101 protein-coding genes and 2 pseudogenes (1 of these 103 cut by a window edge) are annotated in these 112,942 nt (G+C 72.5%); 47 read left to right on the top strand and 56 right to left on the bottom strand.

Annotated features, from left to right (window positions below; genetic code table 11):
- Nucleotides 1–1,124: the 3' portion of an FAD-dependent oxidoreductase gene (locus ABT006_RS12985; RefSeq protein ID WP_350705880.1), read on the top strand. Its footprint begins 76 nt before the window's first position; the window shows 1,124 of its 1,200 coding nt (coding positions 77–1,200); its start codon lies off the left edge, out of view; its stop codon occupies nt 1,122–1,124.
- A gap of 202 nt (nt 1,125–1,326) precedes the next feature.
- On the opposite strand, the gene ABT006_RS12980 is transcribed toward ABT006_RS12985, so the two are convergent.
- From ABT006_RS12980 to ABT006_RS12960, 5 genes are all read right to left on the bottom strand, one after another.
- Nucleotides 1,327–1,914 (bottom strand): hypothetical protein, encoded by a 588-nt coding sequence (locus tag ABT006_RS12980; protein ID WP_350705878.1) that lies wholly within the window; start codon nt 1,912–1,914, stop codon nt 1,327–1,329.
- Nucleotides 1,915–2,099: 185 nt separating this feature from the next.
- Nucleotides 2,100–2,552 (bottom strand): hypothetical protein, encoded by a 453-nt coding sequence (locus ABT006_RS12975; protein WP_350705876.1) that lies wholly within the window; start codon nt 2,550–2,552, stop codon nt 2,100–2,102.
- A 46-nt stretch (nt 2,553–2,598) separates the two neighbouring features.
- Nucleotides 2,599–3,657, bottom strand: coding sequence for a hypothetical protein (locus ABT006_RS12970; RefSeq protein ID WP_350705874.1), 1,059 nt, complete (start codon nt 3,655–3,657; stop codon nt 2,599–2,601).
- Between the two features lie 153 nt (nt 3,658–3,810).
- Nucleotides 3,811–4,671, bottom strand: a complete 861-nt coding sequence (locus ABT006_RS12965; RefSeq protein WP_350705872.1) for an ATP-grasp domain-containing protein — start codon at nt 4,669–4,671, stop codon at nt 3,811–3,813.
- A 41-nt stretch (nt 4,672–4,712) separates the two neighbouring features.
- Nucleotides 4,713–7,433 carry an AMP-binding protein gene (locus ABT006_RS12960; RefSeq protein ID WP_350705871.1) on the bottom strand — a complete coding sequence of 907 codons (2,721 nt, stop codon included), beginning with the start codon at nt 7,431–7,433 and terminating at the stop codon, nt 4,713–4,715.
- A gap of 168 nt (nt 7,434–7,601) precedes the next feature.
- On the opposite strand from ABT006_RS12960, the gene ABT006_RS12955 reads away from it, so the two are divergent.
- The 3 genes from ABT006_RS12955 (at nt 7,602) to ABT006_RS12945 (ending at nt 11,268) form a co-directional block, all read left to right on the top strand.
- Entirely contained in the window at nt 7,602–8,624 is a 1,023-nt protein-coding gene (locus ABT006_RS12955; RefSeq protein ID WP_350705869.1) for an iron ABC transporter substrate-binding protein, read from the top strand.
- An 86-nt stretch (nt 8,625–8,710) separates the two neighbouring features.
- On the top strand, nt 8,711–10,234 hold the full coding sequence (locus tag ABT006_RS12950; RefSeq protein ID WP_350706179.1) for an ABC transporter permease: 1,524 nt from the start codon (nt 8,711–8,713) through the stop codon (nt 10,232–10,234).
- On the top strand, nt 10,231–11,268 hold the full coding sequence (locus ABT006_RS12945) for an ABC transporter ATP-binding protein (protein ID WP_350705867.1): 1,038 nt from the start codon (nt 10,231–10,233) through the stop codon (nt 11,266–11,268). The genes ABT006_RS12950 and ABT006_RS12945 overlap by 4 nt, the downstream gene beginning before the upstream one ends.
- A 106-nt stretch (nt 11,269–11,374) precedes the next feature.
- Here ABT006_RS12945 and ABT006_RS12940 read toward each other — a convergent pair whose 3' ends face one another.
- Complete coding sequence (locus ABT006_RS12940) at nt 11,375–11,881, bottom strand: MarR family winged helix-turn-helix transcriptional regulator (RefSeq protein WP_350705865.1); 507 nt, start codon at nt 11,879–11,881, stop codon at nt 11,375–11,377.
- Between the two features lie 94 nt (nt 11,882–11,975).
- Here ABT006_RS12940 and ABT006_RS12935 point away from each other — a divergent pair, with 94 nt between their 5' ends.
- From ABT006_RS12935 to ABT006_RS12915, 5 genes are all read left to right on the top strand, one after another.
- A complete protein-coding gene (locus tag ABT006_RS12935; protein ID WP_502890929.1) occupies nt 11,976–12,614 on the top strand; it encodes an NADPH-dependent F420 reductase in 639 nt (212 codons plus the stop codon).
- Nucleotides 12,611–12,754, top strand: a complete 144-nt coding sequence (locus tag ABT006_RS12930; RefSeq protein ID WP_350705861.1) for a hypothetical protein — start codon at nt 12,611–12,613, stop codon at nt 12,752–12,754. Before ABT006_RS12935 ends, ABT006_RS12930 begins: the two co-directional genes overlap by 4 nt.
- Complete coding sequence (locus tag ABT006_RS12925; protein WP_350705859.1) at nt 12,754–13,485, top strand: alpha/beta hydrolase; 732 nt, start codon at nt 12,754–12,756, stop codon at nt 13,483–13,485. The genes ABT006_RS12930 and ABT006_RS12925 overlap by 1 nt, the downstream gene beginning before the upstream one ends.
- 348 nt (nt 13,486–13,833) lie before the next feature.
- Nucleotides 13,834–14,391, top strand: a complete 558-nt coding sequence (locus tag ABT006_RS12920; RefSeq protein ID WP_350705857.1) for a TetR/AcrR family transcriptional regulator — start codon at nt 13,834–13,836, stop codon at nt 14,389–14,391.
- Nucleotides 14,392–14,412: 21 nt separating this feature from the next.
- Nucleotides 14,413–15,060, top strand: a complete 648-nt coding sequence (locus ABT006_RS12915) for a hypothetical protein (RefSeq protein WP_350705855.1) — start codon at nt 14,413–14,415, stop codon at nt 15,058–15,060.
- 255 nt (nt 15,061–15,315) lie between these two features.
- Here ABT006_RS12915 and ABT006_RS12910 read toward each other — a convergent pair whose 3' ends face one another.
- The 7 genes from ABT006_RS12910 to ABT006_RS12880 all read right to left on the bottom strand — a co-directional run bounded on the left by ABT006_RS12910 (nt 15,316) and on the right by ABT006_RS12880 (nt 29,871).
- Complete coding sequence (locus tag ABT006_RS12910; protein ID WP_350705853.1) at nt 15,316–17,253, bottom strand: hypothetical protein; 1,938 nt, start codon at nt 17,251–17,253, stop codon at nt 15,316–15,318.
- On the bottom strand, nt 17,250–21,002 hold the full coding sequence (locus ABT006_RS12905) for a vWA domain-containing protein (protein ID WP_350705852.1): 3,753 nt from the start codon (nt 21,000–21,002) through the stop codon (nt 17,250–17,252). The genes ABT006_RS12910 and ABT006_RS12905 overlap by 4 nt, the downstream gene beginning before the upstream one ends.
- A complete protein-coding gene (locus ABT006_RS12900; RefSeq protein ID WP_350705850.1) occupies nt 20,999–22,189 on the bottom strand; it encodes an ATP-binding protein in 1,191 nt (396 codons plus the stop codon). The genes ABT006_RS12905 and ABT006_RS12900 overlap by 4 nt, the downstream gene beginning before the upstream one ends.
- A 115-nt stretch (nt 22,190–22,304) precedes the next feature.
- Nucleotides 22,305–27,350 (bottom strand): hypothetical protein, encoded by a 5,046-nt coding sequence (locus tag ABT006_RS12895; protein ID WP_350705848.1) that lies wholly within the window; start codon nt 27,348–27,350, stop codon nt 22,305–22,307.
- Between the two features lie 5 nt (nt 27,351–27,355).
- Nucleotides 27,356–28,213 carry a DUF4132 domain-containing protein gene (locus tag ABT006_RS12890; RefSeq protein ID WP_350705847.1) on the bottom strand — a complete coding sequence of 286 codons (858 nt, stop codon included), beginning with the start codon at nt 28,211–28,213 and terminating at the stop codon, nt 27,356–27,358.
- A 527-nt stretch (nt 28,214–28,740) separates the two neighbouring features.
- Nucleotides 28,741–29,241 (bottom strand): GyrI-like domain-containing protein, encoded by a 501-nt coding sequence (locus tag ABT006_RS12885; protein WP_350705845.1) that lies wholly within the window; start codon nt 29,239–29,241, stop codon nt 28,741–28,743.
- Between the two features lie 30 nt (nt 29,242–29,271).
- Entirely contained in the window at nt 29,272–29,871 is a 600-nt protein-coding gene (locus ABT006_RS12880) for a TetR/AcrR family transcriptional regulator (protein WP_350705843.1), read from the bottom strand.
- Nucleotides 29,872–29,906: 35 nt separating this feature from the next.
- Here ABT006_RS12880 and ABT006_RS12875 point away from each other — a divergent pair, with 35 nt between their 5' ends.
- Entirely contained in the window at nt 29,907–30,773 is an 867-nt protein-coding gene (locus ABT006_RS12875) for a hypothetical protein (RefSeq protein ID WP_350705842.1), read from the top strand.
- Nucleotides 30,774–31,121: 348 nt separating this feature from the next.
- Here the strand turns inward: ABT006_RS12875 and ABT006_RS12870 are convergent, their stop codons facing one another.
- On the bottom strand, nt 31,122–31,913 hold the full coding sequence (locus tag ABT006_RS12870) for an SIR2 family NAD-dependent protein deacylase (RefSeq protein WP_350705840.1): 792 nt from the start codon (nt 31,911–31,913) through the stop codon (nt 31,122–31,124).
- Nucleotides 31,914–32,055: 142 nt separating this feature from the next.
- Between ABT006_RS12870 and ABT006_RS12865 the strand changes: the two genes are divergently transcribed.
- Nucleotides 32,056–33,081: a DUF6461 domain-containing protein gene (locus ABT006_RS12865; protein WP_350705838.1), complete on the top strand. Its 1,026-nt coding sequence runs from the start codon at nt 32,056–32,058 to the stop codon at nt 33,079–33,081.
- A gap of 35 nt (nt 33,082–33,116) precedes the next feature.
- On the opposite strand, the gene ABT006_RS12860 is transcribed toward ABT006_RS12865, so the two are convergent.
- On the bottom strand, nt 33,117–33,764 hold the full coding sequence (locus ABT006_RS12860; RefSeq protein WP_350705836.1) for a hypothetical protein: 648 nt from the start codon (nt 33,762–33,764) through the stop codon (nt 33,117–33,119).
- 249 nt (nt 33,765–34,013) lie between these two features.
- Nucleotides 34,014–36,158 carry an RNA polymerase recycling motor ATPase HelR gene (gene helR, locus ABT006_RS12855; protein WP_350706177.1) on the bottom strand — a complete coding sequence of 715 codons (2,145 nt, stop codon included), beginning with the start codon at nt 36,156–36,158 and terminating at the stop codon, nt 34,014–34,016.
- 589 nt (nt 36,159–36,747) lie between these two features.
- Here helR and ABT006_RS12850 point away from each other — a divergent pair.
- From ABT006_RS12850 to ABT006_RS12840, 3 genes and pseudogenes are all read left to right on the top strand, one after another.
- Nucleotides 36,748–37,659 (top strand): GNAT family N-acetyltransferase, encoded by a 912-nt coding sequence (locus ABT006_RS12850; RefSeq protein WP_350705834.1) that lies wholly within the window; start codon nt 36,748–36,750, stop codon nt 37,657–37,659.
- A 23-nt stretch (nt 37,660–37,682) separates the two neighbouring features.
- Nucleotides 37,683–37,842 (top strand): annotated as a pseudogene (locus ABT006_RS12845) (amidase); the annotation flags it as partial.
- Nucleotides 37,843–37,987: 145 nt separating this feature from the next.
- Nucleotides 37,988–38,821 carry a DUF4328 domain-containing protein gene (locus ABT006_RS12840; RefSeq protein ID WP_350705832.1) on the top strand — a complete coding sequence of 278 codons (834 nt, stop codon included), beginning with the start codon at nt 37,988–37,990 and terminating at the stop codon, nt 38,819–38,821.
- A 12-nt stretch (nt 38,822–38,833) separates the two neighbouring features.
- Here the strand turns inward: ABT006_RS12840 and ABT006_RS12835 are convergent, their stop codons facing one another.
- A complete protein-coding gene (locus tag ABT006_RS12835; RefSeq protein WP_350705830.1) occupies nt 38,834–39,166 on the bottom strand; it encodes a putative quinol monooxygenase in 333 nt (110 codons plus the stop codon).
- A gap of 205 nt (nt 39,167–39,371) precedes the next feature.
- A complete protein-coding gene (locus ABT006_RS12830) occupies nt 39,372–40,442 on the bottom strand; it encodes a DUF418 domain-containing protein (protein WP_350705828.1) in 1,071 nt (356 codons plus the stop codon).
- Between the two features lie 118 nt (nt 40,443–40,560).
- Here ABT006_RS12830 and ABT006_RS12825 point away from each other — a divergent pair, with 118 nt between their 5' ends.
- The 3 genes from ABT006_RS12825 (at nt 40,561) to ABT006_RS12815 (ending at nt 43,295) form a co-directional block, all read left to right on the top strand.
- Nucleotides 40,561–41,697, top strand: a complete 1,137-nt coding sequence (locus tag ABT006_RS12825) for a sensor histidine kinase (RefSeq protein ID WP_350705826.1) — start codon at nt 40,561–40,563, stop codon at nt 41,695–41,697.
- On the top strand, nt 41,694–42,383 hold the full coding sequence (locus ABT006_RS12820) for a response regulator (RefSeq protein ID WP_350705824.1): 690 nt from the start codon (nt 41,694–41,696) through the stop codon (nt 42,381–42,383). Before ABT006_RS12825 ends, ABT006_RS12820 begins: the two co-directional genes overlap by 4 nt.
- A 99-nt stretch (nt 42,384–42,482) precedes the next feature.
- Nucleotides 42,483–43,295: a hypothetical protein gene (locus ABT006_RS12815; RefSeq protein ID WP_350705822.1), complete on the top strand. Its 813-nt coding sequence runs from the start codon at nt 42,483–42,485 to the stop codon at nt 43,293–43,295.
- A gap of 117 nt (nt 43,296–43,412) precedes the next feature.
- Here the strand turns inward: ABT006_RS12815 and ABT006_RS12810 are convergent, their stop codons facing one another.
- The 9 genes from ABT006_RS12810 to ABT006_RS12770 are packed head-to-tail and all read right to left on the bottom strand — an operon-like array spanning nt 43,413 to nt 51,981.
- Nucleotides 43,413–43,961, bottom strand: a complete 549-nt coding sequence (locus ABT006_RS12810) for an OsmC family protein (RefSeq protein ID WP_350705820.1) — start codon at nt 43,959–43,961, stop codon at nt 43,413–43,415.
- Nucleotides 43,962–43,999: 38 nt separating this feature from the next.
- Nucleotides 44,000–44,626, bottom strand: a complete 627-nt coding sequence (locus ABT006_RS12805) for a VOC family protein (RefSeq protein WP_350705818.1) — start codon at nt 44,624–44,626, stop codon at nt 44,000–44,002.
- 39 nt (nt 44,627–44,665) lie between these two features.
- Nucleotides 44,666–45,274, bottom strand: coding sequence for an alkylhydroperoxidase domain protein (locus tag ABT006_RS12800; protein ID WP_350705816.1), 609 nt, complete (start codon nt 45,272–45,274; stop codon nt 44,666–44,668).
- On the bottom strand, nt 45,271–45,882 hold the full coding sequence (locus tag ABT006_RS12795) for a CMD domain protein (protein ID WP_350705814.1): 612 nt from the start codon (nt 45,880–45,882) through the stop codon (nt 45,271–45,273). Before ABT006_RS12795 ends, ABT006_RS12800 begins: the two co-directional genes overlap by 4 nt.
- Nucleotides 45,879–46,916: a putative FMN-dependent luciferase-like monooxygenase gene (locus ABT006_RS12790; RefSeq protein ID WP_350705812.1), complete on the bottom strand. Its 1,038-nt coding sequence runs from the start codon at nt 46,914–46,916 to the stop codon at nt 45,879–45,881. The genes ABT006_RS12795 and ABT006_RS12790 overlap by 4 nt, the downstream gene beginning before the upstream one ends.
- On the bottom strand, nt 46,913–48,535 hold the full coding sequence (locus tag ABT006_RS12785) for a dipeptide ABC transporter ATP-binding protein (protein ID WP_350705810.1): 1,623 nt from the start codon (nt 48,533–48,535) through the stop codon (nt 46,913–46,915). The genes ABT006_RS12790 and ABT006_RS12785 overlap by 4 nt, the downstream gene beginning before the upstream one ends.
- Nucleotides 48,532–49,386, bottom strand: coding sequence for an ABC transporter permease (locus tag ABT006_RS12780; RefSeq protein ID WP_350705809.1), 855 nt, complete (start codon nt 49,384–49,386; stop codon nt 48,532–48,534). Before ABT006_RS12780 ends, ABT006_RS12785 begins: the two co-directional genes overlap by 4 nt.
- Entirely contained in the window at nt 49,383–50,327 is a 945-nt protein-coding gene (locus tag ABT006_RS12775) for an ABC transporter permease (protein ID WP_350705807.1), read from the bottom strand. Before ABT006_RS12775 ends, ABT006_RS12780 begins: the two co-directional genes overlap by 4 nt.
- A 16-nt stretch (nt 50,328–50,343) precedes the next feature.
- On the bottom strand, nt 50,344–51,981 hold the full coding sequence (locus ABT006_RS12770) for a TIGR04028 family ABC transporter substrate-binding protein (protein ID WP_350705805.1): 1,638 nt from the start codon (nt 51,979–51,981) through the stop codon (nt 50,344–50,346).
- Nucleotides 51,982–52,601: 620 nt separating this feature from the next.
- Here ABT006_RS12770 and ABT006_RS12765 point away from each other — a divergent pair.
- From ABT006_RS12765 to ABT006_RS12755, 3 genes are all read left to right on the top strand, one after another.
- On the top strand, nt 52,602–53,339 hold the full coding sequence (locus ABT006_RS12765; protein WP_350705803.1) for a hypothetical protein: 738 nt from the start codon (nt 52,602–52,604) through the stop codon (nt 53,337–53,339).
- 126 nt (nt 53,340–53,465) lie between these two features.
- Nucleotides 53,466–54,449, top strand: a complete 984-nt coding sequence (locus tag ABT006_RS12760) for a hypothetical protein (protein WP_350705801.1) — start codon at nt 53,466–53,468, stop codon at nt 54,447–54,449.
- A 91-nt stretch (nt 54,450–54,540) separates the two neighbouring features.
- The gene (locus ABT006_RS12755) at nt 54,541–54,924 is read left to right on the top strand and encodes a hypothetical protein (protein ID WP_350705799.1); all 384 of its coding nucleotides are present in this window, start codon (nt 54,541–54,543) and stop codon (nt 54,922–54,924) included.
- Here ABT006_RS12755 and ABT006_RS12750 read toward each other — a convergent pair.
- Nucleotides 54,903–55,514: a dihydrofolate reductase family protein gene (locus ABT006_RS12750; RefSeq protein ID WP_350705797.1), complete on the bottom strand. Its 612-nt coding sequence runs from the start codon at nt 55,512–55,514 to the stop codon at nt 54,903–54,905. The genes ABT006_RS12755 and ABT006_RS12750 overlap by 22 nt on opposite strands.
- A gap of 181 nt (nt 55,515–55,695) precedes the next feature.
- Nucleotides 55,696–56,439, bottom strand: coding sequence for a GntR family transcriptional regulator (locus tag ABT006_RS12745; RefSeq protein WP_350705795.1), 744 nt, complete (start codon nt 56,437–56,439; stop codon nt 55,696–55,698).
- 278 nt (nt 56,440–56,717) lie between these two features.
- Here ABT006_RS12745 and ABT006_RS12740 point away from each other — a divergent pair, with 278 nt between their 5' ends.
- The 11 genes from ABT006_RS12740 (at nt 56,718) to ABT006_RS12690 (ending at nt 70,011) form a co-directional block, all read left to right on the top strand.
- A complete protein-coding gene (locus tag ABT006_RS12740; RefSeq protein WP_350705793.1) occupies nt 56,718–57,818 on the top strand; it encodes an ABC transporter substrate-binding protein in 1,101 nt (366 codons plus the stop codon).
- A 25-nt stretch (nt 57,819–57,843) separates the two neighbouring features.
- The gene (locus tag ABT006_RS12735) at nt 57,844–59,379 is read left to right on the top strand and encodes a sugar ABC transporter ATP-binding protein (RefSeq protein ID WP_350705791.1); all 1,536 of its coding nucleotides are present in this window, start codon (nt 57,844–57,846) and stop codon (nt 59,377–59,379) included.
- Nucleotides 59,376–60,335: an ABC transporter permease gene (locus ABT006_RS12730; RefSeq protein ID WP_350705789.1), complete on the top strand. Its 960-nt coding sequence runs from the start codon at nt 59,376–59,378 to the stop codon at nt 60,333–60,335. The genes ABT006_RS12735 and ABT006_RS12730 overlap by 4 nt, the downstream gene beginning before the upstream one ends.
- Complete coding sequence (locus ABT006_RS12725) at nt 60,332–61,351, top strand: ABC transporter permease (protein ID WP_350705787.1); 1,020 nt, start codon at nt 60,332–60,334, stop codon at nt 61,349–61,351. Before ABT006_RS12730 ends, ABT006_RS12725 begins: the two co-directional genes overlap by 4 nt.
- Nucleotides 61,344–62,228 (top strand): 3-hydroxy-5-phosphonooxypentane-2,4-dione thiolase, encoded by an 885-nt coding sequence (lsrF, locus tag ABT006_RS12720; RefSeq protein ID WP_350705785.1) that lies wholly within the window; start codon nt 61,344–61,346, stop codon nt 62,226–62,228. Before ABT006_RS12725 ends, lsrF begins: the two co-directional genes overlap by 8 nt.
- Before the next feature lie 60 nt (nt 62,229–62,288).
- Entirely contained in the window at nt 62,289–63,950 is a 1,662-nt protein-coding gene (locus ABT006_RS12715) for a glycerol-3-phosphate dehydrogenase/oxidase (protein ID WP_350705783.1), read from the top strand.
- Nucleotides 63,947–65,476: an FGGY-family carbohydrate kinase gene (locus tag ABT006_RS12710; protein WP_350705781.1), complete on the top strand. Its 1,530-nt coding sequence runs from the start codon at nt 63,947–63,949 to the stop codon at nt 65,474–65,476. Before ABT006_RS12715 ends, ABT006_RS12710 begins: the two co-directional genes overlap by 4 nt.
- A gap of 252 nt (nt 65,477–65,728) precedes the next feature.
- Nucleotides 65,729–66,571 (top strand): PPOX class F420-dependent oxidoreductase, encoded by an 843-nt coding sequence (locus ABT006_RS12705; protein WP_350705780.1) that lies wholly within the window; start codon nt 65,729–65,731, stop codon nt 66,569–66,571.
- A 52-nt stretch (nt 66,572–66,623) separates the two neighbouring features.
- Nucleotides 66,624–67,148: a PadR family transcriptional regulator gene (locus ABT006_RS12700; RefSeq protein WP_350705778.1), complete on the top strand. Its 525-nt coding sequence runs from the start codon at nt 66,624–66,626 to the stop codon at nt 67,146–67,148.
- Nucleotides 67,145–67,816, top strand: a complete 672-nt coding sequence (locus ABT006_RS12695; RefSeq protein WP_350705776.1) for an ABC transporter ATP-binding protein — start codon at nt 67,145–67,147, stop codon at nt 67,814–67,816. Before ABT006_RS12700 ends, ABT006_RS12695 begins: the two co-directional genes overlap by 4 nt.
- The gene (locus ABT006_RS12690) at nt 67,813–70,011 is read left to right on the top strand and encodes an ABC transporter permease (protein WP_350705774.1); all 2,199 of its coding nucleotides are present in this window, start codon (nt 67,813–67,815) and stop codon (nt 70,009–70,011) included. The genes ABT006_RS12695 and ABT006_RS12690 overlap by 4 nt, the downstream gene beginning before the upstream one ends.
- Nucleotides 70,012–70,159: 148 nt before the next feature.
- Here ABT006_RS12690 and ABT006_RS12685 read toward each other — a convergent pair whose 3' ends face one another.
- A complete protein-coding gene (locus ABT006_RS12685) occupies nt 70,160–70,513 on the bottom strand; it encodes a nitroreductase/quinone reductase family protein (RefSeq protein ID WP_350705772.1) in 354 nt (117 codons plus the stop codon).
- Nucleotides 70,514–70,620: 107 nt separating this feature from the next.
- Nucleotides 70,621–71,583, bottom strand: a complete 963-nt coding sequence (locus ABT006_RS12680; protein WP_350705770.1) for an FAD-dependent oxidoreductase — start codon at nt 71,581–71,583, stop codon at nt 70,621–70,623.
- Nucleotides 71,584–71,691: 108 nt separating this feature from the next.
- On the opposite strand from ABT006_RS12680, the pseudogene ABT006_RS12675 reads away from it, so the two are divergent.
- Nucleotides 71,692–71,847, top strand: a pseudogene (locus tag ABT006_RS12675) (LysR family transcriptional regulator); the annotation flags it as partial.
- A 95-nt stretch (nt 71,848–71,942) separates the two neighbouring features.
- On the top strand, nt 71,943–72,593 hold the full coding sequence (locus ABT006_RS12670; protein ID WP_350705768.1) for a LysR family substrate-binding domain-containing protein: 651 nt from the start codon (nt 71,943–71,945) through the stop codon (nt 72,591–72,593).
- 198 nt (nt 72,594–72,791) lie between these two features.
- Here the strand turns inward: ABT006_RS12670 and ABT006_RS12665 are convergent, their stop codons facing one another.
- The 9 genes from ABT006_RS12665 to ABT006_RS12625 form a co-directional block, all read right to left on the bottom strand.
- Entirely contained in the window at nt 72,792–72,989 is a 198-nt protein-coding gene (locus ABT006_RS12665) for a hypothetical protein (RefSeq protein ID WP_350705766.1), read from the bottom strand.
- A 28-nt stretch (nt 72,990–73,017) separates the two neighbouring features.
- Nucleotides 73,018–74,103 carry a radical SAM protein gene (locus ABT006_RS12660; RefSeq protein WP_350705764.1) on the bottom strand — a complete coding sequence of 362 codons (1,086 nt, stop codon included), beginning with the start codon at nt 74,101–74,103 and terminating at the stop codon, nt 73,018–73,020.
- A gap of 29 nt (nt 74,104–74,132) precedes the next feature.
- Entirely contained in the window at nt 74,133–74,318 is a 186-nt protein-coding gene (rpmF, locus tag ABT006_RS12655) for a 50S ribosomal protein L32 (RefSeq protein ID WP_350705762.1), read from the bottom strand.
- A 513-nt stretch (nt 74,319–74,831) separates the two neighbouring features.
- Nucleotides 74,832–75,806, bottom strand: a complete 975-nt coding sequence (locus ABT006_RS12650) for a VOC family protein (RefSeq protein ID WP_350705760.1) — start codon at nt 75,804–75,806, stop codon at nt 74,832–74,834.
- A gap of 5 nt (nt 75,807–75,811) precedes the next feature.
- Nucleotides 75,812–76,528 (bottom strand): TetR/AcrR family transcriptional regulator, encoded by a 717-nt coding sequence (locus ABT006_RS12645; RefSeq protein ID WP_350705758.1) that lies wholly within the window; start codon nt 76,526–76,528, stop codon nt 75,812–75,814.
- A gap of 217 nt (nt 76,529–76,745) precedes the next feature.
- Nucleotides 76,746–77,636, bottom strand: coding sequence for a peptidoglycan DD-metalloendopeptidase family protein (locus ABT006_RS12640; RefSeq protein ID WP_350705756.1), 891 nt, complete (start codon nt 77,634–77,636; stop codon nt 76,746–76,748).
- Nucleotides 77,637–77,807: 171 nt separating this feature from the next.
- Nucleotides 77,808–78,464: a response regulator transcription factor gene (locus ABT006_RS12635; RefSeq protein WP_350705755.1), complete on the bottom strand. Its 657-nt coding sequence runs from the start codon at nt 78,462–78,464 to the stop codon at nt 77,808–77,810.
- On the bottom strand, nt 78,443–79,504 hold the full coding sequence (locus tag ABT006_RS12630) for a hypothetical protein (protein WP_350705753.1): 1,062 nt from the start codon (nt 79,502–79,504) through the stop codon (nt 78,443–78,445). Before ABT006_RS12630 ends, ABT006_RS12635 begins: the two co-directional genes overlap by 22 nt.
- Before the next feature lie 34 nt (nt 79,505–79,538).
- The gene (locus tag ABT006_RS12625; protein ID WP_350705751.1) at nt 79,539–80,585 is read right to left on the bottom strand and encodes a sensor histidine kinase; all 1,047 of its coding nucleotides are present in this window, start codon (nt 80,583–80,585) and stop codon (nt 79,539–79,541) included.
- Nucleotides 80,586–81,064: 479 nt separating this feature from the next.
- Here ABT006_RS12625 and ABT006_RS12620 point away from each other — a divergent pair, with 479 nt between their 5' ends.
- Nucleotides 81,065–82,141 carry a GH25 family lysozyme gene (locus ABT006_RS12620; RefSeq protein ID WP_350705749.1) on the top strand — a complete coding sequence of 359 codons (1,077 nt, stop codon included), beginning with the start codon at nt 81,065–81,067 and terminating at the stop codon, nt 82,139–82,141.
- A gap of 106 nt (nt 82,142–82,247) precedes the next feature.
- On the opposite strand, the gene ABT006_RS12615 is transcribed toward ABT006_RS12620, so the two are convergent.
- The 4 genes from ABT006_RS12615 to ABT006_RS12600 form a co-directional block, all read right to left on the bottom strand.
- Nucleotides 82,248–82,841, bottom strand: coding sequence for a winged helix-turn-helix domain-containing protein (locus tag ABT006_RS12615; protein ID WP_350705747.1), 594 nt, complete (start codon nt 82,839–82,841; stop codon nt 82,248–82,250).
- A 49-nt stretch (nt 82,842–82,890) separates the two neighbouring features.
- A complete protein-coding gene (locus tag ABT006_RS12610; protein WP_350705745.1) occupies nt 82,891–83,379 on the bottom strand; it encodes a rhodanese-like domain-containing protein in 489 nt (162 codons plus the stop codon).
- 53 nt (nt 83,380–83,432) lie between these two features.
- Complete coding sequence (locus ABT006_RS12605) at nt 83,433–83,888, bottom strand: cysteine dioxygenase (protein WP_350705743.1); 456 nt, start codon at nt 83,886–83,888, stop codon at nt 83,433–83,435.
- A 111-nt stretch (nt 83,889–83,999) separates the two neighbouring features.
- Complete coding sequence (locus tag ABT006_RS12600) at nt 84,000–84,377, bottom strand: cupin domain-containing protein (protein ID WP_350705741.1); 378 nt, start codon at nt 84,375–84,377, stop codon at nt 84,000–84,002.
- Nucleotides 84,378–84,484: 107 nt separating this feature from the next.
- Between ABT006_RS12600 and ABT006_RS12595 the strand changes: the two genes are divergently transcribed.
- Both ABT006_RS12595 and ABT006_RS12590 read left to right on the top strand, forming a co-directional pair.
- Entirely contained in the window at nt 84,485–84,838 is a 354-nt protein-coding gene (locus ABT006_RS12595; protein ID WP_466024218.1) for an ankyrin repeat domain-containing protein, read from the top strand.
- Nucleotides 84,839–84,883: 45 nt separating this feature from the next.
- On the top strand, nt 84,884–85,840 hold the full coding sequence (locus ABT006_RS12590; protein WP_350705737.1) for a DUF3500 domain-containing protein: 957 nt from the start codon (nt 84,884–84,886) through the stop codon (nt 85,838–85,840).
- Nucleotides 85,841–85,974: 134 nt separating this feature from the next.
- Here ABT006_RS12590 and ABT006_RS12585 read toward each other — a convergent pair whose 3' ends face one another.
- The 6 genes from ABT006_RS12585 to ABT006_RS12560 form a co-directional block, all read right to left on the bottom strand.
- Nucleotides 85,975–86,478 carry a DUF2231 domain-containing protein gene (locus ABT006_RS12585; protein WP_350705735.1) on the bottom strand — a complete coding sequence of 168 codons (504 nt, stop codon included), beginning with the start codon at nt 86,476–86,478 and terminating at the stop codon, nt 85,975–85,977.
- A 133-nt stretch (nt 86,479–86,611) separates the two neighbouring features.
- Nucleotides 86,612–87,352 carry a GAF and ANTAR domain-containing protein gene (locus tag ABT006_RS12580; RefSeq protein WP_350705734.1) on the bottom strand — a complete coding sequence of 247 codons (741 nt, stop codon included), beginning with the start codon at nt 87,350–87,352 and terminating at the stop codon, nt 86,612–86,614.
- 184 nt (nt 87,353–87,536) lie between these two features.
- Nucleotides 87,537–89,828 carry an accessory Sec system translocase SecA2 gene (secA2, locus tag ABT006_RS12575; RefSeq protein ID WP_350705732.1) on the bottom strand — a complete coding sequence of 764 codons (2,292 nt, stop codon included), beginning with the start codon at nt 89,826–89,828 and terminating at the stop codon, nt 87,537–87,539.
- A gap of 97 nt (nt 89,829–89,925) precedes the next feature.
- Entirely contained in the window at nt 89,926–91,755 is a 1,830-nt protein-coding gene (locus ABT006_RS12570) for an ABC transporter ATP-binding protein (protein WP_350705730.1), read from the bottom strand.
- Between the two features lie 70 nt (nt 91,756–91,825).
- Nucleotides 91,826–92,914, bottom strand: coding sequence for a zinc-dependent alcohol dehydrogenase (locus tag ABT006_RS12565; RefSeq protein ID WP_350705729.1), 1,089 nt, complete (start codon nt 92,912–92,914; stop codon nt 91,826–91,828).
- The gene (locus ABT006_RS12560) at nt 92,907–93,914 is read right to left on the bottom strand and encodes a Gfo/Idh/MocA family protein (RefSeq protein WP_350705727.1); all 1,008 of its coding nucleotides are present in this window, start codon (nt 93,912–93,914) and stop codon (nt 92,907–92,909) included. The genes ABT006_RS12565 and ABT006_RS12560 overlap by 8 nt, the downstream gene beginning before the upstream one ends.
- A 210-nt stretch (nt 93,915–94,124) precedes the next feature.
- On the opposite strand from ABT006_RS12560, the gene ABT006_RS12555 reads away from it, so the two are divergent.
- The 5 genes from ABT006_RS12555 to ctaD all read left to right on the top strand — a co-directional run bounded on the left by ABT006_RS12555 (nt 94,125) and on the right by ctaD (nt 99,989).
- On the top strand, nt 94,125–95,123 hold the full coding sequence (locus ABT006_RS12555) for a glucosyl-3-phosphoglycerate synthase (protein WP_466024174.1): 999 nt from the start codon (nt 94,125–94,127) through the stop codon (nt 95,121–95,123).
- Nucleotides 95,124–95,199: 76 nt separating this feature from the next.
- Nucleotides 95,200–96,357 (top strand): glycosyltransferase, encoded by a 1,158-nt coding sequence (locus ABT006_RS12550; RefSeq protein WP_350705725.1) that lies wholly within the window; start codon nt 95,200–95,202, stop codon nt 96,355–96,357.
- Between the two features lie 212 nt (nt 96,358–96,569).
- Nucleotides 96,570–97,034: a DUF4383 domain-containing protein gene (locus tag ABT006_RS12545; RefSeq protein ID WP_350705723.1), complete on the top strand. Its 465-nt coding sequence runs from the start codon at nt 96,570–96,572 to the stop codon at nt 97,032–97,034.
- 114 nt (nt 97,035–97,148) lie between these two features.
- Nucleotides 97,149–97,877 (top strand): ATP-binding protein, encoded by a 729-nt coding sequence (locus ABT006_RS12540; protein ID WP_350705721.1) that lies wholly within the window; start codon nt 97,149–97,151, stop codon nt 97,875–97,877.
- 108 nt (nt 97,878–97,985) lie between these two features.
- Nucleotides 97,986–99,989: an aa3-type cytochrome oxidase subunit I gene (gene ctaD / locus ABT006_RS12535; protein WP_350705719.1), complete on the top strand. Its 2,004-nt coding sequence runs from the start codon at nt 97,986–97,988 to the stop codon at nt 99,987–99,989.
- A gap of 77 nt (nt 99,990–100,066) precedes the next feature.
- Here the strand turns inward: ctaD and ABT006_RS12530 are convergent, their stop codons facing one another.
- A complete protein-coding gene (locus ABT006_RS12530; RefSeq protein WP_350705717.1) occupies nt 100,067–101,206 on the bottom strand; it encodes a SigB/SigF/SigG family RNA polymerase sigma factor in 1,140 nt (379 codons plus the stop codon).
- A gap of 228 nt (nt 101,207–101,434) precedes the next feature.
- On the bottom strand, nt 101,435–102,856 hold the full coding sequence (locus ABT006_RS12525; protein WP_466024179.1) for a hypothetical protein: 1,422 nt from the start codon (nt 102,854–102,856) through the stop codon (nt 101,435–101,437).
- Between the two features lie 190 nt (nt 102,857–103,046).
- Between ABT006_RS12525 and ABT006_RS12520 the strand changes: the two genes are divergently transcribed.
- A complete protein-coding gene (locus ABT006_RS12520) occupies nt 103,047–103,277 on the top strand; it encodes a CDGSH iron-sulfur domain-containing protein (RefSeq protein WP_350705715.1) in 231 nt (76 codons plus the stop codon).
- A 41-nt stretch (nt 103,278–103,318) separates the two neighbouring features.
- Here ABT006_RS12520 and ABT006_RS12515 read toward each other — a convergent pair whose 3' ends face one another.
- From ABT006_RS12515 to ABT006_RS12505, 3 genes are all read right to left on the bottom strand, one after another.
- Nucleotides 103,319–104,464, bottom strand: coding sequence for an iron-containing redox enzyme family protein (locus ABT006_RS12515; RefSeq protein ID WP_350705713.1), 1,146 nt, complete (start codon nt 104,462–104,464; stop codon nt 103,319–103,321).
- A gap of 77 nt (nt 104,465–104,541) precedes the next feature.
- Nucleotides 104,542–106,278 carry a thiamine pyrophosphate-binding protein gene (locus ABT006_RS12510; RefSeq protein ID WP_350705711.1) on the bottom strand — a complete coding sequence of 579 codons (1,737 nt, stop codon included), beginning with the start codon at nt 106,276–106,278 and terminating at the stop codon, nt 104,542–104,544.
- The gene (locus tag ABT006_RS12505) at nt 106,271–107,395 is read right to left on the bottom strand and encodes a baeRF2 domain-containing protein (RefSeq protein WP_350705709.1); all 1,125 of its coding nucleotides are present in this window, start codon (nt 107,393–107,395) and stop codon (nt 106,271–106,273) included. The genes ABT006_RS12510 and ABT006_RS12505 overlap by 8 nt, the downstream gene beginning before the upstream one ends.
- Before the next feature lie 142 nt (nt 107,396–107,537).
- On the opposite strand from ABT006_RS12505, the gene ABT006_RS12500 reads away from it, so the two are divergent.
- The 3 genes from ABT006_RS12500 to ABT006_RS12490 all read left to right on the top strand — a co-directional run bounded on the left by ABT006_RS12500 (nt 107,538) and on the right by ABT006_RS12490 (nt 109,459).
- Nucleotides 107,538–108,086 (top strand): hypothetical protein, encoded by a 549-nt coding sequence (locus ABT006_RS12500; RefSeq protein ID WP_350706172.1) that lies wholly within the window; start codon nt 107,538–107,540, stop codon nt 108,084–108,086.
- 130 nt (nt 108,087–108,216) lie between these two features.
- On the top strand, nt 108,217–109,077 hold the full coding sequence (locus tag ABT006_RS12495) for an alpha/beta fold hydrolase (protein ID WP_350705708.1): 861 nt from the start codon (nt 108,217–108,219) through the stop codon (nt 109,075–109,077).
- A gap of 43 nt (nt 109,078–109,120) precedes the next feature.
- Nucleotides 109,121–109,459, top strand: a complete 339-nt coding sequence (locus tag ABT006_RS12490; protein WP_350705706.1) for a hypothetical protein — start codon at nt 109,121–109,123, stop codon at nt 109,457–109,459.
- A 143-nt stretch (nt 109,460–109,602) separates the two neighbouring features.
- Here ABT006_RS12490 and ABT006_RS12485 read toward each other — a convergent pair whose 3' ends face one another.
- Nucleotides 109,603–109,953, bottom strand: a complete 351-nt coding sequence (locus tag ABT006_RS12485) for a DUF3817 domain-containing protein (protein ID WP_350705704.1) — start codon at nt 109,951–109,953, stop codon at nt 109,603–109,605.
- Between the two features lie 174 nt (nt 109,954–110,127).
- Between ABT006_RS12485 and ABT006_RS12480 the strand changes: the two genes are divergently transcribed.
- Complete coding sequence (locus tag ABT006_RS12480; RefSeq protein ID WP_350705702.1) at nt 110,128–111,606, top strand: glutamate-cysteine ligase family protein; 1,479 nt, start codon at nt 110,128–110,130, stop codon at nt 111,604–111,606.
- Nucleotides 111,607–111,875: 269 nt separating this feature from the next.
- Nucleotides 111,876–112,874 (top strand): hypothetical protein, encoded by a 999-nt coding sequence (locus tag ABT006_RS12475; protein WP_350705700.1) that lies wholly within the window; start codon nt 111,876–111,878, stop codon nt 112,872–112,874.
- The last annotated feature ends 68 nt before the right edge of the window (nt 112,875–112,942 follow it).

Raw genomic sequence — 112,942 nt, 5'->3', positions numbered from 1 at the left:
TGGAGGTCACCGTGCTGGAGAAGCACGCCGACTTCCTCCGGGACTTCCGCGGCGACACGGTGCATCCCTCCACCCTGAACATGCTCGACGAGATCGGGCTCGGCGAACGGATGGCGGTGCTGCCCGGGCGCAAGGCCGGCGCGTTGCGCGTCACCTTCGACGACGGCACCTACACCGTCGCGGACTTCACGCGCCTGCCGACGCCACACAACTACCTGTACTTCGTTCCCCAGTGGGACTTCCTGGAGATGCTCGCGACCGAGGCGGCGAGGTTCCCCACCTTCACGCTGCTTCGCTCCACCACCGTGACGGGCCTGCTCCGCGACCCGTCCGGCGCCGTCACCGGCGTACGCGCCGTGACCCCGAAGGGCGAACTGGAGATCGAGGCGCCGCTCACCGTCGCCTGCGACGGCCGTGATTCCGTGGTACGCCGGGAACTCGGCCTGCGGCCGGTCGACTACGGCGCACCCATGGACGTGCTGTGGTTCCGGATCTCGCGCCGCGCAGGCGACGGCGACGGCCTGGCGATGCGGGTCGGCGCCGGCGGGCTGATGCTCGCCATCGACCGCGGCGACTACTACCAGTGCGCGTACGTCATCGCCAAGGGCGGCTACGACGAGATCCGCGCGGCCGGGCTGGAGGCACTGCGGGAACAGGTGACCCGTCGGCATCCCGTCCTCGCCGACCGAGTCGATGAGCTCGCCACCTGGGACGACATCAAACTGCTGACGGTGAAGGTCAACCGGTTGCAGCGCTGGCACGCGCCCGGCACGCTGCTCATCGGCGACGCCGCACACGCCATGTCCCCGATCGGCGGCGTCGGCATCAACCTGGCGGTGCAGGATGCCGCGGCCACCGCCCGGATGCTGGGCCCGAACCTCGCCGCCGGGCAGCCGGTCACCGAAGCCGACCTCGCCGCGGTGCAGAAGCGCCGGCACTTCCCGACGGTGCTGATACAGAACCTCCAGCGCGCCGCGCAGCGGCGCGTCGTCGACCCGCTGCTGCACGCCACCGGCCGGATCGACGCCCCGGCGCCGATACGCCTGGCGCAGCGGTTCCCGGCACTGCAAGCCCTCCCCGCCCGGCTGGTCGGTATCGGCGTACGCCCCGAACACGTGCGCTGACCCACCGTTCCGGCAAACGGACGGAGACGTGATCCGCTACGACAGGGACGGACTCCCACCCTGCCGGTAGCGCCCGCCACCTGACGTGTCGGACGCTACCGGCATCCGAATCTGCGGCAGACCGCGCGTCGTGGTGCGCCGCCGGCTGACGGGTGGCGACGCGCGGACGTGCCGACCCGCGCAACCAAGGGGCTCTGCGGGCTCAGCCCGCCGACACCGGCCGAAGCGAACGCCGCAGCGGCAGCAACGCCACCAGCATCAACAGCCCGGCCAACGGCATCAGATCCAAGCTCACCGGCGGCAGCAGCACCCCGACGAGCATGACCACCGGGCTCCACCACGGCAGCCGGCCGGCCCTGGCGGCCAGCACGGCGACCACCACGATCCCGACGAAGAAGAACAGTGGACCGACGTCGTAGATTGCGGGTCGCACGCCGGGGAGGCCGGAGAATTCGTGCTGCAGGTTCCGCAGCTCTTCCTTGTCGGCAGCCATGAATGCCTGCACGATGTCTGCCCCGAACTGGACCACGGATGTCGCCAGACCGAGCAAAGTCGCGCCGACCACCACTTCGCGGACCGTTCCGGCGGGCAGTAGCGTCCGCAGCCCCAGGACCAGCGGCACGAACAGGAGGAAGCCGGCCAAGCCGAGGAAGTGGGCGAGTTGCCAGTCGAAACCCGGCCCGTACATGTTGTCGAGTCTGCCGATGTTACGGGCCACGCCGTAGCCGCCCACCGCGAGCGGCCCGGCGATCAGAGCGAACCTTGCTGCCTTCGTCATGCTGAAGATCATCGTCGCGCACCGGATCATGGTGCCTCCGGCGGAACCCCCGCACGTGACCCTGAGAACCCCCGCAGACTTCAACCCTGACCGTCTACAGGCGGTCGAGCAAGACGAAGGTGGCTACACAGCGTCATGCCGAGCGGGCCCGGTTGCCGTGCCGACGCGCCGCGTTGAGCGCACCCGCCGGATGGACGTCAGGTGTCGTACTCGCCGCTGTCCCATGGCTCGGTAAAGGCCATGTAGTCGCCGGGCTCGACGGTGACCCACCATGTGTCGTCGTCGTCCTCCGGCTCCCTGGGAATCAGGCCGAAGGTTGTGCCGAACCGATCAATCGCGAAGGGCTCGACCTCGATGCGGGTGAACGTAACCTCCCCAAGCTCCTTCAACCGAGCGTCACATGCCGCCCGCCGCGCCATCCGGTCCATCCGGGCTCTGGGACCGAAGGCGTCGATCCTGGCCTCCAGGAACCGGCCCTCGGGGTCGAAGAGGTACAGAGCGACGAACTCCTGGCCGTCGTCGTCGCCTCGGATGGCTGGTTCGAAGGGAGTGGTGAGGAAGAACTGCCTGCCGTCAGCGGTGCGCCCCACGTGCTCGGCATGATAGTCGTCATGATCGATGGCGAGACGGCGCGGCGGTCCGACCCTCATCCGGCTCGTCCTCTCCTCACGTCGACGGCGGGAGCCGTCGCGATCGCTACGCCAGCATCATGCCGTCCGGGTACGACAGGCTCGTGTCCCGGGGATCGTGCAGTGAGGTCGGGGAGAGCAACGGCTGAAGTAGAGCGGGGTTGATGATCGCCGGCAGCCGCCGGGCTACCCCAGCGAGCAGGTCGGCGACCTGGACCCGCGGATCGTCGCGGGAGTCGACCATCACCAGCCCGGCCAGGGGCGATACGCCGGCCGGCAGCGCCCCAGCTTTCTCGGCGTCTGCCGCCGATGGTCCGCCGCCGTTGGCCAGCACCTGCTGGAGGCGGGTCAACCGGTCGGCCGTGAGGGCGCTCTGCTCGTCGTGGATCACCAGCACCTGCCGCTGTCCGCCGCTCCAGGTCAGGATCGTTTCCGCCAGCGCCGGCAGCATCGGTTCCAGCGGTGGCGGGATCGACCGGTCATCGTTGTCGAGCCGGGTCAATACAGCCCACACATGGGTCGGACTGAGCCCGTTGAGGACACCATCGGCCTGCGTGCCGAGCCCGTGTCGTACCAGCGCATCCCGGGCCTGGAAGAACCGCTCCAGGGTCCGGCGACCCGGACGCCGCCGTTTGATCCGGACCAGGTCGACGAAGGCTGCCAGGAAGACACCCCAGTCGCTTCCGGCTGAGCGCCCGGCCCGGTACAAGGCGAGAGCGGCCGGACGGTGGTCCTGAGTCAGGCGGGTACCGGCCGCGTACGACGGCTCGGTCAGCAGCAGGTCGACGATCCGGGTCACGAGGAAGAACTCCTTGTCGACCAGATGGACGTGCGCGCGGCCCTTCAGCTCCGTCAGGAACCACTCCAGCGCTTCACCCGCGCCCGTGCCGCGAAGGAACTGCCCGGACTTGAACTCGTGCGGCGGGAACCGGAACCCGGAGCGCAGCGCTGTGATCAGCCCGATGGCCTCGTCCGCGCCCAGATCGACACTCGCGTGCGTGATCACCGGGGCGGTCGAATGGAGCAGATTGGTGCCCGAGAATCCGGACTCGTCACAGGCGATCTCCACAACGGCGCCAACCACCGCGTCCGCCGGCGGTAGCCCGCCCTGAAGCGGCGATCTCACGACCGGTCCCCCAGCATGCCGACCATGGTCACCCGTACGCCCTCATGGAACAATCCAATTGCGTCCGGAAGGCCCGCAGGAGAACATGCGCTTGCTGGTGCTGAGGCACTGGACGACGGACCACAGACCACCGCCGAACGCGGCCGCAGGGCGTTACGCCTTGGCTGCGCGATTCGACCCATCCGCTTCTGCCGCCGAGCGGATGCGCGGTCTTGTGAACGCATGGTCGTGGGGAGCCAGGCGCTGGCGTGGTCCGGCCGCCCGAAGCACCACGTCGAGGACCTGGTCGGGGTTGGCGGCGTAGCTTGTGCTGAACCAGGCCATGTTCGCCTCCACCACGGCCCAGTGTTCGTCGCCGCGGTCGGCGTTGCTGGCGAGGCCGACGTCGACAACGACGGCGCTGGGCAGGCTGTCAGCGCAGGCGTCGAGCAGGCCGGCGGCGAAGTCGAGCACGGCGGCGCGGTGCGGGCAGGCAGCGAGGGGGGCCGGGTCGAGCCGGCCGTTGGTGGCGTAGCGGCTGGCGGCGTGCACTGTGGCGTCGAGGACGAACAACCGGTACTCCACCAGGAACGTCACGATCTCGCTGACCAGCACCGGAGTGTCGGCGGGGTAGCGCTCGGCATGGGGCAGGCGGGAGCCGTCGGCGTAGACGCCGGCCGTCAGGGTCTTGTCTCGGGGCGGCTTGACGAACATTGGCGTACGGGACCAGCGTGCGTCGCCGAGAGTGGTGAGGGTGATGTCGCGGCGGGTGTACTCGTACGGCAGCTGCACCAGCCAGTCGTCGGTCGGTTCGAGCATTGCCAGGTCGAGGTCCGCGGCGACGGCAGCGGCGAAGGCCGGCCCGCCGTAGAGATGCCCACCCCGGGCCTGCCGCAGCTGAGCTGGTACTGACGGGTGGGGCAGATGCTCCACTGCCAGGCCCCGTCGCCGGGCCGACTCAGCAAGCAGCTCGGCGGTCCTGTCGAGGCGCGGCGGCAGCACCAGGAAGTCACCGACCGGGACGGCGATGGTCATGACTGACGATTCTGAGGACCCGCCACGTCGCCGTCGCCTGATTATCCTCGCCGCACCGGATGAGAGGGTCGCGTTGCCACCCTCGCACCACCCGCCGAGCGAGCGCCTTTCCAGTCGGTTCTCGTCGCCGCCCGAGGTGATCGACGTGCCCATGAGCCCGGTGGCGACGATCGGCGCTGCGATACGCGGTGAGCAGCTCGGGTGCACCACCGCACCGCCACGGTCCCCGCCTTGCCGGCCAGGCGTGGGACGAGCATGGCGTACGCGATGCCGAACGCCAGGCTGGCCAGCAGCGCCAGGGGCAGTGAGATGTCATCGACGGGCCGGAAGATCTGCCAGTGGGTGAGGTAGATGTAGATCGAACTCGCGGCCAGGGCCGCGGCGGCCCGGTTGAGCAGGGGCACGCTGGGCAGGTCGGCCACCCAGATCATGAGGAGCAGGCCGCCGATGATGACGGCCTCGCGTCCGGGGTCCCCGAAGAACGTCGGCACGGTCGCGACGATCGCGAGCGTCACGCACAGTTTCTGGGCGACGTTGGTGGCCTTGGCCGCCGCCCAGCCGAGGGCGAACAGCCAGAACACGACGACCGGGGTGGGCAGGTGCACGTCGGGCACGAGTTGGTAGCGCGAGACGAGCCCGAGAGCGGCCAGCGTCAGCGGCAGAGCGAACGGGCGGCGGCGTTCCAGCCGGTCGACGAACGGCAGACTGAGCGCGGCGAGAAGGATGAGCAGGTAGTAGACCAGCGCCTCGATGAACCAGAAGTGCCACCAGTAGTTCGTGCCGTCCGCGGGGGCGGTGAGATAGCCGGCGAGGAAGACGCTGCCGAGGGTGTAGTCGTCGGTGAGCAGGTACATCGCGCCGATCCACGTCGTGGCGGCCAGCACGATGCGGGAGGTGCTGCGGGCGAGGGTGGCGATGCGCTGGCGTCGGGGTGCCGGGGTGAGCTGGAATCGGGCGAAGTTGTAGCCGGCCACCCCGAGGAGGAGGTGCGCGCCGCCGGGTAGGTCGTACACCTGGATGTGGCTGCCGACGATGAGGACGATGGCGATGGCGCGCAGTGCCACGGTGGTGTCGACGCGACTGCGCCAACCGCGCCGGCGATCAGGCACGGTCGGACTCGGCCCGTCCTTCTGAGCTGGCGTCGGCGGAGGGGTGGGCGCGGGCCGCAGGTCGCGGATCGGTGTGGTGTGCCAGTTCGGCGGCAGGTGGCCGAGGGCCTGCTCGAGGCGGATCGACATCTCGACGTACGACAGGGAGTCGCCGCCCAGGTCCACGAAGCTGTGTCCGGCGGTGACCTCCTTCTGGCCGAGGACCTCCGCGAACAGCGCGGTCAGGTCCGGAGCAGCGGCTGCCGGAGTGGGCTGCGGCGGGGTCGCGGCGAGAGCCCGGATGGCCGGGTAGTCGGGTTTGCCCGATGCGAGCCGTGGCAGGCGGCCGAACAGGTGGACGTCCACGACGTGGCGCGGCAGCCCGTAGTGGCGGCTGACGAGCGCGTGCAGGTGGTCGCGGTCGGCGTCGCCCTCGACGGCGATCAGCAGCCGTTCGTCGTCGCCGGTGACGAAGGCGGCGTACCCGTTCGTCCGCAGCATGCTTTCGATCTGCCGTAGGTCGAGCCGGAGGCCGAAGATCTTGAGGAAGTCCGTGCGGCGGCCGACGATCTCGTAGAGGCCTTCGGGTGTGCGGCGAGCGATGTCGCCGGTGCGCAGCTCGGTGACGGTGCGGCCACGGCCGAGGTCGGCGGGGTGCTCGGCGTAGCCGAGCATGACGTTGCGGCCGCGGTACACCAGTTCCCCGGTGTCCGGGGCACCCTCGTCGTCGGGCAGGGGATGCAGGTGGAGGCTTCCACCGGGCACGGCGACACCGATGGTGTGCGGGTGACGCTCCGCCAGGTCCGGGGGCAGGTAGGCGATGCGGGCAGTGGCCTCGGTCTGGCCGTACATGACGACCAGGTCGAAGCCCTTGCTGCGGCCGAGTTCGGCATAGCGGCGTATGCGCTCGGGCGCGAGCCGTCCGCCGGCCTGGGTCACGTAGCGCAGCGTGGGCAGGGTCATGTCGGCGAAGCCGACCCGGTCGAGCAGGTCGAAGGTGTACGGGACGCCGGCGAAGCTGGTGGCACCCGTGTCGCGCACCCGCTGCCAGAAGGCGGCATCGGCCACCGACAGGTCGTTGAGGATCATGCAGGCACCGCGCAGCAGGTGACTGTTGATCACGGAGAGCCCGTAGCAGTAGTGCATCGGCAGGGTCGTGACCGGCCGATCCGCCGACGTGATCCCCAGGTAGTCCGCGATCGACTCCGCGTTCGCCTGCAGGTTGTCGTGGGACAGGCGGACCAGGCGCGGCGACCCGGTCGAGCCGGAGGTACTGAGCAGCAGCGCCAGGTCGGGGTGCAGGTCGTGGGCGCTGCGCCGGCGGTGCCGGCTCGGGTGCGCGTGGTCGTCCGTGAACGTGACGTCGGGGTCGTAGGTCGCCGTCAGCCGTGCGAGCGCGGCGGGATTGTCCGCCGGCGCCAACAGCAGCGGGTGACCGGCGGCGAGCGCGGCGAGGTAGGTGACGATCGTGTCGACCCGGTTGGCTCCGGTCAGCAGGACGAGACGACGTCCGGGGCCCAGGATCGCGACCCGTTCACGGACCCGGTCGGCGAGGTCACGGTACGACACGGCTCCCGCGGGCGTGAGCAGGGCAGGTCGGTCACCGTGCCGCGCCAGGCCGCATGCGAAGGGCACGCCCGGGGCGGTGAGTGCATGGTCGACGAGGAGGGACACGGCGCACCTTAGGATGGACTAAGTTAGGGTGGCCTACCCTAACCTATCCGCAGATCGCCCCACCCCCACCCTCGGCGTCGATCCCGCAGGGAGTCGGGGTGCCGCCCGGACGAAATCAGGGTGCCCTAAATTAGGGTAGGCACACCTGCCCTACTGCTAGGAGCCTTCATGCTCAGCCTGCGCGCCGCAGCAGCACTCGTCGCCGCGGCCACCCTCGCCACCGGGCTCACCGCGTGCAGCGGCGAGCCGGACAAGGACATCACGGTCTACAGCGGCCGCACCCAGTCGCTGGTGCAGCCGCTGATCGACGAGTTCACCAAGAAGACGGGCATCACCGTCGATGTGCGCTACGGCACGACCGCGCAGATGGCCGCGCAGTTGCAGGAGGAGGGTGCCAAATCCCCGGCAGACGTGTTCCTCTCGCAGGACGCCGGGGCCCTCGGGGCCGTGAGCAAGGCGGGACTGCTGACCGCGCTGCCCGACGAGGTGTTGCAGAAGGTTCCCGCGGCGTACCGGTCGCGCAGCGGGCACTGGGTGGGGGTCACCGGCCGGTTGCGGGTCCTGGCGTACAACGCCGACCAGGTCAAGCCGGCCGACCTGCCGGCCACCGTACTGGAGATGACCGACCCGAAGTGGAAGGGCAAGCTCGGCGTCGCCCCGACCAACGCGTCGTTCCAGTCGTTCGTCACCGCGCTACGGGTGCAGCACGGCGACGACAAGGCCCGCGAGTTCCTGGCCGGCGTCGCTGCCAACTCCCCCCAGATCCGCGACAACAACATCGTGATCGTCGGCGAGATTCAGGACGGCAAGCTCGCCGCGGGCATGGTCAACCACTACTACCTCTTCGAGAAGGCCAAGGAGCTCGGGGTCAGCCCGGAGCAGCTCAAGGTGAAGCTGCACTACTTCGGTGACGGCGACACCGGGGGCCTGCTCAACGTCTCCGGCGTCGGCGTGCTTTCCGGCTCCGCCGGAAACAGCAAGGTCCGCTCGTTCGTCGACCACCTGCTCGGCACCGAGGGCCAGACCTACTTCGCGGAGAAGACGTTCGAGTACCCGCTGGTCGCCGGTGTGCCGACCGCTCCGGGCCTGCCCGCGCTGGCCGACCTGCACGCCCCGAAGATCGACCTGAACGATCTGGACACCCTGACCGCGTCGGTCGAGATGATTCAGGCCTCGGGGCTGACGTCCTGACCACCACCGCTCCGGCCGGGCGGGCGCAGCCGGTAGCGCCCGCCCAGCCGTCCCCTCGCAACCGGTGGCGCCGCCGCTGGCATCGACTGGCGCCCCGCCCGGCACTGCTCGCGACCGCAACAGCCGCCGTCGCGGTCGCACTCATCCCGCTGGTCTACCTCGGCGTACGCACCGCCGAGGCGGGCTGGGACCGGGTACGCGCCGAACTGCTCACCACCGAGATGCTGCGCCTGGCCGCGACCAGCCTGGCCCTGACCGCCGTCACCACCGGCGCCTGCCTGATCCTCGGCGCCGGCGCCGCGCTGCTGGTCACCCGCACGAACCTTCCTGCCCGACGGTTCTTCGGAGTGCTCGCAGCCCTACCGCTGGCGATCCCCACCTACGTCGGCAGCTACGGCTGGATCTCGATGCTGGACGGCTTCTACGGTTTCTGGCCGGCCGTCGTCGTGCTCACGTCCTGCTGCTACCCGTACGTCTACCTGCCGACCGCCGCCGCCCTGATCGGCACCGATCCCGCTGTCGAGGAGGCTTCGCAGGCACTGGGCCGCAACCAGTGGCAGACCTTCACCGGGGTCACGCTGCGCCAGATCCGCCCCGCGCTCGTCGCCGGTGGCCTCCTGGTCGCGCTGTACGTACTGTCGGACTTCGGCGCGGTCGCGATGCTCCGCGTCACGACCTTCACCAGCGCCGTCTTCACCTCGTTCAACCTCGGCTTCGACCGCACGGGCGCGCTCGTGCTCTCGACCGCCCTGGTAGCCGTCACGCTGCTCATCCTCGGCGCCGAACTCGCGACCCGGCGGCACGACGCACGCTACGCCAAGATCGGCAGCGGGGTACGCCGCCCGGCCGCCGTGCTGCCACTCGGCGCGTGGCGGATCCCGGCCGTCCTCGCGCTGCTCGCCGTCGCCGCCGGGAGCTTCGCGGTGCCCACCGCAGCGCTGCTGCACTGGGTGGGCGAGGGCGTCTCCCGGCCCGGGTCGCTGACGGACATCGCCACGGCTGCCGGCAACTCCCTCACCGTGTCCGCGCTCGGCACCGCCCTGACGATGTTCCTCGCCCTGCCGATCGGCCTGCTGTCGGCCCGCGCTCCCGGACCGCTGGCCATCCTCATCGACCGGCTCACCTACCTCACGCACGCGCTACCCGGGCTGGTGATCGGCCTGTCCCTGGTGTTCTTCGGCATCCAGGTGGCGTACCCGCTCTACCAGACCACCTGGCTGCTGGCGCTGGCCTACGCCGCCCTCTTCCTCCCCCTCGCCGTCGGTGCCGTCGCGACAGCCGCCGCCCAAGCCCCGCCAAGCCTGGAGGAGGCCGCACGGTCACTGGGACGCGGGCCGCTGACAGTGCTGCGGACCGTCACGGTGCCACTCACCCTGCCCGGCATCGGCGCCGGCGCGGCACTGGTGTTCCTGACCTGCATGAAGGAACTACCGGCGACGCTGCTGCTACGCCCCACCGACACCGACACCCTGGCCACCGAACTGTGGACGCACACCTCCGTGGCCGCCTACGCCGGCGGGGCACCGTACGCGGCGCTGCTGGTGCTGTTGTCCACCGGCCCCGCCCTGATCCTGGCCCGGCGCACCCTCAACCCGAAAGACCGACCATGACCACACTCACCGTCCGAGGCGCCAGCAAGAGCTACGGGCCGGTCCACGCACTCCGCGCCGCCGACCTGACCGTGGCGGCCGGCACCCTGACCGCGGTACTCGGCCCGTCCGGCTGCGGCAAGACCACGCTGCTGCGCTGCATCGCCGGGTTCGAGCGCCTCGACGGCGGGGAGGTCCGTGTCGGTGACACGCCGGTGGCCGGGCCAGGCCTGCACGTCGCCCCACACCGGCGACGGGTCGCTGTGGTCGCCCAGGACGGCGCGCTCTTCCCGCACATGGACGTGGCCGGCAACGTCGGCTACGGCCTCGACCGCGCCGCCCGGCGCAGCGGCCGCGTCGAGGAGGTGCTCGGCCTCGTCGGTCTCGCCGGGTACGGCAGGCGGATGCCCCACCAACTCTCCGGCGGGCAACAGCAGCGGGTGGCCGTTGCCCGAGCCCTGGCACCACGTCCGCCGCTGATCCTGCTCGACGAACCGTTCACCGCGCTCGACGCCAGCCTCCGTACGGAAATACGCGCCGACCTGCGCGCCGCGCTCCACGCCGCCGACGCCACCGCCGTCCTCGTCACGCACGACCAGGCCGAAGCCCTTTCCATCGCCGACCAGGTCGTCGTCATGCACGACGGCAGGGTGCGGCAGGAGGCCAGCCCGTCCGACCTCTACCGCAGTCCGGCGGACCCGTGGGTGGCAACGTTCATCGGCGATGCCAACCTCCTCAGGGCCACCGCCAGCGGCGGGGCTGCGGAAACCGAACTCGGCACCCTCCCGCTCTCCAGCCCACACCGCGGGGACGTCACGGTCCTGATCCGGCCAGAGCAGCTGCGGCTGAACGACGCCGACGCACCGGGGGTACCCGCGACCGTCCGCCATCATCTGTTCCAGGGCCACGACGCCCTCATCGACGTCCAACTGGACAACGGCACCCGGATCACCGCACGGATCCTCGGCCAGCCAACCCACTACTCCTCGGGCACCAGCGTCCGCCTCACCGTCCAGGGAAGCGTCTACGTGCTGCCGGAGCCCGCCACGTCCTGATCGCCCGCAGGACTGCGCTCGGCCGGTCGAGCAGGACGGAGGCCGGACCACGTCGGTCTCCCCGAGGTGATCCGTACACCGAAGGGCCCGGTCAGGGCATTGTCGGTCAGCCGGCCGGGGCTGCGGCGTCGCCGGGCGTGGGACACGGTGCGGCCTCGTGGGCCGGCCGCTCGCGGTCGCGCCGCAGGAGCCGGTCGAGCAGGTCGTCCAAGGTCTTGATCTCGTCGCTGGTGTGGTCGGCGAAGACGCGCTCGAGGTTGCGCACGTGAATCCTGGCCGCCTCCTCGAGCTTCTGCCGCCCGGCCGGGGTGAGGGCGGCGAAGCTGACCCGCCGATCGGTAGGGCAGGGAACGCGTTCCACGAGACCGGCAGTGACCATCCGGTCCAGGAGCCGGGTCATCCCTCCCGTGGTGAGCGCGATCTGGCCCGCCAGGGCGCTCATCGTCAGTTTGTCGGGCGAGCGGGCGATGCGCAGCATAGCCTCGAACCAGGTATGCGGGATGCCGCACTCGCGCTCCAGCGCCTCGCCGAGCTGCCGCTCGAGCGCGCTGTATGCCTCCACGAGCCGCCCGAACGTCGTCACCAGCGCGTGGTCGACCGCGCTCTCCACCATGCCTGAACCTCACACACAGATGTTGACGGATCAAATATTCCACCATAAAGTCGTTGAATGCGCAAAATCTGAGCAATCAGAGAAGGAGTGGGACATGCGTATCGCGATCCTGGGCGCCGGCAATGTCGGCGGGGCCGTGGCGACCGCCGCCGTGCGCGCCGGCCACGACGTCGTCGTCGCGGCGACCAGCGCCGAGCACGCCCAGAAGGCGGCCGGCAGCGCCGGGGCGAGCGCCGCTGCGTCGAACGCCGAGGCGGTGCAGGGAGCAGACCTCGTGCTGCTCGCCGTTCCGCACGCCGCCGTCGCCGGCATCGCCACCGAGCTGGGCGAGGCACTGACCGGCAAGGTCCTCGTCGACGTGACGAACCCGATCAACGACACCTACAGCGACCTGGTCACCGGCGGCGTCTCGGCTGCGGAGCAGCTTCAGGCCCAGGTGACCGGGGCATCCGTGGTCAAGGCCTTCAACACCATCCTCGCGAGCCGCCACGCCAACCCGGTGGAGAGCGGCGCGCCCCTGGACGCCTTCATCGCCGGCGACGACGGTGCCGCCAAGGACAAGGTCGCCGAGCTGGCCTCCTCCCTGGGCTACCGGGTGATCGACGCGGGCGGGCTGCGGATGGCCCGGTCGCTGGAGGAGATGGCACTGCTGAACATCATGCTCAACGCCCGTAACGGGTGGAGCTGGCAGAGCGGCTGGAAGCTGGTCGGGCCGGTGGGCGGCGCAGCATGAGCGTCAGCCCCAACGCGGCGCCCGTCCAGCACCTCGACCTGTCGGCGGAGGTGCGTCGCTGGAGCGACGTCGGCACGGCGGGCCGGCTGCTGCCGGGCCCGGTGGACGCCACGGCGCCCGCTCGGATGTCGGTGCGGTGATGAGCGCGATGCAGACTTTCGCGCCGCCGGTCGTGGCCACCGCGGGCAGCACCGATGCGGATGCCCCGCTGGTGGTGCTGCTGCACGGCCGCGGCTCGCACGAGCGGGAGATCCTTCGCCTGGCCGACCACCTGCCCGTGGGCCCCACGTACGCGGCGGTGCGGGCGCCGATCGCCGAGGGCGGCGGGTACGCGTGGTTCGCCAACCGCGGCATCGGCCGGCCGGTCGCCGAGTCGTTGCGCGCGACGATGGACTGGTTCCGCGACTGGCTCGACGGTGTCGCTCCCGCAGGCCGGCCGGTGGTGCTGATCGGGTTCAGCGGCGGGGCCGCGTTCGCCGGTGGGCTGCTGCTCGACGATCCGGGCCGCTACGCCGGCGCCGCGATCCTGTACGGGACGCTGCCGTTCGACGCCGGCGTCCCGACCACGCCCGGCCGGCTGGCCGGCGTGCCCGTCGTCGTGGCCCAGGGCGAACACGACAGCGTCATCCCACGGGAACTGCTCGACCGCACCTGGAACTACCTGCTCGCCGATGCCGGCGCCGCGACCCTCGCCCGCCGCGACCCGGTCGGACACGGCATCGCCGCGCCGGCGCTGGCGACCGTAGCCGGCTGGCTGCGGGAACGCCTGGCACTCGTCGCCGACCGGGTCCGCCCGACGCCGTCTCCGAGGACGTGGACAAGGCCGCCCGGCGGCCAGCTCCCGCCGCCCGTTGGGCCCGCCCGACGGTGAGCAGTCAGGTTCGGCGGCAGCAGCGCAGCGACAAGCGCCGGTCGAGCTGCGGGAACAGCTGTTCGTGCGCATCGCCGCGCTGCCGAGGGTGACGACCCGCCAGTCGGCGATCTGCGCCCGGGGCGCGCGACTTCGTGCTCACCCCGCCGCGACTGGGCCCGGACGACGCGTTCCTCGTGCCCGCCGTCGGCGAGTTCGCCCACCTCCACCGAGTCGCCGGGGTCCTTCGGCGCGACGGGCCGGCCACGACCGGCGCGTTGACGGCCCCGGCTAACTGTCGTAGCCTTTTGGCTATGAGCATTAGCCTAGCCCCCGTTCAGACCCGCTCCGGCGGCCCCGAGCGCGACCATGCCTAGGGCCGGGCTGTCCACCTCGGCCGTCGTCGACGCGGCTCTCGACCTCATCGATGATCGAGGCCTGGATGCCCTGACCTTGGCCGCGGTCGCCGAACGCACCGGAGTCGCCGCACCCTCGCTGTACAAGCACGTCGGCAGCCTCGCTCAACTGCGGACACTGATGGCCGTACGGATCATGGACGAGCTGACCGAACGCTTCACCGCCGCGTTGGTCGGCCGCAGCGGCGACGACGCCGTCGCCACCCTGATGCGCGCCTACCGTCGCCATGCGGTCGAACATCCGGCCCGCCACGCCGCGATGCCACCGGATCCCCTGCACGACCCGGCCCTGGCGAGGGCCGGTGCACGGCTGCTCGAGGTCTTCCTCGCGGTGCTGCGTGGCTACGGGCTCGAAGGCGAGGCCGCCATTCACGCCACCCGCTGCCTGCGGGCGATCGTGCACGGCTTCGCCTCGATCGAGGCGGCCGGCGGCTTCGGCCTGCCCGAGGACCTGGACACCACCCACGAACAACTGATCCACATGTTCGTCGCGAGCCTGCCCCGCACCTGATCTCGACGCCGGAGAAACATGATGCCCATCTCCCCCGCCCGCACCCGGCTCGGCGCCCTTGCCCTCGCTGTCGCCGGCATCCTCTTCGTCCTCTACCCGGCGACCCGGCCGTGGCACGACGAATCCACAGTCGACGGCGCGACCCGGGCGATGAGTTCCGACTGGTGGGTCGCCTCGCACCTGTTCGCCATGATCGGCTTCATCCTGGTGACGCTGGGCCTGCTCGCCGTACGCGACGCGGTCAGGCACACCCGAGCCGAGCGGCTCGCCTTCGCCGCCGTCGTGACCGGTTGGCTCGGCGTGGGGCTCGTCCTGCCCTACTACGGCGCCGAGGACTTCGGCCTGCACGCCATCGCCAGCACGTACGCCGCGGGCCAGCCGCTCGACCTGCTCGCCCTCGTCGACACGGTCCGATACAACCCGGTCGCGATCACGACGTTCGGGCTCGGCCTGATCACGCTCGGGGTGTCGGCCGTCCTGACCGCCGTCGCGATCTGGCGCTCGGGGGTACTGCCGCGCCCCAGCGGAATCATCTTCGCACTCGGCTTCGCACTCTTCCTGCCGCAGTTCTACACGCCCGCGGCCGTCCGGGTCGCACACGGCCTGCTCGTCGCGGTCGGCTCGGCCTGGCTGGCGCTGGCACTCTGGCGGGCGAGGGCTGATTCCTGACGTGCCGTCGCCTCGTCGGCGAGGACACGAAGCAGGGACGGCACCGACGTCGCGCCGCAGGATGGCCACCGTCCGGCGGGTAACGGCCGTTGCCCGCGGCGACCAGGGCCTGGACCTGCTGCCTCTCGCCCGAGCGTCGGCGCCCGCCCGGGTTCGGGCGGGCGCCGGGGCGCAGGTGGTCCGGGTCAGGTTTCGCGATCACCTGGCCTGCCACCCACCGGCCCGGGAGCTCGATCGCCCCCGGATTCCGGCAGGTCAGCCAACCGGTGGGCCCATCCAGGAAGACCGGATCAGCTCCCGCTCGGTGGCGGCGAGGTGGGCGGTCGCGGCGAGCCAGGCCCAGGCGTACCGGTCCGGGTCGGGATCGGTGAGCCGGCCGAACGCGTCCCGGCCGCGCCGGTCGGACTCGTCGGCGAGCGCGACGGCCACCGCGGCGGCGGTGGTGAAGCCGGCGCGGCGCAGCGGACCGGCCAGCCCGGCGCCCTCGCCGCGGGCCGCCTCGCCGACGGCGCGGCGACCGCCGGAGACGGCCAGCTCCACCAGCCGGCGGACCCGCCACAGCGGGGACTCCGCAACCGCGTCGGCGCCGACGGCGAGAACCGGTTCGGTCATCGCGGCCGGGTCGCGCGGCGGCAGGTGGCCGCCCTGGATCTGGTCGTAGCCCAGGTCCGCCCGGCCGTGCCAGTCCGCCGGCAGCCGCAGCGTCGTGGCGGCACCGGGCACCGGGCCGACCGCGAGCGGGTGCAGCGTGCTGGCCCGATCCGGGTCCAGCCGGCCGACCACCCGGATCCGCAGGCCCGGCCAGGAGGCGAGCCGCCGCAGGTTGGCCACGTGGGCCAGCACCGGGTGGGAGTTGACCGGCACCAGCCGGATCAACGGACCGTCCGGCACCGGCGCGCGGTCCGGTCCGGCGTCGGTGCCGGGGGCCAGTTCCCGGGCCAGCACCTGGTCACCGGCGGCACCGACCACCATCAGGTCACAGCCGACCAGCGCGACCCCGGCCCGAGCCGGATCCTCCGGATCGTCGGCGGCGAGTTGAGCGGTCACCACCTCGGCGAGCGGGCGGGCGAACAGTTCCGCCAGGGGCCCGGTGGACCAGTCGGTCCCGGTGATCGGGGTGGCTCGCACTCCCTTGCCGGCACCGAGCCGGCCGTCCGGGGAGACGGTGGTGCCGGTGATCCGCAGGCCGCCGCGGGCCAGCACCGCGTGGTTGACCGCGACCGCGCCCATCTCGGTGACTGCCCGGGCGCAGTCCTGTGCCCGGTCCGGGCCGCCCGGCTTCACGTCGCCGAAGGAGAGCTGGCGCCCGTCGGCGGCGACCAGGTGGGTGACCACCCCGGCGTACCCGGTCGCGCTGATCACCGGTTCCCGGCAGACGCCGTACACCTCCAGCGTGCCGTCCGGCTGGTAGGCCCGCCGGAGGATGCCGACCAGCGCCGGGTCGGGATCGCCGGCGACCAGCCGGCCGGCCACGTACAGCAGGTCGTGCAGCACCTCGACCAACTCCGCCAGCCGGTGGCCGGTCTGTCGACCCCGGTGGGCGCGCAGGCCACGTACCACGCGCAGCGCGGCGCTCTCGGCCCGCGGCAGGCCGGCCAGCCGGGCGCTGTGCGCGGCCCGCAGCAGTTCGGCCTGCGGAACCGCGCCGGCGGCCGGAACGCCGGCCGCGAGCACCGCGGCGGCTGCCCGCCACAGCGCGCCGGCGGCGGCCCGTTGCGCCTTCGTCGGTGCCGCGTTCCGTCCGGCACGACCGGCGGCCGTGCCATCCGTCTTTCCGGTGCGCCCGGCCTTCCCGGTACGCCCGGTGTCCGCGCCGACGTCGTCCGACGTGGACGACGCGGCGGTGGTGGACACCGGTTCGGGGTGGGTGGCCGGGTCGGCGACCGGGCAGGCGACCAGGACCGCGGTCCGGTGCAGGCAGCGGGGCGACAGCAGGCAGCTGCACCTTGCCTGGTGCGGGTCGGTGACCGCGCCGGTCGGTCCGGGCGTCAGGGTGACCAGGGCCTCGGCGCCGCAGTCGACCGACACGCCGCCGTCGACCCGGCCGACCGGTACACCGGCCAGCCGTTCGACAGTGGCGTCCAGCCGCTTGTGCAGCCGGGACGGCAGGGCCGCCACCGCCGCGGCGGCGACCCCCGACAGCACCGGCGGCAACCGGTCGGTGTCCACGGCGGTGGATGTGCGGTCCGTCAACGTGATCCTCCGCGTACACGGTCGCCCACCCAGCGGGCGAGTTCGAGCGGGCTGAGAGCGGCGACCGGCATCCCCGCCGCGACGAGCTGCTCGGCGACCGGTACCGAGTAGCAGGGAACTCCCCTGTCGTTCAGCGCGGCGCAGCCGAGCAGATGCACACCGGAACTGGCCAGCGTGCGGACCTCGCCGAGCAGCCCGGCCAGCGGATAGCCCTCCTCGAAGTCGCTGACCACCGCGACGATGGTGCGGCTCGGCACGGTCACCAGCGAGCGGGCGTGGGCCAGCCCGGCGGCGATGTGCGTACCGCCGCCGACGCGCACCTCCAGCAGCAGCGACAGCGGGTCGTCGACCCGGTCGGTCAGGTCGACCACCTCGGTGGAGAAGGCGAGGAAGTGGGTGGACAGGGTGGGCACCCCGGCCAGCACGGCGGCGGTCAACGCCGACCACACCACCGACGCCTCCATCGAGCCGGACACGTCGACCACCAGCACCAGCCGCCAGTCGGCCTCCTTGCGGGTCCGGGTGTTGAAGACCGGACGTTCCGGCACCACCACCGTCCGGCCGTCGCCGAGCCGCTGGGTGTGCGCCAGGTTCGCCCGCAGCGTACGGGCGAGGTTGATCCGGCCGCCGGGACGGCGGGACGGGCGCGGGTTGGTCAGCCCGGTCAGCGCCGGACGCACCTGGGTGGCCAACTGCCTGGTCAGTTCCTCGACCAGCCGCCGCACCAGTGGCCGCAGCCTGGCCAGGTGCGCCTCGGGCAGGCCACCGGCCAGCGACAGCACCGAGGTCAGCAGCTCCATCGAGGGGCGTACCGCGGCCGGGTCGAGTTCGGCGAGCACGTCGGTACGGCCACTCTCGGCCGCCCGGGCGATGACCTCCTCGCGTACCGCGGTGCCGAACAGCGCCTCGAGTTCGTCGGCCCACTCGCGCGCGGTCGGGAAGGAGGCGTCCTGACCGCCGCCGGCCGCCTGGCCGAGGTCGGTGGCCCCCTCGCCCTGACCCGCCCCGTACAGCTCGTCGAGGGCGCGGGCGTAGCGGCGGGCGTCGGTCGGCAACCGGTCGGGTTGGCGGCCGAGCAGCAGCCGCCACCGGTCCGTGGCGGTGAGCCAGGCGACCGGCGTGCCCGCCCCGGGTTCGACGTCGGCAGCGCCGGTCGGCGTGCCCGGCCCGGGTTCGACGTCGGCGGCGCCGGTCGGCGTGCCCGGGATCGGGATGTCGCGGGCGACCAGGGCGGCCCGGCCGGCCGCGTCGGCGGCGGCCCAGCGGGCCAGCAGCTCGGGCGCGGCGGACAGGGCCAGATCGAGCCGGTCGCCCAGCCGTTCGGCGACGGTGTCCAGCAGCCGCTCCCGGGCCGCCGGGGTGAGCACGTCGAACCCGCCACGCAGTGCCGGCAGCCGGTCCAGGAACTCGGTGTCGGTGAGCCGCTCGATCCGCTCCAGCAGCGGGTCCAGCGCGGCCGGGGCGGACTGCAGCAGCGGATGCGCCGCGGTGAGCAGACCACCGAGCAGCCGGTGCAGGTGCCGACGGGTGTCCGGCCCGGTCGCCGCGTCGATCCAGCCGGCCACCCGCGTGCCCAGGGTTTCCAGGTCGGTCAGGTCGAGCAGCACCCGGGCGGCCAGGGCGGCACCCTGGATCAGCGACGAACCGGCCCGGGCCAGGTAGGCGAGGGCCTCGTCCAGGCGCAGGCCGATCCGGTCCTCGCCGGCCCGGACCGCGAGGTCCACCAGCGCGGCGGCATCGGCCGCGGCGTCGCTGCCGGCCAGGCCGGGCAGCCCGCGGACCGCCGCGTCCAGCAGCACGACGGCCAGCTCGGCCGCCCGGGCCCGACCGTCGGCGGTGGTGCCGGGCAGGTGCTCCCGGCGCAGCGCCTCCAGCAGGTCCAGTGCGGCCAGCAGCTCGGGCAGCGTGCCGGTGCCCGGCAGCACCGCGGCGGCCAGCTCGAGCCGATCGGTGACCAGTTCGGGCAGGTCGCACCGGGCGGCGTCGCGTAGCCCGGTGAGCAGCTGCGCGGCGGTGGGGCCGCCGTCGGCGGCCTCCCGGCGGAACCGCTCCCGCAGGGTGCCGGCCGCGGCCAGCGCCGCGGTCACCCCGCGTACGCCGACCAGGTCCAGCCGGGCCGCCACGGACGGCGTCCAGGCCAGTTGCCAGCGGGTGGTCAGGGCGGCGCCGTCGCCGGTGCCGGACACCGCGATCGGCTCGCCGTAGCCGACGCCGCAGACCTGGAGGCGTTGCAGCAGGATCTCCCGCCGCCCGTCCAGCTCGGTGCGCAGCGGGTCCAGCCGCACCTCGCGGGACTTCGGGCTGTCCGGGTTGGGCATCCGCAGCGCGGTGAGTTCCGCCTCGACCGCGGGGCCGAGCCCGGACCGGGGCGTACCGGGGGCGACCCGGCCGCGCTCGGCACCGACCAGCACGGTCTCCAGTGCCTTCGCCAGCGCCCGGCCGCGGCCGAGCAGTTCCCCCTGACCGAGCACGGTGGTCACCGCCTCCAGCACCTCGCCCCGGCCGGGGGCGGGCAGGTCCCGCAGTCGGGCCAGGTCGCCGGCCAGCCGTACCGTCTCGGCGGCCTCGCCGGTACCGGCGGTGTGACCGGCCGAGCGGAGTTCCCGGCACAGGTCGGTGACGGCCCGGGCGGCGGCGGCGCGGATCCGTTCCGGGTCGCCGGCAGCGGTGAAGACGGACTGCTGCCAGCGCGGGTCGCGGATTCCGGCCGGGTAGCCGGACCGGGAGTCGAGCAGGTCGAACGCGTACGGCACCAGCGAGGTGATCGCCGTGCCGCCGTTGGTGGTGGCCGACGCGGGTTGGGTCGTCACGGACCGCACCGGACCGGCCGGGGCGACGACGGGCCGGGTGGACTCGGCGGCGACACCGGCGGTCGACACCGGATCTCCGCCGACCGGGCCGGGCGCGTCGGCGTCGGTCGACGAAACGGCGAGCAGGGCCGGGGCGTGGAAGGCGCCGATGACGGCGGCGACCCGCCGGCCGGCTGCGCCGGCCTCGGCCAGCACCCGGCGCATGTGCCGCTCACGGGCCAGGTCCCGGGCCGGTACGCCGTCGCCGCTGGCGCTGTCGGTACGCATCGCCCAGCCGACGCCGAGGGCGGCCCGGCGGACCGCCTCGGGCGGGCAGCCCGGGGCACGCACCTCGACCACCCGGTCCCACAGGTCGTCGCCGTCCCGGCCGGTGCCGCTGGCGCTGAGCGCGACGGCGTAGCCGGGCCGGCGCAGGCCGGGCACCGGCTCACCGGCGTCCGGGTCGGGATCGGCGGTCGGCGCGGAACCGGCAGACGGGCCGGAGTCGGTGGCCGGGTCGGTGGTGTCGGCGGTCCAGCCGGGGTCGGTCAGCGGCAGGTCGCAGCAGACCACCTCGACGCCGCGCTGCCGGGCCCAGCGGATCGCGGCCAGTTCCGGGGAGAAGTCGGCGAACGGGTAGAAGCCCATCGGCCCGTCCGTGCCGTGACTGCCGACCAGGGCCAGCGGGGCCCGGGCGGCCGGGTCGGACAGGTACGGCAGCCAGCGCTGGAAGTCGGCCGGCAGCTCGATGCAGACCACCTCGGCGCCGGCGGCGTCCAGCAGTGCCGGGACCACCGCCGCGAGGGCCGGGCTGTGATGCCGCACCCCGATCAGGTACGGCCGGACCGAACCGGCGAGCGCGTCGACCACGGCTCGCGGGTCGGCTGTCGTCGGGTCGACCGTCGACGGGGCGGCGGTCGGCGGCGCCGCACCGGTCGACGTGCTGGAGAGGGTCGTCACCGCAGGCTCTCCCGCAGGTCCCAGAGCCGGCGCCACATCGCCGAGCCGTCCTCGGCGCGGCGGCGGACCGGGCCGTCCCAGTAGCCGAGCAGCCGGGCGTGGTCGTTCTGGTCGTCCTTGCGGACCACGCCGAGCAGGTGCCCGGGCACCAGGTCGAGCGCGTCCCCGCCGGGCAGGTACGCGGCGGCCAGGCCGAGCGACGCCGCCACCTGCACCGCCTCGGCGGTGGACATCACCGTGCCGGGCCGTTCCACGTCCCAGCCCTCGCCCGACCGGCCGGTACGCAGGTCGCGGAACACGGTGACCAGGGCGTCCAGCACCGCGTCGTCCACCGTGTACGCCGCGCCGGCACGCTGCACGGCGGCGGTGGCCTGCCGGCGGACCAGGTCGGTCTCGGTGTCCGCGTCCGAGATCGGGTGGACGGTCTCGAAGTTGAACCGGCGCTTGAGGGCCGAGGACATCTCCGACACGCCCCGGTCCCGCAGGTTGGCGGTGGCGATCACGGTGAACCCGGGCACGGCACGGATCAGGCCGTCCTCGGTGCCGGCCAGCTCCGGCACGTTCATCCGCCGGTCGGACAGGATGGACACCAGCGCGTCCTGCACCTCGGGCAGGCAGCGGGTGACCTCCTCGATCCGGACCACCCGGCCGGTGCGCATCGCGGTCAGCACCGGCGAGTCGACCAGCGCCTGCGGGGTCGGGCCCTGCGCGAGCAGCAGGGCGTAGTTCCAGCCGTACCTGAAGGCATCCTCGGTGGTGCCGGCGGTGCCCTGCACGGTCAGCGCGCTGGTGCCGCAGACCGCGGCGGCCAGCAGCTCGGACAGCATGGACTTGGCCGTACCGGGCTCGCCGACCAGCAGCAGGCCCCGCTCACCGGCCAGGGTGACCACGCACCGCTCGACCAGGCTCCGCTCACCGACGAACTTCGGCGCGATGGTCATGCTGGCCGGCAGTTCGGTGCCGCCCGGACCGGTGCGCCGGTCGGCGGGCAGCTTCAACGCCTCGCCGTCGCTGCCCCGGATGAAGGTGACCACGGCGCGCGGGGTCAGCGCCCAGCCCGGCGGCCGGGCGCCGTCGTCGTACGCGGCCAGGAAGGCCAGCTCGTCGGCGTACCGCTGTTCGGCGGAGAGGACCTGGGCTGCGGTCTCCGGCGCCGCGGTGGGGCGGACGTGTTCCGTCACGGTCACGGGTGTTCCTCGATCTCTCTGGTTCGGATGGGGTGTGCGGGACAGGGGTCGGCGGCGGGGTGGTGCCGCGACGGCCTGGTCGGTCGTCGCGGACACCACCGCCCTCCGGGTCGGGTCAGCGGCGGGTGCCGCGGGTGGGCAGGTTGTCGAACCGGGGCCGGTCGCCGTCGCGGAGGCGTTGCCAGGCCCGCCGGTAGAGGTCGGCGGCCGGTTCGAACGGCACGGTCACGCCGAGGCCGGCCGTACCGTCGGGCGCGAGGTCGAACAGGGCGACCTTCCAGCCCTCGATCGGTGCCTGCCCGCTGCCGCGCTCCAGCCACGGCCCGGGCAGGAACAGCGACCGGCCGGCCCGGGACCGGCTGGCCTCGATGACCAGGTCGGTGCCGGCCAGTTCGGCGCGGGCCGCCTTCAGCCGGGCCGGCTTCCAGCCGGTCCACTTCGCCGTGTTGCGGTCGGTCGGGTCCGGCATGGCCAGCAGCATCAGGTACACCGCCGCCGCGTCGGCGCCCAGGCCGTGTTCCCCGGCCGCCTCGGCGACCAGTTCGGGCACCGACCGGGTCGGATCCTGCGGCCACCAGGCCCCGTCCGCCGCCGGCGCGCCGCCGTCCGGCTCCCCCGGACCGCCGAGCAGCGCCGCGAACCGCGGGTCACGGACCAGACGCAGCGCCACCTCCATCGGGTACGGCTTGGCCGCGTCCCGCCGCAGCGCCGGCAGGTACGGGTCCGTCCCGTCGGCGTCGAGCAGGTCCGGCCGCAACGCGGGCGACGGTTGGCTGTCGTAGGTGGACAGGACGATGGCGCCGTACCGTTCCCAGCCAGGACCGGTCTCGGACGGGGTGCCCGCCACCTGTTGGAAGTCGGGCAGGGAGACGTACTGGTCGAGGTCGAGCAGCAGGTCGGGGTTGGCCAGCCGGTCCCGGATCGTGGCCAGCGCGGCCGGCAGCGCGGCCCGGCACGGGTCGCCGGCCGGCGTGTGGTGGGCGACCCAGGCTGCCAGGGCGATCGTGGAGCGCAGCACCTCACCGGTGAAGCCCGCGGCCCGGCCGTCGACCTGCCGGGCCCGGTCGCCCTTGATCTGGAAGGCCAGGTCGGTGCTCAGCTCGACCGAACGGGCCGGGTCGACCAGCGCCGGCAACGCCTTCGCGGGTCCCCAGCCGTGTCGGATCGCGCGCACCGCTTCGGCGAGCAACTGTTCGGGCACCACCACCCGGCGCCCCACGGCGGCGTTCCAGACCGCCGCGGCGGCAGCCACGTCCGGGCCGTCGGCCCACAGCCGAGCCGGGTCGTCCGGCAGCAGCGCCGAGACCACGGCCCGCCGGACCTCCGGGCTGGCCTCGTCCAGCACCCCGAAAGCCAGCTTGACCTCACCGACCTGCTTGACCCCGAGCGCCTTGCGCAGCTCGGTCGGCACGGTGTTCGACGAGTCCACGTACGGCAGGCCGGCCAGCACCAGCTTCGCGGCGGTGGGGGTGACACCCGTCAGCTCGGCGAACCGCTCGGCCGCTTCCGGCCGCCAGGGCAGCGGGCCGCGCGCGGCCCACTCGGTGAGGAAACCGGCCAGCCAGCCGGCCGGCCGTTCGTCACCGACCGGCGCCGAGAACATCACGGTGTACGGCTCGGGCACGGCGAACACGCCGGCCGGGTCGTGGTACAGCGCGTCGAGGCGGTAGCCGGTGGTCGTGCCGTGGTAGTTGAGGACGGCGATGAACGCCCCGTCGGGCAGCGGCAGGATGCCCGGCCGGGGGGAACGGCGCGTGCCGTCCGGATTGTTCAGGTCGTCGTCCAACAGGTGCAGCCTGAACCGGCGCCACCGGGTCGGCTCGGCCACCGTGCTCAGGTCGAGCCGGTCCAGCTCCGTGAGCAGGGCGCGCAGCGTCTCCCGGTGTTCGTCCGGGGTGACCGCGGCGACGGCCCGGTAGGCGACGGCTGCGACACCGCCGAGCAGGGACCACCAGTCCAGAGCGGCCGGCAGCGACGGTCCGTCGAGGTGCAGCCGTACGGCGGGTTCGCTCCCGGTGGTGCCGGACCGCTGGGCGGCGAACGCCTGGAGCTGGGTGAAGGCGTGGGTCGAGCGGGCCCCACCGTAGGTTGAGCCACGCAGACCGTCCAGCGCCATGTTGAGCTGCTCGTCGGTGGGTCCGGCCGCGGTGGCCACCGGCGCCACCGCCGCCGGCGCCGACAACGACCTGGTGAGCCGCTCGGTCACCGCGTCCAGGTCGGTGCGCACCCGGGCGGCCAGCCGCAGCATCCCGGCCACCCCGGCCAGCACCGCGTCGTGACTGACCGCCGGCAACGTCGATCGAACCAGCTCGACCAGCGCGTCCTTGTCCTCCGCGTCGGCGGTGGACGGTCCGGTGCTGGAGGTGCCGGCCGGTGTGCCGACCATGGACGCCGGGACGGCGACGGGAAGGCCGGTGATGGCCTGCGTGGCAGCGGTCAACCGGGGGCCGGTCGCCGCCCGGGCTGCGGCCCGCGCGGCCTCCTCGGCCAGGGCGGCGCGGCGTTCGTCGAGGGCGACCTTGAGCAGCACGGCGGCGGTGTCCCGGTCCACCAGGCGCAGGGCGGTGGAGCTGGCCGGGTCCCGGGGCAGCATGTTGCCGAGGAAATTCTGTTCCGGCAGCGGGAGCGCGTCAGGGTTGTAGCCCCCGCTGCCGGCGGCCGACACCACCCCGTCCGGGTCGACCAGGACGAAACCCTCGAGGACGGCCCGCGGCCGGTCGTCGCCGGGCAGCACCAGCGCCGCGACCGGCACCTGTCCCGAGGCCACGGTGACGGTACGACCGGCCAGGTCCTCGCCGCGTACCGAGCCGTCCGGCAGGGTGACCACCCGCCAGCCGAGCAGACCGTCCACCGGAGCGGCGGCCGGGGTGGCCCGGTCGGACAGGGCTGGCCGCAGCCAGCTCGCCGACTCCTGGAGGTGGCTTCCGTCGACCGGGAGGTCGGCCAGGAACCGGGGCAGGCTGCGCCGGCCGTGGGCATTACCGGCCGGGTCGTACTCGCGCCAGCCGTAGGTGTCGTCATCGTCGCTGCGGCGGTAGACCCAGTGGGAGGTGCCGTCGGTGATGACCGGCAGCTCCGCCGGGACAACGGTGTCACCGGCGTGCAGCACGCCGCGGCCGGTGGTCCGCCCGCCGCCGGCCAGCGGCAGGGTGATCTCGTTCCCGCGCGGCTGGCTGCCGTGGCGACGGCCGTGGATGGGCTGTGGCTCGCCGGGCGACGAGTGCCAGTAGCCGCGCAGATCGTAGCCGAGCGCCTCGGAACGCCAGTAGACCAGCAACTGGCCGTCGACGTAGTGGTAGCCGGGCTGGCCCCACATGTCGCCGGCCGGGATGCGCAGGTCGTGGCGGAGCACGATGCCCTCGGCGCCGAGCACGCGCACCGTCGTCGGCCCGCCCAGGATCACGTACGGCCAGGCTTCCTGCCGGGTCACCTCGACCTGGCGGTCTCCACCGGTCACCTCCTGCCAGGCCAGCTCCCAGTCCGGCCAGCCCAGCTCGTCGATGATCCCGCCGCGCAGGCTGCGGGCGACGTGTTCGGCGAGGTCGACGTCGAGGGCCTGCCTGAGGCCGCCGCCCTGACCGGGGTCACCGGACCGGTCGAGGTCGTCGGACACCAGGCGCAGCGCCTCGACCGGGAGCCTGCCCAACCAGTCCACCGACTTCGGCAGGTACGGCAGTCCGGTCGCGAACCGGTCGCGGATCCGGGCCCGCAGCCAGTCGGTCAACGACGGCCGGATGCCCGGCGTCCCGGCCAGCCGGCGCAGGGCGGCCTGCTGGTCGTCGACCTGGTCGAGGCCCCGGCGCAGGGCCCGGGTGAACCGGTCGTCGCCTGCCACGGCGAGCAGATCCCGCTCTCCCCCAACCCTCACCCATTGCGCCAGGTCCAAGGCCTCGCGTTCCTTCGGCGGGGCCACCGGGAGGTCGAGGGCGAGCAGCAGGTCGAGCAGGTCCAGGTCGCCGTCGGCGGCGAGGATCTCGCCGCTGTCGGCCAGTTCGGCGCGCAACCGGTCGGCCATCCGCTCGACGAGCGGGTACAGCTCCGGCACCCGTCGGCGGTGGTAGCCGGATTCGGCCCGGCTCACGAAGCGGCGCAGCCAGCCGACGGAGCCGTCCTGCGGCCGGGCCGTGTCCGGCACGTCCGGTTCAAACAGTCCGGCGAGCGCACCGGTGTCGGTCAGCAGGACCAGCCACGTGACCAGGTTGTCCCGGTCGGCGGGCATCAGGTCGAGCAGGCTGCCGCGGATCGCCGGGTCGCGGCCGGCCAGCGCCTTCACCGCCGGCAGGTGCGCCTTCCACCAGCCGGCCGGCGCCTCGGCGGCCACCGGCAGCCGGAGCAGCTCGGTCAGGTAGGCCGCCTCACGGTCGGCGACGGCGGCGCTGGCCTTGCCAGCGGCTTTGGTGGCGGCCCGGACCAGCCGGTTCACCGCAATTGCCGACTGTGCGGAGGGAACCACGCCGGCAGCCGCGGCCCGCAACGCCAGCCCGCAGAACCGGTCCAGCGCCTCGTCGGCCGGCAACTGGGCGGACAACTCCTTCGCGTAACCGGCCAACGCGGTCGCGGACACCACCTTGGCCGACGCGAACTCCAGGTAGACCTCGTCCAGTCGGTTCAGGTCGACCGGCAGGCCGTGCTGCGCCTCTGCCTTGCGCGCCTTGTTGAACAGCTGCGTCGCGTAGGTGTCCTGCCCTGCGGCCAGGAACACCCGCGCCGCCTGCTCGAAGAACGTCGGCAGGAAGTGCGGCAGCGTACGGGCGAACCGGTCGGCGACGCTCTGGTGCCCGTCCAGGGCGGCCTTCGGCCGCGACCGTACCTGCTTGGCCAGCTTCTGCAACTCCGGCACCACCGCCAACGCGTGCCGGCCGTCCGCCGCGTGGTGCACCAGCACCCACTCCGGGAAGGCCAACGGGCGGCGCGGGCCCAGCCCGACGACAGCCGGCTCGGCACCCGGTGTCAGGCCGAGGAACCCGACAGCGATGTCCTCGCCCTCGCCGAGGGCGGCGTCGACCAGGCGGACCACCGGCCGGTCGTCGAGGGCCGGGTGCCGGTAGGTGCGGGCGGTGAGGGGCACCGCCCGGTCGCCGGTCCCGGCGGTGTCGATCGGCAGCACCGCGCCGGCGGTGAGCAGGCTCTCGGCCGATTCCTCGCCCGACATGGTCGTCATCCCGGTCACGCCTTCTTCCCCGTTCCGGTCACGGCGCCGGACAGGGCCGTCGCCATCCGCATTCCTTCCGACCAGGCCACCGGCCCGACCTCGGTCAACCGCAGCGTCGGTCCGTCCACGACCGACCAGGAGAGGTTGCCCAGAGTCGCCTCGGAGTCCCAGTAGTCCTCGTCGAACCACATGACAGCCTCGACAGTGCGTCCGGCCTCCCAGACCCGGCACTTGACCTGCGAGCCGGAGACCCGGAAGCCGAGCGTGGCGGCCCGGACGGCCAGCCGGTTGGGGACCGTGGTGCCGCGGAAGTCGGTGATCGTGGTGTCCCGGTCCTTCAGGTCGGCGGGCTTGCCCCAGGTGCCCCGGTGCAGTTGCTCGACCCGCTGGGTGACGTCCAGTTCGTCGGCGAACTCCCGCAGGTCTGCCAGGTCGGGCAGGCGCACCGGGTGCGGCAGCGTGGCGCTGGCCGGCGAGAGCCGGACGGTCTCCCCGTCGAGGTTGACCACGCGCAGGTCACCGGTGTCGGTGACGTCCCGCAGGAAGCCCGGCTCGGCCGGGTCGTCCCCGAGCACCACGAGGTCGCGCAGCGCGTCCTGCCAGGCCGGGTCCGGCCAGACCCGGGCCAGCAGCCCGGTCGGCACCGGCAGCGAGGACACCACCCAGGCGTCGACCCGGGTCAGGCATTCCGCGGTGTGCCGGTCCAGCCACTGGGCGAGCTGGCGCAACCGGTCCACCTCGGGGGTGTCCCGCAGCATTTTCGGCAGAGTCTTCAGTGGACGGCCGGTGGCTCGCGGGCCTGTGGCCCGCGCCGTCACCTTTCCGTCCACGAGAGAGATCTCGTACGAGTCTCCCACCGGTAGCCAGCCCATCAGGAATACCCTCCGCAGTGGCAAATTAGCCAGATTTCGTGAGGAATCGGCCACGATTGACAACGCAGGGCACGCTAACAGTAGTGACCGACACGACAGCGGCCCGGCGGCAGGGTGCTGGGGCCAGGGCCGGGCGGGACGAGCAAGCCGGACCTGCGGGAGTCGCAGGTCCGGCCAGTCCGAGGGCGATGTGGAGGGTCAGGCGCAGCCCGAACGGGAGGCGAAACGGTGACCTAGGTCACAGCAGAGCATCAGCGGCTGAGTGGCCGGGTCTCGCCGCCGAGGGCGGCGGCGGCTGATCGAAGCAAGCCGAATTGTCAGCCGAGGCCAGCCCGATCAAGGCGGTCGGGCAGGCTTCGGCCTACGGACATGCCGCTCCTCAACGCGGCGATCCAGGAGAACCCGCTAACCGACGGTGGCCTCCCCTATCCATGCGACGCGCCCACCACGAGCAAGTCGCACACCGCTCCCGTGGCCGCAACCCCGCTTGGTCGCGGTCCCGCGTGGTGCAGAGATCAGGCCGCCGGTCACGCGGGCCGGACCGGCTGCACGATCTCGGTACTCCACTCGGTCGGGCTCGGCCAGGCGGACGGGTCCAGCGGTTCGGTCGGGTCGATCCACGTGTAGACCTCCCATGCCGGACCGGCCGGCGTGCGCTGGTGCTCGCCGAGCCACGCTTCCAGCCGCGCGTACGCCTCGGCGAGTCGGTCGTGCGCACCGAGGTGCCACGTGCTGACGGCGGTGCCGCCGGGCAGCTCGGTGACGGCGATGCGATCCGTGCCGTCGGCATCGTCACCGACCGGAATGCCGGTCTCCAGGTCGGTCTCGTCGTCGCCGAACGTGTGGTAGCGGACGAAGGGCGCGCCGGCCGGTGCGAAGCCGGAAGCGCGGAGGTGGCTGATCAGCGACCCGAGCTGCTCGCCCTGGGCCTCGGCCAACCGAGCCACCGGCACGGTGGCGCGGATGCTCAAGGAACGTTTCGGGTCACGCCGGTGCTCGACAACATCGGCGGGCTGTTCGGTGGTCATGGGCTCTTCCTCTCCTGGGATGTTCACCGGTCAGGCGGTGGCGCCCGATGGCGTGGTCGACGTGGCTGCGAGTGTGGCGAGATGCGCCTTGACGACCGCCCGGGCGCGTCGAGGACTTTCGCCGTGCAGCACCGTGTGCAGGATGAGCCCGTCGACGAGCGCGTACAGCCGTCGCGCTTCCAAGGAACGGTCGACGTCCGGTCCCGCGATCCGTGTGACGAGATTGGTAAAGGCCTGGCGGAGCAGGCGGTGCATCTCGACGCTGAGGGGCCGCAGCGCCGGATCCACCAGCGCCTGCGCGGAGAACGCGAGCCACACCTGACACTCGGCCAGTCGGTCGGCATCCAGCGGCAACATCTCGGCGATCGAGCGTTCCACGACCCGGAGCTGGTCACCGGTCACGTCGATCGCCTCGATCCGAGCCTGGATCCGTTCCGCGACGAGCCGCATGGCGAAGACCGTCAACGCCGTCTGCGACGGGAACGAGTGGCGCAATGATCCGGCCGACAGACCGGCCTCCCGCGCGACGTTGCGGACCGATGCGTGCGCCAGGCCGGCGCGTCGGACGACCCGCCAGACCGCCTCGGCCAGCTCGGCACGGCGGGCCTCGACGTCGACAATCTTCGGCATGGCTCTTTTTAACACAGTCGTGTTAACTTGCCAAAGTGACACAGTCGTACCAGAACGCGCTCGGCCAGATCGGTGTCAGTGCGGCCGTGGAGGTCGTGGTGCTCGCGGCAATCGTCTGGCTGCTCACCCGGCGTGCCGCCGTCGACGTGGCCGCCCGCGCGCCCACGACACCGACCGCGCGCCGTGAGCTTCTCGGGCTGATGGCGTACGGGCTGATGGCCCAACTGCTCGGCGCGGCACTCGGCCACGCGCTGGGGTGGCACCCCATCAGCTTTCACCTCGCCGGCACGCTCATCGGCGGCGAGGACCATCTCGGCCCGGCCGAAGTGCTCGGCTGGGCCGCGTACAACGCCACCGTCTACGCCGCACTGCCGTACCTGTGGTTCCGTCGCCGATACGACACGACCGCGCTGTGTCTGCGAAGCGCGAACCGCCGCCGCGACCTGACCGTCATCGGTGTCGTCCTGGCAATCGAGTCGGTCACCCAACTGCTCGGCCTCAGCTCGGCCATCCTCACACTGACGGCGGGACAGGCAGCGTCGGGCGTGCCGTTGACCTTCGTCCTCTACCTGCTGGGCACCGGCCTTCCGACACTCGTCTTCGTGCAGGCGCTGGTCGTGCCCAGACTCGCCCGGCTCACCGGACGGGTCGGCGCGGTGGCGCTCGGCGGCCTCACCTACGCCGCCCTGCACCTCGGTGATGCCTGGACCAGCTACGGGTCCGCCGAGGACACCGCCGCCTCGATCGGCCTGGTGCTGCTCGTGTACACGCTGCCCGGGATGTTCAAGGCGTTCCTCACCGTGCAGACCGGCAACGCCTGGGTGCACCTGTGGGCCTATCACGCCATCGCGCCGCACACCCTGATCGACACCCCACTCGTCGTACGCGTATTCCGACTGTGACGACCGCCGTCCGATCAGCCCGGCGGGCGTGAGCTAGGCGGACGTGAGGAGTTGCTGGACGGCTTCGTTTCGTTGGTCACGAGTTTGCCGGCAGTAGAGGTCGTGCCGCTGTCCTCGGACGTCTGGGCGCGTCGGGCCTTACACCGCGACCGCCGGCCCGTTCGGGGAGCCGGCACGATGCCCGACGAGGCCCGTCGCGACGGCCCTCCGACACTGACGCCTGGACCGACGGCCTGCGGCGGCCGGACCCGCACACCGCCGCCGGCCAGTGGAAGTGTGCGAGACACGGCGGTCGCGAGGTGTCACACCGGTGCTTGTGGCCGCGGCGGGTGAGCCGACCCGCCGCCGCTATTCCTCGTCGGTTTCCGCCCACGCGGCCACGACCAGGGCCGGGAGGACGTGTGCCGCGGTGCCGCGCAGGTTGATGGCGCAGACCCGGTCGAGTGGGGTCGGCTGCGGGTTGACCTGGATCACGGCAGCGCCTGAGCGCGCCGCGACCCGGGGAATCTCGGCGGCCGGGTGCACGACACCGGAGGTGCCGACCGTCAGCAGCACGTCGCAGGCAACGGCCGCTTCGACCGCCGCGGTCAACGCCGCCTCGGGCAGTGGCTCACCGAACCACACCACTCCCGGGCGGACGAGCGCTGCGCAGGACGCGCACCGCGGCGGCGGAATCCGGCGACCTTCGTCCGGCTGCGCGGGCTCACCGTCCGATGTGCCCTCGAAGGACGCCGGGTGGGCTGCCGCCGCGACGCAGCGGGGTGCGAACAGGCTGCCGTGCAGATGGATCGGCGCCCGGGTCCCGGCCCGTTCGTGCAGGTCATCGACATTCTGGGTGATGACGGTGCTGCCGAGGACCCGGGTCTGGATGGTGGCGATCGCCAGATGACCGGGGTTGGGCTCGGCTCGGGACACCCGCGCGCGCCGCCACTCGTACCAGCCCCAGACCAGGTCCGGATCGGCGTGGAACGCCTCGGCGGTAGCGAGCCGCTGAGCGTCGAAGCGCGCCCACAGGCCGGTGAGGCCGTCCCGAAAGGTGGGCACACCGCTCTCGGCGGAGATGCCCGCGCCGGTGAGGACGACGACACGGCGGGCGCTGCCGAGGAGTTGGGCAGCTCGACGGAGCAGAACACCTTCCATGTGGGGAGATCCTGCCACCCGCCAGGACGACCGGCGTGCAACCGCCTCGCGGCAAACGACGGCATCGGGCGGACCGCAGGTCCGACCCGACCCGACCGCCCACCGGTCAGCCTTGGCGCCACCGCGCGTTAGCCTGCCCGGCGTGTCCGACGACGTGGTCGCGTACTACCGTCAGTTCCTCGACGAGCGCTCCTGGTACGCCGAAGGGTTGAGCTGGACGGTGATCCAGCCGGCGAGCGAGCCGGTCACGGAGGACGTCGTCCTGCGACGGCTGCGCGGCCGGCGAGTCGACCTGACCGAGATCCGCTTCCCGCACGTCAACGACTTCCGGCCCGGGATGCCCGACGAGTCGAAGGTGGCGTACCTGACCCAGGTCGGCCCGGCCGTGGTGATGCTCCAGCCCAACGGCTTCGAGGGCGCCCGGCGGGAGGTGCTGCGCTGGCTCAGCGACGGCGTCCGCGTGCACAACATCGACTGGACGATCAACGGCAACGGCGGCATCAGCTACGCCGTCTACGGCAAGGTCCTGGCGTGGGTGGACAAGAACGACCCCGGTCGGCGTCACGGTGAGCAGCCGGATGTTCTCGACAACGACCTGGACGGACTGCGCGAAGCCCGCCGCCGGTGGGACGTCGGCGACCTGGCGGGTGCCGACGTCAACGCCGAGGCGATGGCGCTCGTCGAGCGACGCACCGGCGTCCGGCTCGACGTCGGCTGGGTCGACGGCTTCGAGGAGCCTGGCCAGGCCGTGATGATCGGCGACATTCCGCGGGACCCGAGGCCGCCGGGCCGGTTCCGGCACAAGGACCCCGACCTGGACGCCCGGCTGCGGAGTGCGCCAGAGCCGACGCGCCGCGCCGCCCTCACGTTGGTCGCGCGAGCACTCGCCGATCGGTTCACCTTCAGCGACTCCGAGGCAGTGGCCTCGACGGTGGGCTCGATCGAGCGAGGGGTGCCACTCGCCCCGGAGATGCGTACGCGGATGTTCCGCTCGCAGGCCACTGGCGACGGTGAGGCCCGCTCGGCCGTCCACGGGCTCTACGCCGCAACCGCCCTGCCGGACCGGCACGCGGACGAACCGCTCGATCTGCTCAACGCGGCCACGTACGCGATTCCCGACGAATGGCCCCGCCTGCGCCAGTCGATCGACGGGCTGCTGCACGGCTGACCCTTCGACAGTGCCGGCCGAGTCGACGGTGTCGATCAGCAGTTGTCCGGATCCGACGCTGTTGAATCGCTGAGCTGTAACCGCTCGCGTAGCCGCCGCGCTTCGCGGCCGCGGTACACGCGCAGGACGCTTTCCAGGGTGTCGCGTACGTCCGGATCGGGATGATCGGCCAGGTATGCCAGCTCCTCTGCACCGCCGCGCCGGCCGCGGCCCAGCTCGCAGAGCACATCGATGATGTCGTCGGCGCTGCTTGCCGCCCGCAACCGCATCATCAGCTCGACCTTCGGCTTCGGTGGCTCGTCGTAGGGGGACCGGCGGCGCAGCTTGTCCACCTTGTACCCTCCGCGCGGCAGGCAGGATGGACACGGGCAGGGGCGCCGACCGTGAGCTGCCGGCAGGTACCGCCAACCGACTCCTTGCGGGACGTCACGGATCCGTCGTATCTCGGCGCTCGTGATCGCGCGAGGCACGAACACCTCGTAGCCGCGCGGATCGTCGAGTTCGCGCAGCGCCGCGACCGCCTGGGCGGCGGTAGCCTCGCGCGGTGGGGCGCCGTAGTGCCCGACGGTCACCGGCTCGTCGTCGGGCAGCCGCAGATGCACCCCTACCAGCACCCCCGAGTGCCACCGCCGCAGCTCACGAACCCACTGGTAGGTGAGCGTGTACGACGGCAGCACCGGCATGCAGTACACACCCCGTCCGCCGGCCCGCCCGTGGCTGCGTGCGGCGATTCCCGAGCGCTCGATGCGTCGAGCCGACCGCCTCACGGTGATGTGCACGAATTCCGCCATTGCCGGGGATGGTAGCCGGCCGGCGGGTGGCGACGGGCACGAGTTTCGGGCGTCCTACGCGATCGGGGCGACCGACAACGTACTCGTCTCGGGTAAGAATCCGCACAGTCCGCGCTCGCCCGGCAGCATGCGGTGAAAAGATCAGGTGCTCGTGAGGATGACGAGCTGCTGGGTGGCTCGGGTCATCGCGACATAGCGGTCGACCGCTCCTTCGATGCCCTCGCCGAACGCCTCCGGGTCGACGAGGACCACCAGGTCGAACTCGAGCCCCTTCGACAGCTCAGGGGTCAGCGACCGGACGCGGGACGTCGCCCGGAACGTGGGATCGCCGATGACGCAGGCGATCCCCTCGGCGTGCGCGGCGAGCCAGGTGGCGAGGACCGAGTCCAGATCCGCAGCGGATCCGTGTACGACGGGGACGCCGCCGCTGCGGACGGAGGTCGGGACGTTGGCGTCCGGGAGCGCGGCCCGGATGACCGGCTCGGCTTCCGCCATGACCTCTTCCGGCGTCCGGTAGTTGATGGTCAGGGAGGCCACGTTGATCCGGTCGAGCCCGACCCGCTGGAGCCGTTCCTGCCAGGACTCGGTGAATCCGTGCCGGGCCTGGGCGCGGTCCCCGACGATGGTGAAGCTGCGCGACGGGCAGCGCAGCAGCAGCATCTGCCACTCGGCGTCGGTCAGTTCCTGAGCCTCGTCGACGACGATGTGCGCGAACGGGCCGGCGAGCGGGTCCCGATCAGCGCCGGGCAGTCCGGTCTCGTCGACCAGGGCGTCCCGCAGGTCCTGCTGGTGCAGCATCGTCATCAGGCCTTCGCCGTCGTCGTACGCGGCGGATGCGATCAGGTCGTCGACGACCCTGGCCATGTGCTCGCGCTGGACGGCGACGGCGGCGTCGCGCCGATGCCGGCGTCGGGACGCCTCCGGGTCGCCGAGCCGCTGCCGCGCCGCGTCCAGAAGCGGCAGGTCGGACACCGTCCAGGCCCGCGCGTCGCCGCGCTGCAGCTTCCGTACGTCGTCGGGGCCGAGCCAGGGAGCGCACTTGCGCAGGTAGGCGGGGACCGACCACAGGTCCGCGACGAGGTCGGCCGGGTCGAGCAGCGGCCAGGCGCGGTGGAAGGTCGTGAGCAGCTCCCTGTTCCGCAGCAGCGCCCTGCGGACCACGTCATCCGGCTCGTCGCCGTCGTACTTGTCGATCAGGACAGTGAGCAACTCCGCCCAGATCTCGTCACGTGCCTCGTTGTGCGGGGTACCGGGCCCCGGCGCCTCGAACGCCTCGGCCCAGTCTTCGGCGCTCAGCCAGATGTCGCACTCGTCGGTCGTGACCGTCATCCCCTTGGCGGGCGGCTCCTCGTAGAACCTGACGGCCGCCTCGATCGCCTTCACCAACTCCGCGGACGACTTCAGCCGGGCCACATCCGGGTCGGTCTCGGCGGTTGCCGCAGCACCCTCGGGAACGAGGTCCCGCAGGGTGCAGGTCTGCACGTCCTCCTCACCGAGGCTGGGAAGGACGTCGGCGACGTACGCCAGGTAGGGCTCGTGCGGACCGACGAACAGCACGCCGCCCCGGCGGTGACCGAGGCGAGGGTCGGCGTAGAGGAGGTAGGCGGTGCGGTGCAGAGCGACGACGGTCTTCCCCGTGCCCGGACCACCGTCGACGACGAGCGCGCCGCTCGACCCCGCGCGGATGATGGCGTCCTGGTCGGCCTGGATGGTGCCGAGCACGTCGCGCATCCGGGACGACCGGGTGCCGCCCAGGCTGGCGATGAAGGCGGACTGGTCGTCCAGCGCGGCGTGCCCGTCCAGCCCGTCCGAGGTGAAGACCTCGTCCCAGTAGTCGCTGATCCGGCCACGGGTCCAGCGATACCTGCGGCGGCTTGCCAGACCCATCGGGTTGGCATGGGTCGCCCCGAAGAACGGCTCCGCCGCCGGGGAACGCCAGTCGAGCAGCAGCCGGCGACCCGCGCCGTCCGTGAGGCCGAATCGTCCGACGTACACGGGCTCGGAGTCGTCCGCGCCGACCATGCGTCCGAGGCACAGGTCCAGACCGAAACGACGCAGGGCGCGTAGGCGAGCGGTCAGCCGGTGGATCTCCTCGTCCCGGTCCATCGCCCGCCGGCCCATCCCGCCGGACGCCTTGCGCGCGGCATCGAGACGGCCGGACAGGTCCGCAATCGACTGCTCGAGGCTCTCCGCGATGGCCGCGAAATGCTGCTCGTCGGCGGCGATCAGCTTCGGCTCGGCCTTGGCAGAGAGGTTGTCAGGAAGATCAAACGCGCTGGTGGTCAGCGGGTTCACGTCATAGCTCCGATCTGAGGCCGCTCGCAACGATTGCGCGGCAGGGCGTCTGAAGCGGCGTGCCGAACCTGGGGGCCGTGACGAGCAACGCTCCGCCGGACGCGGATCCCGTGGCCGTTGTCGGTCCAGGTCGCCAGAGTTCGCAGGTTTTCATGTTCCGGGGTCCCGCTCGGCGATCCCGCGTGATTCACGCGGGCGGCGGCCTCCCGCTCGTCAGCTCAGGCGCCGACTGGCCGACCGGCACCAGTCGGCCAACCGCTGTGCGAAGTCCTCGTCCCCATACGTCGACAACAACACACGCATTCCGCGAATCTCCCATTTCCGTAAGTACTGGCCTCGGCCGGCCATTCTGCGGCACGACCCGGGTCTTGCCACAAGCCCCCGGGTGCGATATACGTTGAGAGTGGCAGGGAGTGGAGACTCTCTTCCTGGATCCCTTTGTGGACGGACAAGCCCTTCGTGAAGCGACGGCGCGCCGCGTACGGCGGCCGGTGGCTCAGGATCTCCCAGGGGCTACGGACGCAGCCGACGGCGCGGAATCCAGGTGCCGCTGGGGCGTGGCGGCGGATAGCTTACGCAAATGAGCACAATCCCGATCACCGGACCGCACCTACAGTTCCACACCGATCCAGGTGAGTTTCTTGCCGCGGCCGGCGACTACCTGGCCGCCGACCCGGTAGTCAGCACGGTCGTGACCACCGTTGCGCACCGACTGGTGTCGCAGCGCGCCGCTGGGATCGGGCAGCCCGACCGCAATTGGTGGCTGGTGATCAGGGACGAGTCCGGCGCCGTGGTCGGTGCCGGGATGCGGACGGCGCCGTTCGCACCCTATCCGCCATTTCTGTTGCCGATGCCTGACGAGGCGGCCGTGGCCTTGGCCCACGCGTTGCACGAGCGCGGGGAGCAGGTGCTCGCGGTCAACGGTGCCCTTCCTGCCGCTGAGCTGTGCGCCGCTGAGCTGGCCCGGCTCGGCGGGGGCCGAGTCCAGGTCAATCTGCACACGCGGCTGCACGAGCTCGGTGAGCTGGTGTGGCCGGCGCGTGTGCCCGGCGGCTTGCAGGTGGCGACCGAGGACGACCTGGAACTGGTTACGGAGTGGTTTGGCGCGTTCATGGGCGACGCCGACGAACAGGCCGGCCGCCAGCGCGGTGCCAGTGCTGACGAAGTGCCCGACCGTGCGGAGATACTGCGCCGGCTACAAGGCGGACAGTTTTGGTTCTGGGTCGACGAAACCGGGCAGCGGGTGCACCTCACCGGCGCCAACCCACCGTCGTTCGGGGTCGCGCGCGTGGGCCCGGTGTACACGCCGCCGGCCCAGCGCGGGCACGGTTGGGCCAGCAACGCGGTCGCTGAGGTTTCCCGGCGGATCCAGGCCGAAGGCGCGCGGGTGTGCCTGTTCACCGACCAGGCGAACCCGACCTCCAACAAGATCTACGCCGCCCTCGGCTACCGGCCTGTAGTCGACATGGCCAACCTGGTCGTCATTCACTGACGTCGAACGCGTCGCGGTGTGGTCGCCCGGACGGCCTGCCGGTCGGGCGCAGTTCGTCGGGCCCGCCCGGCTCGGAGTTGTTGCTGCTCGACATCGCCGCACAGTTCGAGATGCGGGCCCCCTTGTCCCGGCACGCGCCCGGGCTGTCCCCGGGGCGATGCGGGGTCACCGTCCGCCGCATGATCGTCTAGTCTGCGCGCGTCGCGTCTCACCGCCTTCCTGGACGGTCACCATGCAATGCCAGACCTGTGGGGACGCCACGTCCCCGGCTTTCAACGAGTGCCATCGCTGCAGCACGCCGCTCGGTCAGCCGGCAATCACTCCAGGCGTGCCCACGTACCCCGTCCGGGGCCTGGGCACGGCCGCCGCGACGGCGGTCGGCGCGGCCAGCCTGCTCTACCTGCCGAGCGGGCTGTTCCCCGTCCTCGGCGTACGGATCGCCCGCACGGCCGCCGAGCGGAGTGACCGCGACCTGCTGCTGGGCGCGGCGGTCGCCGAGGGGCTACTCACCCTGCTCTACCTGCTGGCGATCCTGACCGCCGGGGTGCTGGTGATCATCTGGACGTGGCGGGTGCGGACGAACCTGGAGGCATTCCCGGGAGCCCTGCCGACGCTGAGCCCGGCCTGGGCCATCGCCGGTTGGCTGGTCCCGTTCGCCAACGTCGTCGTGCCGGCCCGGGTAGTGGCCAACGTGGCCCGGGACAGCCTCTGGCGGCGGAACACGCCGGTGCTGGTCGGGGTCTGGTGGACGACCTGGTTGGTGTTCGCCGTCGGGGACCGGATCCTCGGTCTCCGCGACGAGCAGCGGTACGGCCGGCTGACCGAGTGGCCCCGCAGCGAGACGGAGTTCGCCACGTACGTCCGCTACTACCAGGAGGCGCTCGGCCCTCGGGTTATCCCGACGGTCGCCTGTTTGGTCGCTGGCGCATCCTTCATCGTGCTGATCCGCCGGATCTCCGTCGCCCAGCAGGACCGGATCGCGAAAGCAGCTCCGCTCTGGCCCGGGCACCCCGGCGGGGTCGTGCCGGGCGCGCCCTACCCGCTGCCCGGGAGTGCGTCGGCGAACCCGGCGGGGTCGATGTCCGGCATGCCGGCCGTGCCGGGTCCGGCCTCAGCGTCGCCGCCGGCCCCGCCGGCGGCGGGTGACACGATCGGGGCGTGACGGGACTGGCGGTCAGCTGCGGTCGGGAACGGCCATCTCGCCGAGCAGGGACCAGTCGTCCTGCGGGATCGTCACGTTGACGATGCGGGGCGTCTCGGCGAGGTGTGGCGGCAGGGCCTGCTGCGCCGCCCTGAAGTGCTCGGACTGGACGTGCGCCGCGCCGGCGTTCTCGTCGCGGAACGCCTCGACCAGGACGTACTCCGTCGGGTCGTCGACGCTGCGGGACCAGTCGAACCACAGGCATCCCGGCTCACGGCGAGTTGCCTGGGTGAACTCGTCGGCGATCTCGGGCCACCGGTCGGCGTGTTCGGGCAGTACCCGGAACTTGGCGGTAATGAAGATCATTGACATCTCCCGTTCGTAGGCTGCCTCGTGACTCGGCCAGCGCTGGCCTGATTTGCCGGCGGACCGGCGCGCCAGCGTGAATCGAGACGGTGTGGCCCGTGAACGATGTGGGACTGGCGGCGTCCACCCTATACGCCCGGAATGCGGTGCCCTTGGTCAGGTTCGCCACGAATCACGGGGTGGTCCCGGTGCCCGCGTCGGCGCGTCAGACGCCTGGTCGATCCGACGGCGCGGCGACCCGCAGGGGCGGGCGGCGCGCCCAGGTGGCCCACCGCCAGAGCCACTCGAGCGGGCCGTTGCGGTATCGGGCCAGCCAGAGGGTGGACCACAGCCATTGGACGACGAGGACAGGGCCGGCGATCAGGAGGACCGTCGTCACGGGCCAGTCCTCCGGCCGGCCGCCGACGAGCCCCGCGGCCACCAGCACCAGGATCGTGGCGGTCAGGTAGTTGGTCAGTGCCATCCGACCCAACGGCGCGAAGACGGTCCGCAGGGCCGGGCGGAGCGGCGTCCTGAGCAGGACCAGCAGGGCACACACGTAGGCCCCGGCGAGCAACAACCCGCCCAGGGACATCGAGAGGCCGGCGCCGCTGTCCTGGTCGCTGCTCAGCGACTTGACCTGCGACCACAGGAACGGCGCGGCGGCTACCGCGAAGACCAGGCCGAGCACGGCCGGCACCGTCGCAGACCGCCCCATTCGGCCGATCACGCCGTACCGGGTGAGGGCTGAGCCCACCAGAAACAGCCCGGCGATCAGAACGAAGTGACTGTCTCCGATGATCAGCGCGGTGACGATGAGGAGGGTGCCGAGGATCGCCACCGTCCACCGGGGCAGCCAGGTCGAGGGGAGCAGGATCACGAGGCCGACGATGGCGTAGGCGTGCAGGATGTCGCCCTGCCACAGCAGCAGATGCGCCACACCGATCGCGAGCAACAGCAGAAGCCGGCGTAGCAGGAGCAGCCGTGGACGGGCGACGCGCCCCTCGGCGGAGGCCAGCAGCAGCGAGAACCCGATGCCGAACAGGAACGCGAAGATCGGAAAGAAGCGCTGCTCGACAAGGAGGCCCATCCACGCGTGCCCGTCGTCCAGGCCTGCCGGCGGTCTCGACTCGACGACGACCCGACCGACGTTGGCTATCGGCTGGACGTTGGCCAGCAGGATGCCACACAGCGCGAAGCCGCGAATCACGTCGAGCGCGGCGATACGTTGTCGGCCCTCGGGGCGCGTCGGTGGGCGCTCGGCTTCGAGCGTCAGGCGGGAGTCGTGATGTGGCATGGGGTTCATCCTGCGGACACCGCCCGCCGCCGGCATCGGGCCAAAGCACACTCCGCACTGTCGACGACCGTACTTTTGACCGGTTCGGTGCTGATGGAGATTTCGTAGTCTGAGCAGAATGGGTCTTCACGATCGGCTGAGCCGGCCGGCCGATGTCGGCCTCGGCGTCCTCTCCGCCGCCGTACTCGCCCTCCAGGCGGTCGCGATCGCGCAGACCTGGGGTGGCGGCTACTGGCAGTTCGACTGCGCCGCCGGCGCGGTGATGTACGGAATTGCCCTGCTCCGCCGGCGTCACCTGGCCGGGGCAGCCGTTGCGGGCCTCGCCGTCGCGGCGACCGCCATCCTGGTCGCCCGACTTGCCCACCTGCCTGCCGAGCCCAGCCCCGCCATGGTTCTCGTCCTGTCCGTGCTCGTCGGCTCGGCGATCAGGGCGCTCCCCCTGCCGTTGGCCGGCGCCGTCGCGGCCGCCGGGCTCGCAGTGGTCGCCGGCACCCGGCTCGCCTTCCCCGCCGACGCGGGAAGCCGGGCCGTGACGTCGTGGAACGCGGCCGGATGGCTCGCGGCTGTCGCGCTCGGGCTGGGTCTACGGTTGCTCGACGCCCGCGGCCGGGCCGTCGCCGAGCGGGTGCGCCGGGACGAGCGCATGAATCTGGCCCGGGAGCTGCACGACGTCGTCGCCCACCACGTCACCGGCATCGTGCTTCAGGCCCAGGCCGCCCAACTCGTCGCCGGCAGGCGCCCGGAGGCGCTGGACGGCGTACTGTCCGGCATCGAGCAGGCCGGCTCCGACGCGTTGGCCGCGATGCGGCGCGTCGTCACCCTGCTGCGCGACAGCGACGACGCGCCGCCAGCCGCCGTCGTACCCGAGCGGCTCAGCGAGTTGGTCAACCGCTTCGGCGGCCACGGACCCACGGTGCGACTGCGGATGCCCGACGGCGAACCCGAATGGCCACCCGAGGTGACCAGCACCGTCTACCGGATCGTCCAGGAATCGCTGACCAACATCGCCCGCCACGCCGCCCACGCCCACTCGGTCATGGTCACCGTCACCCAGGATCGGTCGGCCGTCACCGTCGAGGTCGCCGACGACGGCAAACCGGTCCGACCCCGACCCCACCACCTCGGCGGGTACGGCCTCGTCGGAATGCGCGAACGCGTCGAAGCCCTCGGCGGCACGCTGCGGGCCGGCCCGCGAGCGGGCTCCGGCTGGTGCGTACACGCCACCCTGCCCGTCCCCACCTCGGAGCCGCGATGACCATCACCGTCCTGCTCGCCGACGACCAGGCGATGGTACGCAGCGGCCTGCGGCTGATCCTGGAGAACCAGCCCGACATCAGCGTGGTAGCGGAGGCCGCGGACGGTGTCGAGGCGCTCGCCGCGGCCCGACGACTCCGCCCGGACGTGTGCCTCGTCGACATTCGGATGCCCCGCCTCGACGGCATCGAGGTGACCCGGGCGCTGGCGGGTCCCGGCGTCGTCGACCCGCTGCGGGTGGTCGTGGTCACCACCTTCGACCTCGACGAGTACGTCTACGGTGCGCTGCGTGGCGGGGCGGTCGGTTTCGTCCTCAAGGACGCCGGCCCCGCGCTGCTCGTCGAGGCCGTTCGGGCCGCCAGCGTCGGCGACGCGCTGATCTCCCCGTCGGTCACCCTGCGGCTGCTGCGCCACCTGGCGGTCACCGCATCACCCGCCGGGAAGTCGGGACGTCAGCCGCTCCGGCCACTGTCCGAACGGGAGACCGAGGTGGTCAGGGCCATCGCCGCGGGCCGTACGAATCAGGAGATCGCCGCCCAGCTGTTCATCTCCCTCAGCACCGTCAAGAGCCACGTGTCCGGCATCCAGACCAAGCTCGGCGTCCGCAACCGGGTGGAGATCGCCGCCTGGGCCTGGGAGAACCGCATAGTGGGCGGCGGGCGGCAATCGGAGCTCGGGTCAACGTAATCGGAGGGGAACGGTCGCTGACAACCGCCGAGATTTGGTGCGCGCTCACTACCCTGTTGCATGATCCTGGGCACGAGTCGACAGCGATAAGGGCATCACATGACTGACAGTCCCCCTCCGCACGGAGGGCAGCCGGATCCGAACGTCACCCCCCGCAGCGGGCCGCCGGCCCCGCAGGGCAGGCACCCCGGATACGGCCAGCCACGGCAGGCACCGCGGTTCGAGGCCCCGGCCCTGCCGCCGCAGAGGTCGAAGAGGGCTCTGGTCATCGGTCTGTCCGCCGTGGTGGCCCTGCTCGTACTCGCCGGCGTCGGGTTGACCCTCGTCAACAACGACGACGATCACGCCCCGAAGGCAACCAGCGGCGAGCCGGGCGCCACCCCCGCCCCTGGGGGGTCCGAGTCGCAGGAGCCCGGCGACAACGCGGTGACCGCCCGCAACGACAGCGACCTGGGCAACGTCTGCGAGGGCAGCCAGATCCTCAACGCGGCACCCTACAACGGACCGTCGGGCGCGAAGGCGTACACGTTCGCGAACTCCCCCGACCAGCCGGCGCTCTGGTCGTCGACGTCGATCGCCTCGAACAAGCCGTACTACGCCGGGAGCACCGACTTCGAGTCGGTGTCGGTGGTCGGCTGCCTGGAGTTCGTGGGGGGCGAGGGCACGCCCCGCGAGTGCGAATACAAGGACACCCTTCTCAAGCAGTTCACCATCGACTACGTCTCGTCGCGCTACAAGCTGACCTTCTACGCGGCGAAGACCGCCGAGAAGATCGGCGGCGGCGGCACCCTGAGCACCCCGGCGAACCGGTGCCCGACCTTCCTCTCGCAATACAACAAGACCACCATGAGGGCGTACGCGTCGCCGGACACCGAGACCATCGAGGCGGCCCTGGACACGTTGCTGTCCTGAGGCCGACCGGTCGACCTCGGGGAGGGATGGTCACCCGTCCCTCCCCGAAGTCGACAGGCCGCCTCTGCGGACCCGCACCTGCCACCGACCGCACCGGCGCGCGCCGCGTTCGCCGAGTCAGGCGCCGCGGCCCTGCTCGTCCCCGTCGGCCGAGGTCACCCGAGCCAGCGAGCCGCTGATCTCCTGCGGACTGCGCAGCAGGTTGAGGATCGGGCACACCCGCTGCACCTCAGCGTGCAGCCGGGCCAGGTCCTCGTCGAGGGCGGGCGAGGCGACCTGCACCTCGTATCGGAAGTTGTACGGGTGGACGGGCACCTCGGTGTTCCCGGGCTCCTGGGCACGTGGGTCGTACTCGGCCTGCACGTCCACCGTGAGGGAGTCGAGCGGGATCTCCAGCTCCGCCGCCTTGATCAGGAAGATGTGCGTCACGCAGCTGCCGAGCACGCCGGCCTGCAGCTCCGGGGAGCCGGGCCCGAGGTCGTAGCCGGCGAAGTCCGGACCGCTGTCGCTGATGACCTGGAAGTCACGGATCCGGATGCGCCGTACGCCGCTGCGTCCCTCGGCGGTGACCCGGGCGCGCAACGGAACGGGGCCACGGTCCGGGGCGGCACGGCGCGCGGTCAGTGCCGCCCGCTTCTGGGACAGGTATTCACGAAGGTTACTCACAGCATTCGCTCTCTTCTGGGTGTTGTCCGGTCGGCCGCTCAGCGCAGGGTCACCGGGCCGCGCGGGGTGGCGAGTACCGCCGCCAGCGCGGTCCGCGGTCCGGCGGTCACGTCGAGTTCGACGCCGAGCGCGGCGAGGTCGCGGCGGACCACCGACGGGTCCGGGTGTGTCGCGGTGAACGAGGCGAGCTGCACCTGCGGCAGGCCGGAGCGCGCGGGATGTTGGGTGCCGCCCCAGTCGATGAGGAACGGCACCAGCCCGCCCGCCGCGCGTTCCTCCCGTCGGGTCAGCCGCCAGGACAGCAGCACCCCGTCGGGTCGACGGCGGGACAACGGCTGGATCTCGCCGGGGTCGTACCCGCGTTCGCGGGCGAGGCCGACCGTCTTCTCGATGTCGTCCGGGTGCACCGCCCAGGTGGCGAGGCGAGGCTCGGTCAGGGCGTCCAGGCCGAAGGTGCTCGGGCGGACGGCGGGATCGGCCTCCGGATCCGGACCGATGATTTCGAGGTACGAGGTCGGGCCGAACCCGACGAGGTAGTTGGCGGTGCCGCCAGGGTGCCGGCCCCCGGGAACGGGGGTGACGCCGGTGCGCGCCGCGAAGTCGGCGACACCGGCGGCGAGGTCGGGCACCGCGTGGACGAGGTGGTCGAGTCGGGGTTCGGTCACGTCACTGCCGTTCGTACGAGGACTGGCCGCTGGCGGTGCTCACGCGGCCGGTGGTGGAGTCGGCTCCCCGAGGGAGAGCATGAGCCGGTTGGCCCAGTTGAAGAAGGCGGCCGCATGCAGCAGGTCGCTGATCGCCAGGTCGTCGAGACCGACCGCGCGCAGGGCGTGGATGTGCTCGGCGGTCAGCGCGGCCGGCGTGGCCGTGAGGGCCACCGAGGCGTCGACGATGGCCCGCCAGCGCTCGTCCTGGGGTGCGTCGACCCCCTCGTCGAGCAGCCGCTGCACGTCGTCGGGGCGCTTGGAGTAGTGCGAGGCGAACCGGGCATGGACGGAGGCGCAGAAGACGCAGCCGTTGCGGCGCGAGGTTGCCGCCGCCGCGAGTTCCCGCTCCGCCCGCGGTAGGCCCCCGTCCGGGTTGTAGAAGATGTCCTTGTCGGTCTTCGTCCGCGCGCGCAGGATCTCCGGGTCCCGGGCGAGCAGCAGGAAGTAGGGGGAGTTGGCGCGCGCCTTGTCGACGAGCGCCTCCCGATGGACGTCGGTGAGTTCCGCCTCGCTCAGCGGTGCGAGCCAGGGCTCCCAGCCGAGCTGGTCCTGGGTGAAGGCGAGCGGTCGCGCGGCGGCGGGACGGTCGAGCACGGTGTCGCTCACGACGGGGATCCCTTTCTGGACGGCACGGCCAGGAGCCGGAGGCTCGTGACGAGGCGCACCTGGAAGCTGAGGAAGGCGACGAGCTGCGACAGGGTCACCACGTCGGTGGTGCTCCAGCCGGCGTCGAGGAGGGCCTGCAACGCCTCGCGGCTCGCCTCGCGCGGACGGAACACCAGGAGGTGGGCGTGTTCCAGGGCGGCGGCGAGCCGCGTTCCCAGCTCGTCGCGGTCGTTCGTCCGGTACGCCGGCCCCGCCACGCTCTCGGCGGCGAGCGGACCGGGTGCCGGGTAGGCGCCGTAGGGGCCGGTGGTCCTGCCGGCCTCGGCCTCCTTCGCGATCAGCGCGGCGAGCTGCGGTGAGTGCTCGGCCAGCCGGGTGGCGTAGAAGTCGGCGGTCGCGGCGTCCCGGTGCAGAGCGGTCACGAACGCGGCGACGGCGAGCCGCTCGGCCGTGGTGGCCTCCCCGGCAGGGCGCGGCGAGAAGAGCGCCTCGTAGCTCGCCTGCGCGTTCCTCCTGGCCTCCGGTCGCCGGTGGCGGATCTGGTCGAGGCGGGAGGCGGGCTCGATGCCGACCAGGTGGTCGATGACGTCGGCGATGGATGTGCTCATGCGCTGCTCAGTTCGGTTGACGGGTCGGCGGTGGAGTGCGGCGCCCAGCCGAGCGCGGGCGCGACCTCGGTCGCGAGCAGCTCGATCGAGCGGAGGACGAACGGATGCGGGGGGTCGACCGAGTGCACCTGGAAGACCAGGTCGGTCGAGCGCTGGAGGATCGGGTCGGCCTTCAGGCTGGCGATGACGTCGTCCGGGGTTCCGACGTGCACGTCGAACGCGGCGATGAGCTGGGCGAGGCCCCCGTCGGGCACGGGGTGACCCTTCTCCTTGAACTGCCGGACGGCGCGACCGAGCCCCGCCTCGGCGAAGCGCAGCGCCTCGGCGCGGCTGTCGGCGACGAATGCCGTACGCGACGCCATGATCCGCGGCGGCACGCCCTCCGGCAGGTTGTCGTGGTAGGCGTCCACGATGGGACGCTGGATCTCCGCCAGGGTGGCGTGCGGGGCGTCCTCGGTGCGCGGCTGGGTACGCGAGAGCATCAGTCCGTTGCCGGCCTTCCCGGCGCGGACTCCCCCGCTCACCGAGAAGGTCGCCTCCCAGATGGCGTCGAGCAGGCGCGGTGCCGCCGGGTAGAGGTGGTTGCCGTCGTCGGCGAGGGCGCGGCCCGACCAGGCGTCGACGAGCACCGCGAGGTGCTGGGCGTAGATGGCCGAGCGGTTCGCGCTGTCCTGCCCGAACGCGCTGAACGACGAGGGAGTGCCGCCGTTGCCGACACCGACCTCGAGCCGGCCGCCGCTGAGCAGGTCGAGCACCGCGGCGTCCTCGGCGACGCGGACCGGGTTCTCCAGCGGCAACGTGATGATGCCGGTGCCGAGGCGGATCCGAGTGGTCTGCGCGGCGACGTGCCCGAGGAACACCAGCGGTGCCGGCAGCCCGCCCTCGGCTGCGTGGAAGTGGTGCTGGGCCACCCAGGCGGAGTCGAACCCGTACGCCTCGGCGTGCCGGATCTGCTCGGCGGCCAGCCGGTAGCGCACCTCCGCCGGCCCGTCGTCGAGCAGCCGGGTGAAGAACCCGAGTCGCGGACGGCTCATGCCGCCAGCTCCGCGACGGCGCCGGGTACGGCGGCGAGCAACTCACGGGTGTACTCGTGCTGCGGCGTCTCGAAGACCTGCCGCGTGGTTCCGGTCTCCACGATGCGTCCCTTTCTCATGACCGACACGGTGTCGGAGATCTGCCGCACCACCGAGAGGTCGTGCGAGATGAACAGGTAGGTGAGCCCGAGTTCGCGCTGCAGCCCGTCGAACAGGTCGAGGATCTGCGCCTGCACGGTCACGTCGAGCGCGGAGACCGCTTCGTCGAGCACGAGCACCTCCGGGTCGACGGCCAGCGCGCGGGCGATCGCGACGCGCTGGCGTTGACCGCCGGAGAGTTCACGCGGCTTGCGGTCGAGCACCGTCCGCGGCAGGGCCACCCGGTCGACCAGGTCCCGCACCCGCTTGCCACGGCCGGCCCGGTCACCGAGCCGGAAGTTGCGCAGCGGTTCGGCCACGATGTCGCCGACGGACTGCCGGGGATCGAGCGAGCCGGCCGGGTTCTGGTAGACCAGTTGCACCCGGCGGCGCAGTTGGCGCAGTTCGTCGCCGCGCAGCCGCGCCACGTCGGTGCCGCCGATCGTCACGGAACCGGAGGTCGGCGTGGCGAAGCGGACGACCATCCGCGCGGTCGTCGTCTTGCCGGACCCCGACTCGCCGACGAGGGCATGGGTCGTCCCCCGCCGTACGTCGAACGAGACCCCGTCGACCGCCCGGAACGGCTTGCGCCCGACCCGGAACTCCTTGACCAGGTCGCGGGCGACGATCGCGGGCGGCTGCCCGCCGGCGGAGCGTCCGCCGCGCGCCGGCGGGGGGACGTCGCGGAACTGTCGTGGCGCCAGCGACGGGGCGTCCCGCAGCAGTCGCCGGGTGTACTCGGCTTCCGGTCGGGCCAGCACCGCCGCGGTCGCCCCCTGCTCCTCGACCCGCCCGTCGCGCATCACGACGAGCCGGTTCGACCGGTCGGCGGCGACGCCGAGGTCGTGGGTCACGAGGATCATGGCGGTGCCGAACTCCGTACGGAGGTCGTCGATGAGGTCGAGGATGCGCCGCTGCACGGTGACGTCGAGCGCGCTCGTCGGCTCGTCGGCGATGACGAGCTGTGGTTCGAGGGCGATCGCGCTGGCGATGAGGACGCGCTGACGCATCCCGCCGGAGAGTTCGTGCGGATACTGCCGGGCGCGCAGCTCGGGGTCGGACAGGCCGACCCGGTCGAGCAGCTCGATCACGCGGCGCGAGATGGCGCGTCGGTCGCCGCGCTTGTGGATGCGCAGCGTCTCGCCGATCTGCGCGCCGATCGTCATGACCGGGTTCAGCGAACTCGTCGGGTCCTGCGGGATCAGGCCGATCTGCGCGCCGCGGACCGACTCCAGACGTTTCGACGACCAGCCGGCGACATCCGTGCCGTCGAGCAGGATCTGGCCGGAGTCGACGGACCCGTTCGCGGGTAGCAGGCCGATGATCGCGTGTGCGGTGGTCGACTTGCCGGAACCGGACTCTCCGACGACCGCGACGACCTCGCCGCGGTCGACGGCGAACGAGATGCCGCCGACCGCGGGGTGGACGTGGTCGCGGGTCCGGTAGGAGACGGTCAGGTCGCGTACCTCGAGCAGGCTCATCCGTCCTCCCGGTTGATCGAGCGGCTGATGCGGCCGGCGGCGAGCACGACGAGGACCACGACCACGCCCGGCAGGGTGGTCAGCCACCACGAGGTGGCCAGGTAGTTGCGTCCTTCCGAGATGAGCAGCCCCCACTCGGGGGTGGGCGGCTTCGCGCCGTAGCCGAGGAAGCTGAACGTGGAGATGGCCAGGATCGCGGCGCCGAACTGCACCGCGGCGAGCGCCACGACGGGGCCGAGCGAGTTGGGCAGCACGTGCCGCCGGAGCACGGTGGTGAAGCGGCCTCCGCTGCCGAACGCGGCCTCCACGTAGTCGGCGCGCCGGACCCGTACCACCTCTGATCTCGCCAGCCGGGCGAAGGCCGCCACCGAGCCGATGCCGACGGCGATCGCCACGTTGATGGTGCCGGGGCCGAGCAGGATGATGGCCGTCAGCGCGAGCAGCAGTCCCGGGACCGCGAGCAGCACGTCGACCACCCGCATCACCAGTTCGTCGAGCAGGCCGCCGACCGATCCGGCGAGCAGGCCGAGCAGCGTGCCCAGCACGAGCCCGACCGCCACGGCGACGAACGCGCCGGTCAGCGAGCGGGCGGAGCCGTGCACGACGCGGGCGAGGAGGTCCCGGCCCAGGGCGTCCGTGCCGAAGAGATGCGCGGCGCTCGGTGCCTGGAGCTTCTGCGCCGGTACGCCGTTGATCGGGTCGTGGCCGGTGAACAGGCCCGGCGCGACCGCCCACAGCACGACGACGGCGATCGCGAGCCAGGCGAGCACGAGCGCGACGGGTGGCCGGCGCAGCGGCAGCCGGGCCGGCTGCGCGGGCCGGAGAACGTCGATACCGGATCGGGCGGTCATGCGGTGACACCGACCTTCGTCGTCAGTCGCGGGTCGAGGACGGGAAAGAGCAGGTCGACCACGAGGTTGACCAGCACGAACACGGCGGCGGCGAGCACCACGATGGCCAGCATCACCGGGGCGTCCTGGGCGGTGACCGCCTGTTCGGTCAGCCGGCCGATGCCGTTGCGGCCGAAGACCGTCTCGGTCACGACCGATCCCGCGATGAGCTCGCCGAAGGTCACTCCGGCGATCGTCAGCGTGGGTAGCAGCGCGTTGCGGGCGACGTGCCGCCAGAGGATCCAGCGGCGCGAGGCGCCCTTGGCGGCCACCACCGCGACGAACGGCTGCGCGTGAACCCGGTCGAGGCTGCGGGCCAGGACCTGCGCCAGCGGCGCCGAGATCGGTACGGCGAGAGTCAGCACGGGCAGGACGAGCTGTTCGAACCGGGTGCCGCCGATGACGGGTACCAGTCCGAGCTGGAACGAGAACACCTGGATCAGCACGATGCCCAGCCAGAAGGTGGGGACCGAGACGAACAGCGACGGCACCGCCAGCAGCGCGCCCCGGATCCAGGCGAACCGGCTGTGGCTCGACACGAAGGCGATGGTCACGGCGATCAGCACGGCGACTCCGAAGCCGAGGCCGGCGAGCTCGGCGGTCGCCGGCAGGCCCTCGGCCAGCCGCTCGATCACCGGCGTGCCGGTGTCGATCGAATAGCCGAAGTCACCGCGCAGGAAGCCCAGCAGCGTGTGGACGTACCGGACGATGCCCGGCTCGTCGCCGCCGTACAGCTGGCGGATCTCCGCGATCTGCTCCGGCGAGAGCCCGAGCTCCGGGTTCTGGAACTTGATCAGTATGGAGTCGCCCGGCAGCAGTTGCAGCAGCACGAAGCCGGCGGTGAAGGCGGCCCACAGCACGAGTACGGCCTGCCCGACACGGAGCGCGAGATACCTGGTCATGAGCCGCCCGCCCGCCCTACTTGTCCCTCTTGGACAGCCACACGTCGTAGAAGCTGGGGCGTGCGACCGCCTCGAAGCCGACGCCGTGCACGTACGGCGCGGCGCCGTACACCTGCGGCTCCTCGAACAGCGGGATCGCGTAGCCCTGCTCGATCACGTACCGCTGGATCTCGACGACCTTCGCGTTGCGCGCGTTCTCGTCGACGAGCGCGGACTGCTCCTCCAGCAGGCGATCGAGCTTCGGGTCGTTGGAGAGCAGCACGTCCCGGTTCTTGGTGTGGAAGTGGCTCTTGATCACGTCCTGGTCCGCCCGTCCCACCATCGAGTGCGTGATGGCGGTCCGCTCGGCGTTCTTGATGTCCACGGCCTGGGTGCCGGAGTCCGCGGGGCGGACGTCGAGCCGCACACCGATCCTGGTCCACTGCTGGGCGACCAGTTCGAGGGTCTGCTTCGACAGCGGCTGCGGGCCGGAGACGAAGACGCTCAGTTCGAGCTTGCGGCCACCCTTCTCCCGGATGCCGTCGCCGCCGCGTACCCAGCCGGCCTGGTCGAGCAGGGCGTTGGCCCGGTCGGGGTCGTAGGCGAGTTGCGCGGAGAGGTCGGTGTACCCCTCTGCCAGGTGGCTGAGCACCGAGGTCGCCACCGGGTAGCTGCCGGTGAAGAGCGTTTCGACGACCTCCTTGGCGTTGGTGCCCGCCTGCAGCGCCTTACGGACGTTGATGTCCTGCAGGATGCTGTTCGCCGGTCGCAGGTAGAGCCCGTTGTTGACGCCGCGGGTCGGCTCGGCGTAGATGCGGTGGCCGGCGGAGGTCACGGTCGCCTCGTCGTACGCCTGCACGTAGCGCACGTAGTCCGCCTGCCCCGAGGTCAACGCGCCGACCCGGACGCTGTCCTCCGGAGTCACGATGATCTTGATCCGGTCGAGGTAGGCGCGCCCCTGGTGGGCGAAGGACGGCGGGGCCCAGTTGTAGTCCTCGCGGGCCACCAGTTCGATCTCCTTGTCGATGACCTGGTTCGCGACGGTGAACGGGCCGGAGCCGACGACGTTCTTGAGCTGGCACTGCTCCTCGTACGGCAGCGAGATGGTCTTCTTGGACACGAGGCCCGCCCCGATCACCGACGTGCCCTGCAGGAACCCGGGCGACGGCTTGTCGAAGTGGAACTTCACCGTGTCCTTGTCGACGACCTCACTGCGTTCGTAGTTGTTGACGAACTCGGCCACCGGAAGCTTCAGGTCCTTGTCGCCGAGGCCGTACACGTCGTAGTTCGCCGCCACGGTCTCCGCGTCGAGCGGGCTGCCGTCGCTGAAGGTCACCCCGTCGCGCAGGTGGAAGGTGTACTCGGTCGCGTCGGCGTTGACCTCCCAGGACTTGGCGATCCAGGGCTCGACCTTGAGTGTCTTCGGGTCCTGCCAGGTGAGTTTGTCGGTGAGCTGGTTGAGCACACCGCCGTTCGGGTAGAAGCCCGCGGCCGGCAGGTAGAGGCAGCTCGGCGGCTGGTGCTCGAGGTAGACGAGCGTGCCGCCGTAGACGGGGTCGCCGGCGTCCTGCCCGGCACCGGGCGAGCCGCCGCCCGAGCAGGAGGCGAGCAACCCGGCCACGGCGAGGGCGGCAGCCCCCGCCAGCGCGGTGGACCGGAACCTGGATCGTGACATGCGTGATGGCCTTTCGTGCCGGCAAGGAACTTGCGTGGAGGGGTGACGTAATTCGGGCGCAGGGCGACGTGCTCGTGCCGGAGCTGCCCCGCGTCCGGGTGTCAGGGCCGCCGGGCCGGGCCGGCGAGAGGGGGAGGTGACAGCGGTCGGATGTGCCGCGACGAGCGCGCATGCGCTCGTCGCAGGAGCAGTTGCCGCCGCGGAAGCGCCGTCCTCGCCTACTCGGTCAGCGCGGACAGAGCGCGCTGCAGGTGCGCTGGTGGTCGACGTAGCGCCGCACGACCAGGGAAGTGACGATGCGCTTCCCGGTCGGCGAGTGGCTGCTACGGATCATGGTTGGGAAGTTATCCCATCGGTTTGGTAGGTAACAAATCCTGCTCGCATCGTGGGATGCGCCGGAAGCCCCGGTGACCGCGGCGCCCCGGCCTCGACCAGTAAGGTGTGCCCCTCCGGTGACGCCCGACAGGTCAACGAGCGGCGGATACTGACCGGATCTGTTCCGCCGGGCGGAGATGCAGGACCAGCAGGAGGTGAGAGCGATGCGTCCGACGCATCCGAACAGGTCGCTTCCTCGGGTCGTGCAGGCAGCGGACCTCGCTGGCTACACGACCGTGCACCTGATGGACGTGATGAAGGCCTTCATGGCGATCCTGTCCCTACCTCAGTCGGCCGCCGACCACATCGACGCAGTCGCCGTACCGGTCGGCCAGGGCGAGGAGTGGCGTCTCACCCATGCCATCCGACGCTGGGAGGCCAACCCAGGCATCAGCTACCTGCTGGTGGCGAATGGCAATCCGACCGAGAAGACATACCACCGGATCACACTCCCCTATCTACGCAGGCTCGGCCTGCGCCGCCTCGACGGGGTCCACCTACAGGCCGAGCCGGCACCCAACACCGGCTTACAAGGCGCGTGGATCGCCAGCCAGGTCGAGGCCCTCGGCATCACGAGTCTCGCGCTCAGCGTCTCCCCCTACCACCTGCCCCGCGTCTATCTCACGGTTCTCAAAGCGCTCAGCCGCAGCGGCATCTGCATCCCGCTCATCCCGGACCCCGTACCAGTCCCTCCCGACACAGCCGCCCCGGAGACGCAAGCGACCGCCTACGACCTGCTCGCAGGGGAGGCAGAACGGATACTCACGTACACGACCACGGAGTGGGTCGCCAGCCTCGACGAACTGCAGGGATACCTCCAGTGGCTGTGGAGCGACCACAAGACCCTCCTCACCAAGCCCCGGCCGGAGACCACAGGTCATAGGGCCGTCCCGTCATTGGGCCGTCCCGCCAGCCTCGTGAACGGTGACGCTTCGGGGCTCCCCGATCCCCCTGCCCGACCTGGCGAGCCGGGTGCGACGTGAACGCCCTGTCGGCGGCACACGAGCACACCGCCGATCGCGTCGATGCCGGTGCCTGGACGCGGTCACGAAGGCCCAATCGGCCAGGGCGGGCGGGCGTGCAGTTGTGTCGATCTTTATGATCGCCGGATGTTCGGACGCTTCCGCAAGCCGCCCAACCCGGATTCCGACTACAGCCAGGCCGATCTGGAGTTGCGCGCCGCGCGTGACCGGGCGCTCGCGGGTGACTGGGCAGCAGCCCGGAACCTGACCGAGGCCACCGGCCGGGACTGGGAGCTGCGCGGCCGCCGGCTCTCGGTGCTGGGTGGCGCTGCCGGTCAGTCCCCCCAGTGGCTGGACGCGTGGGAAGCCGCTGTGCCGGACGACCCGACGGTCGCCATCCTGCGAGCTGACGCCCTGATGGACCTGGCTGGCGAGGCCCGGGGGGCCGCGTCTGCTCGCGAAACCAGCCGGGAGCAGTTCCAGGAGTTCCACCGACTCTCCGCCCTCGCGGCCCGGGCCAGTCAGCGCGCGGTGGAGCTCAACCCCGACGACCCCTACCCATGGGTGGTCCGCCTGACCTCGATGCTCGCCGACGGCCACCGGCAGCGCGACGAGTTCCTCGCGGCGATGGGCGAGTCGGTCAAGCGCGATCCGTACAACTTCGAGGCCCACCTCATGGCGGTGACCTTCCTCTGCGAGAAGTGGTACGGCTCGCACGAGCAGATGTTCGCCGCGGCCCGCGAGCCCGCCGCCGCCGCGCCCGTCGGCTCATCGGTGGCGATGCTGCCGCTGCTCGCCCACTTCGAGTACGCGCTGCGCGAATACGGCTTCGACACGCGGGCGGAGTCGCTGGCCGCGAAAGCGAGCTACTTCCGCCGGCCCGAGGTGATCCGGGAGATCGACGCGTGCGCCGCCAAGTGGCGCGGGGCCGGCGAGCCTCGCCTGATCGGTCGGGGCATCACGCTTCGGCACTGGCTGGCGCTGGCCAACTACCTGGCCGATCATGACCGAAAGGGCGCCAGGGCCCTGCTCGCGCAGATCGGGCCCTACCTCGGAAGCACCGGGGCGTACGGCTACTTCTGGATGCGGCAGACCGAGGGCTTCCACGTCGTCTGGAAGTGGGCCAGATGAATGAGCAGGCGGGACCGGGTACGCTCCGGCCCCGACGGTCTGTCGCGAATTCCGCTACCGCGGTGCAGGCGCGGCCACCTACATTCGCATCGTGGCCAGGATTCGCAAGCGGAGGATCCGCGTCGCCGGCCTCGACTACCGATGGATGGTCAGTCACGTCGACCCCGGTCACGTCGTCATCAGGGTCTGGCACATCGCAACCAGGGGCAGCCAGTTGGAGGTCCAGGTGGCCTTCGACGACCCGTGGCTCAACTTCGGACCGATCATCACCGCACCTGCGGACCGGGTGGCCGAGGTGTTCGCCCTGACCCCGGTCACGCCACGGTTGGTCGCGGAACTGATCCAGGCGGCGCTCGCCGCGGGCTGGCCGGTTCATGGTGACGGCGGGCCGCTGCGCTTCACGCTCAGTCGGGACCGCGAACGGCTGGAGCCCGCGTCCGGTGCGACGCACCGTCAGACGGCGAGGTTGCCGTAGCTCGGGGTGCCTGCCGTCATGTAGGTCAGTTGCAGCGCGCCGTTGGCGCGGGTGATCGACTCGGAGAGCCGGAAGGCCGTGGGCACGGTGCCTGCCGCGAACAGCCGCTTGCCGCTACCGAGCACCAGCGGATAGAGCCACAGGTGCAGCCGGTCGACGAGGCCGAGGCGCAGCAGCGACTGCACCAGGTCGAGGCTGCCGATGACGTGGAGCTCGTCGTGGCGATCCTTCAGCCCGGCAACGCCCTCGGCGAGATCACCGCTGACGAGCGTCGATCCCTCCCACTCCAGGGGCTCGGCAAGCGTACGGCTCGCCACGTACTTGGGCACCCGGTTGAGCAGGCCGGTGAAGGGGATCTCCACGGGCGCCTTCGGCCAGTAGGCGGCGAAGATCTCGTACGTCTTCCGGCCCAGCAGCAGCGCGTCCATGCTCGCGGCCTGCTCGAACATGGCACTGCCGGACTCCTGGTCCACCAGCGGCGCCTGCCACCCGCCATGCGCGAAGCCGCCGTCGCGGTCCTCGTCGGGCGCCCCCGGCGCCTGCGCCACACCGTCCAGCGTCACGAACTCCGTCACGACGAGCTTGCCCATCTGACGCTCCCTCCACTCCCCGATCCGCCCCTCGACCAGACCACGCGACGGATCGAGAATCATCGGCCTGATCCGTGGTCCGAAGCCAGCACTGCCGCCTACCGGCCACCTCTGGGAGCAACGATCCGACGCGCGGTCGGTTTCAGGAAGGTGGGCACCCGCCGCCCGGGTGCTGCCGAGGTCAGCGGATGCCGACGAAGAAGCGGGTCTGGTCGCTGCGGTGCAGTGCGTAGTAGGCCTCGAACCGGGTACCGTCCGGCAGCCAGGCCACGGACTCGATGCCGAGCAGGGGCGTCGAGGCGGTGACCTCGAGCAGGGCGGCGTCCTCGGGTTCGGGGAAGACGGCTTCGATCCAGCGGTCGGCCCCGACAGGTTCGAGCCCGTACCGGCGGCGCAGCACGTCGTAGAGGGACTGGTTCTCCAGGACGGCGCGGTCCAGGCCGGGCACCAGCCGGGCGGGCAGCGCGGTGTCGACGAGCAGCCAGGGCTGGCCGTCGACACCCCGGAGCCGGCGCATCCGCACGACCGGCTCGCCGACCGGAATCTGCAACAGGTCCGCCTCGCGCTGGTCCGCCGGGCTGAGGCTCTGGCTGATCGTGTGGGTGGTGACCCGGCGTCCCGACTCCCGCAGGTCGTCGGCGGAGCCGGACACGGAGCCGACGAAGCGCAGCTCGGTCTTGCGGGGAGCGACGAAGGCGCCCCGCCCCTTGACCTTGTAGATCATCCGTTGCTGGACGAGCTCACGCAGCGCCTCACGGACGACGGTGCGGGAGACGCCAAAGAGGTCGGTCAGCTCCGCCTCCGACGGCAACGGCTGGTCCGGGGCTATCTCACCGGCCTCGATCTGGCCGCGCAGCTCCCGCATCAGCTGCATCCACAGCGGCTCGCTCCCATCGCGGGTGAGCCGCCGGTACGTCATCGTCATGGACTTCCTTCCCCATCGACCGGATACAGCATGCCATGACCGCGCAGCCCTGTCATGACAGGAAGCGGGGGTCGTTTGCCAGCCCAATCACCGAATTGGCACGTTAACGTAACCACCATCACTGTGACTTGAAACACGTTTGTCATCTAGCTCTAGCCAACCTGTCACTACAGGTCTGTAATGACTGGACCTCACCGCGGCCCCTCAGCTGCGGTCGGCTGACTGAGCACGTCCACTCCCGCTCCGACGGGTTTTCGCTCTCTCTGGAGGCCCCCACCATGCGTACCCATCCCTCGTCCCGACGGCGGCGCACCGCCGTCGTGGCCGCGCTCGTCGCGACGGTCGCGGTCACCGCGGCCGGCTGCGGCTCCGGCGCGAGCGGCGGCAACGCCAAGGACGGCGACAAGCCGTTCATCGCGCTGAGCAACGGCTTCATCGGCAACGGCTGGCGGCAGACCATGATCGCCAAGTTCGAGGCCGCCGCCACCAAGGCGCAGAACGACGGGCTGATCGGCAAGTTCAAGGTCGTCAACGCCCCCGGCGAGAACTCGGCCACCGAGCAGGTCGCCCAGATCAAGAGCCTGCTGCTGCAGAAGCCGGACGCCCTGCTGATCGACCCGGCCTCGCCGACCGCGCTCAAGCCGGTCATCCAGCAGGCCTGCGACGCCGGCATCAAGGTCGTGGTCTTCGACTCGGCGATCGACGCCCCCTGCGCCCACGTGCTGCTCAACAGCTTCAAGGACTGGGCGACGGCCGCCGCCGAGCCGCTGGTGAAGGGCATCGGCGGCAAGGGCACGGTGATCGTCAGCCGGGGCGTGGTCGGCTCCCAGCCCGAGGCGGAGATGTACCAGACCACGCAGGACATCCTGGCCAAGAACCCGGACGTCAAGGTCGCCGCGACCGTCAACGGCATGTGCGACGGCGCCAAGGCGCAGAAGGCCGTGCTCGGTGTGCTGTCGAGCGTGCCGCAGGTCGACGGGGTCATCGGCTGTGGTGACGGCTACGGCGTCGCCCAGGCGTTCACCAGCGCGGGCAAGCCCGTCCCGGCGGTCACCTTCGAGACCAACGGTCGCGCGCTGAAGTACTGGCAGGACAGCAAGCTCGACAACGGCTCGGTCGCGGTCATGTCCGACCCGGGCCAGTCGGTCGCCGCCCTGTGGCAGGCGATCGACCTGCTCGACGGCAAGGACATCCCGAAGGAGATGACCTTCCCGATCGTGCTGGTGGAGCAGAAGGACGTCGCCGCGTGGGCCGGCGTCCTGAAGCCGGACGAGTACGCGGCATGGCCGTGGACCCAGGAGCTCTTCCGCAAGCAGGTCGAGGCCGTGAAGAGCGGCGGCGCCCCGGTGCAGCCGCCGATCCCGACGGCTGCCGGCTGACCAAACAGCAACAGAGGAGCGCATCATGCACGTCGACAACCTGCCGGTGGGGTCGCACGCGGCCCCGCCGCAGGACGACCGGACGCCGTCCGCGGCGCCACCGGTCGTCACCGCGCGGCGGGTGACCAGGACGTACGGGCGCACCCGAGCCCTCACCGGGGTGGACCTCGACGTCCGCGCCGGTGAGGTGCTCGGCCTCGTCGGCCACAACGGCGCAGGCAAGAGCACGCTGATGCGCATCCTTGCCGGCTTGGAAGCGTGCGACGAGGGCACGGTCACGGTGGGTGGGCAGGAGGCGCCGCGCGCCGTCGCGCCGGGCTCCGAGCCGTTCCGTGCGGTCCGGATGGCCTACCAGGAAACGTCGCTCTGCCCCGACCTCACCGTCGCGGAGAACATCTGGGTCTCCTCCCGGCACTGCCTGCCCCGCCTGCGCTGGCGGCGGGCGGCCAGCGCCAAGGTCACCCGCCGGCTGGACGAGATGTTCCCGGGCCACGGGGTGTCGCCGCGGGACCGGGTCGAGGACCTGTCGCTGGCCCAGCGGCAGATGGTGGAGATCGCCCGGGCGAGCCTCGTCGATCGGCTCGACCTGCTGATCCTGGACGAGCCGACCGAGTCGCTCGGCCCGGACGCCGCGCGGTCGCTCTACGCGTACGTCCGGCGGCTCACCGCCCAGGGCACGGCCGTCCTGCTCATCTCGCACCGGATCCGTGAGGTGCTCTCGGTGGCCGACCGGGTCGCGGTGATGCGCGACGGCGCGGTCGTCGAGGAGCGGCCCGCGGTCGGCCTCAGCGAACAGGACGTGCTCACCCTGATGGGCGCGGAGGTTGCCGAGCCCTCCGCCGCGCCCGCCCCCGCCCGCGTGGCCGGCGACCGGCCGGTCGTCGGCGAACTGCGCGGCGCCACCGGCCACGGCCTGCACGACGTGTCGATCACGGTCGGCCGGGGCGAGGTCGTCGGGCTGGCCGGCCTCGCCGGCCAGGGCCAGCAGCAGGTGCTCGAACGGCTGTGGCGCCCCGTCCGGCGGGACACCACCGTCGAGGGCACCCGCGCCTACGTGCCCGGTGACCGGCAGCGCTCCGGCATCCTGCCGCTGTGGTCCGTGGCGGAGAACCTCATCGTCACCGCCATGCGCGGCCTGGCCCGGTACGGCGTACGCCGTACCGGCGCGGAGGACGCCGCGGTCAGCGACTGGGTGGACCGGTTGGCCATCCGCGGTGGTGCCGACGCGGGCATGACCGAGCTCAGCGGCGGCAACCAGCAGAAGGTCATCGTGGCCCGGGCATTCGCCTCCACGGCGGACCTGGTCCTGCTCGACGACCCGTTCCGCGGGGTCGACGTGCACACGAAGACCGACCTCTACACGCTCATCCGGCAGGAGGCGGCGGGCGGCCGCAGCGTGGTCTGGTACTCGAGCGAGAACGCCGAGATGGCGCACTGCGACCGGGTCTACGTGCTGCGCGCCGGCCGGGTCGTCGCCGAGCTGACCGGCGCGGAAATCTCCGAGGAACGGATCATCGCCGTCTCCTTCGCCGAATCCGAGCCCACGGGAGCACAGCGATGACGAATCTCGTCGCGACGGCGATGCCGTCGCGGGCCCTGCTGCGCCGCACCGGCCCCGCCATGGTCAGCGCGGTCGCCATGGTGGCCATGATCGCGGTCTGCGCGTCGCTGCAGTCCGACGTGCTGACCGTCCCCGGTCTCACCCTGGTCCTCTCGGCCACCGTGCCCCTGGTCATCGCGGCCCAGGCCCAGATGGTGCTCATGTCCGTGGGCGACATCGACCTCGGCATCGGCAACTTCGTCGGCCTGGTCACCGTCATCACCGCCACGAAGCTGGTCTCCTCCCCCGGCACCGGCGCGCTGATGCTGCTCGGCCTCGTGGCGGCCTACGCCGTGCTCGGCGCGCTGATCCACCTGCGCCGGGTGCCGTCACTGATCGCCACCCTCGGCGCCTCGTTCGTCTGGCTGGGACTGGGGATGTTCGTCCTGCCCACGCCCGGCGGCAGCACCCCCGAGTGGTTGGCGACCTTCGGCTCCTGGCAGCCGGGCGGCTTCCCCGCCCCGCTGCTGCCGATCCTCCTCGTCGCCGCGGTGGTCTGGCTGCTGTCCGCCCGCAGCTCCGTCGGGGTGCGGGTCCGCGCGCTGGGCAGCAACCCGGTCGCGCTGCAACGGGCCGGCCTGCGACCGCTGACCGCGCGGATCATCGCGTACGTCGTGGCCGGGGCGCTCGGCGTGCTCTCCGGGCTCGCCCTCGCGTCGCAGACCGGCGGCGGCGACGTCTCGTCCGCCACCAGCTACACCCTGATCACGGTCGCCGCGGTGATCCTCGGCGGCGGGTCCTTCGCCGGCGGCACCGCCGTGCCGTGGGGCGTCGCCATCGGCGGCATCACCCTCGGCCTGGTCAGTGTCGTCCTCAGCCTGCTCGACGTGCCGTCGAACATGCAGTCGGCCGTACAGGGCGTGATCGTGCTGGCCGTGCTGGCCGGCCGCGCCGTGGTCGGAAAGGTGCTCCGATGACCCTCCGTACGCTCGCCCGCCCCTGGATCTGGGGCTTCGTCGCCGCCACGCTGGTCTGGGTCACCATCCTCGCCATCTCCAGTCAGGGCAGCGGGCAGACCGTCTCGCTCGCGCTGTCCCTGGCCCCGTACCTGGTCATCGTCGGCCTCGGCCAGATGCTGGTGATCACCGCGGGGCCGGGCAACATCGACGTGTCGGTGGCGCCGATCATCTCCCTCGCCGGCTTCGTCGCGGTCCAGGTGACCGCGTCGACCGGTTCGGTGCCGGTCGGCATCCTGGCCGGCATCGGGACCGGGCTGGCCGTCGCGGTGATCAGCGTGGTGGCGATCCTCGGGCTGTCCGTCCCGCCGATCATCGCCACCCTGGCCGCCGGGCTGATCGCCTCGTCGCTGACGCTGTCGCTGGCCGACGGCTTCACCGCGGTGCCCGACGACGGGCTGCGCAAGCTGCTCAACCTGCGTCCGGCCGGCGTACCCGTGCTCGCCGTCGCGGTGGCCGCGCTGACCGCGCTGGTCGTCGTCCTGCTCCGCCGCACGACGTACGGCCGCTCGCTGCTCGCGGTCGGGCAGAGCCGGCCGGCCGCGGAACGGGCCGGCATCCCCGTCACCCGGATCATCGGCACGACCTACCTGGCCAGTGGCGCCCTCGCCGGACTGGCGGGCGCGCTGCTCGCCGCCTACATCGCGCCGTCGCCCGACCTGGGCACGCGCTACCTGCTCGACTCGGTCGCCGTCGTCGTCATCGGCGGCACGCTCATCTCGGGCGGCCGGGCCGTGCCGGTCGGCATCTGGGGCAGCGCGCTCTTCTTCATCCTGCTCGACGGTCTCGTCAACCTCGTGGGCTGGAGCACGGCCGCACAGAACCTGCTCAAGGGCGGCCTGGTGCTGTTCGTCCTCTTCCTCGCCGGTGGCGGAGCGCTCCGCAACGCCGGCGGGACCACCCGAACCCGTCGACGGCTGCGACCCGCGGCCGCGACAACCGCTGGAACTAGCACAGGAGAAAACAGCAATGGCTGACACCGACGGTCTGCTCGACGCCCGCGACTTCGGCGGGGCCGCCACCACCGCCGCCGGCTTCCACGTCAAGGGAGCCCACGCCCAGGACTGGGGCCTGCAGAACCGGCTGTCCCGGATCTTCCGACCCGACAACGGCCGTACGGTGATGCTGGCCTTCGACCACGGCTACTTCCTCGGGCCGATGGCCGGCCTGGAGCGGCTGGACACCAACATCGCCCCGCTCGTGCCGGACGCCGACGCGATCATGATGACCCGCGGCGCCCTGCGCACCAGCATCCCGTCGCACAGCAACGCCGGTATCGTGCTGCGGGCCAGCGGCGGGCCCAGCGTCCTGCGGGACCTCTCGGACGAGCACATCGCCCTGGACATCGAGGACGCGGTCCGGCTCAACGCCGCGGCGCTGGCGATCCAGGTGTTCATCGGCGGCGAGCACGAGTCCCGGTCGGTGGCGAACCTGGCGGCCCTGGTGGACGCCGGGCAGCGGCACGGCATCGCCGTGCTCGGCGTGACCGCCGTGGGCAAGGACATGGTCCGCGACGCGCGCTACTTCCGGCTCGCCACCCGGATCAGCGCGGAGATGGGCGCCCACATCGTCAAGACGTACTACGTCAACGAGGGCTTCGAGACCGTGACCGCGGCCTGCCCGGTGCCGATCATCGTCGCCGGCGGCAAGAAGCTGCCCGAGCTCGACGCGCTGACCATGGCGTACCGGGCGATGCAGGAGGGCGCGGCGGGCGTCGACATGGGCCGCAACATCTTCCAGAGCGAGTACCCGGCCGCGATGCTGGCCGCGGTCCGCGCCGTGGTGCACGACGACACCAAGCCCGAGGACGCCTACGAGCTGTTCCGGGAGCGGTCGGCCTCTTCCGCGTCCTGATCATCGCCAGGGGTGCGGGTCTCCCACCCGGCCCGCACCCCTCATCTCCGGGAGCTCCTCATGCCACACCCACAGACCGGCGCCGATGACATCGTCGACCTCGTGATCATCGGCGCCGGCATCAACGGCCTCGCCATCGCCCGAGACGCCGCCAGCCGGGGCCTCAGCGTCGTCGTGGTCGACCGCGGTGACGTCGGCGCCGGCACCACCGCCACCTCCAGCCGGCTCATCCACGGCGGCCTGAAGTACCTCGAGCGCTACGACTTCGCCCTGGTGCACGAGTCGATCCGGGAACGGCACCTGCTGTTCCGCACCGCGCCGCACCTGGTCCACGACTATCCCATGCTGATCCCGTTCTACGCCGGTGACAGCCGGCCGGGACCCCTGATCCGCCTCGGCCTGGCCGCGTTCGACGTCCTGGCCGCGGGCCGTGGGCGCGGACGCAGCCGGGGCATGTCCCCCCGGGCGATCGGCCGGCGCTGGCCCCACCTCTCGCGCAAGGGGCTGCGCGGCGGGGTGCTCTTCAACGACGCCCAGGTGCCGTGGGCCGAGCGGCTCTGCGTCGAACTGCTGGTCGACGCCGAACGGCTGGGCGCGCGGGTGCTGACCTACACGACGGTGACCGGTCTGCTCGTGACGGACCGGCGGGTGGACGGGGTCCGGACCCGGGACAACCAGTCGGGGCGCGAGGGGGAGATCCGGGGACGGCTCACGATCAACGCGGCCGGGCCGTGGATCGACCGGATCCTCGACGGCCAGGTGGCGAGCGGGCGCCTCAACGGCGGCACCAAGGGCAGCCACATCATCATCGACCCGTTTCCGGGCGCCCCGGACACCTGCATCTTCTTCGAGGCCGCCGCCGACCGGCGACCGATCTTCATCTTCCCCTGGGAGGGCCGCTACGTCCTCGGCAGCACCGACCTCACGTACGAGGGTGACCTGGACGAGGTCGTCGCCAGCGACGCCGAGATCGACTACCTGCTCACCGAGGCGAACCGGTTGTTCCCCCAGGCCGGCCTCACCCCGGACGACGTGCTCTACAGCATCGCCGGAATCCGTCCGCTGCCCTACACGGCCGGCGTGTCGGACAACGCCAAGATCAGTCGTGGGCACACGGTGCTCAACCACGCGCCCGCGTACGAGGGGCTGCTCACGATCATCGGCGGCAAGCTGACCACCCACCGGGCCCTCGCCGAGGACGCCACCGACGAGGCGCTGAAGGTGCTCGGCCGGCCGGCGCAACGGTGCACCACCCGTACCCGGCCGCTGCCCGGCGCCGACACGCCGGACTGGTACGCCTTCCGCGCGGACTTCGCGCGTTCGGCCACCCCGTTCACTCCGGCGCAGTCCGCCCGGCTGCTGGACATCTACGGCGTCCGGGCCCGCCACGTACTCGAACTCGCCGTAGCCGACCCGACACTGGCCGAAGTCGTCGACGAGCGGACCGGGGCGGTCGCCGCCGAGATTGTCATGGCCTTCCGCGAGGAACGGGCCGTGACCTTGGCGGACGTGCTGCTGCGCCGTACGCTGATCGGCCTCGGCCCGGACATGGCGGTGTCGACGGCCGTGACCTGCGCGGACGTCGCCGTACGGCATCTCGGCTGGGACACCGGACGGGCCGACGCCGAGGTGGCCGCCTACCGGGCGGAGCTGCGGCGCTTCCGCCCGCGCGGGCTGAGCCTCGCCCCGGCGACCGGAACGAGCGACAGGAGGACGTCGTGACGACCCCGCACACCTGCTACCTCGGGGTCGACGTCGGCCTCACCGCCACCAAGGTGGCCGCCTTCGACGTCGTCGGCAACGAGCTGGCCGTCGTGCACGCCCGCACCCCCCGCACCAGCGTCACCGCCCACCGCCACGACGTCGACATGACCGCCCTCGCCGACACGGTGCTGTCGCTGCTGGCGGACGTCGCCGGCAAGCTGGCCGCCGAGGGGTACGCCCCGGCGGGCATCGGCGTGGCCGCACACGGCAACGGCATCTACCCGGTCGACGCATCCCTGCGCCCGATCGGGCCGGCCATCGCCTCGTCGGACAGCCGGGCGCAGCACATCGTCCAGGCGATCCCGCCGGAGGGGGCCCGCCGACTGGCCCGGGAGACCGGCTCGATCCCGTGGGCCGCCCAGCCCGCCGTCCTGCTGCGCTGGCTGCGGGACGCCGAACCGGCGACCTACGCCGCCACCCGGTGGGTGCTGTCCTGCAAAGACTGGGTCACCGCGCAGCTCACCGGCGTGGCCAGCGCGGACTACAGCGACGCCAGCGCGTTCGGCATGGTCGGGCTCGACACCCGCGCCTACACGCCCACGGCGCTCGAACTGGTGGGCCTGCCCGCCGCCGACCTGGACCGGTTCCCACCGCTGCGCAGGTCCGACGAGGTGGTCGCCGGTCTGAGCGCGGCGACGGCGGCCCGCACGGGGCTGCCCGAGGGCCTGCCGGTCATCGCCGGGTGCATGGACTGCGTGGCCGCCACACTCGGCGCCGGAGGTCGGGACCTCGGGGACGGGACGATCATCGTCGGCACCTGGGCGATCAACGGCGTGGTGGTACCCGCCCGCACCCCCGCCCCGGAGGTCACGCTCAGCGCCTTCATGCCCGATCCGGCCACGATGCTGGCCATGGAGGTGGCCCCCACGTCGGCCGCCAACCTCGACTGGCTCGCCTGCGCCGGGGTGCCCCACCAGCAGACCGGCGGCGTCGCCGCGGCGGAACTGCTGCAGGAGGCCGCCGCGGTGCCGCCCGGCGCCGACGGCCTGCTGTTCCTGCCCTTCGTCAACGGCTCGCCCGAGCATCCGTCGGCGTCCGGCACCTTCCTCGGCATCTCCAGCAACCACCGCCGGGGCCACCTCACCCGGGCGGTCATCGAAGGCGTCGCGCAGTACCACCGGGTGCAGCTCGACCGGGTGCTGGCCAGCGGCGCGGACGTCGGTGACCGGCCCTGGCGGCTGGCCGGTGGCGGCGCGCGGTCGACGGTGTGGGCGCAGATCTTCGCCGACGTGCTCGGCCGCCCGGTCCGGCGGCAGCTCACCAGCGAACTCGGTGCCCGGGGCGTCGCCTCCCTGCTGCCCGGCGCCCTCGGCCACGACGTGCCGCCGTGGACCGTCAACGACGAGGACGACCTTTGCGTGCACCCGGGGCCGGACCGCGCCGCCTACCGGGAACACGCCCAGGCGTTCGACCGTTGTCTCGCCGGGATGTCCGCCGTGTGGTCGGAGGTCGAGCGCTACCGCAGCGCTGGGGAGAACTCCTGACATCGGGTGGCGGGTGACATCCGGCGGACCTGCGGACTGTCCCGCCGGATGCGGGAAGGGTGAGCAGCCGCGGTGGATCGCCTCGGACGATTCGTGGGCCGCGATCGCACCGCTGCTGCTGCCCGACCGCCCACCGAGCCCCGCCGTCCCTGACTCCGACGGGGCGGGGCACATCTTCCTGATTCGCCGCGTCAGGCGGCGGCGGTGCGCCGGCCACAGTCACACCTCGGGCGGCCGGCGCGTCTCAGGGGCATGAGAAGCCTTGGACGTGGGGTGGCCGCGCTGCTCGGCGCGGCGTCGGTGATCATCGGGCTGTGGGCCCTGCTGCGGCCCTTCTCCTTCAGTTCGGCGGTGAACTTCCCACCGCACGAGCACTTCGTGCACGACGTGGGGGCGTTCCAACTCGGCATCGGGATGACCCTGCTGCTGGCGCTGATCTGGGCCGACGCCCTGGCCGTCGCCCTCGCTGGGTTCCTGGTCGGCGGGGCGGCGCACACGGTCTCGCACCTGGTCGACGCGGACGCCGGCGGCAGCGCCGCGCAGACCTGGCTGGTCGGCCTGTCCGCCGTACTCGCCCTGGTCGCGTTGGTGGCCCGGCTGCGGCAGCTGGGCTGGGTGGTGGGGTACGTCGATCCCGCCCCCTCCGCCGTCTGGGCACCGCTGGTCCGCCAGAAGACGGTGGCACTGACGACGTACAAGCGCGACGGCACGGCCGTGGCCGCGGCGGTGAGCATCGCGGTGGCGGGGGAACGGGCGTACGTGCGCAGTTTCGAGAAGGCGTGGAAGACCAGGCGGATCCGCAACAACCCGCGGGTGGCCGTGGCCCCGTCGACCGCGCTGGGAAAGCCGACCGGGGCGGCGGTCGAGGCCGTGGCGCGGCGGTTGACCGGGGCCGAGTACCGGGCGGCCAGCCGGACGCTGGTACGCAAGCAACCGCTGCTGCAAGGGGTGGTGGTGCCGTTGACGCACTTGCTCGGGCGGGCGAAGACCGGGCGTACGGTCCACTTCGCACTGACCCCGGTGGCGTCGGCCGGGCACGTCAGCCCCACCGCCGTGACAGATCGGCCGCCCACGCCCGCGACCGACGAACGCTGATATACGCGCGAGGTATATACGCGAGGTATACGCTCGGGGTATGGTGGCCGCCATGAGCGTTCCCATGACCCTGCTCGGCCTGCTCGAACGCGAGCCCAGCCACGGCTACGACCTGAAGCGCGACTACGACTCCTTCTTCAACCGCGGCAAGCCGCTGCCGTTCGGCCAGGTCTACGCGACCCTCGGCCGGCTCGTCCGCGACGGCAAGATCGTGGTCGGCGAGGTCGAGCCGGGCGTCGGCCCCGAACGCAAGCGCTACGTCATCACCGACCGGGGCGCGACCGAGTTCGAGTCGTGGCTGACCGAGCCGGTCGAGGCCGAGCCCAACCTGCAGACCGTGCTGTTCACCAAGGTCGTGCTGGCGCTCATGCTCGACCGCCCCGCCGAGGAATACCTCGACACGCAACGCGCCACACACCTGCGGCGGATGACGGAACTCACCGAGATCAAGCGCAACGGCAACCTGGTCGACACCATGCTGGCCGACCACGGCCTGTTCCACCTGGAAGCCGACCTGCACTGGATCGACACCACGGTCGCCCGGCTGGACGCCCTCCGGACGGTGGTACGCGGATGAAGGCGATCGAGGCGCGAGACGTCCACCTGTCCTTCGGCGAGACGCCGGCGCTGCGCGGCGCCAGCGTCTCGGTGGCCCCGGGCGAGATCGTCGCCATCATGGGTCCGAGCGGCTCCGGCAAGTCCACCCTGCTGCACTGCCTGGCCGGGATCCTCGTGCCGGACGCCGGCGAGATCCACTTCGACGGCCGCCGGATCGACACCCTGGGCGAGCAGGAGCGCAGCATCCTGCGCCGGGACCAGTTCGGGTTCGTGTTCCAGTTCGGACAGCTCGTACCGGAGCTGACCGCGGAGGAGAACGTCGCGCTGCCGCTGCTGCTGAGCGGCGTCAAGCGGGCCGCGGCGCTCACCGAGGCGCGGCCCTGGTTCGAGCGGCTCGGCCTGGCCGGGCTGGAGCGGCGCCGCTCCGGTGAGCTCTCCGGCGGTCAGGCGCAGCGGGTCGCGCTGGCCCGCGGCCTGGTCGCCCGGCCCGGGGCGCTGTTCGCCGACGAGCCGACCGGGGCGCTCGACTCGCTGACCGGCGAGCAGGTCATGAACCTCCTGGTCGCCTCCGCCCGGGAGCAGGGCACGACCGTCGTGCTCGTCACCCACGAGGCCCGCGTCGCCGCGTACGCCGACCGGCAGGTCATCGTGCGCGACGGCAAGGTGAACGCGCTGGTGCCCGCATGATCCGGTTCGCGGTACGGCTGTCCGTGGCCGGCGGGCGGGAAGCCGCTACCCGGCTCGTCATCATCGCCGCCGCGGTGGCGCTCGGCGTCGGCATGCTCCTGGCGACAGTCGCCGGCATGAACGCGGTCGGCGCGCAGAACCAGCGGAACGCCTGGCTCAACACCGCCGTCGCGCCGGCCTCCTCCGATCCCTCGGTCGACCCGCTGTGGTGGCTCGTCCGGGAGGACTACTACCACGGCACGTCCATCGGCCGGGTCGAGGTCGCGGCGACCGGCCCGGACGCGCCCCTCCCGCCGGGCATCCCGCGCCTGCCCGGGCCCGGCGAGTACTACGTCTCCCCCGCCCTCGGCGAGCTGCTGCGGGCCACCCCGGCCGCGGAACTCGGTGACCGCTTCCCCGGCCACGAGGTCGGCACGATCGGCCGGGCGGCGTTGCCCTCTCCGGACTCGCTGCTGATCGTCATCGGCCGCCCGCCCGCCGACCTGGAGCACCTGGGTGCCCGCCAGGTCACCCAGATCATGACCACGTCTCCGGACGGCTGCGCCGACGGCTGCTATGTCGGCATCAACGGCGACGGCATGGCGCTCGTGCTGTCCGTGGTCGCGGCCGCGCTGCTCTTCCCGGTGCTCATCTTCATCGGCACCGCGACCCGGCTGGCCGCCACCCGCCGGGAGCAGCGCTTCGCCGCGATGCGGCTGGTCGGCGCCACGCCACGGCAGATCTCGCTGATCTCGGCGGTCGAGTCGACACTCGCCGCCGTCGCCGGTACGGCAGCCGGGTTCGGCCTGTTCTTCGCGTTCCGGCCCGGCCTCGCGGCGATCCCGTTCACCGGCGAGCCGTTCTTCGCCGCCGACCTCTCTCTCACGATCGTCGACGTCCTGCTGGTCGCGCTCGGCATCCCGGTCGGGGCCGTCGTGGCCTCCTGGCTGGCCCTGCGGCGGGTGCAGATCTCGCCGCTGGGCGTGAGCCGGCGGGTGACGCCGAAGCCGCCGCGCGCCTGGCGGCTCATCCCGCTCGTCGCCGGGCTCGCCGAACTGACCTACTTCATCGGCCGGCGTCCCCCCACGACCAACGGCCAGCTCACCGCGTACCTCTCGGGGTTTCTGCTGATCCTGGTCGGGCTGGTGCTGGCCGGGCCGTGGTTGACCATGATCGCCGCGCGGCTGCTGGCCGGGCGGGCGAGCCGGCCCGCCACGCTCATCGCCGCGCGCCGCCTATCGGACAACCCGCAGGCGGGGTTCCGGTCCGTGAGCGGGCTGATCATGGCGCTGTTCGTGACCAGCGTGGCGACCGGCACGATCACCACGTACATCGCCAACCGCGGCGAGCCGCGCACCGACTCGGTGGCCGCCACGTCCCTGTCGAAGATCTTCTGGCCCGAGGACGGTCCCGCGCCGACCCCGGACCAGATCCCGGCCGGGCTCGCGGCGATCCCCGGCGTGCGCAGCGTGACCGTGGTGCACCGCAACCCCGACCCGGACGGGTGGCACGGCATCATCACCTGTGCCGAGCTGGACCGCCTGGCGGCGTACGGCAGCTGCCCCGCGGGCGCGAAGGTCGCGACCGTGACCCCCGACCTCGTCGGCTTGCGCGCGTTCGACCTGACCAACGACACGTACGTGTGGAAGGCCGCCGACATCGATCCCGCGCAGGTCGACCGGCAGCCGATCGTGTCGGTGGTCGTCGACACGACCAGCCGCTCCGCGTTCGAGCGGGCCCGGACGATGCTGATCGACGCGTTCCCGAAGGATCGCTTCCCGACCAGCACCGCCGAATGGGAGTCGAGTTCCGCGCGGCTGCTGCGGCAGTTCCAGCAGCTGGCCAACGTGGTGATGCTGGCCAGCCTGCCGATCGCGGGCTGCAGCCTGGCGGTGAGCGTGGCCGGCGGGCTGAGCGACCGACGGCGGCCGTTCAGCATGCTGCGGCTCACCGGGGTGCAACTGCGCACCCTGCGCCGGGTGGTCGCGCTGGAGACCGTCGCGCCGCTGCTGATCGTCGCGGCGGTGGCGATCGGGATCGGGTTCCTGGCCGCGCACCTGTTCCTGCGGGCGCAGTTGGGCTACACGCTGCTGGCGCCGAAGCCGTCGTTCTACCTCACGGTGGTCGGTGGGTTGGCGGTGTCGCTGGGCATCGTCGCCTCGACGCTGCCGCTGCTGCGGCGGATCACCGGCCCGGAGACCGCCCGCAACGACTGAGCCGTCCTCCGGCAGCGCGGTTGCATCTCGAGCCGACGGCGCTCGGTTCACGAGGTGCAACCGCGCTGCGGAATGTGGCTCGGCTACCGACACGTCGAGTAGCCGCGGCGACTGACACCTCTCCGCTGGTCGTCGACGTGGTGTCGGGTCAGCCGAGTGGGACCTGGACGGCGACGTCGTGCTTGGGGTATTGCGCCTCGACCTGGTCGGCGCCGTACTTCTGGCAGAACATCTCGACGACGTGGTTGACCCGGTCGGCGTCGGTGATGGGGGTGGCGCTCGAGCTCAGGGCCGTGCCGTTCGCGGCCACCTGGATGAACGGCGTCCGCCGGACATTCTTGTACCAGTCGCTGTCCGAGCCGGTGATCGGCACCAGGAAGACGCTGTCCTCCTCCTGCACGAACCACACCGGGTGCGAGATCTGCCGTCCGGTCTTCCGGCCGGTCACGGTGATCTCGACCTCCTGTACGCCCTGCAGCGCGTCCCTGATCACGTTGCCCACGATGCCCTCCGCCAGCCTCCCGACGTGCTCCCGCTCGCCAGCCTATGAACCGGCGCGCATGCTCGTCCCGGATTCCGGCATCCGGCGGCAGGCCGGGGTGCGCCCGGTCAGCCGCCCAGGGCGAGGTCCGCCACCTCGGCGGCGCACCCCCAGGACAGGGTGACCCCCGCCCCGCCGTGGCCGTACGCGTGCACGAGTCGGCTGCCGCGCGGGCCCGCCGGCTCCGGGTCCACCTCGACCCGCGGGCCGCCGTGCCGGGCCGGCCGCAGCCCGATCCGCTCGCCGAGCACCGGCGCCTCGGCCAACTCCGGCACCAGCGCGACGCAGCGGCGCCGGATCGCCGCCGCCGTGTCCGGGTCGGGCGCGGTGTGCCCCACCCCCGGCTGGTATGTGCCGCCGAGCACCACGTCGTGCCGGCGCGGGTGCACGTACGTGATCCCGGCCGGGTCGTCCTCGTCGCGCACCGAGACGGTCAGGCCCGGGTTCGCCACCAGCACCAGGTGCCCGCGCACCGGGTGCACGGCCGGGTCGCCGGCGAGCTGGCCGGCGGCCAGGCCCGTCGCGTTGACGACCGTCGGCGCGGTGTCGAACGCGTCGGCGAGCCGCCGCACCCGGCGACGCAGCACCCGCCCGCCGCCGGCCTCCAGCCGCTGCCGTAGCCAGGCCAGGTACGGCGTCATCTCCACCGTCGGCGCGGTGAACCGCAGCAGCGCCGTGTACGGCGGTCGCGCCGGCTCCGCCACCAGGTCCCCGCACGCCTCCGCCCACCAGGGCGGGCCGGCGTACGGGTGGCGCAGCAGCATCCGGGTCGGCCGCTCGACCACCCCCGGCACACCGTCCGCGGCCTGGCGGCCCAGCTCCGTGTGGGTCTCCCGCGCCCAGCGCAGCACCCGCGGGTCCTGGTCGGTGTGGCTTGGGTACCAGACGGCGGCGGCCACCGTGGACACCGTGTCCGCCGGGTCGTCGGCGGCCAGCACGGTCACCCGCGCCCCCCGCCGCTGGAGGGTGACCGCCGCCGTCATCCCGACGACCCCACCCCCTACCACCACCACGTCCGTTGCTGCCGTCATCGTCCGCTCCTTCGCTCGTGCCGTTGGCCTCGGATCGTCGCCGTCCCGGCGGCCCGCCGTCCAAGACGGATCGGACAGCCGGCGATAAGCGGGGCTTATGATCGATCCATGTCCGACGCGCCGACCCTGGACGCCTGGTTGGACCTGCGGCGGCTGCGCTACTTCGCCGTGCTCGCCGAAGAACTGCACTTCACCCGGGCCGCCGCCCGGCTGCGCGTCGCCCAGCCCGCGCTCAGCCAGCAGATCCGGGCCCTGGAACGCCAGCTCGGCGTGCCGCTCGTGCACCGCACCAGCCGGGGCTGCAGGCTGACGGAGGTGGGGCGCGGGTCGCCGACGAGGCCACCCGGCTGCTCGCCGAGGTGGACGCGGGGACCGCCCGCATTCGGGACCTGGTACGCGGGCGGGGCGGCCGGCTCCGGCTCGCGTACACGCGGTCGGCGCGGGGTGGCCGGGTCGACGCGCTGGTCGCCCGGTTCCGGGCCACCCACCCGGACATCGAGGTGGTCCCGGAGACGGCCTGGACGGCGCCGAACGTGGCCGGCCTGCTCGCCGGCCGGCTCGACGTGGCGTTCGTCCGCCCGCCTGTCGACGAGCCGGCGTTGGCCTGCCGGACGGTCGACACCGAGGAGCTGCTGCTGGCCCTGCCCGCAGGTCACCCCCTCGCCGCCAGCCGCCGCCGGGTCAGCCGGGCCGAGGTGGTCGACCTGCCAGCCGTGATGTGGCCGCGCGAGAACGGCCCCGGCATGTTCGACCGTACGATCGCCCAGGTCTGGCCGCACGGCGGGTTCCGGCTCGTCCGGCAGGAGCCGGACGACGAGCAGCTGCTGCGGGCGGTGGCGCAGGGAGACGTGGTCGCGGCCGTCCCGGCCGGCCGCGCCCGCGCGCTGCGACTGCGCGAGGTACGGCTGCGCCGGTTCACCGCCCCGACACCCACCGTGGACGTCGCCCTGGCCTGGCCGCGCGACAGCACGAACCCCGCCCTCCGCCGGTTCCTCGCCCTGCTCGACTGAGGCCGGGCGAGAGCTGGCAGGTGAAGATGTAGGACGTTCCGCCTCCTGCACCGGCGCCTCCATCAGCCGGAACAGGGAGGTCGCGGGGCCGGCACCGAAGGCGCGGCTGGTATGGACAGTTCCCAGCGAATGAGCAGGCGGGCCGCCGAACCGCGACCCGCCTGCTCTTCGACCACCTTGTCGCGCGATCCAAGACCGTCAGATGTTCGGGTCTCGGCGTTGATGCATGCGCCCGTCCCTGTCGAGCCGAGGCAGGGTCGACTTCCCGGCGTCGTTGCGGCCGATCAGGCCGGTGCGGCCGGTGCCACACGAGCCGTTGGCACCGGAGATCGCAACGGTCCCGTCTGGCCATTCGAAGGTCAGATCGCGGAGTGTGATCGCGGACTTCGTAGACATGGTTGGCGTTTCTCTTCTTTTCGTCCCGTCAGCTGCGGACGGGTGTGACGGGGATCGGTTCGGTGTCGACGGGAGCGGCGACCGAAGGGTTCGCGGCGAGGTACATGCCGTGGAGCTGCCCGCAGGCGGCGTCGATGCCGGTGCCGAACTGTCGGCGCCTGGTCGCGTGCACACCCCGCACGGTGAGCCCGCGCACGACGTGGTCCACGCGCGTGGAGGACGGGGCGCGGTAGTCCGGTGCCGCGCCGATCGCCTCGTTGTAGCGGATGACGCTGACGTGGAACAGCTCGGGTCGGGACCGCTCGTGGACCAGTTCGGCGAGAGCGGCGAGATGGTCGTCGCTGTCGTTGACGCCGGCGATGAGCAGATAGGCGAGGTAGACCTTTCGGCGGCTCGTGGCGGCATGCCGGTCGAGGATGTCGAGGCTCCGCGCGAGCGGGAACCGTTCCTCGAGGGGGACGATGCGCGCCCGCTCCTGCGGAAACGGCGAGTGCACGGACAGGGTGATCGTCACCTGCGGGTGCTCGTCGACCAGGCGTGCCAGGTTCGGCGCGAACCCCACGGTCGACACCGTGACCCGACGCGCGGACATCCCCGCGTATCCGGCGTCGGTCAGCAGGGTGAGCGCGTCGAACACGTGGGGGTTGGCGAGGGCCTCCCCCATTCCCATGAACGCGACGCTCGCGGGCCTGGGCAACCCTTCGCGGGTCCAGTGCGGATGCATCACCTGCGCGACGATCTCGTCTGCGGTGAGATTGCGGACCAGACCCACCGCGCCGGTCGCGCAGAAGGTGCAGCCCAGGCTGCACCCGGCCTGCGACGAGATGCACATGGAGTCCCATCCGGCTCGATAGTGCGAGACGACGGTCTCGATGCGGGCACCGGTGTCGGATGCGAAGAGCACCTTCTCGACCTGCTCGTCCCGTTGCACTTCCAACGGGGTCAGCGGATGCAGCCGCGGGCCGAACTGCTCTGCAAGATCGGCACGCAGGCCGGCCGGCAGTGCGTGGACGTCGGCGAACGTCTCGGCCGTCGAACTCTGCCACGCGGTGATGAGCTGGCGGAACCGGAACGCCAGGGCGCCGGTCTCGGCAAGATGGTCGCGGATGCGCATCCAGCGGCTCCTCGTGGTCAGGACGGTGTTCACGAGTCGCCTCCCTTGGGAGGAAAGACCTCGCGACCCCGGTAGAAGCCGCAGTGCTGGCAGGCGCGGTGCGGCGGCGTGGGCTTGCCGCAGGCGGGATTCGTGCAGGTGGTGAGCGCCGGAACGCTGGCCTTCCAGTGCGCGCGACGGTGGCGGGCTCGGGAACGCGACGTACGGTGCTGCATGGCGATGGCCTTTCGTGAGTGGTTGCGGCTGCCAGCGGAGCTGGCGGGACAACCGACCACGGGCCGTGAGTCGATGCGGCGAGAGATTCGATCGGACCTGCCGAGGCACACCCACCTGCGCCGTCAGGCCGCTGCCTGGGTGACGGGCGATGGACGGATGGGTACGGAGAGGATCGAAGTCGCGCGTTCGCAGGCACGCACTCTGGACCGAGGTCGGTGCGGTGCGAACGTGCCGGCGAGGTTCACGCAGGGGTATCGACGCCCAGGCTGGGCGGACTCACGCTGCGTCAGGAAACGATCATTCACCGGTGCGGGCGCTGCCCACACGAGTGAAAGCCACCGGCAGTTCGGTGGCTAGATTCTGTCGACCTCAATCATTCCCATGCCAGCCACCGTATCAGCCCAAGTGTGCGCACCCGGCGGTGGGGAGGGTTCTTACGCCTCCTCCCCGCACCCCGCTCACGGGTCACTACAGCTGGGTCACGCCAGAGGCGGGCGAGCGCGGTTCGGATGTCAGTCGGTGGTGGGGCGGAAGGCAATCGTGGCGCCGAGGGCTCGGCTGGCTGGTACGACGATCTCACCTGCGTGGGGCTTGATGTGTGGCACGGCGGCCGCCCGCAGGTGGTGCTCGGTTTGGGTGATGTCGTGCACCGCGATGGTGTATCCGACGAAGGCGGGGAGGGCTGGCGGACGCCCGTGAGGCAGGAGGTCGGGCAGCGCGGAGGCGGCGACCAGGGTGATGGTGGCGTCGTCGAGATCCAAGATCGCGGTGGGGCCGTCGTGGTGAGCGGTGCGGCCGAGGTACGTCTCGTAGCGGCGCTTGACGTCGGGCAAGGCGTCGTCGGGTACGCACAGCGTACATCCGATCAGGTCGATGGCGCCGTTGGCGTGCTCCGGCTGCTGCTCCTCGACGACGGCGGCGTTCTCGGCGACGCCGAGCCTGCCCTCGGGCAGCCGGCCGGGTGGCGCGCCCGCCTCGTCGTTGCTGATTTCCAGGTAGCGGGCGGGAACCATTCGGGTGCCGTTGGCGGTTTCGATCGGGCGCTGTATCGCGTGCACGCCGCCGTGGGCGACACCTGCGGCGTCGAGGCGGGCTGCAGCGTGGTCGATGTCCAGCGAGTCGAAGATGAGGATGTGCATGCCCTGGAACCGGTCCAGGCAGGCGATGAGGTTTGCGGCGGCGCTGCGAACGGCGGCCAGGAGCCCGGGCAGCTTGTCGTCGGGAACGTTGATGGGAATCAGTTTGGCTTCACCGGGGACCGGCTGGCCGTCCCTGACGACACTCACGAGTTCGACGAAGTTGCGGCGCAGGTAGATGTGGGTGTTGGCTGCGCCGACCGGAAGGGCGGGCGCTCCCGGGGCGGTGGGCAGCGTCGGATAGGCCGGCGGTGCCACGGTGAAACCGAGCCGCCGGTAGGTCTCGATCGCCGCGGCCATGTCGCGCACGACGATGCCTGCGTGGTGCAGGCCGTTGATGTCCCTGCCCATGCTTGTCACCTCTGGTCGGTTGATGCGCCATAGGCAGCGCGGCGGTAGTCGTCGGTGTGCCCGTCGAAGACGGCGATGACCGGCGGCGCGGCGGCGGCGAACCGTGCCGAGGACGGTGGCTTCGCCGGTTCGAACGCGTGGCGGAGGGTGTCGGCCAACTGATCGGCCTTGTCCGGCAGGCTCAGCTCCACCTCGTCGGCAAGAAACGGATCGATGCCGAAGAAGCCGAACACGACCGCCGGCAGGGTGTAGTCCAGATCCGCTGGCCGCAGGTCCGCCCGCAGCAGGCCGTTGTCGGCGAGTACGCCCAGGTATTCGCGGGAGGCCAGCAGCTTGGAGCTCTGCAGCGGCCGGCGGGCGGGGCTGGACAGGAACCGGTCCAGCACGTCACCGTCCCGGGTGAAGATCGCCCGCAGCACTGGTCGCGACATCGCCTCCAGGAAGAACCGGCGCATGTACCGGTGGAGCGCGATCTCCTTCGGGTCCTGGCGCATCGCGGCCACCACCGCGGTGAGCATCGCGACCGCCTCCCGCGCACCGACTGCGAAGAACAACTGTTCACGGCTGCGCCAGTGCAGGTAGACGGTGCCCTTGCCGACACCGGCGTGCCGGGCGATCTCGTCAATGGTGACCCGCCGGTATCCCCAGCGCAGCAGCAACTCCTTCGCCGCGTCCAGGATCCGGTCGGCGCGGTCGATCTGGCCCGGTTGCGACTCGGTCATGGCGCCTCCCCCTGTGACTGATGACCAGAATACCATTCCGGTCATCAGTCACGGCGGGAGCGCCGAAGGCGTACGCCGACGGTCCGCGCCTCGCACATCAGGCTGCATGTCGTCACTGCCGTGGCGAGTAGCCGGGCGGGGTGGGGCCGAACGCTTTGTCGATTTCTGCTGTCGTGACTTCAGCGGCCTGCTTCGGCGGCGGCGTTCCGGGGAGGGGTCAGTCCCACTGGTCCTGGTTGAGGAAGCGGGCGAAGCCCCGCCACGAGTTCGGTCCCATCACCCCGTCGATCGGGCCGGTGTAGCCCCAGCCGGAGGCGAGTCGCTGCACCGCTTTCCAGGTGTTCGGTCCCGGTATGCCGTCGATGGGGCCGGTGTAGCCGTAGTTGCGCATGGCTCGTTGCAGCGCGGCGTACGTGTTCACGCCGGGCACGCCGTCGATCGGGCCGGTGTAGCCGGAGGTGATCCGTAGCCAGTTCTGCATCCGCTGGTAGAAGATCGGGCCGGGGATGCCGTCCTGCTCGGTGGTCGTCTTGGGCAGGCCACCGCCACCCGGGTTCTGGCCGATGTAGGTCAGCGGGTTGATGCGTACCCCGCTCGGGTTGATCATGTGCCAGTGCAGGTGCGGGCCGGTGGAGCTGCCCGAGCCGGGGGCACCCACGGCGCCGCCCGACCGTCCCACGATCGTCCCGGCGCCGACCGCGGTCCCGTTGGCCAGCAGGAACTGTGACAGGTGCATGTACTGGCTGCGGTACCCGTCCGCGTGGTAGATCGTGACGGTGTGCCCGCCCGTACCGTTGTAGGGGATGTTCTGGATCGTGCCGGCGCCGCAGGCGGGCAGCGCGGTGCCGACCCCCATCCCGAAGTCGATCCCGCCGAGCGACCCGTAGTCGAGGTGGTCCTGCCAGGTGCCGGTGATCGGGTAGCCGGCGAACGGGTTGTAGATCGCCGGTGCCGCGTGGGCGGTGCCGGGCAGCCCGAGGACTCCGCCACCGACAACGAGGGCACCGGCGGTCAAAGTCGTACTGCGCAGCAACGTACGGCGGCTGAGCCCGGTCGGTGGCCGGTCTGTCGCACCGCCACAGCAGTTGGGCTGAATCTCCTCACTCATCATCGGCTCCTCATCCGTGTCCTGTGGTGCGTGGATGGCGACGACACTAAGGGCATCGGACTGTACAAATATCGGCTGATCGACCGATCAGGGAGAGGCGCCAGTTGAGGACCTGCGAGGCGTACGTTCGACCGACAGCCGTCCCGGGCAGGAAGCCAACCAGGCACACCGTCACAGATCGTCGAGCTGGATCAGCCCGTCCTGGATGGCGCGCGCTACCAACATCGCCTTGGTGGGGGCCGCCCGGCCACGCATCGCGTACTTGATCCGAATGTGCTCCAGATGGGAGTTGACCGTGCTCAGCGAAATCCCCAGACGCTGAGCCACGAACTCCTTGGACTGCGACTGGAACCACTGGATCAGCACCTCGGTCTCGCGCGCCGACAACACCGGCCGTTGGGCGGAGCGGTCGGCGGCGAGCGCGCCCGCCAGGGATGGCGCGGTGTACGCCTGACCGGCCGCTGCGGCCCGGGTGGCGTTGAGGAGATGTTCGGTGCCCTCAGCCTTGGTCAGGTAGCTCAGCGCGCCCAGTTCCAGGCACTGAAGTGCGATCACGTCGTCGGCGCGCATCGAGTAGACGACGACCCGTCGCCCTGCCTGCACCAGTCTGCGCAGGTCGCCCATCGCCGGGGTCGGCCCGCCCAGGTGCAGGTCGAGAATGACCACGTCGGCTTGGGCACCCTCGTCGAGCCACGCGACGCGGACGTCACTGCCCGCGGCGGCCACCCGTATCGGCGGTGTGCCGGAGGACAGCCAGTGGGTCACCCCGGCCAGCACGGCTGGGTGGTCATCGACGATTACGGCGCTCAGCTGCTCCTCGTCTGCCATCTGGACTCCATTCGCACGTACTCGCCATAGGTGTCATAGTCGACTACGACCTGTGCGGAGGCCGCGGTGACCATGTCGGTGTCGGTGCCGGCATCCGCCATCACGGCAACCCGCACGTCCTCGTGGGTGCGCAGCACACTCACCCGCGCGTGGGACCGCGCCGCCGCCAACGTCGCCACGACCGGGCTGGTGAGTTCCCGACGAACGTCGGGGGGCACCGCCACGGCCGCGCCGCTGACCGCCAGCGACACCTCGATGCCGCGTCGTTCGGCCTCATCGACACAGGCGGTGACCTCGTGCAGCAGCGGATCAGGGACCTCGTCGTTCTCGGCGAACAACCTGCGGAGCTGGGTCGCCGCGAGGGAGCACCGTCGTCGGGTGTCGTCGTCGCGGGGGTCCAGCACGCCATCGGCCAGGTCCGCCAGTAGCGGCAGTGTCACACCCAACTGCCCGGCGAAGACGGTGCGCTGTTCCCGTTCCCACTGCTCGACCGCCATCACCCTGGTGATCAGTTGCTCCTGCTCGGCGGCCACCGACATCGCCTGACGGGTGCTGTCGTGCAGCATCCGCGAGATCGGCACGACCGCCAGTTGGATGCTGGCCGTGCCGAACGCGACGATGCCCGCGGCACCGATCCCGGCGCGGTCCGGCATGACCGCCAACAGGAATTGGCCGACGCTCGCCGTCAGATGCACCGCCATGGCGGTGAGCAGCACGGGCACGCGGTCCAGGAGCAGCAGCAACAGATGCCACCCCACCAGGCCGAACGACCAGTCCGGTGTGCCGAAGTGCTGGCCCGGTGGCAGGACGCGGGCGGCACCGGCCGAGGCTGCCAGCGTGACCGCCGTGCCGACCACCACGACGACGGCCGGTATGGGCTTTCGGCGCACCACCCACACACCACAGGCCGCGGTGACGAGCGCCAGTGCCGTGAACGCGGCCACGGCGACCCACCTCGGCTGGTACTCATATTCGATCAGCGGCCGTACGCACAGCCCGAATTGCACGACGCCGGTGACGCACAGCAGCGCGATCCGCATCGTGGGGTGCACGTGGTCGCGCGCGGCTCGGCTCTCAGGCACCGGGCCACACCAGCCGCACCGAGGTCCCCGTACCGGGGCGCGAGGTGACAAGGGCGCTGCCGCCGACCGCGGTCATGCGTTCGACGATCGAGCCGCGAATGCCGCGGCGGGAGTGCGGCACCTCGCCAGGGCAGAACCCCACGCCCGCGTCGTCGACCGCAACGACGACGCGGTCCTCCTCGACGTGGATGCTCAGCGTGGCGTCGTGTACTGCGGCGTGCCGCTCGACGTTGGCCAGCGCTTCGCGTACTGCACGCACCATCGCGAGTGCCGCCGACGCGGGCACCACCGTCCCTTCCCGCCAGCGGACGTCGACGGTCAGTGGAGTTCGATCCACGACGGAGCGCAGCGCGGCATTCAGGTCCACCGGGCTGTCCTGCGAGGCCGGTCCACCCGTAGCGCCGGTGAGCACGGTCAGGTCGTGCCGTGCGTACTCGGCCACCTGCCTGGGGTCGGTGTCCCGGCCGTGCGTCGTCACCAGGAGAAACGTCGCCGAGGCCGTGTCGTGCAGCAACGCGAGGAACTCCCGTTCCTGCGAGTGCCGTGCCACCGCCACCGCCTCGGCCCGCGCCAGCGCTGCCCGGCGTGCCCGCAACACGTCCACGCGCCTGCTGGACCGCTGCAACAACACGAACGCCAGACGCGCCATGACGCACTCGACCAGCAGCCGCAGGCCGACCGCGCTCCCCTCGTCGACGCCCACCATGGCGAAGCCGACCACGAGCAGCCCGGCCGTGACGGGCAGCGACACCCTTGGCGGCCAGTCCCACTGGAGAGTGATCGACGTCGTGGTCAGCGCGTTGAGTGCCCACTGACCGGGCTTTCCATCTGTCCACTCCTGCGTCACGCAGATCGCCGCAACACGCGCCACCGCGAACGCAAGCGCCAGTAGCGCCGCACGCTCGGAGCACCCGGCCTGGCAGTCCACCACGGCACCGACCACCATCAGCCCGAACAGTGCGAACCCTAGCGGCAGGGCATCGCCGGGAACCGTCAGCAGCCCGAAAGCGCTGATGAGCAACAGCACGAATCCACGCATGGGCGCCGCGTACCGGCGTGCTAAGGCCAGGAACTCCGCCTCTACGCTGCCCGGCCCTGAACTCGACGGCATGGCGATCTGTCATGTCCTGCGGCAGGAGCAGGACGCCTGCGGCCGCGTCACAAGACTGCGATCGACTTCGATAACCACGCGAAGACCCTAACAACGGGGCCCCCTGTTTCACATCGACCGGTGCCGTCGGCGTGATACAGCTCGACGATCTGTGACGGTGTGTCTGGTGAATGGCTCCCCGCCCTGAGTGGCCGTCGGTCGAACGCACGATGCCTGCCGTTCGCGCCCTGTCTAGGTTCGGGCGGGGGTCCGGCGTCCGGGCAGGGAGTAGCCACCCGGGTCGGCGTCGGTGGCGCTGCCGCCGCATGAGTTCAGTCAGGCGGACCACGGTGCGGGTGAGCGGCGAATCGCAGCCGGATGCACGTTGGGCCTGAGTTGGCAGGGACCTTTCTCAAGGGAGACTTGACATGACCGCTTTCCTGGGGCGGCTTGCGGTGGCGGCCGCAGTTGCCTTCGTGTTGCCGGTGAGCGCCGCGGCGGCACCTGCCGCCGCGGCGGTGCCGGCCGGCACGGTGTCCGGCATTGACGTTTCCACCTGGCAAGCCGGTATCGACTTCGCCGATGTCCGGGCCGACGGCTACCAGTTCGTGATCGTGAAGGCTGGCGGCTCCCAACTGTCGGAGGGCCCCTACACCGGCTCGCAGTATGCGATCCAGGTGGATGGCGCGCGGGCAGCGGGGCTCAGGATCGGCCACTACTGGCTCGCTGGAGACTTCCAAGCCCCCGTTCAGGCTGCTGACTACTTTGCCGACCACCTGCACGACTATCGGCCTGGTGACGTGATCGCGCTGGACAACGAGGTGCTCGACGACTCGACGAGGCTGTGGAACGACACCGAGGTCGCGACCTTCTTCCAGCGCATGCGCGACCGGATCGGCAACCACGCGCCCTGGCTGTACATGGGTGCGGCAGACCTGCGCTCCGGGACGTGGCCCCGAACGATCGCGGCCGGCGTGAAGCTCTGGGTGGCGTCGTGGGGCGCCAACAACGGCAGCTACCCCGGAGAGCCGAACCTGGGCGGCGCCTACCCGACATGGAGTGCGCACCAGTACAGTTCGTCCGGATCGACCGGCGGTATCGCATCCGTCGACCTGAACGTGGCCAAGCCGAGCGCGTTCGAGATCGTCGACGGCGCACCGGTCGACCCGCCGCCGGACGACCCGCTGCCCAAGACGACCACCGAGCAGGACGGCATCCCCGGCCCGATCTTCTACCAGCGGATGCAGAACTGGCTACGGATCACCGCCGGCTACACCGGCCCGATCGACGGCGTGCCCGGCGTGAACACGTACGCCGCGCTGCAACGAGCCATGCGCAACTACGGCTACACCGGCCCCATCGACGGCATACCGGGACCGAACACCTGGAAAGCGGTGCAGCGACTCGCCTCCGGCTGGGGCTACACCGGCCCGATCGACGGCGTGATGGGACCGAACTCGTGGCGGGGCTTCGCCCGCTTCCTCAACCAGGACCAGTGGGACTAACTTGATCTTCAACCTGCGGCGGCGCACCCGGAGACTCGGGTGCGCCGCGCGGGGGCACCGAACGGCCGGGCTCGCCAGGAGCGTCGAACCCGGTTTCCGGTGCCCGTCAGCGGCTCCGGTCGACCTCGATCCGGGCCTCGTCGGCCAGGCGGTAGCCGACACCGTGGACGGTGGTCACCAGCGGCGTGTCGGCGCCGAACTTGGCGCGCAGCCGGCGGACGTGCACGTCGACGGTGCGGGCCACCGCGTGTTCGTAGCCCCAGACGTTGGCGAGCAGTTGGAGGCGGGTGAATACCTGGCGGGGTCGCTCGGCCAGGAACAGCAGCAGGTCGTACTCGATGCGGGTCAGCGCCACCGCCCGGGAGCCGTGGTGGACGACCCGGGGCCCGGCGAGGATCCGGACCCCGTCGGGGCGCCGGGCGTCCGAGGCCGGGCCGGGGTCCGCGACGGCCGCGGCTCCGCCCGCGACGGCTGGGACCGGGCGGGGCGCCACCGGCGGGCCATCGGCGGCGGCGGGGCGCACGCGCCCCTCCCCCGACTCGGCGAGTTCGCCGATCAGTTCCAGCAGCCGGGCCAGGCGGGGGCTCAGCGGCCCGGGAGCGACGTCGAGGGTGATGGTGAGGGTCGGTGCGGAGCGCGGGCGGACCGGCCCGGGGCGGCCGGCCGGCCGGGGCCGGGGGGTGAGGGCGACGACGGACATGGAGCCTCCTGGGGACGGCGGTGCCGCCACGCCCGGTGGGGCGGGACGGTCAGGACGGCGCCCGGCCGGCGGTCACCGGGGGCGCGGTAGTGGACGGACGGGGTGGCGGGGTGGGGCCGAGGACGGGCAGGCCGGCGAGCCGCCAGGCGACGAAGCCGCCGACCACGTCGGTGGCGCGGTGCAGCCCGAGGTCCTGCAGGGCGGCGGCGGCCAGCGAGGAGGTGTAGCCCTCCTGGCAGATGACCACCACCGGCAGGTCGTAGCCGACCGCCTGCGGCAGCCGCGCCGGACAGCGCGGGTCGAAGCGCCACTCCAGCACGTTGCGTTCGACCACCAGCGAGCCGGGGACGGTGCCGTGCGCGGCCCGCTGGGCGGCCGGGCGGATGTCGACCAGCAGCGCCCCGCCACGACAAGCCAGGTGCGCCCGCTCGGGATCCAGCCGGTCGAGCCGCGCGCGGGCGGCGGCCAGGATCTCGTCGATGCCCCGGGAGCCCGGCGGCGCCGGGGCCGGACAGGCGTGCGGGTCGGTCTGCGGCATGGTCGTTTCCTCCGGTGGGTGCTGGCGGTCGGTGGCGCGGGACGGTGGGGCGTTCACCAGGCGACCCCGGCCTCGGCCACCTCGGCGGCGCGGAGCCGGCCGTCGGCGAGCAGGTAGCGGGTCATCCGGCGCAGGGCGGGGCGGTAGACGTGGACGCTCACAGCCGGCTCGTCGCCCCGGTTGGTCACCTGGTGCACGTGTCGGGGCCCGAAGCGGCGGCCGGAGCCGGCGGCCAGGTGGTGCGGGCGCAGCCGGCCCCCGCTGACGGTCTCCTCGGTGAGGGCGCCGGCCACGACGAGGAACGCGCCGCCCGAGCCGCCGTGGTCGTGCAGGTCGGTGCCCTGCCCGGGCAGCCAGCTCAGCGCCCAGACCTCGTGGTCGGCGGTCCGGGCGAGCCGGGCGTACCACCGGGAGGCCGGGTCGAAGCGCAGCGGCACCGGCCATCCGGCCCGGTCGGCGGCCCACGCTCCGGCGATGGCGAGCAGGTCGGGCTGGCGACGGTCGGTCATGGCGGTCCTTCGGGTACGGCGACGTGCGGAGCCTCAGTCTAGCCTGCAAACCCTATGGGTTTAGTAGGTAATTCCGCATGCCGGGACACGAGCGTCCACGCGTCGGTACGTTCAGCGCCGGACCGGCGGCTCCACCCGGTAGCCAGGGACCGACGGCCAGCGGACGGTCAGCACGACCGCCTCGCACTCGGCGTACCAGGAGTGGTCCACCCCGCGGCCCCACACCACGTAGTCGCCGGGCTCGCGCAGCACCACCGTCCGGTCCGGCAACTCGACCCGGAAACGCCCGCTGACCAGCACCAGCAGGGCGGTCCGCCGCTCGCCGGTCGCCCATCGGGAGCGCGCCTCACCGGCCGGGTGCACGCCCCACTTGACCTCGACGTCGGTGCTGTGCCGGACGTCGCCGGGCGGCATGAAGTGGCCGAGCAGCCAGCCGGCGTTCGTCGCACCGTCGACACCCGCGTTGCCCACGTACACCGTGCCGTCCATCGACCCTCCCCAACGCGCCGGCCGAGCAACCTACCAGGCTGCCGCGCGACTAACCTGGACCGGTGAGTGAGGAACTCGACGCCGAGACGCTGGCGTTCGCACACCGGATGTTCGACCTGGCGCGCGACGGCGGCACCGACGAACTGGCCGACTACGTCGACGCGGGGCTGCCGGTCGACCTGACCAACGACAAGGGCGACACCCTGCTGATCCTGGCGGCCTACCACGCCCACCCGGAGACGGTCGCCGCGCTGCTCGCCCGGGGTGCCGACCACGCCGGCACCAACGACCGGGGACAGACGGCGCTGGCCGCCGCGACGTTCCGCAGCAGCGCCGAGGCGGTCCGGGCGCTGCTCGCCGCCGGGGCGGACCCGCACCACGGCAACCCGTCGGCGGTGGAGACGGCCCGCTTCTTCGACCTGCCCGAGATGCTCGCGCTGCTGACGACGCCGGCCGGCTGACGGCGACGGCCCCCGCGCCCGGGTCGGGGCCGGTATACAGAGGCGGTGGAAGATCCGCTGCCCGAGCAGATGCGCACCGCCGGCACGGCACTGCTGGCCGCGCTGGACGAGCCCGCCCGCGCCCGCGCCGCCCTCCGGTTCGACGACGAGCAGGCCCGGCGCTGGCTGGAGTACCGGCCGCGACCCCGGCCCGGGGTGTGCCTGGCCGACCTGGACCGCGCCGGGCGCAAGGCCGCGCACCGGCTGCTGGCCACCGCGCTGAGCCCACCGGCGTACGCCCAGGCGATGGCGATCGTCGCGCTGGAGGAGGTGCTGGACCGGGCGGAGGGATGGCGCCGGGGCCGACACAGCGGCGACTACTGGGTGGCCGTCTTCGGCGACCCGGCCCGGGACGACGCGTGGGCGTGGCGGCTGGAGGGGCACCACCTCTCGGTGAGCATGACCGTGGTGGCCGACCAGGTCTCCCCCGCGCCGATCTTCCTCGGCGCCAACCCGGCCACCGTCCGGTACGCCGGCCGCCCCGTCTCCCGGCCCCTGGGCGTCGAGGAGGACCTGGGCCGCGCCCTGCTGGACGCCATCGGTCCGGCCGGCCGGGCCGCCGCGATCGTCGCCGACGAGGCGCCCGGCGACATCATCAGCGCCACCCGCGCCCGCGTCGACGCGCCGCTGGAGCCGCTCGGGGTGCCCGCGGACCGGCTCGGCCCCACCGGGCGGGCGCTGCTGGACCAGCTCGTCGCGCTCTACCTGGACCGGCTCCCGCCCGAGCTGGCGATCCGGGAGGCCCGCCGGCTGGCCTCGGGGCAGCTGCACTTCGCCTGGGCCGGCCCGACCCGCCCCGGCCAACGCCACTACTACCGGGTGCAGGGCGACGACCTGCTGATCGAGTACGACAACACCACCGACGACGGCAACCACGCGCACACCGTGCTGCGCCGCCCGGCCAGCGACTTCGGCGCGGACGTCCTGGCCGCCCACCACGCCGAATCCCACCCGACCCGCTGACCCTCCCCGCCACACTCTCCGCCTCGCGATCTCGCACTTCCAGCCCTCGGATCGGGCGGAGTTGCCACCTTCGTCGGGGGCGCCAAGTGCAAGATCGCGGGGGCGGCAGGCAGGGGCGGCGGGGGTGGGATGGGTCAGGGACGGGAGCGGGCCAGGTCGACGGTGGAGCCGGAGACGCCGCCCAGCGCGTCGAAGGTGGTCGCCTCGGCCCGGCGGCCCGCGTCGAACAGCCGCACCAGCCGGGCGCCCAGCCGGACGCCGACCGCACCGACGGCCAGGGCCACGACCTCGGTGAGCAGCAGCACGACGCTGGCGCCGCGCTGCGGCGCGTCCGCGCGGACGAGGCAGGACACCAGGAACAGCGCGGCCATCGCCACGTTCACCAGGTTGAAGGTCACCGCCGTGCGCCGGGTCCGGCCGCCCGGCACGTCCCACAGGTCGATCATGCCGGCCACGGCGGCCAGCGCGGCGGCGACCAGGGCCGCCACCGAGCTCCAGTAGCCCACCTCGCCGAGGAAGGCCGGTCCCCCGAGCACGTCGGTCAGGTCGAACACGGTCGCGCTCACGAAGAGCCCGAACGGGAACGTCACCAGCATCGGTTGGATCGGGTGCCCCTGCACCCGAAGCCGGCTCTGCATCGTTCCTCCCCCAGGTCGGCTCACCCCACGAATCCAGAGTGCTACCCGGGCGCTCCCAGGGCGAAACGACACGCGCCCCATCGGCCCCGGATGTCACGGCTGGGAGGGCCGGCGGACGGGGCGGCGACGGGGCTCAGGTGTCCCGGGGACGCGACACGGTGCTGACCAGCCGGTCGGCCACCTCGCGCAGCGGGATGTCCAGCGACGACGCGGCGCTGCGCAGCACGTCGAGAGCCTCCTCGGCCGGGCAGCCGCGCTGGGTCATGATGACCCCGATCGCCTGCCCCACCACGCCGTCGCCGAGCAGCGACGAGTCCAGCTCCCCGGCCCGGGCCGCCCGGCGCGCCCGGTCGCGGACCGCCGCGAGGAGCAGCCCGGCGTGCTCGGCGAGCAGCATCGCGGTGAGCTGGTGCCCGGGGGTGAGCAGGTCGGCCGCGCCGGCGTAGAGGTTGATCGCCCCGATCACCTGCTCGTCGACGTCCACGGGGGCGGAGATCACCCCGTGCACGCCCAGCTCCCGCGCGCGGGGCGTCCAGGCCGGCCAGCGCGGCTCGCGGCCCAGGTGCTCGGAGAGGATCATCTCCCGCCGCCGGATCGCGTCCATGGCCGGCGAGTCCGGGCCGTGCCGCAGGTCGTCCAGCCCCGCCAGCCGCTCGTCGGAGGCGGCCACGCCGGCCGGCTCCCCGGCCCGCAGCGCGGTGAAGCCGCACCAGCTCACGCCGTCCACCGCGTCCCGGCCGATGCGCACCAGCGCCGCCAGCGCCTCGTCGAAGTCGTCGACGGCGATCAGCCCGGCCGTCAGCTCCCGCAGCAGGGCGGCCGTCTCCAGGACGCCGAGCCGCTCCACCGCCGGGTCCCGCATCTCCAGGTTCACCGCGGCACAGCCTCCACCGACCCCGCGCCTGCCCCCGCGCGCCCGACCGGCGCCGTCACCCGTTCCATCTTCTGATCTCTCCCGACTCTTCGGACCCGCCCTACTACCCTCGCAAACCGGGGTCGAAACGGCGCAAAAGGGGGCCCCTTCCGGCGCCGCGTGGCGCGGAAGGGGCCCCGACGCGTCAGCGGGAGCCGGCGCTGAGCCGTCGACCCACGGAAGCGATCAACCGGTCCAGCTCGGAGCCGAACGGGTTGTCGTGGACCAGGTACGTCCAGGTGGCGCTCGGCCGCACGAGCTTCGCCTCGTCCGGCTCCCAGTCCTCGCCGAACTCCGTCTCCTCGAAGGTCGCGATGGTCCGCTTCTCGATCTCCGGGATCAGGTTGTTGAACGCCGGCACCGCCGCCCGGTGGAACTCGTCCAGCGGGTCGAGCCGGCCGAGCGCCCGCAGGTGCACGCCCTCGCGCACCTCGGACAGTTCGGCGAGGTGCTCCGCCCAGAGCCGGTCGAGGTGGTAGAGGGCGATCGACCGGGCGACCCGGGCGAGCAGGTCCTCGTCCATCTCCTCGGCCTTCTCCGGCACCCGGTCCAGCAGCATCAGCGCCGCCACGTCGCTGGTCAGCAGCCGCTCCCGCCGCTCGGCGAGGGCCTTGCGCTGCTGCTCGATGACCACGCTGTAGCGCCAGGTGTTGCGGTGGATCTCGTGGTTGACGCCCTCGGCGACCCGCTGGGCGTGCTCGACGGCGTAGTCGACCTGCTCGTCGGTGACCAGGCCGTCGGCGTTCATCCGGGGCGACGCCGGGACGGCGTCGCCGGCGTGCCGGACGACCAGGTCGTCCTCGAGGCTGACGAAGAAGACCGAGCCACCCGGGTCGCCCTGGCGGCCGGCCCGGCCGCGCAGCTGGTCGTCGACCCGCCGGCTGTCGTGCCGGCCGCTGCCGATCACGTAGAGGCCGCCCAGCTCGGCGACCCGCTCCCGGTCGGCCTGGTCGCTGCCGCCGAGCCGGATGTCCACGCCCCGACCGGCCATCTGGGTGGAGACGGTCACCGCGCCGTACGCGCCGGCCTCGGCAATGATCGCCGCCTCCTCGTCGTCGTTCTTGGCGTTGAGCACCACACAGGGCACCCCGGCGGCGTTCAGGCCGGCCGCCAGCCCCTCGGACTCCTTCACGTCCAGCGTGCCGACCAGCACCGGCCGCCCCGCCGAGTGGCAGCGCGTGATCTCGTCGATCAGCGCCTCCTCCTTCTCGGCGCGGGTGGCGTAGATCCGGTCCGGCTCGTCCTCGCGGACGCACGGGGTGTTCGGCGGGATCACCGCCACCTCGAGGCCGAAGAACTCCCGGAGCTGGTCGCCCACCAGCACCGCGGTCGCCGTCATGCCGCACACCGTCGGGTAGAGGGCGATGTACGCCTGCACGGCGATGGTGCCGAGCACCTCGCCCTCGGCGGTGGCGTCCAGGCCCTCCTTGGCCTCCACCGCCGCCTGGAGCCCGTCCGGCCAGCGGCGGCGCTGGGCCACCCGGCCGCGCATCTCGTCGATCAGCTCGACGGTGCCGTCGCGGACGATGTAGTCGACGTCGCGGTGCAGCAGGGCGTGCGCGTGCAGCGCCACGTTCACCGCGGAGAGCTGCGCGACGTGCTCCTCGTCGTACAGGTCGATGCCGAGCTTGGCCTCCACGGCGGCCAGGCCGGCAGCGGTGAAGGCCACGCTGCGGCCGTCCTCGGCGACCGTGTAGTGCTTGCCCTTGCGCAGGCCGCGCATCAGGGCGGCAGCCGCGTGCACCGGGTCCTGCTCGCCGGCGACCGCGCCGGCGAGGACCATCGGCACCCGGGCCTCGTCGATGAGGATCGAGTCGGCCTCGTCGACGATCGCCGTGCGCAGCGGCGGCTGCACCCGGTCGTCGATGTCGGTCACGAGCTGGTCGCGCAGGTAGTCGAAGCCGGCCTCGCTGACGGAGACGTAGGTGACGTCGCAGGCGTACGCGTCGCGCCGCTCCTGGGGGGTGGATGCCTCGTTGACCCAGCCGACGGTCAGGCCGAGCAGGGTGTAGACGGGCTCCATCCACTGGGCGTCGCGGCGGGCCAGGTAGTCGTTGACGGTGAGGACGTGCACCGGGCCGTTGCCGAGCCGCACGTGCCCGTACGCGGCGACGGTGGCGGTGAGCGTCTTGCCCTCACCGGTGGCCATCTCGGCGACCTTGCCCGAGAGCAGCGCCATGGCGCCGAGCAGCTGCACGTCGTACGGCCGCTGGTCGATGCCGCGGCGGGCGGCCTCCCGGCCGATCGCGCAGATCTCCTCGTAGCCCGTGGCCGTGCCGGCGGCCTCGGTCAGCTCGGCGTCGTCGAGGGCCGACAGCTTCTCCTCGCGCGCCTCGATGGCCGGCAGCAGCTTCTCCAGCGGCCCCAGGTCGACCGTCGTCCCCGGGCGCTGGAGGAACCGCCGGAACCTGCTCTTCAAGCGTTGCGACACACCCATGAGCGGCAACGGTACGCGACCGGACCGGGTAGCGGCGGCCCGCCCGGCGCGGCGCCGCGCGGGGTGTCGCTGCCGGGCGGGTCGGACCGCCGGCCGCTCAGGTCACCAGGAGCTGGTGGGCGGCCAGCTCGCGGTAGAGCGGGCTGGTCACGGTCAGCTCGTCGTGGGTGCCGGTGGCGGCCACCCGCCCGCCGTCGAGCACCACGATCTGGTCGGCGTCGACGACCGTGGAGAGCCGGTGCGCCACGATCAACAAGGTCCGCCGGACGGCCACCGCGTCGATGGCCCGGCGCAGCGCGGCCTCGTTGCGGGCGTCGAGGTTGCTGGTCGGCTCGTCGAGCAGCAGCACCGGCGGCCCGGCCAGCAGGGCCCGGGCGATCGCCAGCCGCTGCCGCTCGCCGCCGGAGAGCAGCACCCCGCCCTCGCCCACCTGCACGGCCAGCCCCTCCGGGGCCCGCTCGGCGAGATGACCGAGGTTGACCTCGTCGAGCACCGCGCGCAGCCGGTCGTCGGTGGCGTCCGGCGCACTGATCAGCAGGTTCTCCCGAAGCGTGCCGGCGAGCACCGGCGCGGACTGCTCGACATAGCCGAGGCGGGCGCGCAGCGCGTCGCGGGGCAGGTCGCGCACGTCCACCCCGTCCAGCCGCAGGGTGCCCCCGGTCACGTCGTAGAAGCGCTCGACCAGGGCCAGCAGCGTCGACTTGCCGGCGCCGGAGGGGCCGACGAGTGCCGTGCGGGTGCCGGCCGGCACGGTGAAGCTGACCCCGCGCAGCACCGGCGGGCCGCCCGGGTAGCGGAAGTCGACCCGGTCGAACTCGACCGCCGCCGGTGCCCCGTCGGCGGTGCTCGGCCAGGTCGGGGCGGCGGCGTGACGCACGGGCGCGGGGCGGTCGGCCGCACTCTCCACCGGCACCGCGAGCACCTCCTCGATCCGCTGCAACGCGCCCAGCCCGGTCTGCAACTGGGCGTAGGCGTGCACCGCCTGGCCGAGCGGCAGCACCAGGAAGAACAGCAGCATCACGAACGCGACCAGGTCACCCACGGTGATCACACCGGCCGCCACCCGCGCCCCGCCCACGCCCAGCACCAGCAGGAACGCGCCCTGGATCGTGACCGTGCTCACCGGGCCGACGAACGCCTGCACCCGGGCCACCCGCAGCCCCGCCGCGTACGCCTGCGCCGCGCTGGCGCCGACCGTGTCGGCCTCGCGCCGCTCCGCCCGGGCCGCGCGGATCGTCCGGACGGCGGAGATCGCCCGCTCCACCGCCGAGGTCATCTCCCCGATGCGCTCCTGGGCGGTCCGGGCCAGGTCGCGCATCCGGTGCGCGAAGGCGACCGCAAAGCCGACCCCGGCGGCCACCCCGAGCAGGGTCACCCCGAACAGCACCGGGTCGAGCAGCACCATCGCGCCGGCCGCGCCCAGCACCATCACCGCGCCGGTGACCACCTCGAACAGCCCGGAGGTGACCACCGCCCGCAGCAGCGTGGTGTCCGAGCCGACCCGGGACAACAGGTCGCCGGTGCGGCGGCGGTCGTACTCGGCGATCGGCAGCCGCAGCAGGTGCCCGGCCAGCCGCCGCCGGGTGCCCAGCACGACGCCCTCGGCGGTGCGTTGCAGCAGGTAGTCCCGCAGCCCGCCGAGCGCCGCGGCCCCCAGCACCAGGGCGACCAGCACCACCACCAGGCCGGCCACCGGCCGGGCCGCGGACACGCCGTCGAGCACCGCGCGGGTGAGCAGCGGCTGCGCCAGCGACGCCGCCGCCCCGGCCAGCGACAGCGCGGCCACCACGGCGAGGGTGCCGCGGTGGGCGCGCAGGTACGGCAGCAGGGCGGCGAGGCCGACCCGACGCTCCCCGGGGGCGGTGGCGGGGTCGCCGGCGGGAGCCTCGGCGGCGGGAGCAGCGGCGGCGGGAGCGTCGGCGGTCACGACGCGGTCCTGGCAGTCATGCCCGCCAACGGTAACCGGCCCCGGCATCCGCCCCGGCCGGACGCGGATGTCAGACGGTCAGCACCACCTGGAGCTCCTGCCGGCGCCGCTCGGCCAGGTCGGTCAGCAGCGTCGGCGCCTCCTCGAACGGCACCACCGCCGACACCAGGTGCTTGCGGACCACGTCCCCGTACGCCCGCAACAGGTCGATCGTCTCGGCGGAGAGGCGCTCGCGGTCCCAGGTGGGGGCGAGCCCGCGCGGCACCCGGCCGATCTGCGCGCAGCGCAGCGACAGTCCGTTGTGGTGGAACTCCTCGCCGAGCCGCACCGCGTCCGCGCCGGCCTGGTAGAAGGCCAGGTCGACGACGGTGCCCTGGGGGCGCAGCAGGCGCAGCGCGAGCTGCAACGCCCACGCCTGCCCCCGGCACTGGAACACCACGTCGGCGCCCCGGTCGCCGGGGCCGTGCGCCCAGCGGGTCTTGAGGACCACGGCCGGGTCGTCGGCCTCCGGGTCGAGGCTCTCCAGGCCGAGCGCCTCGGCGACGGCCCGCCGCTGCGGGGTCGGGTCGAGCACCACCACCGAGGCGGCGCCGTGCCGCCTGGCGAACAGGGCGGTGAGCAGGGCCACCACCCCGCTGCCGACGACAGCCACGCGGCGGCCCCGGACGCCGTCGCCCAGCGACCGCACGTCGGCGCCGTGCAGGTCGGCGGCGGCGTGCAGCACCCCGTTGGCGCAGATCGGCCCCATGTGCGCCACGTAGACCCCGAGCAGCGGGTCGAGGTCGTCGGGCAGCGGCACGAACCGCTCGGCGACCGGGTCGGCGACCCAGCCGGTGCGGTGGCCGTACGTCATCGCGCCGACGGTGCCCACGGCGACTGCCGGGGTGCGGCTCTCCACGACCCGACCGACCTGCATGTAGCCCAGCCGGGTCACCGGGTAGGGCGTGCTCGCTTCGCCCGCCTGGAACAGGCCGAGGTCGGCGTTCCAGGTGACGTGCAGGTAGGGGTTGGTGCCCTTGACGTAGCTCAGCTCGGTGCCGGCGGAGACGCCGCTGAACAGCGTCTCGACCCGGAACGTGCCGTCGGTCAGCTCGGCGGCGTCCTGCTCGACCAGTTCCACCCGGCCCGGGCCGCTGACCACCACCACCTTGTCACGCATCGACGGTCACCCCCGTGGCGAGCGGCGCGGCGGCCGGGCGGTCCAGGCGTACGGTCCGGCCGGTGCGGGCGGAGTCGGCCACCGCGAGGGCGAGCCGCTGGGTGCCGAGCGCCTCGGCGTACGGGACGCGGACGTCGTCGCCGACCCCGCGGACCGCGTCGACGAAGGCCCGGTCGACGGCCACCCGGGCGGCGTCGGGGTCGGCGTCGAAGCGACGTTCGCCGTCGGCGTCGCAGACCACCAGGCTGTCCTCGGTGAGCGACAGGGCCATCCCGTCGGCGAGGATCTCCAGCCCGGCGCGGTGCTTCCAGCCGAGCACGCAGGCGGCGGTCAACGTGCCCACCGCCCCGTTGGCGAAGCGCAGCGCCGCGGTGGTCACCGAGTCGATGTCGGCGCCGTCGACCGGCGGCGGCGTGCCGTTGCCGTACGCGGTGACCTCGGTCGCCTCCCCGACCAGCGTCCGGACCAGGTCCAGCACGTGGGCGGCCTGCTCCACCACCGGGCCGCCGGAGCGGTCCCGGCTGCACCACCAGGCGACCGGGGGCACCTTGTCCCACCACGCCCCGCTGACCATCCGCACCGGACGACCGGCGAGCAACTCCCGTGCCTGCCGCACCACCGGCAGGTACCGCCAGTGGTGCCCGACGCCGGTGAGCAGCCCCCGGCGGGCGACCAGGTCGGCGATCCGCTCGGCCGTCGCCAGGTCGACCGCGACGGGCTTCTCCACGAACATCGGCACCCCGGCCGCGATCACCAGTTCCTCCGCCGGCCCGTGCGCGAACGGCGGCACGCAGACGTACACCGCGTCCGGCCCGGCGGCCAGCAGTTCCTCCACGTCGTCGAACGTCCGGGCCCCGTGCGCGCCGGCCAACTCCGCCGCCGCCTCCGGCACCACGTCGGTCACCCCGAGCAGTTCCACGTCCGCGAAGCCGCCGAGCACCCGGGCGTGGCGCTGCGCCACCCCGCCGGCCCCTACCAGTCCCACCCGGCACGTGCGCATGTGAAAGCCCTTCCGCCACGGTTTCGCGTTCCGTCGAGTGCACTCCCCCCGCGTGGGCGCAATCAAACGTTCACCAGGGGGGAACCCGACCGCGTGACCCCCGTGATCAAGCTGTTAGGCATGCTGCGGTTAGCGCGAGCGCAGTAGTGGGAAAAACAGAACGGGTTTTTCCGCCACGATCAGGGGGTGCCTGTGCGGAATACGGAGACGATGGTTTCACCGGTGGTGGAGGCCTGGGCCACCTACCGCACCACGTCCGCGGCCGACTGGCCGGCGCGGCGGCTGCTGCGCGCGAAGGGCGACAGCAGGGTCAGCGTGGTCCTGCCGGCCCGCAACGAGGAGGCGACGGTCGGCGCGATCGTGTCGACGATCCGGGAGCACCTGATGGACCGGGTGGCCCTGGTCGACGAACTGATCGTGGTGGACTCGCGCTCCACCGACCGCACGGCGCAGGTGGCCCGCGCCGCCGGCGCGGAGGTGGTCGGCCAGGACGCGATGACCCGGGGGCTGCCCCGGCTCACCGGCAAGGGCGACGCGCTCTGGGCCGGACTGGCCGCGGCCGAGGGGGACGTCGTCGCGTTCGTCGACGCCGACCTGCGGGAGTTCCGCCCCCACTTCGTGACGGGGCTGATCGGCCCGCTGCTGACCGACCCGTCGGTCGACTTCGTCAAGGGCTTCTACCACCGCCCGCTGGTCGGGACGACCGGTGTGGAGGCCGACGGCGGGGGCCGGGTGACGGAACTGGTGGCCCGGCCGATGCTCAACCTGTTCTGGCCGGAGCTGGCGGGCTTCGTCCAGCCGCTCGCCGGTGAGTACGCCGGCCGCCGGGAGGTGCTGGAGCGGGTGCCGTTCGTCTCCGGCTACGGGGTGGAGACGGCGATGCTGATCGACCTGCTCGACCTCGTCGGGCTGGACGCGCTGGCCCAGGTGGACCTGGGCGAGCGCAAGCACCGCCACCAGGACACCGCCGCGCTGGGCCGGATGTCGGCCCAGATCATGCTCACCGCCTGGTCGCGGTTGCAGCGACGCGGCTGGGCGGCCCCGGGCGCGATGCCCGCCGCCCTGCTGACCCAGTTCCGGCGCGGCGGCTCCGACGCGCTACCCAACCTGGACCGGGAGATCGTCGTCAGCGACGTCTCCATCGAGGAGCGACCGCCCCTGGCGGAGCTGCGGCACCGGATCCCCCGCCGACGGGTGGCCGCGGCGTGACCGCCCGGCCGCACCAGAACGCAGGTGACCGGTCGCGGACGGCCCAGGGCCCCGCCGAGGGAAGGAACCCCGCACGATGAGCCTCACCGTCCTGATGAACGCCGGTCCGTGGCTGTCCGTGCCGCCGCCCGGCTACGGCGGCATCGAGAACGTGATCGCGACGCTGGTGCCGGAGCTGCGCCGCCTCGGCGTACGGGTGGTGCTCGCGTCGGTCGACAGCAGCACCCTGCCGGTCGACGAGAAGCTGTCCGTCTTTCCCGACGGGCAGTTCCACTCGCTGCAACGGCCGTACAACCAGGTCTGCGGCATCTCCCAGGCGCACCTGAACGGGGTGGTGCGCGCGCTGCACTCCCGCGACGACATCGACCTGGTGCACGACCACGTGGAGGCGGTGGGCCTGGCCACCCTCGCCGCGATGGGGCCGGACGCCCCGCCGGCGCTGCACACGCTGCACTGGGACCTGGCCAAGCACCCAGCGCTCTACGGCAACCTGGACGGCGGCGACCGGGTGCGGGTCAACGGGGTGTCCGCCTCGCAACTGGCCCGCGCGCCCCGGGCGCTGCGGGAGCACTCCGTGGGGCACGTGCACCTGTCGACCCCCCTCGCCGTCGACGCCGACCGGCGGCCGGCCGCGGACAAGGGCGACTACCTGGTCGTCCTGGGCCGGATCAACCCCGGCAAGGGCCAGGACCTGGGGGCCCGCCTCGCGCACCGGGTGGGGGTACCGCTGGTGCTCGCCGGGCCCGTCGGGCCGTACCACCGGCCGGAGGACCTGGCTGCCGCCGGGGACGAGGCACGACAGAACCCGGACGTCCGGTTCTTCTACGACGAGGTGGCGCCGCACGTCGACGGCGACCTGGTCCGCTGGGTGGGCACCGTGGCCGGGCAGGAGCGCGACGACCTGCTGGCGGGCGCCCGCGCCTCGCTGTTCCCGCTGCGCTGGGAGGAGCCGGGCGGCACGGCGGTGGTCGAGTCGCTGGCCCTGGGCACGCCGGTGGTGGCGACGGCGCGGGGCTGCCTGCCCGAGCTGATCGAGCACGGCCGCACCGGCCTGCTCACCACCGACGAGGACGAGCTGGCCGACCTGCTGCTGGCCGCCAGCCTCCTCGACCCCGACGAGTGCCGGCGCGAGGCCGCGGCGCGCTTCACCCCCGCCGTGATGGCGGAGCAGTACGTGGGCCTCTACGAACGGGTCCGCCAGCTCACCGCCGCACCACGGCTGCAACCGGTCTGATCCCACGCTCCGTGCCCGGGGCCGGGCCGCCTGGCAGGCGGGCCGGCCCCGGCGTCGCGTGCCCGGGCCGCCGGAGGGCACGGGGAGGTTCGCCGGGGCGGCTCCGGTCGTCTCGTGCCCGGCACGAGGAGATCCGCCGGCCGCGGGTTTGGCGGGATGAGGAGCGGGAAGGCGCGGACGGCCCAGCGTTCCCGCACAGTGAGGAGAAGGCGGTGACCGGTCCCATGGCGCACTCCCGCGCCCGGCACAACCCGGCCGACGGCAAGGCGCCGGTCCGGCGGGCCGCCGCCGTCGTGGCGGTGGTCTTCCTCCTGGTCGGCGTGCTCGGCTTCGTGCCGGGGGTCACCAGCGATTTCGGGGACCTGCGGTTCGCCGGTCACGAGTCCGACGCCAAGCTGCTCGGCGTGTTCCAGGTCTCGGTGCTGCACAACATCGTCCACCTGCTCTTCGGGGTGGCGGGGCTGGTGCTGGCCCGGACGGTCTCCGGCGCCCGCACGTTCCTGGTCGGCGGCGGAGCGATCTATCTGGTGCTCTGGCTCTACGGCCTGGTGGTCGACCACAACAGTGGGGCCAACTTCGTCCCGGTCAACAACGCCGACAACTGGCTGCACCTGTTCCTCGGCGTCGGCATGATCGCGCTCGGCGTGCTGACCACGCGGGGGCAGCCCCGCCGGTGACGCACCGCGAGCGGCGGGCGACGTGACCGTCGTCGGGGTCGCCCGCGTTCCGGTTTGACTCCCCCGGCGCCCGGGTAGTTCGCAGGTCCCCGACCACGCGAAGCGAGGGCGCAGATGTCGAGCCGGATCACCTGCGAGGTGCGCGACGCGTCGCCCGTGACCGTCGTACGGCTCCGCGGCGGCCTCGATGTCGGCACCATGCGCGCGGTGCACGCCGTGCTGGCGGACTGCCTGGCCGCCCAGCCCGACGCCCTCGTGGTCGACCTGACCGACGTCACCGTCCGTGACCGGCTCGCGCTCTCGGTCTTCGCGGCCGCCGCCCGGCGCGCCGCCGACTGGCCGGCGGTGCCGGTCGTGCTCTGCGCCCCGCCGTCGGAGGCGGCGGACTGGCTGGCGGAGTCGACGGCCTGCCGGGTGGTGCCGGTGCGCCGCGACTGCGAGGAGGCCACGCGGGTGGCGAACGCGGCGGTGGTGCCGCGGCTGCGGGCCCGGCTCGAACCGGTGGCGGAGGCTTGTCGGCGGGCCCGCGAGCTGGTCGCCGACGCGTGTGCCCGGTGGAACGTGCCGCAGGCGGCCGGCCCGGCCTCGCTGGTGCTCAGCGAGCTGGTCGGCAACGTGGTCCGGCACGCCGGGACCCCGATGCAGGTGACGCTCACCCTGCGCCAGCCGTACCTGCACCTCGCGGTGGTGGACGGCTGCCGGGCCTCGGCGCGGGCCGGCTCTCCCGAGCTGCTGGCGGAGGGCGGCCGTGGCCTGATGCTGGTCCGCGAGCTGGCCCAGCGCTGGGGCAGCGTGCCGGCCGGCGACGGGAAGGTCGTCTGGGCCGTACTGCCCGCCAATTGACCGAAATTACCGCTCTAGCCTGAATAGCCGCTGTCGCCTGGTTACATGGGCAGAGGGGCGGGTAGGCACGCCGTCCTTTTTCTGTCGTCATGGCGGGGTGAGAGTCACATGCCCAAGCGGGTAACCACGGAACCTCCACGCGACCGGGGCCCGGCGATCCTGGCACCGGCACGCTTCGGTGGCTTTCCCGGGCCGCTGCGCAAGCCGCTCCCCGGCGGAACCCTGATCCGGTTCCTGGCCACCACCGACCACAAGCAGATCGGCCTGCTCTACCTGCTCACCTCGTTCGGCTTCTTCCTGGTCGCCGGGATCGAGGCGATGCTGATGCGGGCCGAGCTGGCCCGACCGGGCCTGCAGTTCCTCGCCCCCGAGCAGTACAACCAGCTGTTCACCTCGCACGGCGCGGTGATGCTGCTGCTGTTCGCCACCCCGGCGGCGTTCGGGTTCGCCAACTACATCGTGCCCATCCAGATCGGCGCGCCCGACGTGTCGTTCCCCCGGCTCAACGCCCTCGCGTACTGGCTCTACCTGTTCGGCGGCCTGATGGTGATCGGCGGCTTCGCCCTCCCGGGCGGCTCCGCCGACTTCGGCTGGACCGCGTACACGCCCCTGAGCAGCGCGGAACACTCCCCGGGCGTCGGCGCGAACATGTGGGTGGTCGGCCTGGTCATCTCCGGGCTGGGCACCATCCTCGGCGCGGTCAACCTGGTCACCACGATCCTGACCCTGCGCGCGCCCGGCATGACCATGTTCCGGATGCCGATCTTCACGTGGAACATGCTGTTCACCAGCGTGCTGGTGCTCCTGGTCTTCCCGCTGCTCGCCGCGGCGCTGCTGGCGCTGGCGGCGGACCGGCTGCTCAACGCGCAGGTCTTCACCCCGGAGAACAACGGCTCGATGCTCTTCCAGCACCTGTTCTGGTTCTTCGGCCATCCCGAGGTCTACATCATCGCGCTGCCGTTCTTCGGCATCATCACCGAGATCATCCCGGTCTTCGCCCGCAAGCCGATCTTCGGCTACACCGGTCTGGTGCTGGCCACCATGGCGATCACCGTGCTGTCGATGACCGTGTGGGCGCACCACATGTTCGCCACGGGCCAGGTGCTGCTGCCGTTCTTCAGCATCCTGAGCTACCTGATCGCGGTGCCCACCGGGGTGAAGTTCTTCAACTGGATCGGCACGATGTGGAAGGGACAGCTCACCTTCGAGACGCCGATGCTGTTCGCGATCGGATTCCTGGTCACCTTCCTCTTCGGCGGCCTCACCGGGGTGCTGCTGGCCAGCCCGCCGGCCGACTGGCACACCCACGACACGTACTTCGCCGTCGGGCACTTCCACTACGTGCTCTTCGGCACGGTGGTCTTCGCCCTCTTCGGCGGCTTCTACTTCTGGTGGCCGAAGATGACCGGGCGGCTGCTCGACGAGCGGCTCGGCAAGGCGCACTTCTGGACCATGTTCCTCGGCTTCCACGGCACCTTCCTCGTGCAGCACTGGCTGGGCAACGAGGGCTTCCCCCGCCGGTACGTCGACTACCTGCCGAGCGACGGCTTCACCGCGCTGAACACCTTCTCCAGCATCTCCGCGTTCGTGCTCGGCGCGTCCACGCTCTTCTTCATCTGGAACGCCTGGAAAACCTGGCGCTACGGCGCCATGGTGGCGGTCGACGACCCGTGGGGCTACGGCAACTCCCTGGAGTGGGCCACCACCTGCCCGCCGCCGCTGCGCAACTTCGACCGGATGCCCCGGATCCGCTCCGAGCGTCCCGCGTTCGACGCCAAGTACGGCCCGCTGGTCGCCGACCTCGGCCGGGACCTGCCCCAGCGCACCACGAAGCCGCCGCAGCAGTTCCGCGAGGAGCTGCACCGCGAGAGGCACCTGCCCGAGGCGCCGGCCGCCGAGGGGGCGCACGGCGCACGGGAAGCGGCCGGCTACCACCCCGCGCCGCAGTCCGGTGCCCGGCCGGTGGACGTGCCGGAGCCCGAGGAGGTGCGCCGGCCCAGCTTCGAGTACACCGAGCCGGAGGAGGAGCCCCGGCCCGGCGCCCGGCCGGAGCCGCCGGAGAAAGACCGCTGGCGGCACCCGCGCGAGCCCGACGACACCCCGGAGCGCTGAGCGGGCGTACGCGAAAGGGGCCGGCGCCCGTGCGCCGGCCCCTTTCCGTCGTCTGGCCGGCAGGTGCCCGGCGCGCGTCAGTTGTCGCGGGCCGGCGCGAGGCCCGCGGCGGTGAGCGAGCGGCGCACGGCCGGCTGGACCCGGGTCAGCCGCAGCGGCACGCCGGTGCGGGCGGCGGCCTCGCGGCCGGCCATCAGCGCGGCGATGCCGCCGGCGTCGAAGCCGCCCGCGCCGACCAGGTCCACCACCACCTCGGCGGGCTGGCCGGTCACCGCCTCCAGCATGGCCCTGCGGAGCTGGTCCGCGCCGTCCCGGTCGACCTCCCCACCGACCTCCACGACCACCCGGTCGCCGTTCTGCTTCACGGAGATGCGGGTCTTCGTGCTGTCCGACTCGGCCGCGCCGTTCTGCCACGGCGGCGGGGCGTCGGCGAGCATCGCCTGGCGCAGCCAGGTCAGCGCCCGCGACAGCAGCCGCGAGACGTGCATCTGGGAGATGCCGAACCGGGCGGCGATCTCCGCCTGGGTCTGGTTGCCGTAGAAGCGCATGGCCAGGATGCGCCGCTCCCGCCAGGGCAGCCGGTGCAGCAGCCCGCTGACGGTCACCCTGTCGTCGACGGACTCCAGCGCGTTGTCGGACTCGCCGACCAGGTCGCCGAACTCGGCCGAACTCTCCCCGCCGACGGGGGCGTTGAGCGAGGCCGGGCTGTAGCCGGCCGCCGACTCCAGCGCGGCCAGGATCTCCTCCTCCGGCGTCTCCAGCCGCGCCGCCAGCTCGGCGACCGACGGGGCCCGGGACAGCTCGCTGGTCAGCGCGGCGGTCGCCTGCCCCACCTCCAGGATCAGGTCGCGCAGCCGGCGGGGCACGTGCACGCCCCAGGTGCGGTCGCGGAAGTGGCGCTTGATCTCGCCGACGATGGTGATCGCGGCGTACGCGGTGAACGAGCCCCGCTCGGGGTCGTACCGGTCGACGGCGTTGACCAGGCCGAGGCGGGCGACCTGCTCCAGGTCCTCCAGCGGCTCCCCCCGCCCCCGGTACCGGCGGGCGAGTCGGCCGGCGAACGGCAGGGCGAACCGGACCAGGTCGTCACGCGCCTCCTGACGCCGTTCGGGCGGAAGACCCTCGATCCGGGCCGCGTACGCCAGCGCGGCCGCGTCCAGGTCCTCCAGGCCCCGATCGGTCGGAGGTGGTGTGGTTGTGGTGCTCTGTCCGAACATCCGCGCCTCCCTCAGGAAGGTCCCCCGCCCGGATTCAGGAAACCGGTCGTGCGCGCGCGTGGTCGCACCACGCACCGGGCCGGAAGTGGGTCACATGACTGGGATGCCAGCGGGCGACGACGCCGCGCCGGACGGCGTGATCAGGCCGTCGCAGCCAGCGGTGTTCCCGCTCCGTAGGTACTCAATCACGGGACCCCGGTTTCGCGAGGATGTTTCGACAGGGCTGGTTCAACAGATCAGCAACCCCTGGTGGGCGCCGCTGTCCCGCAGTGCCGCGAGTGCCTCGGCGACGGTCATCGGCGGCGGCGTCGGCAGGTCGTACGGCTGGGCCCGCAGCACCTCGGTGGCCCGGCGGGTGGGCACGGAGGTGACCGGGTAACCCCGCGCCGAGGGACGGTCCAGCGCCCGCCGGCGGCGGCCGAAGCCGGCGACGGCCAGCCACTGCGGCAACCCAGCGAGCGCCGGCGACCGCAGGCCGGGCGGCTCGGGCAGGACGTCCACCGAGCTGAACGGCTCGCTGCCGGCGAGCCACCACTCCACCCCCTCCACGCTGCGCCGGGTGGCGTTCTCGCACCAGTACGGCACCATTCCGGCCCGCACCACCTGCCACGGGTCGAGCAGCCGGCCGCACTCCACCACCAGCCGGTTGCCGGTCTTGCCGGCCGCGCGCAGCCAGCGCCGGTACAGGTCGGCGGTCGCGGCGCTCAGCGCGCCCGGCCTCGGGACGAGCACGCGGTGCAGCGGATGCCGGTGCCGGGCGGTCCACTCCCGGGCACTGTCCTCGAAACCGGACTCCACGCCGTGTTCGGCCGGGGCGGGTGGCGCGCAGACCTCCGGCGGCTGCCAGTGCGCGCCGTCCCCGCCGGCGGAGCGGAGCACCTGGCGCAGGGCGTGACTGTCCGGGTGGAAGTCCACCGGGTCCAGGCCGCTGCCCGGGCAGCCGACCTGGAAGCTGTGGCCGGGCGCGGAGTCGAACACCGGCCAGGTGCGCACGTCGCGCAGCAGCAGCACCGGTGCGCCCGGCTCCAGCAGGTCGGCCAGGAACCGCGCGTACGCGGCCGGCAGGGACCGCCACCGGGCCGCGAGCGACACCGTGGCGCCGGCCAGCACGCCCCGGCTGGCGGGGCAGTGCACCTGGCGTACGTGCAGGTCGGGGTTGCCGGCGAGCAGGCGGGCCGTCAGCGCCGCTCCGTGGTCGAGGGCGGCCTGCGGCCTGTCCACGGCGCCCTGGGCCCAGTGCACGCTCATCTCGAACCCGGCGGGCAGCCAGGGCACGCCGAGCGCCGTCGCCAGGTGCGCGGCGGCCCCGTGCGGGGAGCCGAGCAGGGCCCCCGGGTAGCGGCGGCGGGGGTACTGGTCGGCGAACCAGCGAGCGATCCGCTCGGCGTCGACCTCGGCCGTCTGGCCGGGGGTGAGCGCCACCCGACCGGCGGCCCGGACCACCGCCGCCCGCCGGACCGGCTCGGGCGCGCCGGTGAACCGCGACAGTGGGCCGGGGTGTCCAGGGTGTCCCAGGTCGGCGCAGTCGGTGCCGCGCAGCGCCCGCGCGGTGGCGGCCACCAGGACCCGGGCCGCGCTGCCGGCGGCCACCACCCGGTCGCCCGCCAGTCCGGCACCGTCGGCCGTGAGCCCCTTGCGCACCTTGTGCACCGGCCCCACCTTGCCTCGTTCGCTCACCACGCGGCCCGGCTTCCCGTCCCGATGGGGTTCAAACGGGGCATCCCCCACCGGGCGGGAGTAATCAGAAGATCCGGGCGGTTGCCGCCGTCCCCGCCGCCAGCCCGGCACCCCGGCCGTGACCAGGGGTTTCGGCACCGGGACGGCGGGCACATGAGCGCCCATGCGCGCAGACGACGACACGCCCGCCGCGGCGGCCACCATCACCCCGTACCAGGACGGCCCGCTGCTGGTCCGGGGCGACTTCGCCCTGCTCACCCCGGACGGTGAGACCATCGACGCGCGGCGGGGCACGGTGGCGCTGTGCCGGTGCGGCAAGTCCGCGCTCAAGCCCTTCTGCGACGGCACGCACAAGGCGATCGGCTTCCGCGCGGGCACCGACCGCCAGACCTGACCCCACCCACCCCGCGATCTTGCGTTTGGCGCCCCGACGAATCAGGACGGACAACCCGCAACGGGGGCCGAAAGTGCAAGATCGACGAGCGGTGGATCGGTGAGGCGCGGAGCGCGGGCCGCGCCGGCCCGAGGGGACTCCCGCAGCGTGACCCGGGGCGGGCCGGGGGTCGGGCGCAGCGAGGTGCGGCCGGCGGCCCAGGCCTCGAGCAGGTGCGCGGCGAAGAGCCGGTCCACCGCCAGCGCGGCGGCGGCACCGAGGAGCACGTCGGGGGCGAGCCCCGGCTCCACCCGGACCAGACCGCCGCACAGGTCGTGCGCGGCGATCTGCTCGTGCACCGCGTCGGCCTCCACGTGCTCGTCGTAGAAGCGGGTGGCCGCCTCGTCCAGGCCGAGCCGGCGCAGCCCGTTGCCGTACCGGCGGTTCGGCAGCGACGAGGTCATCTCGTACGCGGCGAGGTGCCCCAGCAGCGCCCCGCGCAGCCGCCGGTGCAGCCCGAACAACGACATCAGGTTGTTGGTGGCCAGGGTGACCGCCGGCACCGCGTCCAGGTGGGCGGCGTATCCGGTGTCCAGCCCCAGGCGGTCCAGGGTCACCCGGAACAGCTCGGCGTGCATCCGGTCCAGCCGCCCGTTGCCGTACTCGTCCGTCTGGATCTCCACCAGGGCGGCCTTCGCCGGTCCGCCGAGGCGCGGCAGGGCCCAGCTGTGCGGGTCCGCCTCCCGCAGGTGGTAGATCGAGCGGTGGGTGACGAACTCCCGGAACTGTGCCAGCGACGCCCGGCGCTGGAGGTGACCGGCGAGCGACGGCCCGGCGTCCGCGGCGACCACGTCGGCGAGGGCGGCCGGCACGCCGCCGGGCAGCACCGCCGGCAGCGGCCCCACGAGCGCCCGCACCGCCGCCTCGAAGACCCGTTCGGCGTACGCGCGCAGCGCGAGCAGGGACGGCTGCCACTCCCAGTCGTCGTCGACGCCCCGCCAGCCCCGGTAGTGCAGCTCGTAGCAGCAGAAGAGGGTGAGCTGGAGGTCCTCGTCGGTGAGCGGGTCGACCGGGTCGAGCCGAGCGCCGAGCCCGGCCGGCAGGTCGTGCGGCTCCTGCCGCAGCGCGTCCAGCACCGCAGCCGAGACCGGTCCGCGGGGCTCCGGCAGGCGCGCGGGACCGTACCGGCGATCGGTGGGCTCGGACAAGGCGACCTCCCGCGTCTGACTGCCGGTCCTCAGTGCCCGCCCGCCGGGCGGCTAAACGAGGTCCTCGGTCTCCACGGTCACCCCGGCGGTGAGCATCCGGTCGCGGACCCGCCGGGCGGCGTCGCCCTCGGCGAAGACGCCGCGCAGGTCCGCGAACGCCGGCTCGGGAGGCGCCAGTCGTACGGCCGGGTCGACCACCGCCTCCACCACGCACGGGCGGTCGGCGGCGAGCGCCTCGTCCCAGGCCGCCCCCACCAGTTCCGGCCGGTCGACCCGCACCCGTGCAGCCCGAGCAGGCGGGCCCAGCCGGCGTACGGGACGTCGGGGCGGCGGCGCGCGGGGTCGGTGGACGGCGGACGGCCCCCGCCCATGCCGGACTGGTCCCGGTTGTTGAGCACCAGCACCACCAGCCGGGGATCGCGCCACTCCTGCCAGTGGTGCGCCACGGTGACCAACTCGGCCAGCCCGTTGAGCTGCATGGCGCCGTCGCCGAGCAGGGCGATCACCGGCTGGTCCGGGGCGGCGAGCTTGGCGGCCACGGCGTACGGCAGGGCGCAGCCCATCGAGCCGAGTGTGCCGCAGAGCTGCGCGTTCACTCCCGGGGGCAGTTCCAGGTGCCGGGCGTACCAGTAGATGACCGAGCCGACGTCCACCGCGACCGCCCCGCGCCGGGGCACCCGGGTGGCGAGTTCCTGCATCACGAGCTGCGGGTTCACCGGCTCGGCGGGGGCGGCGGCCCGGTCGGCGCGCTCGGCCCGCCAGCGGTCGACCGAGCCCTCCACGGTCTCCCGCCAGCGGGCGTTGGGCCGTTCCGGCACCCTGGCCAGCAACGCCCGCAGCGTCTCCGCGGCGTCCCCCACCAGCGGCACGTCCACCGGGTAGCGGGTGCCGATCCGGCGCCCGTCGATGTCGATCTGCACGGTGCGGGCCTGCCCCGGCATCGGGAAGTAGTCCGTCCACGGGTCGTTCGTGCCGACCAGCAGCAGGGTGTCGCAGCCGCCCATCAGCTCGGCGGCGGCCGGGGTGCCGACCTCGCCGAGCACGCCCGCGTGGAAGGGCAGCCGCTCGTCGAGCACCGGCTTGCCGAGCAGCGAGGTCGCCACCCCGGCGCCGAGCCGGTCGGCGAGGGCGACGATGTCCTCCGCCGCGCCCCGGGCGCCCTGCCCGACCAGGATGGCGGTGCGCTGGCCGTTGGCGAGCAGTTGGGCGGCCGCCTCCAGGTCGACGTCGTGCGGCAGCACCCGGGCCAGTGGCTCCCCGGGCGTCGCCGCGAGCACGCCCGCCGCCTGGGGTTGCAGGTCGGGCACCGCGATCTCCTGCAACTGGCGCGGCAGCACCACGCAGACCGGGCTGCGGGTGGCCGCGGCGGTGCGGAACGCCTGGTCGAGCAGGGCCGGCACCCCGGCGGGGGTGCGGCCGTACCGGACGAACTGGTTGCACACGTCGCCGAACAGCCGGCTCAGCCCGATCTCCTGGTGGGCGCCGCCGAGCGGGCCGGAGACGTCCTCGCCGACGATGGCCACCACCGGCTTGCTGTCCAGCTTGGCGTCGTAGAGCCCGTTGAGCAGCTGGACGGCGCTCGGCCCCTGGGTGGCCAGGCAGACCCCGATCCCGCCGGTGAACTTGGCGTGCCCGGTGGCCATGTAGGAGGCGGTCTCCTCGTGCCGGGCGGGGACGAACGCCGGGTCCCCGCCCGAGGCGTCGAGCGCCTCGACCACGGGGGCGATGGCCTCCCCCGGGTAGCCGAAGGCCCGCGGCACCCGCCAGGCACGGAGCCGCTCGACCACCAGGTCGGCCACGGTCCGCTCAGGCATTGCCACGCCCCGGCGTGGCGGCGTCGACGTACCGCAGCACCGCCCCGACGCCGTCGGTCAGCTCGGGCGCCTCGTCGGGGCCGAGCACGGTCAGCTCGGCCTCGGTGCCGACCAGGGCGCGCACGAGCGCGGCGTCGGCCCGAACCTTCTCCGGGTCGCGCACCGACATGTCGGCGAGCTGCCGCGGGTCGGTGGCGATCGCCGTCGGGTCCGGCCCGATCCACAGCTCCCCGTTGGCCGACGGGTCGTCGACGATGAGCATGGTGTCGACCTGGTTGCGTTGCAGCGCGGAGACCACCGCTTCCAGCCCGGCGCCGACGTCCTCCTGCATGCCGAACCGGTCCAGCGCGGCGGTGATCCGCTGGTCGGCCACCTCTGCGATGGTCTGCACGGTGAGGTCGTCGAGAAGCGTCTGGTCGGCGCCGCCGGCCCGGGAGCCGGCGTCGGTGCGGACCATGGCGTCCTGCCAGCGTTGCGGCATCTGGGCGGCGATCACGCCGGTGGCCCGCACGTCGCCGGCGACCACCACCACGTCCGCGCCGACCTTCTCGGCCAGCTCCACCGTCGCCGCGGTGACGTCGCCGGCGTTGTGGTGCCAGGCCTCCATGGCGGCGCGCTGGTAACGCGACTGGGACCAACCGCCGGGCCGCACCCGGCGCAACTGGAAGTCCTCCCGGCCGGTCACGTGGGCGCGGCGCGGCACGCCGCCGGCGCTGATCGCCATGGCATCGGCCCCGGTCCGGTCGGCCAGCACCCGCACCCACGCCACCTGCTCGCCGCGCTGCGCCAGCATCGGCATCACGTGCGGCAGCGGCGTGAACGCGGCGAGGTCCCGCCGCGGCGGGGCGGAGAGGTACTCCGACAGCACCACCCGACCGCGGGTGCCGAAGACCGCCAGGCCGTAGTCCCCCGGCATCGGATCGTGCCCGCGGACGACCCGTTCGACGGCGTCGATCGTGTCCACGTCGGCGCGCTGTTCCTGGAGTTGGTTGCGCAGGCCCCGCCACCGCAGATCGAGCGCCGGGTGGGCGTCCTGGGTGTTGGCGGAGGCGTCCAGGTACACCGAGACCCACGGCCCCGGCCAGTCGTAGAGCGGGCGCAGGAAGGACAGCTGCATGCTCGACCCCTTTCCAGCTCGGCCCCCCGCTTACCCGCGCCGATCCCGTTGTCACCTGGCCGCCGTGAGCGCGTGACCAGGATTCATTCACGTCGTTCAGGCCGGATGGCCGATACCATCGGTGAACGCAACCGGACTCTGGGTGGTGACCATGGACAGCGACCTCCATATCCGGCGGATCGTCCACCCCACCGACCGGATCGTCACCGGCCGGGTCGTCCGCCTGCTCGACGGCTACCCGCGCGAGGTGCGGATCGGCCAGCCGGTGCTGGTCGCGGTGCTCGCGGCGGCCGGGGTGGCCGGGCTGCTGGCGGCGGTGGTCCGGTCCCTGTTCTCCACCGGCTCCGGCGCGGCCCGCCGACGGTTCAAGGACCTGAAGAAGGGCCCCGAATACCTGGTCACCCCGGTGCGGCTGCGCGACTCCGCCGGGCAGCTCTGCGAGGTCGAGCTGCACGGGCACCTGCCGCAGAGCGCCCTGCACCCCGCCGACCACGTGCAGCTCACGCTGCGCCGGCAGGGCGACCCCGACCTGCCGCCGAAGATCGAGCGGATCGTCAACCTGACGACCGGGCAACTGCTCACCCCGCGCACCGCCACGCTGTGGTCGCACCTCGGGCCGCCGCTGCTGCTCCAGGCGGCACTGGGCGGGCTGCTGGTCGCCGCCCTGCTGGCCTGGGCCGCGCTCACCTGAGTCACGCCCGGCGCCGACCTGGCTCGCACGCCCGGTGCCGACCCGACGTCTCGCGCCCGGCGCCGGCCTGGCTCGCGCCCGACACCGACCTGACGTTTCGCGCCCCGCGTGGCCGGGCACCGCAGGCGCCATGTTCGCCGGATTCACGCTCGACGAGATCGACCTCGGGCCGGTACGCCTGCGCGTACGCCACGGCGGGTCCGGGTCGCCGGTGGTGCTGCTGCACGGCCATCCCCGCACCCACGCCACCTGGCACCGGGTGGCGCCGCTGCTCGCCGAGCGGCACACGGTCATCTGCCCGGACCTGCGCGGCTACGGTGGCTCGTCGACGCCGCCGAGCACGCCCGACCACGCGCCGTACTCGAAGCGGGCGATGGCGGGCGACGTCGTGGCACTGCTCGACGCCCTCGGCCACGACCGCGCGGCCGTGGTGGGGCACGACCGGGGCTGCTACGTGGCGATGCGCACCGCGCTGGACCACCCCGACCGGGTCAGCCGCCTCGGGGTGCTCGACGGGGTACCGATCGGGGAGGCCCTGGCCCGCGCCGATGCCCGGTTCGCCGCCCGGTGGTGGCACTGGTTCTTCCTGGGGCAGCTCGACAAGCCCGCCGAGCAGGTGATCAACGCCGACCCCGACGCCTGGTACGGCGGCTCCCCCAGAGAGATGGGCGAGGAGGCGTACGCCGACTACCGCCGGGCCATCCACGACCCGGCGACGGTGCACGCCATGTGCGAGGACTACCGGGCGGGCCTCGGCCCGGACCGGGCGGCCGACGACGCCGACCGTGCCGCCGGCCGGCGGATCACCTGCCCGGTGCTCTTCCTGTGGTCCACCCGGGACGACATGGTGGACCTCTACGGCGACCCCGCCGCGATCTGGCGGGAGTGGGCCGACGACGTGCGGGCCGCGCCGGTCGAGTCGGGCCACCACATGGCCGAGGAGGCCCCGGAACAGCTCGCCGCCGAACTGTCCGCCTTCCTCGCCGGTTAGTTCCCAGTACGTCAACTCCAACGGCCGGGTTCCGGGCGGTACGGTGGTCGAGGCGGGGACCGTCACGTTCACGGGAGCCGAGACGGCGGCGCTGAAGGCCGGCAAGGTCTACGCCGTCCGCCTGATGTCTCGCGACAGCAACACCAACGTGTCGGACTCCCTGGACATCACCGTCCCTGCTCCCCGCACAAAGACGCTCAAGGCACTTGTGACCTTGTTCCGAGGCCTGGGTTGGATCGACAACGACGGGATCGCCGACAGTCTGCGGACGAAGCTCGACGACGGGGAGTTGGGCAGCCTGCTCAACCAGTTGCGGGCGCAATCCGGCAAACACCTGACGGAGGACGCGGCCCTGATTCTCAAGGAAACGTCGAATACCTGATCGAATCGTCGCCGCACACGAGGCGCTAGCGTCCGGCCAGTCCGAAGGGCAGATTGCTCATTCCACGAGCAATCTGCCCTTCGTCTCGGAAGCCCTTTTGTCCTGCCTCGGTTTGCGGCGGTTCTGCCGCCGGGTCGGGCGGGTCAGCCGACCGGGGCGGCCTCGCGGGCGGGCTCGCGGGCGGGCTCGCGGGCGGTGTCGAGCATGCCGCGCCGCCGCGCCCAACGCTCGAAGGCGAGCGTGGCGAAGGGCGGCACGGCACAGGCCAGGGCCACCCCGGTCGCCACCAGACTCCACCGGCGCAGGCGGGCCACCGCGAGCACCAGCACGCCGTACGCGATGAACAGGCCGCCGTGGATCGGCCCGAAGACCTGCACGCCCAGCTCGTTGGCGGGCGGGCCGTACTTCACCGCCATGCCGGCCAGCAGGGCGGCCCAGGAGATCGCCTCGGCGATCGCCGCCACCACGAACAACCGGGTCACCTTCTCGCGCATCAGCATCTCCACCTCTCGCCGCCGGCCATGCTATCCGTGATCCCGGGCGCGTCCGGCACGCGGGCGACGGGGATCACCCGGAGCCCCGCTGGGTAGAGAAGAGGTCCTCAGGTCTTCCCCGGCCCCGACGCGACGTGCGAGGTTTAGGGGACCAGCGGTGACAGGGTGGTGACCATGGGCGAGGAAGTCGGCGTACGGACCTTCAGTCGCGAGGATCGGGCCCGCTACCGGGAAAAGGTGCGCCGTTGCCTCGACGTGTTCGCCGAGATGCTGCGCGAGTCGCGGTTCGACGTCGACCGGCCGATGACCGGGTTGGAGATCGAACTAAACCTGGTCGACGGGGACTCGATGCCCGCCATGCGCAACGCCGACGTGCTGGCCGCCGTCGCGGACCCGAGCTTCCAGACCGAGCTGGGCCAGTTCAACGTGGAGATCAACGTGGCGCCCCGCCGGCTGACCGGCACCGGCACCGCCGAGTTCGAGGAGCACGTACGGGCCAGCCTGAACGCCGCCGAGCAGAAGGCCCGCGCGATCGGCGCCCACATGGTCATGATCGGCATCCTGCCGACGCTGCGCCCCGAGCATCTGACCGCGGCGACGCTGTCGGCCAACCCCCGCTACGAACTGCTCAACGAGCAGATCTTCGCGGCCCGGGGCGAGGACCTGCGGATCGCGATCAACGGGGTGGAGCGGCTCGCCGTCACCGCCGACACGATCACCCCGGAGGCGGCCTGCACCAGCACCCAGTTCCACCTGCAGGTCAGCCCCGCCCAGTTCGCCGACTACTGGAACGCCGCCCAGTCGATCGCCGGCATCCAGGTGGCGCTCGGCGCCAACGCGCCGCTGTTCTTCGGCCGCGAGCTGTGGCGGGAGACCCGCATCCCGCTGTTCCAGCAGGCCACGGACACCCGCGCCGAGGAGATCAAGGCGCAGGGCGTACGCCCCCGGGTTTGGTTCGGGGAACGCTGGATCACCACCGTGTTCGACCTGTTCGAGGAGAACGTCCGCTACTTCCCGGCGCTGCTGCCGGTCTGCGACCCGGAGGACCCGGCCGAGGCCCTCGCCGCCGGCGGCGTGCCCACGCTCGCCGAGCTGCGCCTGCACAACGGCACCGTCTACCGGTGGAACCGGCCCGTCTACGACGTGCTCAAGGGTCGCCCGCACCTGCGGGTGGAGAACCGGGTGCTGCCGGCCGGGCCGACCGTGCTCGACACCGTCGCCAACGGCGCCTTCTACTTCGGCCTGGTCCGGGCGCTCGCCGAGGCCGACCGGCCACTGTGGTCGCAGATGTCCTTCAGCGCCGCGGAGGAGAACTTCACGAGCTGCGCCCGCCACGGCATCGACGCCCAGGTCTTCTGGCCCGGCCTGGGCTACCTCCCGGTCACCGAGCTGGTGCTGCGGCGGCTGCTGCCGCTGGCCCACCACGGGCTGGACCGGTGGGGCCTGGACCCGGGCGAGCGCGACCGGCTGCTCGGCATCATCGAGCAGCGCTGCCTGACGGGGCGCAACGGCGCGAGCTGGCAGGTGGAGACCCTGCACCGGCTGGAGTCCACCGACCACCTCGACCGGCCGGAGGCGCTGCGCGAGGTGGTGCGGCACTACGTGACGCTGATGCACAGCAACCGGCCGGTCCACGAGTGGCCGCTGCCCTGATCAGGGCGGGCCGGGCGACCGGCGGGATCGGCGCGGGCACTTTGGGGCACAGGTCGATCACCCAGCGCGATTGCGCAGGGCGGAAGAACCCCCGAGGCCGGAAGCGTCCCATGATGAGACGCGGACATCGATCCCGCACGATTCGTTGCTGGTAGGAGGGGTCGGGCGGGTGCGTCCAGGCCGACCGGTGGCCCCCGTTCGCCGGTCGCGGGCGGCGTCGCCAACGTCGACGTCGCGCCCGGGTTCCACCCCCACCCTGAGGAGCGCACGTGACGCAGACCCAGCGGTCCCCCCAGCAACCCGACGTACCCGTCCGGATCCGGCCCGACACCGCGCAGACCGGCACGTCCGCGTTCGTCACCGGGCACTTCCCCCGGCGGCGCGGGCTGATCATCCTGCTCAGCGTCCTCGGCGGCTTCCTGCTGACCGTGATCTGGTCGGCGGAGTTCGTCGACCGGACCATCGGCGACAACGTCGCCAACACCCTGCTCGGCCACGACGCCAAGGAGACCCCCATCCAGGGCGTCGCGGCCGGCGTGCTGTTCGCCTTCGTCTCCGGGATCGCCGGCACGTTCACCGCCTGCAACATCGCCGCGTTCGGCGCCCTCGCCCCGCTGACCGGCACCACCGGCAGCAGGCTCAGCAGGTTCGTGCAGCCGCTGAAGCCACTGGGCTGGATGTCGGTCGGCATGATCGCGGTGTCGGCCACGTACGGCGCGATCGTGGGCTTCGTCGGAACGTCGATGCCGCAGTTCTCCACCGCCAGCAACAGCCCCGGCAGCCTGTCGCCGCGGAGCATCCAGTCGATGGTGGTCTTCGGCGTGATCGGGCTCATCATGATCTACCTCGGCCTGGCCGCACTCGGCGTGGTGCCGGATCCGTTCGCCCGGATCGCCCAGCGGCATCCCAACGTGCCGATGGTCTTCATGGGCGCGCTGATCGCCGGCTTCCTCATCGGCCGGCCGTTCGCGCTGTTCCGGCAGATGTTCCGCGACGCCGCCGAGAGCGGCAACCCGCTCTACGGGGCCGCGGCGTTCACCCTCCAGTCGATCGGCAACATCGTCATCATGGCGGTGCTGTTCCTGCTGCTGGCCTGGCTCGCCGGTTCCCGCCTGCAACGGTGGTTCAGCGCCCGGCCGACCCGACTGGCGACCCTGACCGCGGTCGCGTTCATCGTGGCCGGCGCCTTCACGTTCCTCTACTGGGACGTGCGGATCCTCGCCCGCCGCGAGATCATCCCCTGGTATCCGACGGCCCCCTGGTCCTGACCGACCCCGGCCGGGGGCGCGGGCGGGGGCGGCCCCCGGCCCCCCCCGCCCGGCGCGAACGGGCCCGA

The organism is Micromonospora sp. NPDC002717, from assembly GCF_040295705.1.
In the GTDB taxonomy this organism is placed as follows: domain Bacteria; phylum Actinomycetota; class Actinomycetes; order Mycobacteriales; family Micromonosporaceae; genus Micromonospora.
The sequence above is the reverse complement of the archived record's forward strand: the minus strand, read 5'-3'. Positions and strand labels throughout refer to the sequence as shown.

What these genes read in the sequence shown, in the direction of transcription:
- ABT006_RS12505 (WP_350705709.1), bottom strand. Translation starts at nt 107,395, where the DNA reads ATGCAGCTGTCCTTCCTGCGCCCGCTCTACGACTGGCCGGGGCCGTGG.
- ABT006_RS12785 (WP_350705810.1), bottom strand. Translation starts at nt 48,535, where the DNA reads ATGAGCCTGCTCGAGGTACGCGACCTGACCGTCTCCTACCGGACCCGC.
- ABT006_RS12555 (WP_466024174.1), top strand. Translation starts at nt 94,125, where the DNA reads ATGGTTTCACCGGTGGTGGAGGCCTGGGCCACCTACCGCACCACGTCC.
- ABT006_RS12615 (WP_350705747.1), bottom strand. Translation starts at nt 82,841, where the DNA reads ATGTCCGTCGTCGCCCTCACCCCCCGGCCCCGGCCGGCCGGCCGCCCC.
- ABT006_RS12955 (WP_350705869.1), top strand. Translation starts at nt 7,602, where the DNA reads ATGCTCAGCCTGCGCGCCGCAGCAGCACTCGTCGCCGCGGCCACCCTC.
- ABT006_RS12565 (WP_350705729.1), bottom strand. Translation starts at nt 92,914, where the DNA reads ATGCGTGACAAGGTGGTGGTGGTCAGCGGCCCGGGCCGGGTGGAACTG.
- ABT006_RS12835 (WP_350705830.1), bottom strand. Translation starts at nt 39,166, where the DNA reads ATGATCTTCATTACCGCCAAGTTCCGGGTACTGCCCGAACACGCCGAC.
- ABT006_RS12485 (WP_350705704.1), bottom strand. Translation starts at nt 109,953, where the DNA reads ATGCGCGAGAAGGTGACCCGGTTGTTCGTGGTGGCGGCGATCGCCGAG.
- ABT006_RS12730 (WP_350705789.1), top strand. Translation starts at nt 59,376, where the DNA reads ATGACGAATCTCGTCGCGACGGCGATGCCGTCGCGGGCCCTGCTGCGC.
- ABT006_RS12880 (WP_350705843.1), bottom strand. Translation starts at nt 29,871, where the DNA reads ATGCCGAAGATTGTCGACGTCGAGGCCCGCCGTGCCGAGCTGGCCGAG.
- ABT006_RS12735 (WP_350705791.1), top strand. Translation starts at nt 57,844, where the DNA reads ATGCACGTCGACAACCTGCCGGTGGGGTCGCACGCGGCCCCGCCGCAG.
- ABT006_RS12550 (WP_350705725.1), top strand. Translation starts at nt 95,200, where the DNA reads ATGAGCCTCACCGTCCTGATGAACGCCGGTCCGTGGCTGTCCGTGCCG.
- ABT006_RS12750 (WP_350705797.1), bottom strand. Translation starts at nt 55,514, where the DNA reads ATGGGCAAGCTCGTCGTGACGGAGTTCGTGACGCTGGACGGTGTGGCG.
- ABT006_RS12600 (WP_350705741.1), bottom strand. Translation starts at nt 84,377, where the DNA reads ATGGACGGCACGGTGTACGTGGGCAACGCGGGTGTCGACGGTGCGACG.
- ABT006_RS12715 (WP_350705783.1), top strand. Translation starts at nt 62,289, where the DNA reads ATGCCACACCCACAGACCGGCGCCGATGACATCGTCGACCTCGTGATC.
- ABT006_RS12610 (WP_350705745.1), bottom strand. Translation starts at nt 83,379, where the DNA reads ATGCCGCAGACCGACCCGCACGCCTGTCCGGCCCCGGCGCCGCCGGGC.
- lsrF (WP_350705785.1), top strand. Translation starts at nt 61,344, where the DNA reads ATGGCTGACACCGACGGTCTGCTCGACGCCCGCGACTTCGGCGGGGCC.
- ABT006_RS12540 (WP_350705721.1), top strand. Translation starts at nt 97,149, where the DNA reads ATGTCGAGCCGGATCACCTGCGAGGTGCGCGACGCGTCGCCCGTGACC.
- ABT006_RS12980 (WP_350705878.1), bottom strand. Translation starts at nt 1,914, where the DNA reads ATGATCTTCAGCATGACGAAGGCAGCAAGGTTCGCTCTGATCGCCGGG.
- ABT006_RS12520 (WP_350705715.1), top strand. Translation starts at nt 103,047, where the DNA reads ATGCGCGCAGACGACGACACGCCCGCCGCGGCGGCCACCATCACCCCG.
- ABT006_RS12925 (WP_350705859.1), top strand. Translation starts at nt 12,754, where the DNA reads ATGAGCGCGATGCAGACTTTCGCGCCGCCGGTCGTGGCCACCGCGGGC.
- ABT006_RS12975 (WP_350705876.1), bottom strand. Translation starts at nt 2,552, where the DNA reads ATGAGGGTCGGACCGCCGCGCCGTCTCGCCATCGATCATGACGACTAT.
- ABT006_RS12825 (WP_350705826.1), top strand. Translation starts at nt 40,561, where the DNA reads ATGGGTCTTCACGATCGGCTGAGCCGGCCGGCCGATGTCGGCCTCGGC.
- ABT006_RS12945 (WP_350705867.1), top strand. Translation starts at nt 10,231, where the DNA reads ATGACCACACTCACCGTCCGAGGCGCCAGCAAGAGCTACGGGCCGGTC.
- ABT006_RS12705 (WP_350705780.1), top strand. Translation starts at nt 65,729, where the DNA reads ATGAGAAGCCTTGGACGTGGGGTGGCCGCGCTGCTCGGCGCGGCGTCG.
- ABT006_RS12930 (WP_350705861.1), top strand. Translation starts at nt 12,611, where the DNA reads ATGAGCGTCAGCCCCAACGCGGCGCCCGTCCAGCACCTCGACCTGTCG.
- ABT006_RS12940 (WP_350705865.1), bottom strand. Translation starts at nt 11,881, where the DNA reads ATGGTGGAGAGCGCGGTCGACCACGCGCTGGTGACGACGTTCGGGCGG.
- secA2 (WP_350705732.1), bottom strand. Translation starts at nt 89,828, where the DNA reads ATGGGTGTGTCGCAACGCTTGAAGAGCAGGTTCCGGCGGTTCCTCCAG.
- ABT006_RS12620 (WP_350705749.1), top strand. Translation starts at nt 81,065, where the DNA reads ATGACCGCTTTCCTGGGGCGGCTTGCGGTGGCGGCCGCAGTTGCCTTC.
- ABT006_RS12725 (WP_350705787.1), top strand. Translation starts at nt 60,332, where the DNA reads ATGACCCTCCGTACGCTCGCCCGCCCCTGGATCTGGGGCTTCGTCGCC.
- ABT006_RS12780 (WP_350705809.1), bottom strand. Translation starts at nt 49,386, where the DNA reads ATGACCGCCCGATCCGGTATCGACGTTCTCCGGCCCGCGCAGCCGGCC.
- ABT006_RS12870 (WP_350705840.1), bottom strand. Translation starts at nt 31,913, where the DNA reads ATGGAAGGTGTTCTGCTCCGTCGAGCTGCCCAACTCCTCGGCAGCGCC.
- ABT006_RS12760 (WP_350705801.1), top strand. Translation starts at nt 53,466, where the DNA reads ATGTTCGGACGCTTCCGCAAGCCGCCCAACCCGGATTCCGACTACAGC.
- ABT006_RS12635 (WP_350705755.1), bottom strand. Translation starts at nt 78,464, where the DNA reads ATGGCAGACGAGGAGCAGCTGAGCGCCGTAATCGTCGATGACCACCCA.
- ABT006_RS12585 (WP_350705735.1), bottom strand. Translation starts at nt 86,478, where the DNA reads ATGCAGAGCCGGCTTCGGGTGCAGGGGCACCCGATCCAACCGATGCTG.
- ABT006_RS12795 (WP_350705814.1), bottom strand. Translation starts at nt 45,882, where the DNA reads ATGAGCACATCCATCGCCGACGTCATCGACCACCTGGTCGGCATCGAG.
- ABT006_RS12650 (WP_350705760.1), bottom strand. Translation starts at nt 75,806, where the DNA reads ATGGGCAGGGACATCAACGGCCTGCACCACGCAGGCATCGTCGTGCGC.
- ABT006_RS12770 (WP_350705805.1), bottom strand. Translation starts at nt 51,981, where the DNA reads ATGTCACGATCCAGGTTCCGGTCCACCGCGCTGGCGGGGGCTGCCGCC.
- ABT006_RS12920 (WP_350705857.1), top strand. Translation starts at nt 13,834, where the DNA reads ATGCCTAGGGCCGGGCTGTCCACCTCGGCCGTCGTCGACGCGGCTCTC.
- ABT006_RS12820 (WP_350705824.1), top strand. Translation starts at nt 41,694, where the DNA reads ATGACCATCACCGTCCTGCTCGCCGACGACCAGGCGATGGTACGCAGC.
- ABT006_RS12595 (WP_466024218.1), top strand. Translation starts at nt 84,485, where the DNA reads ATGTTCGACCTGGCGCGCGACGGCGGCACCGACGAACTGGCCGACTAC.
- ABT006_RS12830 (WP_350705828.1), bottom strand. Translation starts at nt 40,442, where the DNA reads ATGCCACATCACGACTCCCGCCTGACGCTCGAAGCCGAGCGCCCACCG.
- ABT006_RS12695 (WP_350705776.1), top strand. Translation starts at nt 67,145, where the DNA reads ATGAAGGCGATCGAGGCGCGAGACGTCCACCTGTCCTTCGGCGAGACG.
- ABT006_RS12645 (WP_350705758.1), bottom strand. Translation starts at nt 76,528, where the DNA reads ATGACCGAGTCGCAACCGGGCCAGATCGACCGCGCCGACCGGATCCTG.
- ABT006_RS12740 (WP_350705793.1), top strand. Translation starts at nt 56,718, where the DNA reads ATGCGTACCCATCCCTCGTCCCGACGGCGGCGCACCGCCGTCGTGGCC.
- ABT006_RS12510 (WP_350705711.1), bottom strand. Translation starts at nt 106,278, where the DNA reads ATGCCTGAGCGGACCGTGGCCGACCTGGTGGTCGAGCGGCTCCGTGCC.
- ABT006_RS12630 (WP_350705753.1), bottom strand. Translation starts at nt 79,504, where the DNA reads ATGCGGATCGCGCTGCTGTGCGTCACCGGCGTCGTGCAATTCGGGCTG.
- ABT006_RS12660 (WP_350705764.1), bottom strand. Translation starts at nt 74,103, where the DNA reads ATGCGCATCCGCGACCATCTTGCCGAGACCGGCGCCCTGGCGTTCCGG.
- ABT006_RS12775 (WP_350705807.1), bottom strand. Translation starts at nt 50,327, where the DNA reads ATGACCAGGTATCTCGCGCTCCGTGTCGGGCAGGCCGTACTCGTGCTG.
- ABT006_RS12815 (WP_350705822.1), top strand. Translation starts at nt 42,483, where the DNA reads ATGACTGACAGTCCCCCTCCGCACGGAGGGCAGCCGGATCCGAACGTC.
- ctaD (WP_350705719.1), top strand. Translation starts at nt 97,986, where the DNA reads ATGCCCAAGCGGGTAACCACGGAACCTCCACGCGACCGGGGCCCGGCG.
- ABT006_RS12700 (WP_350705778.1), top strand. Translation starts at nt 66,624, where the DNA reads ATGAGCGTTCCCATGACCCTGCTCGGCCTGCTCGAACGCGAGCCCAGC.
- ABT006_RS12495 (WP_350705708.1), top strand. Translation starts at nt 108,217, where the DNA reads ATGTTCGCCGGATTCACGCTCGACGAGATCGACCTCGGGCCGGTACGC.
- ABT006_RS12625 (WP_350705751.1), bottom strand. Translation starts at nt 80,585, where the DNA reads ATGCGTGGATTCGTGCTGTTGCTCATCAGCGCTTTCGGGCTGCTGACG.
- ABT006_RS12560 (WP_350705727.1), bottom strand. Translation starts at nt 93,914, where the DNA reads ATGCGCACGTGCCGGGTGGGACTGGTAGGGGCCGGCGGGGTGGCGCAG.
- ABT006_RS12640 (WP_350705756.1), bottom strand. Translation starts at nt 77,636, where the DNA reads ATGAGTGAGGAGATTCAGCCCAACTGCTGTGGCGGTGCGACAGACCGG.
- ABT006_RS12965 (WP_350705872.1), bottom strand. Translation starts at nt 4,671, where the DNA reads ATGACCATCGCCGTCCCGGTCGGTGACTTCCTGGTGCTGCCGCCGCGC.
- ABT006_RS12895 (WP_350705848.1), bottom strand. Translation starts at nt 27,350, where the DNA reads ATGACGACCATGTCGGGCGAGGAATCGGCCGAGAGCCTGCTCACCGCC.
- ABT006_RS12680 (WP_350705770.1), bottom strand. Translation starts at nt 71,583, where the DNA reads ATGACGGCAGCAACGGACGTGGTGGTGGTAGGGGGTGGGGTCGTCGGG.
- ABT006_RS12530 (WP_350705717.1), bottom strand. Translation starts at nt 101,206, where the DNA reads ATGTTCGGACAGAGCACCACAACCACACCACCTCCGACCGATCGGGGC.
- ABT006_RS12860 (WP_350705836.1), bottom strand. Translation starts at nt 33,764, where the DNA reads ATGCCGGTGCTGCCGTCGTACACGCTCACCTACCAGTGGGTTCGTGAG.
- ABT006_RS12605 (WP_350705743.1), bottom strand. Translation starts at nt 83,888, where the DNA reads ATGACCGACCGTCGCCAGCCCGACCTGCTCGCCATCGCCGGAGCGTGG.
- ABT006_RS12665 (WP_350705766.1), bottom strand. Translation starts at nt 72,989, where the DNA reads ATGTCTACGAAGTCCGCGATCACACTCCGCGATCTGACCTTCGAATGG.
- ABT006_RS12745 (WP_350705795.1), bottom strand. Translation starts at nt 56,439, where the DNA reads ATGACGATGACGTACCGGCGGCTCACCCGCGATGGGAGCGAGCCGCTG.
- ABT006_RS12480 (WP_350705702.1), top strand. Translation starts at nt 110,128, where the DNA reads ATGGGCGAGGAAGTCGGCGTACGGACCTTCAGTCGCGAGGATCGGGCC.
- ABT006_RS12885 (WP_350705845.1), bottom strand. Translation starts at nt 29,241, where the DNA reads ATGACCACCGAACAGCCCGCCGATGTTGTCGAGCACCGGCGTGACCCG.
- ABT006_RS12915 (WP_350705855.1), top strand. Translation starts at nt 14,413, where the DNA reads ATGCCCATCTCCCCCGCCCGCACCCGGCTCGGCGCCCTTGCCCTCGCT.
- ABT006_RS12765 (WP_350705803.1), top strand. Translation starts at nt 52,602, where the DNA reads ATGGACGTGATGAAGGCCTTCATGGCGATCCTGTCCCTACCTCAGTCG.
- ABT006_RS12690 (WP_350705774.1), top strand. Translation starts at nt 67,813, where the DNA reads ATGATCCGGTTCGCGGTACGGCTGTCCGTGGCCGGCGGGCGGGAAGCC.
- ABT006_RS12890 (WP_350705847.1), bottom strand. Translation starts at nt 28,213, where the DNA reads ATGGGCTGGCTACCGGTGGGAGACTCGTACGAGATCTCTCTCGTGGAC.
- ABT006_RS12790 (WP_350705812.1), bottom strand. Translation starts at nt 46,916, where the DNA reads ATGAGCCGTCCGCGACTCGGGTTCTTCACCCGGCTGCTCGACGACGGG.
- rpmF (WP_350705762.1), bottom strand. Translation starts at nt 74,318, where the DNA reads ATGCAGCACCGTACGTCGCGTTCCCGAGCCCGCCACCGTCGCGCGCAC.
- ABT006_RS12935 (WP_502890929.1), top strand. Translation starts at nt 11,976, where the DNA reads ATGCGTATCGCGATCCTGGGCGCCGGCAATGTCGGCGGGGCCGTGGCG.
- ABT006_RS12850 (WP_350705834.1), top strand. Translation starts at nt 36,748, where the DNA reads ATGAGCACAATCCCGATCACCGGACCGCACCTACAGTTCCACACCGAT.